Raw genomic sequence first — 115343 nt, forward strand, 5'->3', positions numbered from 1 at the left:
AATCTCTAGGTCGTCTGTGTCAAGGTTGATATTGAAAGCAACTAGTGGCATACGGACACCGACAGCTGTAACCCCTGCAGTTGGGTGAATCTTGCGTTCACCGTAGTCTGGCTTCCAGTCTTCTTCCAACAATTTTTCTGGCATTCCTTCAAATTGTCCTTTACGCACTTTGGCCAAGTTCTTCCGTTCTGGGCGAGTTGCAGCATCTTCATAAAGGAAGATTGGAATACCTAATTCACGATTGATGCGTTCGGCTACTTTATTAGCGATCTCAACGCATTCAGCTGTAGTGATATCTTTAACCGGAACGAATGGACAAACGTCTGTTGCTCCCATACGAGGGTGTTCGCCTTCGTGCTTGGTCATATCAATGTTTTCAGAAGCGTATTTCACCAATTGGAAAGCCACTTCTTGAATGCTTTCTTCATCCCCAACGAGTGTAAAGACGCTACGGTTGTGACTGGCATCAGACGAGTAGTCTAGTAAAGTGACACCTGGAATACTTTTTGCTGTAGCTGCTAATCCGTCGATCACAGCCTGATTGCGTCCTTCAGAGAAGTTTGGAATACACTCAACAATTTTTGCCATATGATTACCTCTTTTTATAGGAGAAGTTGGGGAGGAGGAGTCTTTGCATTTTCCTCCCCTTTCTCAGTTTTTATTTTTTGATGTTAAAACAATTTTTGAACGGCTTCTTTGACCAAATCTTCATCTGCCAGATACGGAATGGTGATGTGGTCTGTTCCTGCATGGAGACGGTTGTACTCGATCGCTGTTTCAATGGCATGGTTATTCCGTGCCCAGTTCCGACGAGCAACCCCACCCATAGTGTCCCAGGCAATGGCAGACTTGATGATTTCATCGATCCGGTGGCTACCGTCTAGGACGAGACCAAATCCACCGTTGATAGCTTTACCGATACCAGTACCACCACCGTTGTGGAGAGCAACGAGACTCATACCGCGAGCAGCGTTACCAGCGTAACATTGAACCGCCATATCACAAGTAACGTTCGAACCATCTTTGATGTTTGATGTTTCACGGAATGGAGCATCTGTACCAGATACGTCGTGGTGGTCACGTCCGATCATGACCGGTCCGATCTTGCCTTGGCGAATGAGTTCATTGAATTTCAATGCAATGTTAACACGGCCCATGCAATCTTGATAGAGGATACGTGCTTGTGTACCAACCACCAGTTGGTTCTTTTCCGCATCGCGAATCCAGTTGTAGTTGTCGCGGTCTTGGTAGCGACGAGTTGGATCGATCGCTTCCATGGCTGCATGGTCAGTTGCAATCAAGTCTTCGTGTTTACCGCTGAGGCAGACCCAACGGAATGGACCATAACCATAGTCAAAGAGCATAGGTCCCATGATATCTTCTACATAAGATGGCCAAATGAAGCCGTCCTTGTCATCGAGACCATTCTTAGAAATTTCCTTGATGCCTGAGTCGTAAACAGATTTCATGAAGGCATTACCGTAGTCGAAGAAGTAGGTACCTTTAGCTGTCAAAGCTTTAATCACTGCAAAGTGACGAGCCAAGGTTTCATCGACCAAACGGCGGAAGGTTTCTTTGTCTTCTGCCAGCAAACGTGTCCGTTCTTCAAAACTAATGCCAACTGGGCAATAGCCACCATCATAGACGTTGTGGCAAGAGGTTTGGTCAGACAAGAGATGAACATGGACTTGGTGTTCATTGACATATTCAAGCAAGTCTACGATATTACCATGGTAGGCAATCGAAGTGGATTCACCAGCTTCCAGTGCTGCTTGAGCCAATTTCACAGCTTCTTCGGCACTGTCTGTCACTTGGCTAATCCAACCTTGAGAGTGACGAGTTTCGATCCGAGAGCGGTCCACTTCAGCGACGATGGCCACCGCTTTTGCGATTTCAGCTGCTTTCCCTTGAGCTCCGCTCATTCCACCGAGACCAGATGAAATAAAGAGTTTACCGGTCAAGTCGCCATCATCAGGCACACCGAGTTTAAGACGTCCAGCATTAAGGAGAGTGTTGAAGGTACCGTGAACGATCCCTTGAGGACCAATGTACATCCAGCCACCAGCCGTCATCTGACCGTAGTTGGTAACACCCATTTCTTCAGCAATTTCCCAGTCGCGCATGTTGTCATACTCACCGATCAAGAGACCGTTGGTAATGACGACACGAGGAGCTTCCGGTTTCGATTTGAAGAGGCCCAGAGGGTGACCCGATTCAACCACCAAGGTTTGGTCTTCTGTCATGACTTCCAAGTATTTCTTGATCAAGTTGTACTGCATCCAGTTGGCACAGACAGATCCTGTTTCCCCATAAGTGACCAATTCATATGGATAAAGAGCAATTTCAAAGCTCAAGTTGTTGTCAATCATGACCTGCATAGCCTTAGCAGCTGTGCATTTTCCTTTGTACTCATCGATTGGTTTTCCATAGATGCGATCTTTTGGACGGAAGCGATAGCCATAGATCCGACCGCGAGTTTTTAGTTCTTCCAGAAATTCTGGAATCAACTCTTGGTGGAATTTTTTAGGAATGTAACGCAAAGCATTTTTAAGGGCAATTTCAGTCTGAGCTTGCGTTAAGCGGAAGCCTCTATCAGGTGCTCGACGGATGCCTTCTTGAAAAGTCGCCTTTTCAGGTAGGACATCAAAGTCAAGTTTGACAGACATAGCAGCTGCAATTTCTTTCTCGTCTATAAATGACATAGCAGAACCCTCCTTATAGTTGGACTGTGAATTTGTATTTTCTTTATTGTATCCAAGAAACGTCAATAAAGAGTCAAAAAAAAATATAATTTTTAATAAAGCAAAAAAAAATGAGGGGAAAACTTTTTGACTTTTTTTTGACGCTTTTTCTGTAGAATTGTAAAATGAATAACGATGGAAATAGAAAGGAATGTTTCATATGTCAGCTGATATCCTATTAACCCACTTTAACCAATTGTTTTGTCCGAATGATCTGGGTCATCCTCTCTATGGTAAGGAGATGGCAGAAGCGCAAATCCTTTCCGATGCTTATATTGCCATTAAAGATGGAAAGATTCTTGCAGTTGGGACAGGTCAACCAGACCCAGAACTGATCGATGACCATACGGAAGTGAAATCCTGTGAAGGAAAAGTTGCGACTCCTGGCTTGATTGACTGCCACACCCACTTGGTCTATGGAGGCAGTCGGGAGCATGAATTTGCGAAAAAGTTAGCAGGTGTTTCTTACTTAGACATCCTCGCTCAAGGCGGTGGAATTCTGAGCACGGTTCGGGCGACACGAGAAGCTTCCTTTGACACCCTCTATGACAAGTCCAAACGACTGTTGGATTACATGTTGCGTCATGGGGTGACTACTGTCGAAGCCAAGAGTGGCTATGGTTTGGATTGGGAAACTGAAAAACGCCAACTAGATGTAGTAGCTGCCTTGGATCGTGACCATGAAATTGATCTGGTATCAACCTTTATGGCAGCCCATGCGATCCCAACAGAGTACAAGGGCCGTTCCCAAGAATATTTAGATCTCATTGTGGAACAAATGCTTCCAAAAGTGAAGGAAGAAAAGCTAGCTGAGTTCTGTGATATCTTCTGTGAAAAAGGTGTCTTTACAGCAGATGAATCTCGCTATCTTCTTTCTAAAGCTAAGGAGATGGGCTTCAAGCTACGGATCCATGCCGATGAGATCGAGTCCATTGGTGGTGTTGATGTGGCGGCTGAATTGGAATCTACAAGCGCAGAACACTTGATGGTGATTACGGATGAAGGCATTCAAAAACTAGCTGCAGCAAAAGTGATTGGAAATCTATTGCCAGCTACAACCTTCAGCCTCATGGAAGATACCTATGCACCGGCTCGTAAGATGTTGGACGCTGGCATGGCCATCACCCTAACAACGGACAGCAACCCAGGGTCTTGTCCGACAGCCAATCTCCAGTTTGCCATGCATCTGGGTTGCTTCATGATGCGCCTAACTCCAGTAGAAATTCTCAATGCGGTGACCATCAATGCGGCCTATTCAGTTGATCGTGCTAAAACAATCGGCTCTTTCGATGTTGGCAAACAGGCTGACATTACCATCTTTGATGCACCAAATTTAGATTATCTCTTCTATTTCTTTGCGACAAATCTCGTGACAGATGTCTACAAGAAAGGTCAAAAAGTCATTTAACCTCCTCCATTTCATTTGGGACTTTGCTGGTTTGCAAAAATCAGCAAAGTCTTTTTTTAAAACCTATCCCTGTAGGGAATAGGACCACTTTAGTAGAAAATTAAAATTTGATGTTCAAAGAATATTTTTCTTACTTTCTAATGTACAAAAAGGGAAATTCTTGATAGAATAGAAGTAATATTGAATATTTTCTTCAATATCATCTGTTTGACTGGAAAACAGATTGTTTAAATTATTCATCAAACGAACAGGTTGTTCAACTGACCTGTCTAGAAATTGTGAGGAGACAAGATGACTGTCGATTATAACAGCAAAGCTTACTTGGATAAAGTAGACGCTTGGTGGCGTGCAGCCAACTACATTTCAGCTGCTCAAATGTACTTGAAAGATAACCCATTGTTGAAGCGCGAAGTCGTTGAAAATGACTTGAAAGCTCACCCAATCGGACACTGGGGAACTGTACCAGGGCAAAACTTTATCTATGCTCACTTGAACCGTGCCATCAACAAATACGACTTGGATATGTTCTACATTGAAGGACCAGGTCACGGTGGACAAGTAATGGTATCAAACTCATACTTAGATGGTTCTTATACTGAATTGAATCCAAATATCCCACAAAATGAAGAAGGCTTCAAACACTTGTGTAAGATCTTCTCATTCCCAGGAGGAATTGCTTCTCACGCTGCGCCTGAAACACCAGGATCTATCCACGAAGGTGGAGAACTTGGTTATGCCCTTTCTCACGCTGCAGGTGCTGTATTGGATAATCCAGATGTGATTGCTGCCACAGTTATCGGTGACGGTGAAGGTGAAACAGGTCCATTGATGGCTGGTTGGTTGTCAAATACCTTCTTGAACCCAGTCAACGATGGGGCGATCCTTCCAATCTTCTACCTCAATGGTGGGAAGATCCACAACCCAACGATCTTCGAACGCAAAACAGACGAAGAATTGGCCCTCTTCTTTGAAGGTCTTGGTTGGAAACCAATCTTTGCGAATGTCACTGCAATTTCAGAAGACCATGAAGCTGCCCACGCTTTGTTCGCTGAAAAATTGGACGAAGCAATTGAAGAAATCAAGAAAGTCCAAGCAGAAGCTCGTAAAGGTTCTGCTGAAGAAGCAACTCAACCAGTATACCCTGTCTTGATTGCTCGTATTCCTAAAGGTTGGACTGGTCCAAAAGCATGGGAAGGAACACCAATCGAGGGTGGATTCCGTGCTCACCAAGTGCCAATCCCAGTAGATGCTCACCACATGGAGCATGTCGATGCCCTTCTTTCATGGTTGGAATCTTACCATCCAGCTGAATTGTTCGACGAAACTGGTAAACTAGTTCCTGAAATTGCTGAAATTGCACCAAAAGGTGACCGTCGCATGGCGATGAACCCAATCACAAATGCTGGTGTGATCAAACCAATGAACACAGCTGATTGGAAGAAACATGCCCTTCAATTCAACACACCAGGTGAAATCATGGCTCAAGACATGATCGAATTTGGTAAGTATGCGGCAGACTTGGTAGATGCGAACCCAGATAACTTCCGTATCTTTGGTCCAGACGAAACCAAATCAAACCGTCTTCAAGAAGTCTTCACTCGTACAAGCCGTCAATGGTTAGGACGTATGAAACCTGACTACGATGAAGCCTTGAGCCCTGCTGGTCGTGTCATTGACTCTCAATTGTCAGAGCACCAAGCAGAAGGAATGCTTGAAGGATATGTCTTGACAGGTCGTCATGGATTCTTTGCTTCTTACGAATCCTTCCTTCGTGTTGTAGATTCTATGATCACTCAACACTTCAAATGGTTGCGTAAGTCTAAGACACATACAACATGGCGTAAAAACTACCCAGCCTTGAACTTGATTGCAACTTCAACTGTCTTCCAACAAGACCACAATGGTTACACTCACCAAGATCCAGGTATCTTGACTCACTTGGCTGAGAAAACTCCTGAATACATCCGTGAGTACTTGCCAGCAGATACCAATACATTGCTTGCAGTGATGGACCAAGCCTTCAAGGGAGAAGATGTGATCAACTTGATCGTTTCTTCTAAACACCCACGTCCTCAATTCTACTCAGCAGCTGAAGCGGAAGAATTGGTTCGTGAAGGATACAAGGTGATCGATTGGGCATCAACTGTTTCAGCAGATGAAGAGCCAGATCTTGTCATTGCAGCTGCAGGTACAGAGCCAAACTTAGAAGCTCTTGCTGCTATTACAATCTTGCACAAGGCCTTCCCAGAATTGAAGATCCGCTTTGTGAACGTTATCGATATCTTGAAATTGCGTCACCCATCTGTTGACGCGCGTGGACTTTCAGATGAAGAATTTGACAAAGTCTTCACAACTGATAAACCAGTCATCTTTGCCTTCCATGGTTACGAAGGCATGATCCGTGATATCTTCTTCAACCGTCACAATCATAACCTTCGTGTACATGGTTACCGTGAAAACGGGGATATCACCACACCATTTGATATGCGTGTGATGTCTGAGTTGGATCGCTTCCACTTGGCACAAGATGCAGCTAATGCAGCTCTTGGAGATGCAGCAAGCGCATTTGCAGCGAAGATGGATGAAACAATCGCCTTCCACCATGACTACATCCGTGAAAACGGAGATGACATTCCAGAAGTTCAAAACTGGAAATGGGAAAACGTGAATAAATAAGAAAAGAGAGTGGGACAGAAATCGGTAATTCGTTAGAATTCGATTTCGTCGTCCCACCTCCGCACAGTTGAGTAGGGCTGTAAAAGCTGATGAAATCAGCGTAGTAGAGCCCACTCAACCACTGCGTCTTGCTCGACAATCCAAAAATAATTGAGAGGCTAGGACTTTTGTCCCAGCCTCTTTTGTGATGAACAGCAAGTAACAAAAGGAAGAGGATGAGAATAGATGTTCGGAAATCAAGCGTTTTCTGATAAAATTGTAAGAGTTTCCAGGAAAATATTGAAGTAAAACCGAAAAAATAGTAAAATGGAAGAGCTGATTGCAGCAAATCAACTGTTCTGCGTTCTCCTTTTTGGAGAAGTGTTTTACATTAGAAAATGGAGTATTCTATGAAGAAAAAAATTATCTTGAAAAGCAGTATCCTAGCGGTCGCTGCGGGTCTTAGTGTTTTTGCGATCAATAGCGTTTTTGCAGACGAATTGCCCGTGCAGTTCATGGGCGTTAATGACTTCCACGGTGCCTTGGAACAAACAGGGACAGCTCGTTTAGAAGGCGAAACTGTGAAAAACGCAGGAACAGCCCCACTTTTGGCAACCTATTTGAACGATTCGCAAAAAGACTTTGAAACGGAGAATGCCGGAACGCCAAATGCCAGTATCCGTGTGCAAGCTGGAGATATGGTCGGCGCAAGTCCAGCCAACTCTGCCCTCCTTCAAGATGAACCAACTGTAAAAGTCTTCAATGAAATGAACTTTGAATACGGAACCCTTGGAAATCACGAGTTTGACGAAGGACTTGGTGAATTCAACCGGATCATGAAGGGAGAAGCCCCAACACCTGGTCAATTCAACAAGATCGTCGATGAGTATCCTCATGAAGCTTCCAAACAAGAAGTTGTAATTGCCAACTTGGTTGACAAGGATACCAACAAAATCCCATTTGACTGGAAACCTTATACCATCAAAGAAATCCCAGTCAACGATAAGACCGTTAAGGTCGGATTTATCGGGGTTGTTACGACAGAATTCCCAAATCTTGTCTTGCGTAAAAATCATGAACAATACCGTGTTTTGGATGAAGCAGAATCGATTGCCAAATATGCGCGTGAATTAAATGACCAAGGAGTTCATGCGATTGCTGTCTTGGCCCACGTTGCTGCCACTAGTAAGAATGGTGTAGCAGAAGGTCCGGCTGCAGACATGATCAAAAAATTAAACCAAATCTATCCTGAAAACTCAGTGGATATCGTCTTTGCAGGTCATAACCACCAATATACAAACGGGATGGTTGGAAATACCTTGATCGTTCAAGGTACGTCTCAAGGGAAAGCTTACTCGGATGTCCGTGGTGTCCTAGATACAGATACAGCTGACTTTGTCAAAGCTCCAACTGCTAAAATTATTGCGGTGGATCCATCGAAAGGCAAAGCAAAAGATGCCAAGGTTCAAGCGATCATCGATGATGCCAATGCGACGGTTAAAAAAGTAACAGAAGCAAAAATCGGTACAGCAGACAAAGCTGAAAATATTACACGTGAGTTGAATGCGCAAAAAGAAAGTGCTGTTGGAGATTTGGTCACAGCAGCGCAACTAGATATTGCCAAAAAATCAGGTTATCCAGATGTTGACTTTGCCTTCACCAATAATGGAGGAATCCGTGCAGACCTCGTGGTGAAACCAGACGGAACAGTCACTTGGGGTGCAGCTCAAGCGGTGCAACCATTTGGAAATATCCTCCAAGTAGTCGAAATTACCGGAGACCAAATTTATAAAGCTTTGGACCAACAATATGATGAGAAAGAGCTTTACTTCTTGCAAATGGCAGGGATCAAGTACACCTATACAAAACCAGCCGATGCAACAGAAGAAAATCCATATAAGGTTGTGAAAGCTTACAAGGCAGATGGAACCGAAATTGATCGCAACAAGACCTACAAGGCGATTATCAATGACTTCTTGTATGGTGGTGGTGATGGATTCTCAGTCTTCCGCGATACAAAATTGATCGGTGCGATTAATCCAGATACTGAAGTCTTTATCCAATACATCGAAGATGTGAATAAGGCAGGGAAGAAATTGTCTGCTTCAATCTTGGGCAACAAGACCTTTGTGGAAAAAGTGGAAGAAGAAACACCTACTCCAGAACCACAACCAACCCCACAACCAACTCCAGAACCACAACCACAGCCAGCGCCAGTTGATCCAGTAAGTCCTGTAAATCCAGTCCATCCTGTGGCTCCAGTGTCTCCTGTTACCCCAACTCCTCAACCTGAAACTCCAGTAACTCCAGCTCAACCAGCTGCAAGCGAAACAAAAGAAGTGGCAACAAACAAACCAGTCGCTGTCACTTATCATACAGGTGGTCAAGCGGAAGTAGTTGCTACACCGGCAACCGGTCTTCCAAAAACAGGTCAAGATGAATTGGCTTCAACCGTCCTTAGCCTCTTTGGTATGACCTCACTAGCTTTAGCAGGCTTTGTAGCCAGCAAAAAACGTGAAGGCTAAGTTCTTCATCCGTTAACTTACCCTAAAAAACGTCCGTTCTATAAAGAAACGGACGTTTTTGATGTCTTAGGCTGTTTTCTCCACCCAGACACTGCGGACAAAGAAGAGGCTGATCAGAGCTAGTGCTAGAAAGGCGACTCCAAGGTAATAATAGGGTTGATCCATTGTAGTAGATCGACCAGAGAGGTTGACAATCCCTCTGTAGAGGGCCCCGGCTGTGAGCGTAGCCACTCCTGAATTCCAAAGATTGAGACTCAGGCGAGAGAGGCCTTTCACCATGAACTGTAGAGCCACTAGTAGGGCACCACCGATCAAAGGTATTAAGAAGAGATAGTGCATGAAGGCAGAGGTTTCGCCAAAACTAAAGTGTTCATAGATGCGACTTCCAACGAAGAAGAAAGCTGAAATTAGAGAATACCAGAGAATCGTTTTTTTCAACCGTTGTTTGATAGGATTAGTAACCGATGTAGACAATGTCACTCACCGCCCTTTCTGAGATAGTACCATTTGTTGTTGGTTTGTTAATAACTTGGCCATTGAAGTAAAGGGTAGAAGATCCACCCCCATCCAGGTTGTAGGCTGTTTTAACACCATAAGACTTCATCACTTCTGCTAATTGGTAGAGAGACAGGCCTTGGCTTTCTGAAGTCCGTCCGTCTGACACGACGATAATGTAGTGGTTTTCATCGATGATCCCAATCGCTGTCCGTGGATTTGACGCCATAGATTGCCCGACCTCTGAGTTGGTATCGACGGTAATTTCTCCATTTTCAACTAAGGAAGGACCGAAAGCGAGGAGATTGACGACCCCGTCTTTGACCAATTGATCCGCAGAGATCTCATCTTCGTAGATAATTTTGAAGGATCCATCCTTGTAAATGGCTAAGTCACCATTGCTTGAATCTTCCCGAACGGTATCGCGGTAGACCACTCCATTTCGGATGACGTATCCTGTACTGTTAGCCCCGTAATAGTCACCATTCACTGCTAGAATGGCACTGTTGTTGGCAGCTGTGACAGAGGTCTTGGCTGTCACGTTGGTTCCGTATGTGTTTTGTGCAAAGGCTGTTTTGAGGTAGTCAGATGAGCTGACTGTAATATCTGCAATGTAAACCTGGGTATTTTCAATCGTTTTTTCTGTTAGGCTCACCTGGATATTGTCATCTGAATAGCTAGTATCGGTCGTTGTTGCCGATGCAGCTGCTTTTTTTGCTGCCTTGGTGTCCGTAGTCGTAGCTTTTACGGTTTGGATGGCATCGGATAAGACAAAAGTCTTGAGCATCGAGTAGCTAAAACTGCTGGTTAAAAGAAGGCCAAAGCAGGCAGCATAGGTGTAGGATTTTTTAAAGAATTTCATGGTGGGGAGCTGTCCTTTCTTTGAAGATTACTTTTTTCTGGATCACCCATGAGACCAGAAAGAGGAGGAAGCCAACGACAATTTTACTGATCAGGAGATTGAGCCCGAAAGCAGTATAGAAGAGTCGAATCAAGAGCGTATCGAGAATAAAGAGGCCGAGGGCTAGACCAAAGTAGCCACTTCCTGTTTTAGCGACGCTGTCTTTATTCTTAAAGACCAGGTGCTTGTTAGTCGAGTAGTTAAAAATGGAACTCGTCACACGAGCGATCCCGTTCGCTAGGAGAATGCGAAGACTAATGGGCACGGCCATCATCACGAAAAGGAAGAAAGCGTAGACCAAGTAGTCTACGATAAAACTACTTAGAGAGGAGAGGGCAAACTTAAACATGTCCTTGTAGATCATGAGGCCATCTCGGATAGGACGGAAGTGGGAACCTTCATTGTCATTGATGTAGACTGTTTCAATCGGAACTTCTAGGATGGGGAAGGACTTGCTTGCTGCAAGGAGAACATTCATCTCATATTCATAACGCCGTCCGTCAACCTCAAGCATGAAAGGCAAGAGATTCGTAGTAAAAGCCCGTAAGCCTGTTTGGGTATCGCTGACCGCCACTCCGGTTTGTTGTTTGAAGAGAAAGCGAGTCAATTTATTCCCGAAAGCAGAACGCAAAGGAACTTTTCCAGAGAAGGCGCGGGCTCCTAGAATAAGTGTTCCAGGATGCTCTTGAGATTGGTTAACAACCCTGAAAATATCCCAAATTTTGTGCTGACCGTCTGCATCAGCTGTAACAATGCTTCCATAGGTACCTCTTTCTAGGATGTAGGCATAAGCAGTCTTGAGAGCTTGCCCTTTTCCTTGGTTGTGCTCATGAGTCAGAACTGTCGCAAGACCCTCTAATTTGTCAAAAATTACTTTCTTGTCAGCGTCACTCCCATCGTCGACCACGATGATGTGGAGATCGCTCTTAGCGTGGACCAAGCGAACCAGTTTGACAAGATTCAGATCTGGTTGATAGGCGGGGATGATAAGATAATTCATAATCGTTCCTCGTTTCTTGAGATTTGTTGTAGCTAGTATAAAGACTCAAGCTTAAAGCTAACTGATATCAGTTTTCTTTAAGGAAAGAGGAGAAAGAAGGGAAAGAGTTTTTTCTATAAAATGTCATATTTTAGGACATTTCTTTCTTTTTTCTCAAAGGGAACGGCAAAAATCATTTTTCAAATCCTAAAGATAATTCTTGCCTTTGTTCGAAAAGTCTGGTATAATAGTTTCTTGTGAGTAAACCTCACTTACCCCTTGCAAAGACAGGGGGTCATTAGTCCAAAAGGAGGAACATTATCAATGGCTAAATACGAAATTCTTTATATTATTCGTCCAAACATTGAAGAAGAAGCTAAAAACGCTTTGGTAGCACGTTTCGATTCTATCTTGACTGACAACGGTGCAACTGTTGTTGAATCAAAAGATTGGGAAAAACGTCGTCTTGCATACGAAATCCAAGATTTCCGTGAAGGACTTTACCACATCGTAAACGTTGAAGCGAACGACGCTGTAGCTCTTAACGAGTTCGACCGTCTTTCAAAAATCAACGGTGACATTCTTCGTCACATGATCGTAAAAGTTGACGCGTAAGAAATCATCAGAGGTGACTTATGATTAACAATGTTGTACTTGTCGGTCGTATGACCCGTGATGCTGAACTTCGCTACACTCCAAGCAATCAAGCAGTTGCTACTTTCAGCCTAGCTGTCAACCGCAACTTCAAGAGTCAAAATGGAGAGCGCGAAGCCGATTTCATCAACTGTGTGATCTGGCGTCAGCAAGCAGAAAACTTAGCCAACTGGGCTAAGAAAGGTGCTTTGATTGGGATTACCGGTCGCATTCAAACACGTAATTACGAAAACCAGCAAGGTCAACGTGTTTATGTCACTGAAGTCGTAGCAGACAGCTTCCAACTATTGGAAAGCCGTGCAGCACGCGAAGGGCATGCAGGTGGTGGCTATTCATCAGGCAACGGTGGTTTTGCTGGAAATGCAACTCCAAGCTTTGGTGGATCTGAACCAAGCAATGTAGCGCCAAACTTTGGTCGTGAAGAAAATCCATTTGGAGCGAATCCAATGGATATCTCAGACGACGATCTTCCATTCTAAGAATGGGTTTAACGAATTAAAACTATAAAGGAGAATTAAACATGGCTCAACAACGTCGTGGCGGATTCAAACGCCGTAAAAAAGTTGATTACATCGCAGCAAACAAAATCGAATATGTCGATTACAAAGATACTGAGCTTCTTAGCCGTTTCGTTTCAGAACGTGGGAAAATCCTTCCTCGTCGTGTAACTGGAACTTCAGCGAAGAACCAACGTAAAGTAACAACAGCTATCAAACGCGCTCGCGTAATGGCTTTGATGCCTTTCGTAAACGAAGATTAAAAAAGAGGTCCAGTGGACCTCTTTTTCACGAGCTTGAAAACAAGAAAGCGAGTAAGACCCTGGTGGGTCTTTTTTTCAGGTCCGGTGGACCTCTTTGACCTTTCCCTAGCTCTAATCGTGTTATAATGTGGGAAGAAATGTATCAAGGAGGGAACTATGAAGGAAGGTGTAATCATCAGGAGGATGATAAAGGCAGATATTGAGCACATCTCTCAAGCCTTTATCCACCAAGGGTGGCCAGGTAGAGAGGATATCTTGACTAGCTATTTTCAAGAGCAGGAGAATAGAGAGAGGGACGTATTAGTAGCTGAGTCGGATGGATTTGTGGCAGGCTATATCACTATATTGCCTGCTGCCAAGCACGGCCCTTTCGTGGGAGTCTATCCTGAACTATCTGATTTTAATGTTTTTGAACCATTTAGAAATCGAGGGATTGGGAATCAACTCTTAGAGGAGGCAGAAAAAAGAGTCCGGCTACTATCAGAGATTGTTACTTTAGGGGTTGGTTTACACTCGGGTTATGGCCCAGCTCAAAGACTGTATGTCAAACGGGGCTATATCCCAGATGGATCTGGGGTTTGGTTTAGTGATCACCCCTTAGCCCCTTACAGTTCTTGTGAAAACAATGATGACTTAGTCCTCTATTTTTCAAAAAGATTGAACAGGGAAATACAGTAAAACAAAAACGGATGAAAACTTCATCCGTTTCTTTTTAGCGACGAGTTGCGGGTGCTGTGCTCGAACTTTTAATATTAAAGCGTTTCTTGAGGTAGAAGCGAAGGACAAGTGCTAAAGCTCCTAAAACGATGGCAAGGACATCTGGAATAGTTGGGTTGAGAACCTGTGGGAGTAGGGAAGTAAAGGACAAGACAATGACCCAAAGGAACATGACTCCAACAAGAATCGGCATGGATTTCCAAAGAGAGGGACGCTCGCTGCGATCTTTGGTGCCATCCATATACTGATAGAAGAAGTAGTACATGAGATACAAGAGCAGGGCCCCTGTCAAACTTCCAAGAATCAAGGTGATCAACCCATAGCCAGTACGACGCGGTGCGACCAAGTTCATAAAGGCGCTAATCGCAGCAAAAACACCAAAGATAAAGAGGAAGGAATCCAAAATCATGAGAGAGGGAGCATCGTTTAATTTCGGATGCTCTTTTTCATAGCGTTCTTTCTCGCTGAAAGAATTCGCCCATACAGTTGGAGCTCCAAAAAGGGTCCGTGCCGGAATTCCTTTTCCTTGGTTTTCATGGATAGCTGGAAGAATTTCTTGGATGAGGCTTTCTGCTTCTTCCTCTGTCTTTCCGTTTTCAAGCAATTGGTGTTTGGCGATCCGGATAAATTCTTGATTTTTCTTACTAAGTTGATGAAGGTCGGTTTGAGACATAGTTACTCCTTTGATGTACAAGTTTGGTTAGAACCATTTTTTATGGATGAGGTAGACGACGAGAGACCCGGTCAGGGCAAAGGCGATGAAAATGATCAGCCAGAAGGCGTTTGGTTCTCCATTGAGCGGTAATTCATTGTCTTTGAAGTTCATCCCGTAGGCCGAGAAAATCATGGTTGGGATGGACATGACGATGGTCACCATGGCCAAGGTCTTCATGATGTTATTCTGGTTGTTGGAGATGATTGATGCGAAGGTATCGGTCATGGAGTGGAGGATGTTTCCATAAATATCCGCCATCTCAATGGCTTGCTGGGTTTCGATCAAGGTATCTTCCAGTAGATCTTCGTCTTCTAGGTATTTCTTGATGTTGCTAGTGGCACTGGTCAATTTCTTGATCACGCGCTCATTGGTTTTCAGTGAGGCCTTAAAGTAGACGATGGTTTTTTCTAACTCCATCAACTCAATCAGCTCTTCATTACGCGTTGATTTGTGCAATTGGCTTTCAATCTGTTCGCTCTTTCGATCCAGGGTACGAAGCGCAGATAAGTAGAGTTCAGCATTGCGATAGAGGATCTGAAAGATAAAGCGTGACCTCATAAAGGTATAGAAATTCCGCAAGCGTCGGTTGATAAAGATATCGAGAAGCGGCAATTTCTCCAAGCAAGTCGTGATGATAGCCTCTTCTGTTAGGATGATTCCCAAAGGGATGGTGACATAGTAGGTCTGATTGTTCCGCTCTTCCTTGATGGGAACGTCTACGATAATCAAGGTATACTCATCTTCGATGGTCATACGGGACATTTCTTCCGCATCGAGTGGTGCCCGTAAGTCTGCAATATCGATATTAAAAGCAGAGGCGATTTCCATCGATTCACTTTGAGAAGGGTTAACAAGGTTGATCCAGCTACCAGGTTCCAGCGTCTCTATTTCTTTAAATTCAGTCGTTGTCGATAAAAAGACCTGTTTCATGGTGCCTCCCCTTGTTTTTTTACACCTTAACATTATATCAGAAAAAGGACGGTTTTGGATAAAAGAATACTAAAAAATTTGTTATAATGGAGGTTAACAAAAAGGTGATTAGAGTAAGAACATGCAAGATAAAATTGTCATTCATGGGGCACGCGCCCATAATTTAAAAAATATAGACGTGGAAATTCCACGGGACAAATTAGTCGTGGTGACGGGTTTGTCTGGATCTGGAAAGTCCAGTCTGGCCTTTGATACTCTCTATGCAGAAGGCCAGCGCCGCTACGTGGAGAGCTTATCAGCCTATGCCCGGCAATTCTTGGGAAATATGGAAAAGCCAGATGTGGACTCCATTGACGGCTTGAGTCCAGCCATTTCCATCGACCAAAAAACGACCAGTAAAAACCCCCGTTCTACAGTGGGGACGGCAACAGAGATCAATGACTACCTGCGCCTGCTCTATGCGCGTGTAGGGACCCCTTATTGTATCAATGGGCATGGAGCGATTACCGCTTCTTCGGTTGAGCAAATTGTCGATCAAGTCTTAGAATTACCAGAGCGCCAACGCCTGCAAATTCTAGCTCCTATTATTCGCAAGAAAAAAGGCCAGCACAAGAATATCATTGAAAAGGTGCAAAAAGACGGCTATGTCCGGGTGCGGGTCGATGGTGAGATCTATGATGTGACAGAGGTTCCAGAACTATCTAAAAGCAAGCAGCACACGATTGAAGTGGTTGTGGACCGAATCGTGATCAAAGAGGGCATTCGCTCGCGGCTCTTTGATTCGATTGAAGCAGCTCTTCGGATTGCGGATGGTTATGTCGTGATTGATACCATGGATGGCAAAGAGCTACTCTTTTCTGAGCATTATGCTTGTCCAGTCTGTGGCTTTACCGTTCCTGAATTAGAGCCCCGCCTCTTTTCTTTCAATGCGCCTTTTGGATCTTGTCCAGACTGTGATGGGTTGGGTATTAAGCTAGAGGTGGACTTGGATTTGGTGGTGCCAGATGATCGCTTAACCCTTCGCGAAGGAGCACTTGCTCCTTGGAATCCGATCTCTTCCAACTACTATCCACAGATGTTGGAGCAGGCCATGATCCACTTTGGCGTTGATATGGACCAGCCTTTTTCCAATCTTTCTCAAGAAGAAAAGGACTTGGTCCTCTATGGTTCAAATGGCAAGGAATTCCACTTCCACTATGAAAATGAGTTTGGTGGGGTTCGAGATATTGAGATTCCTTTTGAAGGGGTCGTAAACAACATTCACCGTCGTTTCCGTGAGACCAATAGTGATTTCACCCGCAACCAAATGCGCTCTTATATGAACGAATTGACCTGTGCGACCTGCCACGGCTACCGTCTCAATGACCAAGCTCTCTCTGTTCGTGTCGGAGGAGAAAAGGGGATGCATATCGGGGAAGTGTCAGATCTATCAATTGCGGACCACTTAAAAGCCGTGGACCAGCTGGTCTTAACGGACAATGAAGCTACGATTGCAAGACCGATCCTAAAAGAGATCAAGGATCGCTTGACCTTCTTAAACAATGTGGGGCTCAATTACTTGACCTTGTCACGATCGGCTGGAACCTTATCAGGTGGAGAAAGCCAGCGCATTCGCTTGGCAACCCAGATCGGGTCCAACCTCTCTGGTGTCCTTTATATCTTGGATGAGCCGTCTATCGGCCTCCATCAAAGGGACAATGACCGCCTGATTGCCAGTCTCAAGAAAATGCGCGATTTAGGCAACACCTTGATCGTCGTCGAACATGATGAAGATACCATGAGAGAGGCAGACTACCTGATCGACGTCGGCCCAGGTGCCGGTGTCTTTGGGGGAGAGATCGTTGCGGCAGGAACTCCAAAGCAGGTAGCTCGCAACAGCAAATCCATCACTGGACAGTACTTGTCCGGCAAACGCAAGATTCCAGTTCCAACAGAACGCCGTTCAGGAAATGGCCGTTCTATTGAAATTACTGGAGCCAGTGAGAATAACTTACAAGACATCACAGCGCGTTTTCCTTTGGGCAAATTTATCGCAGTCACTGGAGTTTCCGGTTCTGGGAAATCGACCTTGATCAATAGCATCTTGAAAAAAGCCATCGCTCAAAAGCTCAACCGCAATTCGGAAAAACCAGGGAAATACAAGACCATTCAGGGGATTGAGCATATCGATCGCTTGATCGACATTGATCAAAGCCCGATCGGTCGGACCCCTCGTTCCAATCCAGCAACTTATACAGGCGTCTTCGATGACATTCGAGATCTCTTTGCTCAGACCAATGAAGCCAAAATTCGGGGCTATAAAAAAGGCCGCTTTAGTTTCAATGTCAAGGGTGGGCGTTGCGAAGCCTGCTCAGGAGATGGCATCATCAAGATTGAAATGCACTTCTTACCAGATGTCTTTGTTCCTTGTGAAGTTTGCCATGGACGTCGTTACAATAGTGAGACCCTCGAAGTCCACTACAAGGAAAAAAATATTGCAGAAGTGCTGGATATGACGGTCAATAAGGCAGTTGAATTCTTCAAGCACATTCCAAAAATTGAACGCAAACTCAAGACCATCCAAGATGTGGGCTTGGGCTATGTAACGCTGGGGCAGCCAGCGACCACCCTTTCAGGTGGGGAAGCGCAGCGGATGAAGTTGGCTTCTGAATTGCACAAGCGCTCTACAGGAAAATCCTTCTATATCTTGGATGAACCAACGACCGGACTCCATACCGAAGACATTTCTCGCTTGATCAAAGTCTTAGAGCGTTTTGTGGATGATGGCAATACAGTCCTTGTGATTGAGCACAATTTAGATGTTATTAAGACAGCAGACCATATCATCGATTTAGGACCAGAAGGTGGTGTTGGTGGTGGAACCATTATTGCGACCGGAACACCAGAAGAAGTAGCAGCAAATCCTGCTAGCTATACAGGACAATATTTGAAAGGAAAACTACAATGAATCAACGGATCAGCAACTTAAGAAACAAAATGAAAGCTCAAAACCTCAAAGCGGTGTTGATTAACAATTTGAAAAATGTTTATTATTTGACCAATTTTTGGGGTTCAAACGGGACCGCTTTGGTGACAGAAGAACGTGTGGTACTCTTTACAGATTCGCGCTACACCATCCATGCCCATGCGACTTGTTTCCCCTTTGTAGAGATTGTGGAAACCCGCGATGAGTTGACTGCAGCTGCAGAGATCGTTAAGGACCTTGAAATCAAAGAACTTGGTTTTGAGGACGAAGTGACGGTGGCCTACCATGCCCGCATGGCTTCTGTTTTCAGTGGCATCAGCCTTCAATCCCTAGCGAACTTTGTCATGGAATTGCGCTTGATTAAAGATGAAACGGAGATTGCGGCCATTAAAAAAGCTTGTAGCATCTCTGACCAAGCCTTCCATGATATTTTGGATTATATCAAGGTAGGGAAAACGACAGAGTTGGAAGCAGCGACTTTCCTAGATTTTAGAATGCGGGAGTTGGGAGCTTCTGGTGTATCTTTTGATATTATTTCAGCAGCTGGTGAACGCTCTGCCATGCCTCACGCGACTCCAAGTGATCGGGTGATTTCAGCAGGAGATGCCTTGACCCTTGATTTTGGTTGCTTGTATAACCACTATGTCAGCGATATGACACGGACAATCTATGCAGGACATGTCAGCGACAAGGAAAGAGAAATTTACGAAACAGTTTTGAAAGCCAATCAAGCCTTGATTGATGCGGCTAAAGATGGACTTGGCTTCCGTGATTTTGATAAAATTCCACGTGATGTGATCGAGGCAGCCGGCTATGGTCAATACTTTACTCATGGAATCGGTCATGGAATTGGGCTAGATATCCACGAAGAACCATATTTCAGCCAAACGTCTAAAGAAGCGATTCAAGCAGGGATGGTCTTAACAGATGAGCCAGGTATTTATATCGAAGGTCTCTCTGGTGTGCGGATCGAAGATGACCTCTTGATCACAGAAACAGGCTGTGAAGTCTTGACCCTTGCTCCTAAAGAATTGATTGTCCTATAAAATAGACAGTATTTTCTTAACCCCTGTGTAACAAACAAAGATAAGAAATGAGGCCTATGAAAAAACGAATTTTAGTATTGGGAATTCTTCTAGTAGCCCTTCTATTTGCATTTGCTCCTTCTGCCCATGCTGGTGTCGGCAATACGCATAGTGGTGGTAGTAGCACTATTCATTCTGGCGGTGGTGGTGGTAGTAGCTGGTCTGGAGGTGGCAGTAGCTGGTCTGGTGGCAGTAGCTGGTCTGGTGGATCCAGTAGCTACAGTTCTAGTTCTGGATCAGACTCTGGTGGGGCGGTAGCAGTTGTCGCCATCATTGGATTGATTGGATTTGTCTATAATATTGCAAAAGAGGCTAATGAGAGTGATGATTCGTCCTATTCAAATAGTGGTCCAAAACGGACAACCGAAGAACGGGCTGGTCGACCAATTGAGAACAACTATGAAGCGATTCGTCGCATCCGTAAACTGGATCCAATGTTTGATGAAGACCGCTTCTTGTCGCAAGTTAAGCTGGTTTATCTTCAATTGCAGTCTGCCTGGACAGAAAAAGATTGGAATTCCGTGCGGAATCTAGAAAGTACGAGTCTTTATGAGCAACACTTGACGCAGTTGCAAGAGCATATTCGCGCCAAAACAACCAATGTTCTTGAGCGCGTGCGTGTGGAAGATTCGAAGATCAAAGACTTTATCGAAAATCCAGATGGTAATGACCGCATCGAAGTCATTCTGTCATCGACAATGAGAGATTACATCCGAAATGATGAAACGGGTCGTGTGATCGAAGGGGATCCAACCAAAGATCTCTTTACTGTTTACCGCATGGTCTTCCTCCGTGAACATGGAGCGCAGACAGAGATCATTAAGAATTCAGAAGTCGTTAGTGATCATTGTCCGAACTGTGGTGCGCCATTGACGATTGATTCAATCGACAAGTGTGAATATTGCCAAGCATCCTTGAAGCACAATCCAAAAGATTGGGTCTTGGATGTCTACGAAGTTGTGGATGAAATTGAATTCTACAGATAGGAGAATGTATGGGATTTATTAAAGCAGCCCTTTCAGCGGGCATTTCAAGTTTTCAAGATAGTAAATTTAAGGAAGCCATTACCTTGCCGGAAGCTGTTCCAGCAACAGCTTTGGCCATTAAGGGACAGCTCTTGACCAAAGATCCAGATGGGCGCTCTCGTCAGAGCAACCAAAATACAGGTCTATTGACAGATGGCTCTGTTGTCATCGTTCCCCAAGGATATGTTGCTCTCTTGGTCAATAATGGAACGTTTCTAGGAGACCTTCTAGAAGCAGGGAGCCACGAATGGCAAGCCGGTGAAAATGCCTGGTTGTTTGAAAAGGGTGGTGTGAAAGGAACGTGGGATCAGTTCAAGAATCGTTTCTCATTTGGAGGCCAAGTGGTCACCCAACAAGAAATTATTTTTGTGCGGATGCAACCTTTTACAGGAAATAAATTTGGCACTCAAAATCCAGTCGAGTATTTTAGCGACCGTTACCAACAACTTCTTAGTATTCGTTTTTATGGTCTTTATGATGTTAAAGTAGCAGATCCTGTACTCTTTTACATCAGTGCAGTCAGTCGTCAAATCACTACAGATAAGCCATTTACCTTGGAAGATGTGGCTCAGGGAACCTTACGCCAAAACCTGGCTCCAAAAATTGCAGTGGCCATTTCAAAATATACAGCAGAAAATAAGGCGGACATTTACAATATCAATGCGGACCAAGATGTCTTCAATGAAGTTGCAAAACGCGAAGTCAACAAAACTTGGACAGAATTATATGGTATCGAATTAACCAATGTCCTCATCGAAGATTTGAGCTACGATGCAGACAGTATGGCCAAGGTCAATAAACTGGACAGTGAATTGGCAGCGATGAAGTACAATACCATTGAAATCGAAGAACGTCGTGCTCGCAATGAAGCCTTGGTCGCAGCTGCTAAAAATGAAGGTGGTAATGGCATGAACATGATCATGGGGATGAACTTGGGTCAAGCCCTTGGCAATGACCTTCAAAAACAAGCCTCTCCAGCTCAAGACAAGCCTCATACCTTCTACATTGAAGTAGATGGAAAGTATGTCCATGTCACCAAAGATGCGGATGGCAATATTGTGCCTGTGGATCAATAAGGAATTGTGAAGATGGAGTTGGAGATGTAGAGATTCGAAGGACTCGTTTCTGCAATCTCTCTCCGCCTTCTAGCCTTCCTAAAAAGGGAAAATTGCTGTTTGAGAAAAATCAAATAGTGTGTTACAATAAAGAGTAATCTATTTTTAAAAAAGAGGTAATAAAACATGATTGAAGCAAGTAAATTGAAAGCTGGTATGACTTTTGAAACAGCTGACGGAAAATTGATCCGCGTTTTGGAAGCTAGCCACCACAAACCAGGTAAAGGAAACACTATCATGCGTATGAAATTGCGTGATGTCCGTACTGGTTCAACATTTGATACAAGCTACCGTCCAGAAGAAAAATTTGAACAAGCGATTATCGAAACTGTCCCAGCTCAATACTTGTACAAAATGGATGATACAGCCTACTTCATGAACACGGAAACATATGACCAATATGAAATTCCAGTTGTGAATGTAGAACAAGAATTGCTTTACATCCTTGAAAATTCAGAAGTAAAAATTCAATTCTACGGAAGCGAAGTGATCGGTGTAACAGTTCCTACAACTGTTGAATTAACTGTTGCAGAAACTCAACCATCTATCAAAGGTGCTACAGTGACTGGTTCTGGTAAACCTGCTACAATGGAAACTGGTTTGGTCGTAAACGTTCCTGACTTCATCGAAGCTGGACAAAAATTGGTCATTAACACTACTGAAGGAACTTACGTTTCTCGTGCATAAGAGACATCTCAGGGTGTCAAATAGAAAGGAACTTCTATGGCAACTGAACAATTTGGTGACATCGTTATTGCACCACGTGTATTAGAAAAAATTATTGCGATTGCGACAGCAAAAGTAGAGGGTGTCTATTCGCTTGAAAACAAGAGTGTTTCAGATAGCTTATCCAAACGCTCCCTTGGACGTGGCGTCTACCTTCATACAGAAGAAGATGGTCAAGTTTCAGTAGACATCTATCTCTATTTAGAATATGGAGTGGCTGTACCATCTGTCGCTGTAGCCATTCAAAAAGCGGTTAAGTCTGCAGTTTATGATATGGCAGATGTAACCTTGGATGCTGTCAACATTCACGTTGTTGGTATCGCAACGGAAAAATCTCCAAAACCAGACTTGAAAGACTTGTTTAATGAGGACTTCCTCAATGACTGATGAAATTTTATTAGAATCACGTCGAGATTTGCGTGAGCGTGCCTTCCAAGCCTTGATGGCCTTGGAATACGATGGAGACATTGTTGAAGCTTGTCGCTTTGCTTATCTACATGACAAGGACCTAGCAGAAGACAAAGAAGTCGATCTTCCTGCCTTTCTCATGAATCTCGTGACGGGTGTCTATCAGTCAAAAGATCAACTAGACCAACAAATCGGTCAACATTTGAAAACCGGCTGGACTGTTGAGCGCTTGACCTTGGTAGAGAAAAATATCCTTCGTCTGGGAATTTATGAAATGACAGAGTTTGATACACCACAGATCGTCGCAGTCAATGAAGCGGTGGAATTGGCCAAGGCCTTTTCAGATGAAACCTCTTCACGATTTGTCAACGGTGTCCTCAGTCAATTTGTGACAGAAGAATAAGTAAAAAGGGAGTGGGAAAGAACTCCAACTAGTTAAAAGAGTTCGTTTTCCCACCCCCGCACAGTTGATTAGGTCATCTTTGGAGCTTAAAAGGCGAACAAAGATGCCAATCAACCACTGCGTCATACAGTTATTTCTATTATATATAAAAGGCTAGACAGTTTTTGCCCAGCCTTTTTTTGACGAATAACAACCCCTACAGTATAGAACTGTAGGGGTTGTTTTAGACACTTTTTCCAGAGTGGAGACTAACGGGCAAGAAATAACCGGTAGTCGCTACTTTTTTTCCTTCGATCTTTTGGAGTAAAAGATCCACCATGAGGATAGCAATGTCTTCGAGGGGTTGTTGGATGGTTGTCAGTTCAGGTGTATAGGTCTCGATGAACTGGGTTCCATCATAACCAATCACTTTCAAATCCTGAGGAATCTGAATATCTAATTCTCTAGCGACTTTCATGATCAAGATCGCCGTCAAATCATCGGAGGCAAAAATAGCGTCTGGTTTGTGGTGGGTTAAAATCTGTTTGATTTCCATTTCTTTGCGAATAGGGGAGAAATCACTGGAAACATTGATGATCATGGACTCAGGTAGAACTGATGCAAATCCCGCATGACGCAAGCCAGTTGGGGAGTTGGAGTTGTCATTACCTGTGATCATGATAATATTTCGGGCTCCGGTTTTTACTAAAGTTTCTGCTGCTAGCACTCCACCAGCATAGTTGTCTGAAGAAACAACCGGAATTTCTGGGGAGAGGTTGCGGTCAAAAGCAATGATAGGAGCAGTTACCCGGTTGTAATCTTCAATGCCCAAATTATGACTTCCTGAAATGATGCCATCTACCTGGTTAGCCTCCAACATCTCAATATATTCGCGCTCTTTCTCGGAGTCGTGCTCACTATTGCAGATGATGGTTTTATAGCCATGTTTGAAGAGTTGGTGTTCTAGTTTGTCGATTAATTCAGCATAGAAAACATTGCTGATGTTGGGAAAGATCAAGCCGACTAACTTGGCTGATTTTCCTTGGAGGCTTCGAGCAACATTGTTAGGTTTATAGCCTAATTCTCGCATGGCTTCTTGGACTTTTTGGATCGTTTTCTCAGACAGGTATCCTTTTTTATTGATAACCCGTGAGACAGTAGTAGGGCTGACACCGGCGAGTTTGGCGACATCAGTTAGCTTTGCGACCATAATCAAGTTCGTAGTAAGTTCCAGTAGGGGTTCCAGACTTGATCAAGATTCCATTTTGATCTGCATGTGGGTAGACCCGACCAGAAAATACTTTTTCTCCTTTATTGATAAAGATTTCAAAAATCGAATTGTCAATGAAAATATTAGCGGTTGTTGCTTGGTTAGCGATTGTGCAGCTACGGCTCGCACCGAATTCTTGGGCATATTGCTCACCAGCCTGGCTTCGATCGACTGTGACCAATCCTTTAGCCAGATCAAATGTGAGAGCTAAGCCCTTCCCTTCTGCATCGGCAAAGAGGACGATTTCGTTCTGGCTATCCTTTTCAAACTGCAATTCCAATTCATAGCAGTTCTTGGTTTGTGCCTTGTTGGCAAATTCCTCACTCTCAGCGCGCAAGTCTTTGATGGCTTCAACTGGGTATTGGTAGAGCTTGCCATCTTTGATGGTTAATTCTTTGACCAGTGAGAGAGCTCCTTGGTAGTCATAGGAATCCGTTGGATAAGAAACGTCTGGAAGACCTAGCCAGCTAACAGTATAGGCACGTCCATCGGGAGCATTAAATCCTTGAGTGGCATAGGCTTCAAAACCATAGTCGAGATTATGCAATTCAGATACATCAACCATTTTGGCCTTTTCTGGGTCAAAGCTTGCCCCAATCTTGTACATATTTGGATAGATATTGTCATAATCGAGAACGGCTTTATCTAAGCCTTGAGGGCAGTATAGGAGAACGGGTTGGTCTCCTACAAAGACTAGGTTGGGACATTCCATCATATAAGCTGTCCGATCGTTTGCAAAATCCAAGTCACCGACTGTAACCCAGTTGGAATAGTCATTATCTACAGCCTTATAGAGACGGATGAATCCTTTCTTCTCAAGGTCTTGACCACCAACGATAGCGTAGAATTGACCTTTGAAATTAAAAATCTGTGGGTCACGAAAGTGATCCGTAGAGTCAGCCGGTTGATCAATCAAGATTTTGTCAATTTTTTCAATCTTGCCGTCTTTATCCATCAAAGCACCGACTTGGTAAGGATGACGAACCCATTCTGCATCACGAACATTTCCGGTGTAGAATAGGAATAGTTTGTCACCAAACTGCATGGCTGATCCGGAATAAGCTCCATGGCTATCCAGATCTGTGTCTGGAAGAAGCGTTACACCAGTTTCTTTGAAATGAACCAAGTCTTCACTTTCTGTTTGTACCCATGATTTTAACCCATGGGCTGCACCAAATGGGAAATTTTGGTAAAACAAGATCCATTTTCCATCAAAGTAGGAAAAACCGTTAGGATCATTTAAGAGACCAGCTTTTGGCTCAACATGATAGTGTGTATGCCAAGGAGATTTCTCCATAAGATCTTGGATGGCTTGCTTTTCCTCTTTTGTCCAGTCTTCGTAACGTCTGTAACGACGTTCAGTTGTCCATTCCATTTTATTCCTCCGAATTTTTTCTTACTTCCATAGTACCGATTTCCTATTAAAAATGCAAGCGATAAATGAAAAAAATGGCAAAAAATGTCAAACGATTGACAGCTATTTTGCAGCCTGAAGAAAAGAGGAGAAGTTGAAAATTTATGAAAATATGAAAGAAAATGAAAATAAAAGTCTGATTTAAAGTGCTAAAAAGCGTAGTACAGGCCTGTTTTAAAATGAAAATAGTTTCATACTGTCAAAAGGTGTCAAAAAGTCCAAAAAAGTTTCAAAAAAATCCTGCAAAACGCTTGACATATTTTCAATACGTGGTACAATTAAAAACGTAGAAACGATTTAACCGTTTACATTACAAAAAATAAGGAGATTTTTGCAAAATGTCAAATACAGAAATTGCAAAGCAGGTCATCGATGCAATCGGTGGGGTTGAGAACGTTAGCAGTGTTGCTCACTGTGCGACTCGTCTTCGCGTGATGGTAAAAGATGAATCAAAAATCAACAAAGATGTTGTTGAGAACATTGAAAAAGTACAAGGTGCTTTCTTTAACTCAGGTCAATACCAAATCATCTTTGGTACTGGTACTGTAAACAAGATCTATGATGAAGTAGTAGCTCTTGGCTTACCAACATCATCAAAAGATGAAATGAAAGCAGAAGCCGCTAAACAAGGAAACTGGTTCCAACGCGCGATCCGTACCTTTGGAGACGTTTTTGTTCCAATTCTACCAGCAATTGTTGCGACTGGATTGTTTATGGGGATTCGTGGTGCCATTGCTCAAGACCAGGTTTTGGCTTTGTTTGGCACAACAGCAGATGCATTTAAATCTACTGATTTTTATACCTATTCAACAATTTTAACTGATACCGCGTTTGCCTTCTTCCCAGCCTTGATTTCATGGTCTGCATTCCGAGTATTCGGAGGAAATCCTGTTCTTGGGATTGTAATTGGTTTGATGATGGTTAGTCCGACACTTCCAAATGCGTGGGTTGTAGCGGAAGATCCTTCTAAAGCAGCAACATACTTTGGTATCTTCCATCATGTGGTTGGATTCCAGAACTCAGTTCTTCCCGCTTTCTTCGTTGGTCTAATTGGTGCGAAACTTGAAAAGTGGCTCCATAAGAAAATTCCAGATGTCTTAGATTTGTTATTGGTTCCATTATTCACATTGACAATCATGTCATTCCTCGCTTTGTTTATTATTGGTCCATTCTTCCACAGTATCGAAGAATATGTACTAAATGTAACTAAGTTTATTTTGAATTTACCATTTGGTCTTGCAGGTCTTCTTATTGGTGGCGTTCATCAGTTGATTGTCGTTACCGGCGTCCATCATATCTTTAATCTTCTTGAATCACAATTAATTACTGCAGATAAAAAAGATCCATTTAATGCAATTATTACAGCGGCTATGACTGCACAAGCTGGAGCTACTTTAGCAGTGGCAGTGAAATCTAAATCTCAAAAAGTGAAAGCTCTAGCATTTCCTGCAACTATCTCTGCCTTGTTAGGTATTACTGAGCCTGCAATCTTTGGTGTAAACTTGCGTTATGTGAAACCATTCGTTATTGCTTTGGGAGCAGGTGCAGTAGGTGGTTGGATTGCATCTATGTTAAATCTTGCTGGTACAGGATTTGGTATTACAATTATTCCAGGAACGCTTCTCTATCTAAACGGTCAATTATTGAAATATGTATTTATGGTTGTATTTACAACTGCCCTAAGTTTCGGTTTGACTTATATGTTTGGTTATGAAGATGAAGCTTCATCAGTTCCTGCAGAGGACAAAGAAGCAGAAGCTATTATTGAAGAAGAAACAACTGGAGCTCTTCCAGCATCTCTTCAAGACGAAACCATTATCTCTCCGATCGTTGGTCAAGCTGTTGCTTTGTCTGATGTGAATGATCCTGTCTTCTCAAGTGGAGCGATGGGACAAGGAATTGCCATCAAACCAACTGAAGGCGTTGTCTATGCACCAGCTGATGCTGAAGTAACCATTGCTTTTGCAACTGGTCACGCTTACGGTTTGAAGACCGCTAATGGTGCTGAAATCTTGATCCACGTTGGGATTGATACAGTATCAATGAACGGTGAAGGATTTGATCAAAAAGTAGCTCAAGGTGATAAAGTGAAAGCTGGTGATGTCCTTGGTACATTTGATGCAGCGAAAATTGCCGCAGCTGGTCTTGAAGACACAACTATGGTGATCGTCACTAACACAGCTGACTATGCTTCTGTCACACCTGTTGCAACTGGATCTGTTGCGAAGGGTGATGCGATCATCGAAGTCAAAGCTTAATCGAAACAATAAGTTTTCAAGGACTGGTCTATCATCTCCAGTCCTTGAATTTTATTTCTCAAAAAAAGTGTGTTTTTTCTTTAGAGAAGAGAAAAAGATTGACTACAAAATATGCTATAATAAATACAGGATATTTTTCATAATAAAAAAGGAGCCAACATGACAAAATTATATGGAAGTTTGGAAGCTGGCGGTACAAAATTTGTTTGTGCGGTTGGTGATGAAAACTATAATGTTGTGGAAAAAGTACAATTTCCAACAACCAAGCCAATTGAGACGATTGATAAGTGTATTGAATTTTTCTCAAAATTTGAGGATCTAGTTGGGCTTGCGATTGGTTCATTTGGACCAATTGATATCGATCCAAATTCAAACACTTATGGTTTCATCACAACGACTCCAAAACCAAATTGGGCCAATGTAGATATCGTTGGGGCCTTCCGTCGTGCCTTGAATGTACCTATCTATTTCACAACAGATGTGAATAGTTCTGCCTATGGAGAAGTGGTCGCACGCAACAATGCGGGTGGTCATATCGAAAACTTGGTTTACTATACAATCGGAACAGGAATCGGAGCTGGTGTCATCCAACGTGGTGAGTTTATCGGGGGAGCTGGGCACCCAGAAATGGGACACTACTATGTGGCCCAACACCCAATGGATGTGGAAAAAGAATTCAAGGGTGTTTGTCCTTTCCACAATGGCTGTTTGGAAGGTTTTGCGGCTGGTCCTAGTCTCGAAGCTCGTACGGGTATTCGTGGGGAAAACATTGAACTCAACAGCAATGTATGGGATATTCAAGCCTACTACATCGCACAAGCAGCAGTGAATGCGACAGTTACCTTCCGCCCAGACGTCATTGTCTTTGGAGGAGGAGTCATGGCTCAACAACATATGTTAGATCGTGTTCGCACGAAATTTACTGCCCTCTTGAACGGTTACCTCCCTGTACCTGATGTGAGAGATTATATTGTGACACCTGCAGTTGCCGGCAATGGTTCAGCGACCTTGGGGAACTTTGTCCTTGCAAAAGAAGTGAGCGAAAAGCTTAAAAAATAAGCAGCAATTGTCTCTTAGAGGTTAGAAACAAGAGCGAGGAGGCTGGGACAAAAGTCCTAGCCTCTCAATTATTTTTGGATTGTCGAGCAAGACGCAGTGGTTGAGTGGGCTCTACTACGCCGATTTCATCAGCTTTTACAGCCCTACTCAACTGTGCGGAGGTGGGACGATGAAATCCAATTCTAACGAATTACCGATTTCTGTCCCACTCTCTTCTTTCGTCTATCTATCAAGAAGTGAGGAAGGAATGAAAAAGAATATTGTAAAAGATGTCTTATTCTTGGGTCAAAAGTCAGAAGAAGCGACACCTGAGGATCGCACCTTGGCTTTGGATTTGCAGGACACCTTAAATGCTCATCTCCTTGAGTGTGTCGGTTTAGCAGCCAATATGATCGGGGTGAAAAAGCGAGCGATTATCATCCGAATGGGAAGTGAAAATTTGGTCCTGTTTAATCCGGTTCTCCTTGAAAAGAAAAAGCCTTACCAAACAGAGGAAGGATGCTTGTCCTTGGTGGGGAGTCGGCCGACCACTCGTTATGAGGAGATTTCAGTGGCCTATCGAGATATGAATTGGAAAGCAAAAACAATTCATTTGTCAGGCTTTTCGGCCCAGATCTGTCAGCATGAAATGGATCATCTAGAAGGCATTATTATCTAAAGATGAAGGATGGAGTCGATTCGGCTCCTTTTTTTAGTTCTTATGGAAACTTTTTTCTTGACAGGGATCTTTTTTGTGTTAAAATAGTTCTCATAGTAACTTTAAAGTTCTTAAGAGAACTATTTGGAGGAAATGATGGACAAACCTTTACTAGAATTTAAAAAAATCGGTCATCTCATTCACCTCATGGTAGAAAGAGAGGCCAAGAAGAGAGGGCTTGAATTTAGCGCAGGACCCCAAGGTCAGGTATTGGGCTTTTTATCTCATCGTGAAAAGGAGGGGAAAGTGACCTTGATTCGGGATGTTGAGCAGGAACTTCATATCTCAAAATCCGTGACGAGTAACCTGATCAAGCGCATGGAGAAAAATGGCTTTATTTATCTAGAGCCTAGTCCAACCGATAAACGGGCCAAGTATGTCTACCTAACAGACAGTGTAAAAGATAAATTGAATGACATGAAACAATTCTTTGAAGAAGTGGACCAGGATATGATGGCTGGTGTATCAGAAGAAGAATTGGCCATCTTTTTCAGGGTCATGCATCAATTTTATGAGAATATGAAAAAAAGGAGCGAGGAATGATCAATATATTTCGGCGGTTAACTGCCAAAGAATGGGGCATGATTGCCCTTAGTACGGTCTTTATCTGTCTGGCTGTTTGGATGGATTTAAAGACTCCTGAATACTTATCCGATATCACGACCCTCTTAGCCAAGGATGGGACCAAGGTTTCTGATATTATGGATCCGGGAAGCAAGATGTTGCTCTTCTCTTTTGGAAGCTTTTTGATGGCAGTTTTTGTGGGCTTTTTGGCTTCAAGAGTCGCTGCCAGCTTTACGACGCGACTTCGAGGAGAGATTTTCCATCAAGTGATGGATTACTCTGATGCCGAGATCAAGAAATTCTCCGTTCCCTCTCTCTTGACTCGTACAACCAATGATTTGACCCAGTTACAAATCATGATTGTCATGGGGATGCAAGTTGTGACGCGTGGTCCCATTATGGCGATTTGGGCTCTGACCAAGATTTGGGGGAAGAGCAGTGCCTGGACAACGTCTGTTGGGATTGCGGTCTTGATGGTCTTGATTCTTCTCTCTGTTCTGGTTCTTATTGCCTTTCCGCGCCAGCAAAAGGTTCAAGGTTTGACCGATGCTTTGAATGCGACGACACGGGAGAGTTTGACTGGGGTGCGAGTGGTTCGCGCCTACAATGCAGAAGCTTATCAAAATGAGAAATTCCAGGCTGAAAACAAGGGCTTAACCCGTCTAAATCTCTTTGTTTATCGTTTGATGTCTTTGATGAACCCTGTCATGACAGTGGTATCAAGTGGGTTGACCCTTGCTATCTACTGGATTGGGGCGCACTTGATCAATGATATCGCCATGCCAAAAGATCCTACAAAGCTTGCCGTGAGTTCTGCCTTAGCGGATCGGACCAAGGTCTTCTCCGATATGATTACTTTCTCTTCTTACGCCATGCAGGTTGTCGTTGGCTTTATGATGATGGTGGCCATCTTGATTATTCTTCCTCGTGCCTTGGTATCCGCAAAACGGATTAATCAGGTCTTGGCTCTAGAGCCGTCTGTTGATTTTCCATCTGTGTCCAAGACTGAGTCTGGAGAAAAAGGAAGTGTAGAATTTCAAGATGTTTCCTTCCGATATGGAAGGACTTCCCGTGCTGTGATTGAGCATGTTACCTTTTCAGCTCAGAAGGGACAAACCGTTGCCTTCATTGGATCAACCGGCTCTGGTAAATCCACTTTGGTCAATTTAATTCCACGTTTTTACGATGCGACAGAAGGAAAGATCTTAGTGGATGGGGTGAATGTCAAGGATTATAGCCACCAAGAATTGAACAATAAAGTCGGCTACATTCCCCAAAAAGCAGTGCTCTTTAGCGGCACGATTCGCTCCAATATGGAATTTGGAGAAAGTAGTCAAGGAAAATTAGAGGATGAAGCCATCTGGAAAGCTCTTGAATTGGCCCAAGCCAAAGAGTTTGTTGCCACAAAAGAGAAGGGCTTGGATACAGAAGTAGCGCAAGGAGGAAGCAACTTCTCTGGAGGACAACGTCAACGTTTGGCCATTGCGCGTGCCCTTGCACGTAAGCCCGAGATCCTCATCTTTGATGATTCCTTCTCAGCCCTGGATTACAAAACGGATCGGATCCTGCGCCAAGCCCTGAAAGAAGAGCTGGCAGATACGACCAAATTGATCGTTGCCCAACGGATTTCGACCATTATGGATGCGGATTTGATTTTGGTCTTGGATCAAGGGAAGGTCGTCGGTCAAGGCACCCACAAAGAATTGCTTGCGACCAATGAAGTCTATCAAGAAATTGCCTATTCACAATTGTCTAAGGAGGAGTTGGAACATGCATAAAACAAAACAAGAATCGTCCCTTTGGAGACAACTTTCTCCCTATTTGAAGGGCTTCCACCTATTTTTCCAAGTTGCTATCCTCTTTTCGATCGTATCGAGTATTATCACGGTTATTGGACCGGATAAGTTAAAAGAAATCACGGATACCATCACAAAAGGGATGGGAGGAGCCATTGATATTGACAAAATCACTTCGATTGCCCTGACTTTAGCCATCCTTTATGGAGTTGGAGCACTGGTGTCCTACAGCAGTAGTTTCATTATCTCAACCATGATTCAGCGCTTCGCAGAACGCTTGCGCAATGCCATTGCTGAGAAGATCAATCGTGTACCCCTCCAATATTTTGATAGCCATGAACAAGGAGATACCTTGTCTCGTGTGACCAATGACGTGGATTTGATGACCCAATCCTTTAACCAAAGCTTGGTTCAAATGGTCTCTTCTGTTGTCTTATTGATTGGCTCCATCTTTATGATGTTTAAGACGGACTGGCACTTGGCGGTGACAGCGATTGTGTCCATCTTTGCAGGTTTTGCTCTTTCCGGCATTATTATGGTCAAGAGCCAACCTCTCTTTAAGCAACAACAAGATAATCTTGCTAAAGTTTCAGGCTATGTTGAAGAAATCTATAGTGGACATAATGTTGTTATTTCCTACAATGGCCGTCATCAAGCCAAAGATCATTTTGATGCCATCAATCAAGATTTGTATCAAAGCATGTGGAAATCCCAATTCTTCTCTGGGATTATGATGCCCTTGATGCAGTTTGTAGGGAATTTTGGTTATGTCATGGTCTGTATCGTAGGGGCTGCCCTCACCATTAATGGAGATATTACCATTGGGACCATTGTGGCCTTTATGACCTATGTCCGCATCTTTACCCAACCAATTGGTCAAATGGCCCAAGGAATTACCCAATTGCAATCAGCTAGTGCTGCTATGAGGCGTGTCTTTGAATTCTTAGACGAAGAAGAAATGGAAGACGAATCCCAAAAAATACGTCAATTGGAAACAACAAAAGGTCATGTCAAATTTGAGCATGTTCGTTTTGGCTATTCACCAGACAAGACTATTATCCATGACTTTACAGCTGAAGCCAAACCGGGGCAAAAAGTAGCCATTGTTGGTCCAACAGGTGCTGGTAAGACCACCATGGTCAATCTCTTGATGCGTTTTTACGACATTCAAGCTGGTAAAATTACCATCGATGGTGTGGATACTAAGGCCATGAGTCGCGAAGAAGTTCATGATGCTTTTTCGATGGTCTTACAAGATACCTGGCTCTTTGAAGGGACCATTCGGGAAAACTTAGTCTTTAATCAAACCGATATTTCAGATGAAGCAGTCGAAGCGGCAACCCGAGCGGTTGGGGTCCATCACTTTATTCGGACCTTGCCGAATGGCTATGATACTGTATTAGATGATTCAGTGACCTTGTCCGTTGGTCAAAAGCAACTTTTGACCATTGCGCGTGCCCTCTTGAAGGATGCTCCGCTCCTTATCTTGGATGAAGCAACCTCATCTGTCGATACCCGTACAGAAGAGTTGATTCAAAAAGCCATGGACAAACTCATGGAAGGCCGGACCTCCTTTGTCATCGCCCATCGCTTGTCCACTATCCGTAATGCGGATCTGATTCTTGTGATGAAAGATGGAAATATTATCGAGCAAGGCAACCACCAAGAACTCATGAGCCAAAATGGATTTTATGCCGACCTCTACAATAGCCAATTCACAGAAGAAGTAGCGTAACAACAAGATACAAAGGGCGTAGCGGATACAGTCAAAATAGGGAATACGACGAAGAATCCAAAAGATTCTAGGAGGATTCATCTTTTTGACACAATCTGCAGCCCGTGTTCAATTCCAACAAGATACAAAGGGCGTAACATACAAAGTGAAAAAATGAGAGTGGGACAGAAATCGGTAATTCGTTAGAATTCGATTTCGTCGTCCCACCTCCGCACAGTTGAGTAGGGCTGTAAAAGCTGATGAAATCAGCGTAGTAGAGACCACTCAACCACTGCGTCTTGCTCGACAATCCAAAAACAATTAAGAGTCTAGGACTTTTGTCCCAGCCTCATTTTTTTATCGATAATAGTAATGGGAAAGACGATTCTTAGGTACAGAAAAATGACAAAGCGTCAAAAATAGATCGCTTCTAATGTGAAAAAGAAGAAAGAAAGGATAAAAAAAGAGCCTGGCTTGACAGGCTTTCTTAGGATCGCGTATACTAGTAGTATAAAATAAGATGAAAGACAGGAGTGCCGACATGAAGCCCAATCTTCAAGATTATCCGAAATTTTATCGTTGGCTAACCCTGCCTTTTACGAGAAAGCCACATCGTGTGCAGGTTCTTCAAAGGATGAATCGAATCTTGACGTTCGTGATGCCAGGCATCTACGGCCTGGTCTTTTGTTGGCTGTTTTTTAAGAAAACTTCAATGGGAGGCATCTGGCCTTTTATCTGGATCCCTGCTTCGGGTTTTGTCTTGTTTAGCCTCTTTCGTCATTGGGTCAATGTTCCGAGACCTTATGAGAAATGGGAGATTCAACCCTTATTAGAAAAGAATTCATCCGGACATTCCTTTCCTAGCCGACATGTTTTTTCGGCGACCATTATCTCGATGTGTGTCTGCCAGTTGTCGCTTCCGCTAGGAATGTGCTCGATGCTCCTATCTCTTCTATTAGCCCTTGTCCGAGTTCTTGGAGGGGTTCATTATCCCAAGGATGTCCTCGTCGCTTGGGGGCTGGGACTCGTCTGGGGAGGACTCTTTTTGCTGGCTTGAATGAACAAATTGCTGAAAATTGACCTTTGTCTAACAGCGTATCATAGTGTATACTGGAAAGTGGACTTAGAATAGGAGAGAAGATGAAGTACAGAAAAGCAGAAAAAGCAGATCTGGATCAGGTGGTTCGAGTAGCCAGTACAGCCTTTGAGGACTATCTATTTTTAAAAGTTATCAAGGATTTGGTTCGGGATCCCAAGCAATACCCATCCTTTGTTGAGGCAATGATGCGCATCCTGGTAAAGGTTTTTCTTAAGCACCATATTTGCCTTGTGGCAGAAAAAAATGATGAAATTTATGCAGTTGCCTTGTTGCAAAAGGAACCGATCCCTTTTCGGGCCTATCTCTTAAATGGGGGATTCGGTTTGCTCAAGTTTATTTCCTTGAAGAATATGTTGTCCTACTTTAAATTTATGGAGGACACGGATAAGGAATTGGAGCAAAATGTAGATTTTGATTGGTATTTGATGCTTCTTGCAGTCGCCCCTAAACACCAACGGCAGGGCTATGGCAGTCGCTTTATGATAGAAGGAATTGAGCCTTTCTTGGAAGAGATCCAAGGAAAAAAACTAGCCTTTTATACCAATACCAAAGGAAATGTCTATTTTTACACGAAAAATGGTTACAAGGAAGTCTATTCAAGTGAGATTTGCTTTAACCAAGTAGAGATGGGTAGTTGGTATTTCTTGAAAGAACTAAAAAAACACTAAGGATACAACCTTAGTGTCAGATTGATGACAAAGTCATTTTAGAAACTTTCCTTAGGTGACTACGGACGTCAGCGAACTTCGAAGAAGTTCCATGACTTAGTTTTGAGCCTAAGGTCTCAAAACTCCCGAGCTCTTGAAACTATTAAGTTTCAAGAGCTTTTCTCACGTCGGAAAGTTTCAGTTGATGATTGAATAATTCTAACGAATAAATTTTTTTATTTTTACAGAAGTTAATAGATTTGTATAAAATAGCAATTTGTATACGCCTTCACACTAAGGTGACAACCTTAGTGTTTTTTCATTGTAGCTGTGAATCTGCTTGAATGCCGAATTTTTCAAAGAAAGCAGTTCGTTCTTCTATGATAGCATCGGTCGGATGTTTGATATTCCGTAAGAGCTCAACAAGGTCCGGCGTGACTTCACGAAGCAGTTGCCCTAAGGACCAGATAGCCGTTGCAATATGAATCTGATTTTGTGAAGTTTCGATGATGTTCAGGAGCTTAGGGATGGCCGAACGGTCATTGGCATTGGCTAATGCAATGATGGCATTGCGCTGGAGGATGTTCTTGCCTCGCCAACTTCCAGCAACATGTCCGAATTTTTCCTTAAATTGTCCGTTGGACAGCTCGATAAAAGGAATCAACTCTGGATGAGCCAGATCAGGATCGATTTCTGTTGCTAAGGGATTATCTAGCCCTTTGTTATAAGGGCAGCAAATCTGACAGATGTCACATCCATAGATGACCGTTTTAATTTTCTTGCGAAATTCTAGGTCCATCATGCCCTTGTCTTGGGTTTGGAAGGACAAACAACGCTTGGCATTCATAGAGCCATCTCCGATTAAACAGGAGGTTGGGCATGCATCTAAACAACGTCGACAGTCTCCACAACCATAGTCGACTGGCTGATCCGGTTCGATTTCGAGGTTGGTAATCAATTCGCCCAGAAACATGTAAGAACCGTATTCTTTTGAAATGACCAAGCCATTTTTTCCGATAAAGCCAATACCAGCTCGTTGGGCGACAGCCGTATCAACCAGTGCTCCAGTATCGACCATGCCCTTGTATTCAAAATCTTGCGTCATTTCTTCAATCCCAGCAGCTAAGCGGTTGAGCTTGTCTTGAAGGACATAATGGTAGTCTAATCCCCAGCTGTTGGGCGTGAATTTTCCTCTTTTATAGGCTGTTTTTTGAGGTTGCTGCTTGAGTTTGTGGGGGTAGGCGACAGCGATTGAGATGATGGTCTTAGCGGAGGAGAGACTTAATTTGGGTTGGATGCGCTCTTCAATATTCTTATGCTCGAATCCAGAATTCCGTCCTTCCTCAACGGCCAAGCGGAGCGATTTTTCCAAATAAGCGAAGTCATCAGCGGTTGTAAAGCCAATTTTTGAAATCCCAATAGAATGCGCCAGTTGGATAATGTTTTCTTTTAGTGTCATCCCTTTCATTATACACAAAAATGAAGTTTCTGGCGAGAGAGGAAAATGATGGAAAGGGCTTTCAAAAACTTTCTTTTTTTTGTATAATAGAAACATGAAATGCGAGGAGGATATTATGGGACAACCATTATTTTTACATTCAGTCATGCAGGAAAAAATTTGGGGAGGAACTCGTCTGAAAGAAGAATTTGGTTACGAAATTCCGAGCGACCATGTCGGTGAATTTTGGGCGATTTCAGCCCATCCACATGGGGTTTCTAAAGTAGCCAATGGTCCATACGAAGGAATGGGATTGGATCAGCTCTATCAAGAGCATCGGGAATTATTCGGTAATCGTAAAGAACCTGTCTTTCCTTTATTAACAAAGATTTTGGATGCCAACGATTGGCTCAGTGTACAGGTGCACCCAGATGATACCTATGCAATGGAGCATGAAGGAGAACTTGGAAAAACTGAGTGTTGGTATGTGATTGCGGCTGATGAAGGATCTGAGATTATCTATGGGCACAATGCCAAGTCAAAAGAAGAACTCCGCCAGCAAATTGAGGACAAGAACTGGGATGCCTTGCTGACAAAAGTTCCTGTCAAGGCTGGAGATTTCTTCTATGTGCCAAGTGGGACCATGCACGCCATTGGTTCTGGAATTTTGATTCTTGAAACCCAACAGTCGAGTGACACCACCTACCGGGTTTATGATTTTGACCGCAAGGATGCTCAAGGAAACTTGCGGGAGCTTCACTTGGAAAAATCGATTGATGTGTTAAACATCGGTGAGCCGGCAAATAGTCATCCAGATACAGTTGTTGTCGATGATCTTCGAATGACCACCTTGGTTGCAAGTGACTTCTTCACCGTTTATAAGTGGGAACTGACTGGAAAAGCTGATTTTGAAAAGACTGCTGATTACAGCTTGTTAAGCGTCTTAGCCGGAGAAGGAAAATTGACGGTAGATGGAAAGGATTATCCTATTCGAAAAGGAAGTCACTTTATCTTACCGAGCGATGTTGAATCTTGGACTTTGGAAGGGCAAGGTTTAGAATTGATCGTGAGTCATCCATAAAAAAGAAAGGGTTTGAGTTAAAAGTTGTGAAACAACTCAAGCCTTTTTTATCTGAAAACTTTTTTTATGTTAAGCCTTGACTCTGACCTAAGGGGAGGGGTTATACTATCCTTGTAATACTCTTCGAAAATCAAATTCAAACCACGTCAGCGTCGCCTTACCGTATATATGTTACTGACTTCGTCAGTTCTATCTACAACCTCAAAGCAGTGCTTTGAGCAACCTGCGGCTAGCTTCCTAGTTTGCTCTTTGATTTTCATTGAGTACAAGGAGGAAATCATGTACCATATCAAAGAAGCTGCAGAGCTGTCGGGTGTCTCTGTCAAGACCTTGCACCACTATGACAAGATAGGACTTCTCGTTCCTGTGAAATCTGAAAATGGTTATCGGACATACAGTCAAGAAGATTTAGAACGATTACAGGTGATTCTCTACTACAAGTATCTAGGATTTTCCTTAGACCAAATAGCAGAACTCTTAGCTGAAGAAAAAGCTAACTTATTGCCCCATTTGACCAAACAGTTGGACTATTTGACTCAAGAAAGACAACGTCTGGATACCTTGATTTCTACCTTGCAAAAAACCATTCAAGAACAAAAAGGAGAAAGAAAAATGACCATTGAGGAAAAATTCACTGGATTTAGCTATCAAGATACTCAAAAATACCAGCAAGAGGCGGTAGAGAAGTACGGTCAAGAAGTCATGGACCAAGCGCTTGAGCGCCAAAAGGGGCGTGAAGATGAGGCTACGGAAGCCTTCAACCAAGTTTTTCAAACTTTGGCGCAAAATCTCAAAGATGGTCTATCCGTATCCGCAAATGAAAATCAAAATCAGGCAGCTAAACTTTTAGAAGCAATTCGAACGTATGGATTTGACTGCTCTATAGAGGTTTTTGGCCATATCGGCAAAGGCTATGTCTATAACCCAGAATTCAAGGAAAACATCGACAAGTTTGGAGCTGGCACAGCCCAGTACACTTCGGATGTCATTGCCCACTATGTGGCACATCAACCCAAATAAAAAAGAGAGAGTGGGACAGAAATCGGTAATTCGTTAGAATTCGATTTCGTCGTCCTACCTCCGCACAGTTGAGTAGGACTGTAAAAGCTGATGAAATCAGCGCAGTAGAGCCCACTCAACCACTGCGTCTTGCTCGACAATCCAAAAATAATTGAGAGGCTAGGATTTTTGTCCTAGCCTCGTTTTTTGCTTGGATCAATTTGAAAAGAAGCTGGCTGATCTAAGAGAGGTTGGATAAATGAACACAATGAAAACTTTACGAAGATTTCACAATTTCAGTTGACAGTCTTGAAAAAAAAGAGTAGAATAACCCCAGTTTTATGAAAAAGAGGCAGGGAATTCCCGGCCTCATGATCTTTTTTCAAGGAGTTTTTTATGTTTTCAACATTGAAAAAATGGTTTATTGGCCGTCCGTTGAAATCTGGTGCAGAAGGTGAAGGCGGATTGCTAGGGAAAATGCAGGCTTTGGCCATGCTCTCTAGTGACGCACTTTCTTCTATTGCCTATGGTCCAGAGCAAGTTATCTTGGTCTTGATGACCGTATCAGCAGGAGCTATTTGGTGGTCCATTCCAATTGGGATTGTGGTCCTGGTTCTCCTAGCTAGTTTAACGATTTCTTATCGCCAAGTCATTCATGCCTACCCTCAAGGGGGAGGGGCCTATATGGTGACTACGGAGAACTTGTCTCCCAAAGCGGGTTTGATCGCTGGTGGTAGTCTCTTAGTCGACTACATGCTGACAGTAGCAGTATCTGTGTCTTCCGGTGCAGATGCCATCACGTCAGCGATTCCATCTCTTCATCCTTATAATCTTCACATTTCCATTTTGTTGGTCTTGATTTTGATGCTGATGAACCTTCGGGGGCTACGTGAATCAGCGACATCATTGATGATTCCGGTATACCTTTTCATTGTCAGTACCATTGCCTTGATCGGCTATGGTGTGATCCAAATCTTGACGGGTCACTTGGCCTATAACGCAACTGCTCATGTGGGTCAAACCATTTCAGGGGTTAGTATTATTCTCTTATTGCGGGCCTTTACGAGTGGATCCGCTTCCCTAACAGGGGTTGAAGCCATCTCCAATTCGGTTCCTTTCTTTAAGAAACCAAAAGCAAAGAATGCAGCTTCTACCTTGACCATTATGGCTTTGATTTTGGGGATCATGTTTGCAGGGATTACCTTCCTCAATTACTGGGTGGGTGTCGTTCCGGCTAAAGGGGTAACAACTCTAGCCCAAATGGCCCAAGCCATCTTAGGGAATTCCCCAGTTGGACAAGCCTTCTTTTACATCTTCCAATTATCAACAGCCTTGATCTTGGCAGTTGCGGCTAATACCGGTTTCTCCGCCTTTCCAATGTTGGCCTTTAACATGGCTAAAAATAAATACATGCCACACATGTATATGGAAAAAGGGGATCGTCTGGGCTATTCTAATGGGATTTTGACCTTGGCGATTGGTGCCATCGTCTTGCTCTTGATTTTTGATGGACAAACAGAAAGCTTGATTCCGCTTTATACCATTGGGGTCTTCATTCCTTTTGCCCTTTCTCAAACAGGGATGGTGATCCACTGGAAACGCCAATATCAAAAAGGATTTCTTAAGTATTCGCTTGCCAATATCCTGGGGGCAGCCATCTGTTATGGAATTGTCTTGATCCTCTTATTATTCCGTTTGCGTGAGATCTGGCCCTTCTTCCCTATTATTGGTCTCTTGCTTTGGATGTTCTTGAGTATCCGTAATCACTATGATAAAGTTGCGGCTCAATTGCGCTTGGGAGGTAAGATCGAAAAGACAAGTTATGCGGGCAATACCGTGATTGTCCTTGTTGGGAATGTCACTCAGGTAAGTGTGGGAGCTATGAGTTATGCAAATAGCCTAGGAAACGATGTTATAGCTATGCACGTCTCAACGGAAGAAACCAAGGTTAAAGACGCTGAGGTAGCAGAAGAATTTAAGCACTATTTCCCTCATATTCGCTTTGAAAATGTCATGACCAGTTACCGGGATATTATCCAGCCAACAGTTGAATTTGTCTCAAAAGTGGCTGAGGAGGCCAAGGAAAAAGGCAACACCGTTACAGTCCTAGTCCCTCAATTTATCCCTAAAAAACATTGGCAAAATATTCTCCACAACCAAATGAGTTTGAAATTGAAGTATGCACTTCGTTGGCATGAAGAAGTGGTTGTGGCAAGCTATTCTTACCATTTGTCTGAATAACGATCGCCTAAAGAAAAGATGTCTGCTTGAGCAGGCATCTTTTTGGATTTTCTTACACGAAAAAAACCACTCGAAAGTCTTGTAAGATACAGCCTTGATCTTGAAAAAATGTTTAAAAAATGCTAGAATAAAAAGAACATTTTAGATTTTGAAAAATTCAAAGTAAGGAAAAAAATGGCAAATTTATTAAAAACAATTATTGAAAATGATCGAGGCGAAATCAAACGCCTTGAAAAAATGGCTGATAAGGTCTTTTCTTATGAAGACCAAATGGCAGCTTTGACGGATGACGAATTAAAAGCGAAAACAGTTGAGTTTAAGCAACGTTACCAAGATGGTGAGTCTTTGGATGATCTCTTGTACGAGGCTTTTGCAGTTGTTCGTGAAGCTGCAAAACGGGTTCTTGGTTTGTTCCCATACAAGGTTCAGGTCATGGGGGGAATCGTCCTTCACCATGGTGACGTTCCAGAGATGCGTACAGGGGAAGGAAAAACCCTAACAGCAACCATGCCGGTGTACTTGAATGCCTTGTCTGGTAAAGGGGTGCACGTTGTTACCGTCAATGAATACTTGACAGAGCGGGATGCAACAGAGATGGGAGAACTTTACTCATGGCTTGGCCTTTCAGTAGGGATCAACCTTGCAGCAAAATCTCCAGCTGAGAAAAAAGAAGCTTACCTCTGTGATATCACTTACTCAACCAACTCAGAGATTGGTTTTGACTACTTGCGTGACAACATGGTTGTGCGTGCAGAAAACATGGTTCAACGTCCATTGAACTATGCCTTGGTCGATGAGGTAGACTCCATCTTGATTGACGAAGCGCGTACTCCGTTGATCGTTTCTGGTCAGACAGCTTCTGATACGAGCCAGCTCTATCACATGGCGGATGCTTATGTGAAGACCTTGACAGAGGACGATTACATTATCGATGTCCCATCTAAAACCATCGGTTTGTCTGATTCAGGAATCGATAAAGCAGAAAGCTACTTTAATCTTGAAAACTTGTACGATATTGAAAATGTAGCTTTGACTCACTTTATCGACAACGCCCTTCGTGCCAACTACATCATGATTTTGGATATCGACTATGTGGTCAGCGAAGATCAAGAAATCTTGATCGTCGACCAATTTACTGGTCGGACCATGGAAGGACGTCGCTATTCTGATGGACTTCACCAAGCGATTGAAGCCAAAGAAGGTGTTCCAGTTCAAGAAGAAACCAAAACATCTGCATCGATTACTTACCAAAACCTCTTCCGTATGTACAAGAAGTTGTCAGGGATGACAGGGACAGGGAAAACCGAAGAAGAAGAATTCCGTGAAATTTATAACATTCGCGTGATTCCAATTCCAACCAACCGTCCGATTGCCCGTATTGACCATCCAGACCTTCTCTACCCAAGCTTGAAATCAAAATTTAAGGCTGTTGTAGAAGATGTCAAGTCTCGTCATGAAAAAGGGCAACCAGTCCTTGTAGGTACCGTTGCCGTTGAAACCAGTGATTACCTTTCTCAATTGTTGGTTCAAGCAGGTGTCCCTCACGAAGTTTTGAATGCGAAAAACCACTACAAAGAAGCGCAAATCATCATGAACGCTGGTCAACGTGGTGCTGTTACCATCGCGACCAACATGGCCGGACGTGGTACCGATATCAAGCTTGGTGAAGGTGTTCGCGAACTCGGTGGACTGTGTGTCATCGGGACAGAACGTCACGAAAGCCGTCGGATCGATAACCAGCTTCGTGGACGTTCAGGACGTCAAGGGGATCCAGGTGAATCTCAATTCTACTTGTCTCTTGAAGATGAATTGATGCGTCGTTTCGGTTCTGAACGGATCAAAGCAGTGCTTGATCGCTTCAAGTTGAGCGAAGAAGAATCAGTAATCCGTTCAAACATGTTCACCCGTCAGGTAGAGGGTGCTCAAAAACGGGTTGAAGGAAACAACTACGATACCCGTAAACAAGTCCTTCAATACGATGACGTGATGCGGGAACAACGGGAAATTATCTACGCTGAACGCTATGATGTTATCACAGCTAACCGTGACTTGGCACCTGAAATCAAGGCCATGATCAAACGGACCATCAAACGGATTGTTGAAGGAGCCAGCCACTCAAGTAAGGAAGAACGCGTTGAAGCGATTCTGAACTTTGCCAAATACAATTTGGTTCCGGAAGATACGATTTCTGCAAGCGATATTGAAGGAAAATCTGACAAGGAAGTTATCGATTACTTGTATGCACGTGCAGAAGAAATCTATGCTAGCCAAGTAGCGAAATTGCGTGACGAAGAGTCTGTGCAAGAATTCCAAAAAGTCTTGATCCTTCGTGTGGTGGACAGCAAGTGGACGGACCATATCGATGCTTTGGATCAATTGCGAAATGCGGTTGGACTCCGTGGGTATGCGCAAAATAACCCAGTGGTAGAATACCAATCAGAAAGTTTCCGTATGTTTAACGATATGATCGGATCGATTGAATTTGATGTGACTCGTCTCATGATGAAAGCCCAAATTCACGAACAAGAACGTCCACGTACGGAACACAGTATTTCAACAACTGCGACTCGCAACATTGCAGCGCAACAACAAGATATTCCAGCAGATATTGACTTGTCACAAGTGAAACGCAACGATTTATGCCCTTGTGGTTCAGGTAAGAAATTCAAAAACTGTCACGGACGTAAATTTTAAGAGCTCCTCTGAAATAGAAAGAGGATGGGTCTAGGTAGCATAAGGAGGCCGTATGGTATTCATTACGAAGAGCAATAAGATTGATGAGCAAGAGATCACTTCGCTTTACCGCTTGGAAGGTCCAGCCTTGGAGCGCAAAGAAGCGCGTGATCGAGAATTGGAAGCTATTATCAAAGGAGAAGACCAACGGATCCTTCTTGTGATCGGGCCTTGCTCTTCTGATAATGAAGAAGCTGTGATGGAGTATGCCCGTCGTTTGGCAGACTTGCAAGAGCAAGTGAAAGATCAAATTTTCATTGTGATGCGGGTCTATACGGCTAAACCTCGGACCAATGGGGATGGCTATAAAGGCTTGATGCACCAACCAGATACACATGCAGCACCAAGCTTTGTGGATGGTTTGAAAGCAGTCCGACATCTCCACTACCGTGTGATTACCGAGACTGGTTTGACAACTGCGGATGAGTTGCTTTATCCAGCAAGTCTTCCTTATGTTGAGGATTTAATTTCTTATCATGCCATTGGAGCTCGTTCAGTTGAAGACCAGGAGCACCGCTTTGTATCTAGTGGGATCTCTGCTCCGACAGGCATGAAGAATCCAACCTCTGGAAATCTTTCTGTCATGTTCAATGCGATTTATGCAGCCCAACATCCCCAAAACTTTTTGTTCAATGCCCAAGCAGTGGAAACATCAGGAAATCCTTTAGCCCATGCGATCCTTCGTGGGGGCTTGGATGCAAGTGGTAAGAATATTCCAAACTACCATTATGAAGATTTGCTAGCGGCAGCAAAACGCTATAGCGAAATGGGCTTGCAACATCCCTTCATCCTGGTGGATACCAACCATGACAATTCTGGCAAACAATTCGAAGAGCAAGTACGCATCGTGAGAGAAACCATGATGAACCGTGCTTGGAACAAGGATTTGGCAACTTTAGTTCGTGGTTTCATGATTGAATCCTATCTAGAAGATGGCCGTCAAAATGAACCAGTGGTTTATGGTCAATCCATCACAGATCCTTGCCTGGGTTGGGAAAAAACACAGGCCTTGGTCAAAGAAATTGCAACGATGAATAAGTAAAAGGCAGGGGCGGAAGGAGTGATTCTTTAGCCCCTTCTCTTTTGTCAGTAAAACGATACTGAAACGATAAATAAGGATAAAACAAGATGATCAAAGGACATGGCATCGATATCGAATCGATCGCTGCGATTGAAAAAGCCTATCAGAAGAATACTCGATTCGCTGAAAAAGTCTTAACCGAGGCTGAGCGAGAGCGCTTTGAGGAATTGTCTGGAAAACGGAAAATGGAATATTTAACGGGCCGATGGTCCGCCAAAGAAGCCTTTTCAAAGGCAATGGGAACAGGGATTGGACCGGTTGGTTTTCAAGAGTTAGAAATTTTAAATGATGCCCACGGAGCTCCCTATTTTTCCAAGTCTCCTTTTTCTGGGAAGGTATGGATTTCGATCAGTCATAAGGGAGACCTAGTGTCGACCAGTGTCATTTTGGAGGAAGAAAATGAAAGCAAGTAAACATAGACCAACTGTTGCTAGAGTCGATTTGGATGCAATTGCCTTTAATGTGCAACAAGTCAGTGACCATATTCCGAGTCAAGCCTTGAAATATGCAGTCGTCAAGGCCAACGCCTATGGTCATGGGGTCGTTGCGGTGACCAAAAAATTGGCGCCTCAGGTAGATGGTTTTTGTGTTTCCAATATGGATGAAGCCCTCGAAATCCGTGAAGAAGGCTTGCAACACCCTATTTTGATTTTGGGAGTTGTGCCAAGTGAAACAGTGAATCTAGCCAAAGAGCATGACATCCGCTTAACGGTGGCGAGTCTTGCTTGGTTGGATCAATTGCTTGGACAAGAAGCAGATCTTTCAGGATTGAAGGTCCATATCAAGGTGGATTCAGGAATGGGGCGGATTGGATTCCGAAGGATCGAAGAGATCAAAGAGGCTGAACGCCTCCTCTTAGCAGCTGGAGCTGAAATTGAAGGGATCTTTACTCATTTTGCAACAGCAGATGAGGCAGATGATCGAAAATTTCAAGCGCAATACCAGTTTTTCAAAGAAGTATTGGCTGCTCTTGAAATCCTTCCTCCTATTGTCCATGCGAGTAATTCAGCCACTTCTTTGTGGCATGCGGATACGATTTTCACAGCTGTACGCTTGGGAGATGTCATGTATGGCTTGAATCCGAGCGGATCTGTGTTAGCCTTGCCATATGAAATTAAGCCAGCTTTGAGTTTGGTGAGCGAATTAGTTCATGTGAAACAGTTAGAAGCTGGTCAAGATATTGGTTACGGGGCAACCTATACGACGGAAGAACCCCAATGGATCGGAACGATTCCTATCGGCTATGCGGATGGTTGGATCCGAGAGATGCAAAACTTTCATGTGCTGATTAAGGGGGACTATTGTCCCATTGTTGGTCGCGTTTCGATGGACCAGATAACGGTTCGCCTTCCTGAAGAATTGCCTCTGGGGACCAAGGTTACCCTGATTGGACGAGAGGGCGAAAAAGAAATCACGGCAACAGAGGTTGCAGATTACCGTGGTACCATTAATTATGAAGTGGTCTGTCTCTTGAGTGATCGGATTCCTCGTGACTATACAGATGAAGAATAAGAAGAAGCAGGTGGGATTTTCCCGGATGGACCTGCTTTTTTATAAAAGAAAGGAGGAGAAATGAATCTACACCAACCCTTATCCGTACTGCCTGGAGTTGGTCCAAAATCGGCGGAAAAATTTAAAAAGTTAGGGATTGAAACTTTAGAAGATCTGCTCTTGTATTTTCCCTTTCGCTATGAAGACTTCAAAACGCGCAATGTTTTAGAGTTGGAAGATGGTGAAAAAGCAGTCATCTCTGGGGTGGTAGCAACACCAGCCAATGTCCAATATTATGGCTACAAACGAAATCGCTTGCGTTTTTCGATCAAACAGGGAGACCAGGTCATTGCGGTTAATTTTTTCAACCAACCCTATCTAGCAGACAAAATCGAGGTCCAGCAGACAGTGGCGATCTTTGGAAAATGGGACAAGGCCAAGGGGAGTTTGACAGGAATGAAGCTCCTGGCTCAAGTGGAAGATGATTTGCAGCCGGTCTATCGAGTGACACAAGGAGTGAGCCAAAACAGCCTGGTGAAATTGATCAAAATAGCGTTCGACCAGGGCTTGGACCAGCTTTTAGAAGAGAATCTACCCCACATCTTACGAGAGCGTTATCAACTCATGTCTCGTTCCCAAGCAGTGCAAGCTATGCATTTCCCTAAGGATCTAGCAGAGTATAAGCAAGCTCTTCGCCGGGTAAAATTTGAAGAGCTCCTCTTTTTCCAGTTGCAACTCCAAGTGTTAAAGGAAGAAAACCACGATGCCAGCCAAGGGATTTCCTTGGCCTGGAATCCAGAAAAATTAGCAGAACGAAAAAAACAGCTCCCTTTTGAGCTAACGCAAGCTCAAGAAAACAGCTTGAATGAAATCTTGACAGATATGGCTTCTCCTTATCATATGAACCGCCTCTTACAAGGGGATGTGGGAAGCGGGAAGACAGTCGTGGCCGGTCTTGCCATGTATGCAGCTATTAGTGCTGGTAAGCAAGCTGCCTTGATGGTTCCAACGGAGATTTTGGCAGAGCAGCACAAGGAAAGCTTGCAAAATCTTTTTCCAGATTTGCCAATTGCCCTTCTAACAGGAGGATTAAAGGCGGCTGAGAAACGAGAAGTCTTAGAAGAGATCGCCTCAGGAAAAGCCCAATTGATTGTGGGGACACATGCCTTGATTCAAGAGGGAGTTCACTACCAAGATCTAGGCTTGGTCATTATTGATGAGCAACACCGCTTTGGGGTTTCCCAGCGCCGTATTCTTCGAGAAAAAGGACAAAATCCAGACGTCCTGATGATGACGGCTACCCCTATTCCCCGGACCTTGGCTATTACAGCCTTTGGAGATATGGATGTGTCCATCATTGATCAGATGCCTGCGGGACGCAAGGAAATCATCACACGTTGGGTCAAGCATGAGCAGTTAGAAGTGGTCCTCGACTGGTTAGTCAAAGAACTTGGCAAAGGTTCTCAAGCCTACTTTATTTCTCCATTGATTGAGGAGTCAGAGGCGCTAGATTTGAAAAACGCCCTTGCCCTCCAAGAAGAGCTAGAGACCTTCTTTGGACAGCGAGCACGCGTTTCTCTGCTTCACGGGAAGATGAAAAGTGAAGAAAAAGATGCCATCATGCAGGCCTTTAAAGAGCACCAAGTCGATGTTTTGGTGTCTACGACCGTTATTGAAGTAGGAGTCAACGTACCCAATGCAACCGTTATGGTCATTATGGATGCAGATCGGTTTGGTCTTAGCCAACTTCACCAGCTACGAGGCCGGGTTGGTCGGGGAAACAAGCAATCCTATGCTATTCTAGTAGCCAATCCTAAGACAGATAGTGGCAAGCAGCGCATGAAAATCATGACAGAGACAACCAATGGGTTTGTGCTGGCGGAAGAAGATTTGAAAATGCGGGGTTCAGGTGAAATCTTTGGAACCCGTCAATCTGGGATCCCAGAATTTCAAGTGGCGGATTTGGTAGAAGATTATCCCATTCTGGAAGAAGCGCGGAAAGTTGCCAGCAAGATCGTAGCCACGCCAGATTGGCGCGAACACCCCGATTGGCATTTGCTCTCGCTTTATTTAGAAAAGAAAGAACATTTAGACTAAAATATAAAAAGGGAGTAGAGTGGAAATTCTTTGGATTCCACTCTACTCCCTTTAAGATGGCATTTTACGGGCTTTGTATCTTATTAATTGAACACGGGCTGCGGATTGTGTCAAAAAGATGAATCCTCCTAGAATCTTTTGGATTCTTCGTCGTATTCCCTATTTTGACTGTATCCGCTACGCCCTTTGTATCTTATTTTACCCTTCGATATAGTCTTTGAGTTCTTGTCCTTTTAGGCCGGCATTGAGGGCGATGAGGAGTTTGATGCGCGCTTTGGGTGCATTTAATTCTTTGATGAAAAAGACACCTGCTTGATGGAGTTGGACGCCTCCTCCTTCATATGCGTAGACGGGTTCAGCGATTCCATTGAAGCAACGGGATACTAAAGCGATTGGAAGGCCTGCATCTATAAGCTCTTGGAGTTTATGTGCCGTTTCTTTAGGGATGTTTCCAGCTCCAAAGGCTTCGATAATGAGACCATCCAGCTTTGAAAGATCCAGCATGTCCAGCAGATCGGATTTCATCCCTGCGTAGGTAGCAATGATCGGAACGAAACCATCGATGGTATCGAGATCAAAGCGCACCCTTGGCTCGGCTGTTTTAAAGAAGAGGATTTCCTTTTTCATGACCAAACCTAGTGGACCGTGGGTTGGTGTCTGAAAGGTACTGACATTGGTGGTATGAGTTTTGGTGACGTACTTAGCCGCATGAATTTCATCGTTCATGACGACTAAGACCCCTTTATCGCGTGCTTTTGGATCGGCAGCTACTCGAAGGGCTGTCAGAAAATTATAGACACCATCGCTTCCGAGCTCATTGGAGCTTCGCATAGCTCCTGTAATGACCACAGCAATCTCTGGTAACTCCATGGTATCCAAGAAATAAGCCGTTTCTTCCAGCGTATCTGTCCCATGAGTGATGACGATGCCGTCGTAGTTGTGGGCTTCCTCTTTGATTTTTTGATATAGAGCTAACATGTGACGGGGGGTCATTTGAGGGCTGGGAAGGTTGAAGAAGTCCTCTGAGGTGACTGCAATCCCTTCAATTGGTGAAGTAACTTGGGTCATGGGATTGACTTCATTGGTAATCACTGCCCCAGAGTCATCTGCCGCCATCGAAATGGTCCCTCCGGTATGTAGTGCTAAAATTTTCTTAAACATGTGAAGCTCCTTGGAATATGTGATATAATTTATTTTATCATAAAAAGAAAGAAACAGTAGACATGGAAATAAAAGCAGTCTTTTTTGATATCGATGGAACCTTGGTCAATGATAGTCGAGCGGTCCTAAAATCAACAGAAAAAGCCATTCAGTCCTTAAAGGAAGAAGGGATCTATGTAGGCCTTGCGACAGGGCGGGGACCGGCCTTTGTCAAACCGTTTATGGAACGCTATGGTTTTGATTTTGCAGTGACCTATAATGGTCAGTATATTTTGACCAAGGACCGCGTGCTGTTTACCAGTCCAATCGATAAAAAGAGCCTGCACCAACTAATTGACTATGCTCGGGAACACCGCAAGGAAATTGCTCTCGGTACCAAGGATGGGGTATTTGGTTCTCGAATCATGAGTTTTGGGATGAGTCCTATTTCAACCTGGTCTAGTCGGTTTGTTCCCCGCAAAATGGCCCGTACCGTCAGTCGAGGATTTAACAAAGTGGTCAGCAAAGTCGTCCCACAAGATCAGGACACCCTCTATGCACTAGCGCAAGAACCAATCTACCAAGTACTGATCTTATCGAGTCCGGAAGAGACTGCAAAAATTGAAAAAGAGTTTCCATATCTGAAATTTACACGGTCTAGTCCTTTTGCAGCAGATGTCCTCAACCCAGGGATTTCCAAGTTAGAAGGGATCCGCATCGTTGGTCAGGAATTTGGCTTTGATATCGATGAAGTGATGGCTTTTGGTGATTCTGATAATGACTTAGAGATGCTTTCAGGTGTTGGCTTGTCCATTGCGATGGGAAATGGGACGACTAGTGTCAAGGCAATTGCCAAGCATACCACGACCAGTAATGGCAAGGATGGCATTCAAAAGGCCCTGCAACACTTTGGTATTCTCTCAGAGAAAGAACTCTTTCTTTCTAAGGATGATCACTTCAATAAGGTCAAAACCTTCCATGGTGTGATGGATGGGGAAACCCAGGAGAAACCAGTCGTTTGGCAGCCTCAAGACGCCCTTTATCGTACCATGTTCAAGCAAGAGGAGTTGGTAGAATTTGTTCGAGCAGCTAGCACAAGTGAGGAAGAATTTGACCGCTCGGTGGCAGCTCTTCACGAAGCCTTGGATAAGGCCGCAGATAAGGTTCGGAGCAAGCATCCAGCTGAGATCTCCATGGTAGGGCAGGTTGATGCCTTGATTGATACCCTCTATTTGACTTATGGTAGCTTTGTATTAATGGGGGTCGATCCTGAAGAGGTCTTTGAGATTGTTCACCGGGCCAATATGGGCAAGATTTTCCCAGATGGAAAGGCGCACTTTGATCCAGTAACCCACAAAATTCTGAAGCCAGATGATTGGGAAGAAAAATACGCCCCAGAACCAGCTATCAAAAAAGAACTCGATCGCCAGCTCAAGGCCTACGAAAAACATGCAAAACAAAAAGAAGCAAAAAAAGACAACTAAAAAAGGCTTGGAACAAAGGTTCCAAACCTTTTTTAGAATGTAGACAAACTATTTTTTACTAAGATAAGTAAAGTGTTCCACAAAGAAGTCGAAATATGTTCTTATTTTTAAAATTTATAAAAAATATTGAAAAACTTTCCGCCGTGAGAAAAGTGCTAGAAACACTATTGTTTCTAGCACTCGGGAGTTTTGAGACCTTAGGCTCAAAACTTAGTCATGGAACTTCGAAGAAGTTCGCTGACGTCCGTACTCACCTAAGAAAAGTTTTCAATATAACTTTTTCTTTCTTACATGGTTTTATCCTTATCACGCACCACTAGTAAGTCTACTTTGGCGTGGCGAAGGATATATTCTGAGGAGGATCCGACCATTAACCGTTCGAAGGCATTGAGTCCAGTAGCCCCGACCATTATGAGGTCAACCCCTTCTTTACTTGGGATATCATTGGACAAGAGGACTTTTGGATTTCCCATTTCTACAACAGTCGCAATATTTTGAACCCCGACTTTTTCAGCACGTTCCTTGTAGCCTTTGAGCAATTCATTGGCTTCTTCTTGCAATTCTTCGTAGACTTCAGCATCAAAGGTTGAGACACTTTGAAGGGCACGGGTATCGATGACGTGGACAATAGTCAATTTAGAGCCGTTGCGAAGAGAAACATTAACCCCTTTTTCAAAGGCTAATTCTGCTTCATGAGAACCGTCGACGGCGACCATGATGTTTTCGTATTTTTGAGACATAACCCTACCTCCTTATAGCTTGAAAACATGGATAGAACAGAAGTTCTTCTATTCTTTATACACTTATATTTTATTCCTTTTAAGCTAGAATGTAAAGGTAAAGTCTCACTTTTCTGGTATATTTTTGCAGAATTTATAAAGTCCTCAATTTGTACTCTATTTGAACTAGTGGTATAATAGAGATAATTTCGTGAATCGAGGCAGAATATGAAGGAATATAATAAATCAAGCAAACTCGAACATGTCGCTTACGATATTCGTGGTCCAGTCTTGGAAGAAGCCATGCGCATGCGAGCAAATGGAGAAAAAATTCTTCGTTTGAATACAGGGAATCCTGCTGAATTTGGCTTTACAGCTCCAGATGAAGTTATCCATGATTTGATCATGAATGCGCGGGATAGTGAAGGCTATTCGGATTCAAAAGGGATCTTTTCAGCCCGCAAGGCCATCATGCAGTACTGCCAGTTGAAAAAAATTCCAAATGTGGATATTGATGATATTTACCTTGGAAATGGAGTGAGTGAGCTGATCGTCATGTCCATGCAAGGACTGCTCGACAATGGCGATGAAGTCTTGGTTCCTATGCCGGACTATCCTCTTTGGACAGCAGCTGTCAGCCTAGCTGGTGGGAATGCGGTTCACTATCTTTGTGATGAAGAAGCAAACTGGTATCCAGATATCGAGGATATCAAGTCGAAAATTACCTCAAATACCAAAGCCATCGTTGTCATCAACCCGAATAACCCAACGGGTGCCCTCTATCCAGATGAGATCTTGCTTGAGATTGTAGAGATTGCTCGCCAAAAAAACTTGATCATCTTTGCGGATGAAATCTACGATCGCTTGGTCATGGATGGCGAAAAGCACACGGCTATTGCAAGTTTAGCGCCTGATCTTTTCTGTGTGAGTATGAATGGCTTGTCAAAATCTCACCGGATTGCAGGTTTCCGTGTTGGTTGGATGGTTCTGTCCGGACCAAAGCACCATGTGAAGGGCTATATCGAAGGCTTGAACATGTTGTCCAACATGCGTCTTTGTTCAAATGTTTTATCTCAACATGTTGTGCAAACCTCTCTTGGAGGCTACCAATCTGTGGATGAACTCTTGCTTCCAGGTGGTCGAATCTACGAACAACGGAACTTTATCTACAAAGCTATCAATGAGATTCCAGGCCTCTCAGCTGTTAAGCCAAAGGCTGGTCTCTATATCTTCCCTAAGATTGATCGGGATATGTACCGCGTGGATGACGATGAACAATTTGTATTAGAATTCTTGAAGCAAGAAAAGATTCTTTTGGTTCATGGCCGTGGCTTTAACTGGAAAGATCCAGATCACTTCCGGATCGTTTACCTCCCACGTGTGGATGAATTGGCTCAAATTCAAGAAAAAATGACTCGTTTCTTGAAACAATACAAACGCTAATTAGTTAAAGGAGGCTGGGACAAAAGTCCTAGCCTCTCAATTGTCTTTGGATTGTCGAGCAAGACGCAGTGGTTGAGTGGACTCTACTACGCTGATTTCATCAGCTTTTATAGCCCTACTCAACTGTGCGGAGGTGGGACGACGAAATCGAATTCTAACGAATTACTGATTTCTGTCCCACTCTCTTTTTTTGTTTCATTCTATAAAATCCATGTTATCTCATCGCCATTTTTCTGAATTGCGCATAATTGTAGAAAAAATAAATAATTTTCAGATAATTTGATTGAAATTCCCACACTTATATGATATACTTTAGCTGATTATATGCGAGGTTTATTATGGCAAACTTATTAGAAAAGACACGTAAAATTACATCCATCTTGAAACGGACAGATGAACAGTTGCAAGCTGAGATGCCTTACAATGATATTGCCCAGCAATTGGCGGATATTATCCACTGTAATGCCTGTATCATTAATAGCAAGGGAACCCTTCTTGGTTATTTCATGCGTTATAAGACCAACAATGACCGGGTAGAAGCTTTCTTCCAAAACAAAAAACTACCAGAAGATTATGCCAAGGCGACTAGTTTGGTCTACGATACAGAAGCTAATTTAGATGTGGACCATGATTTGAGTATCTTTCCGGTTGAAACCAAGTCTGAATTTCCTGATGGCTTGACAACCATTGCGCCCATTCATGTTTCTGGGATTCGGTTGGGTTCCTTAATCATTTGGCGCAATGATAAACAGTTTGCGGATGATGATTTGATCTTGGTTGAGATTGCTAGTACCGTGGTAGGGATTCAAATGTTGAACTACCAACGCGAGGAGGACGAGAAGAATATTCGTCGTCGCACAGCGGTGAATATGGCTGTCAATACCTTGTCTTACTCCGAATTGCGTGCCGTATCTGCCATCCTTAGTGAATTGAAAGGCAATGAAGGTCAGTTGACTGCTTCTATCATCGCAGATCGTATTGGCATTACCCGTTCTGTGATTGTCAATGCACTTCGGAAATTGGAATCTGCTGGTATTATTGAAAGTCGTTCACTCGGAATGAAGGGAACTTATCTCAAAGTGTTGATACCAGATATTTTTGAAGAAATTAAGAAAAGAGACTACTAATGGCTAAAGCATTAATTTCGATTGACTACACCGTTGATTTTGTAGCGGATGAAGGTAAGCTAACGGCAGGGGCTCCCGCCCAAGCCATTTCTGAGAGCATTGCTCAGGTGACCCAATTGGCCTTTGACCAAGGAGCCTATATCTTTTTTGCCATTGATGCGCATGATGTAGACGATCCTTTTCATCCTGAAAGTAAGCTCTTCCCACCCCATAATATCATTGGGACTAGTGGACGTGATTTGTACGGTCCTTTAGCAGATTTTTATCGAGAACACAAAGCGGATTCACGTGTCTTTTGGATGGACAAACGTCATTATTCTGCTTTTTCAGGGACGGATCTAGATATCCGCCTTCGGGAACGTCATGTGGATACCGTTATTTTGACAGGTGTCTTGACCGATATCTGTGTCCTTCATACAGCGGTTGATGCCTACAATCTGGGTTATCAGATCGAGGTTGTGGAACCTGCAGTGGCTTCGCTCACTCCTGAAAATCACCAGTTTGCCTTGAATCACTTCAAGCATGTCTTAGGGGCAAGTTTGGTAGACGATACACTAGCAGTATTAGACCAAAAATAAGAAACCGATGTAAAAGAGGTCATAGACACGTGTCTAGGCCTCTTTTTTGGGGCTTAGAAATTGTTTTCCTCTCTTGAAAATGGTATTCTAATGAAAGAAAAAAGGGGAAGTTATGAGTAAAAAAGCTGTCGTGTTTTCAGCCAATCTGTCTTATATGGAAAAGTTGGAAACCGCTATGAAGTCACTGTGTGCCCATCAGGACCAGTTGAAAATTTATGTCTTAAATGAAGATCTACCAACTGAGTGGTTTACTATCATGAATCAGCGCTTGCGCCAGTTGGATTCGGAAGTGATCAATTGTCGGATGTCTCCCGAGCAATTCCAGTCCTTTTCGCTTCCAAGTGACCATATTCACTATACAACCTATTTCCGTTACGCTATTCCAGAGATGGTGGAAGAGGAGCGAATCCTCTATCTGGATTGTGATATGATCTTTACACAGGATTTATCGCCTTTATTTGAGGTCGATCTAAAAGGTTATGGACTGGGTGCAGTGGTTGATAAGCCGACGACGACAGATGGTTTTAATGCTGGACTTTTGGTGATTGATAAGGCTTGGTGGCAAGAGCACCAAGTGACAGAGGCTCTTTTTGACCTCACTCGCAAGCACCATCAGCATGTCTACGGAGATCAAGGAATTTTGAACCTGTATTTCAAAGATGCTTGGTATCCATTACCTTGGACCTATAATCTACAAGTAGGGTCTGATAAGGATCAATATCTCTATGGTGATTTGGACTGGTATGATGCCTTCCAAGGGATCCCAGCAGTCGTTCACTACACCTCTCATAATAAACCATGGACCTCTAAATGTTTCAATCGTTTTCGTGAATTATGGTGGTTTTATTATACCCTCTCTTGGGAGGAAATTTTGCTTCGAAAACCGATTTTGAAGCAAACCTATCAAGATCTAGTGGGAGATTTTCCTTATCATGCGGCTATTTATACCCATACAGCAGATATCCACGAGTTGGAGACGTTGTTAAAAGAGTTGCCGGACGTAGCGATTCATGTCCTTGCCCATAGTCATTTTGGTTTTAACTTGGTGCAATTGGAACGCTACCCTAACCTCTTTCTTTACCCCTCTTTTGATCCCTTGACCAGTCGAAAAGTCCTAGAAAAACTGGATGTTTATCTGGATATCAATCCCTATGATGAAGTGGATCAAATCACGCATACTATTCAGCAATTGGACTTACCGATTTTCTCTTTTGAAGGAACCAACCATGTAGAGAATGGTGAGAATCAGGTGTTTAGGGATGATCAGGTGCAGGATATGGTGACAGCGATTCGCGATTATTTAAAGAGAAATGAGAAGAAGTATGGAAGCAAATGAAGTCGTCAGTATTATCATTCCCATCTATAATGTAGAAGCTTATTTGAGGCAATGTTTGGAAACGGTTATCCATCAGACTTACCCGAATTTAGAGATCATATTGGTCAATGATGGTTCGCCAGATCAGTCAGAAGAGATCTGTAAAGAATTTTTTAGGAAGGATGCGCGCATCCGCTATGTCCGCCAAGAAAATGGGGGCTTATCTGCTGCTCGAAATACAGGGATTGAGTTAGCGACTGGTGATTACATCACCTTTATTGACCCAGATGACTGGGTGACGGAGGACTATGTAGAAGTGCTCTATCGCCAACTTAAGAAGTATGATGCGGATGTCTCGGTAGCCAACTATAACCTCTATGATGACAGTAGTAGCAAATACTTGATCAAGGTAACGGACGATGATTATTCAGAGACCCTTTATGAGGGGCGAGCAATTATGGACCACGATGCCATTCAGGAGACCAGAGATATGGCCTGGGCGTGTGCTATGATGAAGCTCTATAAGTGTAACTTATTTGAAGGGCTTCGTTTTCCGGTCGGAAAAAATGTTGAAGATAACTTTCTCATGTACAAGCTCTTCTTAAAAGCCAATCGGGTGGTCCATACGGAGAAATGTATTTATTGGTATCGCGTGGGTCGTTCAGATACTCTGTCCCAGGTTTGGACAGAAAAGCGGGTACTCGATGAGATGGAAGCCAAGCAAGAAAAATTGGCTCTTCTTGGGATGTTGGGCTATGATCTGACCTGGCACCGCTATATCTATAAAACGCGGTTGAAACGGGCTCTTGAAAAACTAGAAGAAGCTGGCTTACAAGAGTCAGAAACCTATGAGCGCGTGGTGATCAACCTCAGTTTCGTTGAAACCATGGACTAAGAACTTAATGATGAGAAAGGATCAGCATGTTCATTATTGCATCAGAGCAGACCAGAGAGCTGGATCGTTTGCGAAAATTATTGGACAAACTTGGCCAGCCCTACCGTGTGTTTGTGACCAATCTGGAAACAGATATAGCTGAACAGACAGAGAGTCTGGCGACCTTTTTTACCCAAAAAGACCCGGCATCAAAAGTTGGGAACCCTTTGTTTTTCAATGATTTAGAGGTTCCAGAATTATGGGAATGTTGGACGCTTGGGATCACAACCTATCTGTTTGATGGGGAGGAGCGTCGTGCCAATGTGGTTTTGCGAGAGGATATCTTGTCACGAACGGTTGAAAGAGTGGAGTGGTTTGGTCAGGGAGAGGCGATCGTATCCATTGATGTTTATAACCGCTATGGCTGGAGAAGCAAGCAAAGTCTCCTTACTGAAGCTGGTCAACCTTATTTAGACATTTATTTGAATCGTCAGCAAGAAGAAGTCTTGCTTCACTTTGTCTCACAAGGAACCTTTTTGCTTCAAACTCCTAAGGGACGGGATCGCCTGTATGCCAATAAGAAAGAGCTGCAAAGAGCTATCCTAGAACAAGTCTTGCCGGAAGATGAAGCCGTTCTTTTGATGGACAAGGCATTGCTAGATGTTGTGAAAGAGAAACCAAAGGAAAGACTCGCCTACTGTGCCAGTGACGCGCATGATCCAGACGAGATCAAAGAACAAGTCAGTCAGATTTTGTTGGTAGAAGATAGTCTGTTGAGGGAGAAAACGGACGGAATCACAGCCTTGTCAGGATTTGTAGATGTGGAGCAGGAAAGTTTTCAACCAGAAGCCCTGGTTATGACGGCTTCTCAAGAGGTCGAAGGCCTATCTAGCCTAGTCCATCAATTCCCACAAGTCACCTTTCACATTGCTGCCTTGACGGCTATGGGGCCAAAATTAACAGACTTAGCGACTCGCTCCAATGTGCGCCTCTATCCAGGGATTTCGCTGGACAAATATGAGGACTTGTTATCCAGCTGCTCTATTTATCTGGATTGCAACCAGGGAGAAGAAGTATGGAGCAGTAGCCTTCATGCGCTTGAAAATGGGCAGGTCTTGTTTGGTTTGAAGACTACCGTGCACCATGAAGCCTATAAAAACTTGAGCACGATCACTGAGACAGTCGAAGAAATGGAACAGCAACTAGATACCTTGATCCAGCAGCCAGACACCTACAAAGAATTGGTAAGAGAGCAGGCACGAATCTTGAAATTGCCTGAAAAAGAAGCTTTGGAAGAGCTGTTTAAGCGATTAGAGGGAGGAACAGCATGACCATTTATACCTTTAATCTATTAGTGGGATTTGAACCCAATGGGGTCGATGTTGCACAAGCCTCTCGGGCAAAGATGCTCCGGAGTCTAGGAGTGGCAGCGAAGTTTGTCTTTACCACTTGGCCCACTCCAGAAAAATTGGCCTATTACCTATCATTGGGGCACCGGGATGAGGAACTGCTTTTTGCCCATTTAGCTTTTTCAGATCAACAGACTACGGTCCCTCAAAAGACGGTAGGGGCCTTGCAAATGGAGTTTCAACTGACTCGTCTGGATGTTGTCGAAAAAACGGAAAGAGCCATTCGCTACCAATTTGCGGATGGGAACGCCTTAACCTTTCATTTGGATCCCTATCATCCAAACTGTGTCCGCTATGTAGACTATCTTTTGGCTGGAAATAGAATCAAGCGAGAGTATTATGGAGCTTGTAAACTTGTCACCGAGTATTTTCAGTATGGTAGTGTTGTCAGACGGACCTATCACAATCAAGATGGGACTATCACTTTTGAAGAATCGAGGTTCGGTGGAAGCTGGCTCTATAAACTGGGGCCTGAGATTTTGACCAACCATACAGAAGTGATGAGACGTTTTTTGTCGCAGCTGTCGCTAAAAGAAGAAGATCTGATTTTGCTTGATCGGGCTTCGCGCATGGATTTTGCCCGCCCTTTGTTGGAGAAAGATAATCCTTCCAAGCTCGCCATGGTGTTTCATTCGGAGCATGAATTTGAAAATGGCCATCTCAACTATGAGTACTATTATGTGTTCAAGTATGCCAAACGCTTCGATTACTTCATCACGGCAACGGATCTTCAAAAAGAAGTCTTGGAGCAGACACTTGCCAAACAAGGATGCCAAGGAATTCCGATCTATAGTATTCCAGTGGGGCATCTAGAAGAATTGACGGAATCACAAGGAGATCGACCTCCCTTTAGTGTGATCACAGCTTCCCGTTTGGATCCAAGAAAACGCATCGATTTGGCCATTCGAGTAGTGGCTCAAGCACAGAAACGACTCCCAGCCCTTCAGCTTGATATTTATGGGAAAGGTGGCGAAGCGGACAACTTGCGACACCTGATTCAGGAGTTGGAAGCACAAGATTATATTCACCTACGCGGTCATGCGGATCTTAAGCAGATTTATCCTTGCTACCAAGCCTACCTCACCACCTCTCAGTGGGAGACCTTTGGATTGACCTTGATGGAGGCGGCTGGAGCAGGGTTAGCCTTGCTCGGCTTTGATGCCCGTTATGGCAATCCAACTTTTATAAAAGAGGGTGAAAATGGCTTTTTGGTAGCTTATAGCGAGACAGTGCCCGAAGAACAATTGGTGAAAGAGTTGGCAGACAAGCTGGCCCAGCTCTTTGAAAGTGACCTTGCACCATTTCATCAGGCTTCTTATGACTTGGCTTCTTGCTACCTCGCATCTCATGTCCAGGAACTCTGGAAAGAAACTCTAATAGAGATGGGACAATTAGGTGAAATAGCAATATAAAATGAAGAATCTGTAGCGACAAAAAAGTCCTACAGATTTTTTCTAAGGCAAGCAAATTGAGCTAAATTATGGTAAAATAGAGGGTATTGAAAAATCATCAATTCACGAAAGGAAGCAAGATGAAAATTACGCAAGAAGAGGTAACCCACGTTGCCAATCTTTCAAAATTGAAATTCTCTCCAGAAGAGACAGCTGAGTTTGCGACAACTTTGTCGAAGATTGTCGACATGGTGGAATTGTTGGAAGAAGTGGACACAACCGGTGTAGCCCCAACAACGACTATGGCTGATCGTAAGACCGTATTGCGTCCGGATGTTGCTGAAAAAGGGACAGACCGTGACCGCTTGTTTAAAAATGTACCTGAAAAAGATAACTACTACATCAAGGTGCCAGCTATCCTAGAAGATGGAGGAGATGCCTAATGTCATTCAACCATAAAACCATTGAAGAGTTGCACGACCTCCTTGTCTCTAAGGAAATTTCAGCAACGGAATTGACACAAGCGACGCTTGACGATATCAAGGCGCGTGAAGAAGCCGTCAATGCCTTTGTAACGGTGGCAGAAGAAGCTGCCCTTGCGCAAGCTAAGGCCATTGATGAAAAAGGAATCGATGCAGACAACCTCTTGTCAGGGATTCCACTCGCAGTCAAAGACAATATCTCAACAGATGGCATCTTGACCACTGCAGCATCAAAAATGCTCTATAACTACGAGCCAATCTTTGATGCGACAGCGGTTGCCAATGCCAAAGCAAAAGATATGATTGTCATCGGGAAGACCAACATGGATGAATTTGCCATGGGTGGATCTGGTGAGACTTCTTACTATGGGCCAACCAAGAATGCTTGGGACCACAGCAAGGTGCCTGGTGGATCTTCTAGTGGTTCAGCAGCTTCTGTCGCTTCAGGACAAGTCCGTTTGTCCCTTGGTTCAGATACAGGTGGTTCTATTCGCCAGCCTGCTGCCTTCAATGGGATTGTTGGACTCAAGCCAACCTATGGAACAGTTTCTCGTTTCGGTCTCATTGCCTTTGGTAGCTCACTCGACCAAATTGGACCGTTTGCTCCAACCGTTAAGGAAAATGCGCAATTGCTTAATGTGATTGCCAGTGCAGATGCCAAAGATTCAACTTCTGCACCTGTTCGTGTAGCAGACTTTACTTCTAAGATTGGTCAAGACATCAAAGGCATGAAGATTGCCCTTCCTAAGGAATACCTAGGGGAAGGAATTGACCCAGAAGTCAAAGAAACGATTCTTAATGCAGCTAAGCACTTTGAAAAATTGGGAGCAACTGTCGAAGAAGTCAGCCTGCCTCATTCTAAATACGGGGTTGCTGTCTACTACATCATCGCTTCATCTGAAGCTTCTTCAAACTTGCAACGTTTCGATGGCATTCGTTATGGTTTCCGTGCGGAAGATGCCAAGAACTTGGATGAGATCTACGTGAACACTCGTAGCCAAGGTTTTGGTGATGAAGTCAAACGTCGGATCATGCTGGGAACCTTCAGTTTGTCATCTGGTTACTACGATGCTTATTACAAGAAAGCCGGACAAGTCCGGACACTTATTATCCAAGACTTCGAAAAAGTCTTTGCGGATTACGATCTCATCCTTGGCCCTACAGCTCCAAGCGTGGCCTTTGATTTGGATTCGCTTAACCATGATCCGGTTGCCATGTACTTGGCGGACTTGTTGACCATCCCAGTCAACTTGGCAGGTCTTCCAGGAATTTCGATTCCTGCAGGATTTGCTCAAGGTCTTCCAGTTGGTTTGCAGTTGATTGGTCCGAAGCATTCGGAAGAGACCATCTACCAAGCTGCAGCTGCCTTTGAAGCAACGACGGATTACCACAAGCAACAACCCCTTATTTTCGGAGGTGACAATTAATGAACTTTGAAACAGTCATCGGACTTGAAGTCCACGTTGAATTGAATACAAACTCAAAAATTTTCTCACCAACCTCTGCCCACTTTGGAAACGAGCAAAATGCCAATACTAATGTGATTGACTGGTCTTTCCCAGGGGTGCTTCCTGTCTTGAACAAGGGTGTTGTGGACGCTGGTATCAAGGCTGCTTTGGCGCTGAATATGGATATCCATCAGCACATGCACTTTGACCGTAAGAACTATTTCTACCCTGATAATCCAAAAGCTTACCAAATCTCGCAATTTGACGAGCCTATTGGTTACAATGGGTGGATTGAAGTGCAATTGGAAGATGGCTCAACCAAGAAAATCGGGATTGAACGGGCCCACTTGGAAGAAGATGCTGGTAAGAACACCCATGGAACAGACGGCTTCTCTTATGTAGACCTCAACCGTCAAGGGGTGCCATTGATCGAGATTGTCTCTGAAGCAGATATGCGTTCTCCAGAAGAAGCCTATGCTTATTTGACAGCTTTGAAAGAAGTCATCCAATACACAGGTATTTCTGACGTCAAGATGGAAGAAGGATCAATGCGGGTGGATGCCAACATTTCCCTTCGCCCCTACGGCCAAGAGGAATTTGGTACCAAGACGGAGTTGAAAAACTTGAACTCCTTCTCCAACGTCCGTAAAGGTCTTGAATACGAAGTGGAGCGCCAAGCGAAAATCTTGCGTTCGGGTGGTGTCATTCGTCAAGAAACACGCCGTTATGATGAGGCCAACAAGAGCACGATTCTTATGCGGGTCAAAGAAGGGGCAGCGGATTACCGTTACTTCCCAGAACCAGACCTTCCCTTGTTTGAAATCTCAGATGAGTGGATCGAAGAAATGCGTACATCATTGCCTGAGTTTCCAAAAGACCGCCGTGCGCGCTACGTGGCAGAGCTTGGCCTGTCTGACTATGATGCCAACCAATTGACAGCTACGAAAGTCACTTCTGACTTCTTTGAAGCAGCCGTAGCCCTTGGTGGAGATGCCAAGCAAGTGTCTAACTGGCTGCAAGGGGAAGTCGCACAATTTTTGAACGCAGAAGGTAAAACGCTGGAAGAAATCCAATTGACACCAGAAAACTTGGTGGAAATGATTGCCATCATCGAAGATGGAACCATCTCCTCTAAGATTGCCAAGAAAGTCTTCGTTCACTTGGCGAAAAACGGTGGCGGTGCGCGAGAATACGTCGAAAAAGCTGGCTTGGTACAGATTTCAGACCCTGAAGTCTTGATTCCAATCATCCACCAAGTCTTCGCAGACAATGAAGCAGCCGTAGCCGACTTCAAGTCAGGTAAACGGAATGCTGACAAGGCCTTCACAGGCTTCCTTATGAAAGCAACCAAAGGCCAAGCCAACCCACAAGTAGCCCTCAAGTTACTTGCTCAAGAATTGGCGAAGTTGAAAGAAGATTGATAGAAAAAGAACCAGCCGAGAGGTTGGTTTTTACTATCCATAAAATTGTGTTAGAATAGGAAAGACCATTACATATCAACTAGCATTAGGAGGAGTCACATGAACAAATTTTTAAGAGTTTTATTTATCCTAGTCATTATCGCTATGTCTGGAGCGATTATCTTCCAGTTATTCTTTCCATCCTATATGGGCAATCATTCGGGATATGGTATTTCTGTCGGTTGGCAACGGGAGATTGGGATTTGGAATATGGCAGTCCTTGTGATCTTGATTGCCGTCAATCTCAAATACGATTGGTTTTATCTTCGGACGGTACTAGTGGCCTTGATCATTGGTGGGCTTGGGATTGGGACCAATCATCTTTTCAGTTATTTTCACTATCATCTGCCGGTCAATGGGATCGGTGCGCTTGAAAATTATCTCCTCGTCCTTGGTTGGATGGTGGGCTGGAGAATAGAGAATTCACGAATCAAGAAAAAGTAAGAAGGAGTAGTCGAAGGGCGGCTCTTTTTTTATCTTCAGTTTTTTCTTGACAAACAAAAGGAAAACGTTTACAATTTTAAATATAAAGTTTCCTGAAAAGAAAACAAAAAAGGTGAAAACAAGGAGATTATCCTATGGCTACTATGAAAGCAGCTCGCTGGCATGCAGCAAAAGACGTTCGTATCGAAGAAGTGGAAGTACCTGAAGTACATCCACATCAAGTAAAAGTGGCAGTTAAGTTCACAGGGATCTGTGGGACGGACTTGCATGAATATTTGGATGGACCGATCTTCATTCCAACAGAAGAACATGTTTATTCTGGTCAAAAAGCACCGGTTACTTTGGGACATGAATTCTCTGGTGAGATTGTAGAAGTCGGAAGTGATGTGACTCGTGTCAAAGTTGGCGATCGTGTCACTATCGAACCAATTCTTGCAGAGCACAACTTAATTGGTGATTACAACCTTGATCCAAACTTGAACTTTGTCGGCCTCGCTGCAGATGGTGGTTTTGCTAAATATTGTGTTCTTGATGGTGATCTTGTCCATGTGATTCCAGATAGCTTGAGTTTTGAACAAGCCGCTCTTACAGAACCTGCTGCTGTTGCTGTTTATGCAGTTCGTCAATCTGCATTGAAAGCTGGAGATACAGCTGTTATCTTTGGCTTGGGTCCAATTGGTCTTTTGATCGTTGAAGCCCTTCGTGCAGCAGGAGCATCAAAAATCTATGCGGTTGAATTGTCTCCTGAACGCCAAGCCAAAGCAGAAGAATTGGGAGCGATCGTTGTTCGTCCAGAAGAAGGAGAAACAATCGTCGAAGCCATCCATCGTTTAACAGGTGGGGGAGCAGATGTTTCTTATGAAGTTACTGGGGTCCCAGTTGTTTTAGGCCAAGCCCTTGCAGCTGTTCATAAAGCTGGGGAATGTATGGTCGTATCTATCTGGGAACGTGAAGCTAGCATCAATCCAAATGAATTCGCTATCCAAGAAAAATCTCTCAAAGGAATTATTGCCTACCGTCATATTTTCCCTAAAGTATTGGAATTGATGGAACAAGGCTACTTCTCTGCTGAAAAATTGGTTACCAAGAAAATTAAATTGGAAAATATCGTTGAAGAAGGATTTATTGAATTAACACAAGATAAATCTCAAATCAAGATTTTGGTTCAACCTGAATAAGCGAATAAATTTATATGAAATATATGAGGCTGAAACGTTTCGTTTCGGCCTTTTATGATACAATAAAAGTAAGGAACAGATTTAGGAGGGGACTATGTCAAAGACGATGAAAGGAACACTCATGACCTTGATCGCCGGGATCGCTTGGGGACTATCCGGAGTTAGCGGGCAATATTTAATGGTTCATGGATTTTCGGCTATTGAGTTAACAAATCTCCGTTTGCTTTTTTCTGGAATTGTCCTTATTCTTCTTTCCTACGTTGCAGATAAGGAGAAGTTTTTGGCCTTTGCCAAAGATAAATCTTCCTACCTTCCCCTTCTTATTTTTGCCTTTTTAGGATTGTTATTGACTCAGTTGACCTATTTAGAGGCGATTGCTGAAACCAATGCTGGGACTGCTACGGTGTTACAGTATCTCTGTCCAGTGGGAATTTTAGCCTATACCTGTATCATGGATAAGGTGGCCCCTACACTAGCAGAAGTGTTTTCGATGCTTCTAGCGATTGGTGGCACATTCTTAATAGCAACCCATGGTCAACTCAATCAATTGGCCATCAATCCCAAAGGTTTGGCTTGGGGAGTGGTGTCAGCATTTGCCTATGCCCTTTACATCATTCTACCTCTGAACTTAATTCAAAAATGGGGAAGCATGCTGGTGATTGGAGTTGGGATGACTATTCCAGGAATCCTAATGCTCCCTTTTAGTGGTCTTCTCTCTTCTTCTGGAAACTACAGACTCGATACCTGGATGGCCCTTTTTGGCTTGGTGGTGATTGGGACGATTTTTGCCTATACAGCCTTTCTGAAAGGAACCTCTTTGGTAGGAGCCGTTAAAGGAAGCTTGCTGGCGTCCTTTGAGCCTGTTTCGGCAGTTTTCTTTGCCTTTGTCATTATGAAGGAGCATTTTTTTATGGTTGATGTGATTGGGATGGCCATGATCCTCCTTGCAGTTCTCTTGATTTCCCTCAAGGATTTCATGATTCAAAAAGAAAAAGGCATCTTGTAAAATCAAGACCAAACATATTTTAGTTAAAAGGTTGAGACGAAGGTCTTGGCCTTTTTATGATAGGGAAGAGTTATCACTATATAGCGTATACATAGATAGAAAAAGATGTTAAAATAGAACAAAACTTTTTTAAGGAGATAAGGATGAAAAAGATTTTTAAATGGACCCTATTTGCTGTGGCGACATTGAGTCTAGTAGCTTGTGGCACCACTGCTCAAAAGACAAATTCGCAGCAATCAAAGACGGAAAAAGCGGCGAAAAATTCAGCATCTGACGGTCAAGTAGAGCTGAGCCTAAAAGGAGGGCAATACATCAAACCGCCTGTCCTCAATGACTCAGAAGACGGCACTTATTTGGCCCTTCAATTAGAATTTAAGAATGTTGCTAAAGAATCTATTAACGTGTCAGATTCAGATATCACCATTTACGATGCGGAGAATAACAAGGTCAAATTGCAGTCAGGAATTTATGACCAAACGGAAGCCTTCCAATTGCTCAAGAGTGATCAGTTGGCCCAGGATAAAAAATTAACCGGCTATATTGTCTTCCCAGTCGAAAAAGGCAAAAAATACGAAGTGCAGTATGAACGAAAAACCTATAGCTCTGATAAAAAATCCAAGCCTCTAAAATTTGCGGTGGATTCTTCTCAGTATGAGGACAAGGTGGAAGCTTCAACTATTCTAGCAGATGAATACATCAATCAAGTTTACTTCAGTGGCCAACGAAAGGTCAAAAAGGATGATGCTTTTGTTTTGGGAACTGATTTGAAAAAGGAAGCCAGTGATTTCCGTGCGAAATTTGCGGCTGATTTTACCCGTCAATTGCATGATTACCAATTCCCAGAAGAAGAAGTGACCCAGTTTATCGATGCTTATGAAAAGGAAAATGCAAAGCGCGCGAAATTAACCTATAAGGTTAAACAATACCTCCCGGACAAGGTGGTCATTAGCTTGAATCCTGAGACTGTCAGCATGGAAAAGACGATTTTAAACCACATGCAGACCTTCTATCAAGAACATCGAAAAGACTATCCAGGTATCATCGAGGCGAATCAGGCTCAAAATAAAGCCTATAGAGAGGAAATGATGGCTTCTCTTGCAGATCGTCCCTTGACGACGCCGGATCGGTACGACTACCAGTTGACCTTTGTTAAGAAAGATGGCAAATGGGAAGTAGAAAAAGCCTACAATAGTGATAGCTTTATGGAAAAATTCGAGGGAAATCTTTCTTAATGCTGAAGTTGGCACTCCTAGGATAGGAATCTAGGAGTGTTTTTGTCTATAGTTTGAAACTATATCAAAACCCAAGAAACAAGAATTAGACGGAAACACCTATTAGTGATAAAATAATTTTAAGTTTGAAAGGAGATGAAGGCTTGTGTCTTTTTCTTATGAAGAGTTAGCAGAGATTCGCCACTATATCCACCAACACCCAGAATTGTCTGGTCAAGAATACCAGACAACCGCCTTTCTAAAAGAGCGTTTAGAAGAGTTGGGGATTCGTATTTTAGAGAGTGGATTAAAAACTGGTCTGATTGCAGAAATTGGCTCCGGCCAACCGGTAGTGGCACTTCGAGCAGATATCGATGCCCTTCCAATTTTGGAACAAACGAATCTGCCCTACCAAAGTCAGAATCCAGGCGTCATGCATGCCTGTGGTCATGATTTTCATCAAACCAGTCTTCTAGGAGCAGCAGCTCTTCTCAAGGAAAAAGAAGACCAGCTTGAAGGAACCATACGCTTGATCTTTCAACCAGCAGAAGAAATCTCAGAAGGTGCTTCTGATGTTTTGGCAACAGGACTGTTGGAGGATGTTCAAGGAATTATTGGTTTTCACAACATTCCCCAGCTAAAAGCAGGGCAACTTGCCTTGAATGCTGGAGCCATGATGGCAGGGGTTGAGAAATTCAAGGTTACCGTGACAGGGGTTAGTAGTCATGCCGCAAGACCAGATTTGGGAGTTGACACTGTAACGGCCGTCACAACCATGGTTCAGAACTTACAATTATTAATTTCACGGACCGTTTCTCCTTTTGAAACAGCTGTTTTGTCCATTACGCACCTGGATGTGGGCTCAACCTGGAATGTACTTCCTAAATCAGGCTATTTTGAAGGAACCATTCGCTCCTTTAATCCGAGTGTGCAAAGAGACTTGAAGGCACATTTTATTTCCATCATTCGACACATTGCAGAAAGTCTGGAAGTGGATGTGGCTTTTGAGTGGGGTGTGACACCTCCCGTTACCTTTAACGATGAGGAATTGACGCAGGTAGTTTGGGAAGCTTCACAAGGTTTGGCTGAAGTGATCCCAGCGAATCCTTCTACAGCTGGAGAAGACTTTGCCTTTTACCAAGAGCGAATTCCTGGAGTCTTTGCCTTTATCGGTTCAAACGGAGAACCGGATGCGCCAGACCTTCATCATGATCACATGACCATCGATGATGCAGCCTTTGAGGTATCGGTTCCCTATTATGTTGAAAATGCGCAAGCTTTATTGCGGTATTTTAAGGCCCAAGAAGTGTGATAAAGAAAAACTATCACCTCCATAAAAAATATATATTAGGCAAGTAAATGCTTTTTTGATAAAATTAAAAAATACTTTTAAAATGGCGTTTTATGTGCCTGAAACGAATAAGGAGATCCTATGAATCTAAAAAAAGTGATTAAGTATTCTGCTTTAGGATTAGTTGCAGTCCTTGCAACCAGTGCTTTAGTAGCATGTTCATCTGGTAAATCAGCCAGTGGTAAGAAAACCATTGAAGTTGGGACTGTTGGAACAACCAAACCATTCTCTTACGAAGAAAAAGACGGCAAGCTAACCGGTTATGAAATCGAAGTTTTGCGTGAAATCTTCAAAGGTTCAGACAAATATGAAGTGAACTTTAACAAAACAGAGTGGTCTTCCGTCTTTGCTGGCTTAGATAGTGACCGTTTCCAAATCGGTGCCAACAACATTAGCTACTCAAAAGAGCGGGAAGAAAAATACCTCTATCCAAATCCATATGCTCGTAATCCATTAGTATTGGTCGTACCAAAAGATTCTTCTATTAAATCTTTGGATGACATTGGTGGCAAGAAAACAGAAGTTGTTCAAGGAACATCTACTGCTAAACAATTAGAAGATTACAATAAAAAACATTCAGATAATCCAACTGACTTGCAATACACAGATGGAACCATTCAAACCATCATGGCTAATCTAGCGGATGGTCGTACCGATTACAAGATCTTCGAACGGATCTCAGTAGATACCATCATTCGTGATCAAGGCTATGACAACTTGAAAGTTATCGAACTTCCAAGCGACCAACAACCTTATGTGTATCCAATTATTGCAAAAGAAGATAAAGACCTTCAAAAATTTGTCAACAAACGGATCAAGGAACTCTATGACAATGGAACCCTTGAAAAACTGTCTAAAAAATACTTTGGTGGAGTTTATCTACCAGAAGCAAAAGATATTAAAGAATAATATTTAATTAAAGGAGACTTCAAAATGAAATTGAAAAAAATTCTTGGTTTAACAGCTCTTGCAGCTATTGCAACATTTGCTCTTGCAGCATGTGGTTCTTCAAAATCATCTAGCAAAGATGGTGAAACAACTGTAAAAGTAGGTGTCATGACTTTGAGCGACACTGAAAAAGCTCGTTGGGATCAAGTTCAAAAGAACTTGGATGACGCTAAAACAGGAATCAAATTGGAATTCACTCAATTTACAGACTACTCACAACCAAACGTGGCTGTAAAAGATGGTAGCGTGGATATCAATGCTTTCCAACACTACAACTTCCTTGATAACTGGAACTCTAAAAACGACAATGCCCTTGTTGCAGTAGCAGATACGTACATCGCTCCAATCCGTCTTTACTCTGGTACAGAAAACGGTAAAAACAAATACACTTCAATTAAAGAAATTCCTAAAGGTGGAACAATCGCTGTACCAAATGACCCAACAAATGAAAGCCGTGCCTTGTATGTCTTGCAATCAGCAGGTTTGATTAAATTGGATACTAAGGATGGACAATTGGCAAACGTGTCAAACATCAAAGAAAATCCAAAAGATTTGAAGATCTCTGAATTGGATGCTTCACAAACACCATCTGCTCTTCCATCAGTAGATGCTGCAGTCATCAACAATACCTTCGTTCGTGAAGCAGGCGTTGATTTCAAAAAAGCTATCTATGTTGAAAAGAAAGACAACAACTCAAAACAATGGTACAACGTGATCGCTGCTAAGAAAGATTGGGAAAAATCTGATAAAGCAAAAGCAATCAAAGAAATCATCAAAGCCTATCACAAAGACAATGTGAAGAAAGTGATCGAAGAATCTTCAGAAGGAATGGACCAACCAGTCTTCTAAGATTCGATCTCAAGTGTATGAAGGAGGTGGAGAAGCAATTCTCTACCTCTTATCGTGTATTAGGAGGAATGCATGCCTTTTGCAACAGAAGCGGAACAAATCCGTAAATTTGAAAATGATGAGGTCGCACAACATTATTTTGAAGTGTTGCGAACCTTGATTTCAAAAAAATCCATCTTTGCCCAACAAGTTGGTCTCAAGGAAGTAGCCAACTATTTGGGAGAAATTTTTACAGCTGCAGGAGCCAAAGTCGAAGTTGATGATAGCTATACAGCACCTTTTGTGATTGCCAAATTTTTCTCACCAAATCCTGAAGCCAAAACCATCATTTTTTATAACCACTATGATACGGTACCAGCTGATGGAGACCAACCTTGGACGGGAGACCCTTTTACCTTATCGGTTCATTATGGGACCATGTACGGTCGAGGGGTTGATGATGACAAGGGACATATCACGGCTCGTCTCACAGCTCTTCGAAAATACATTCGTGAAAGTGGCGATTTGCCAGTCAATATTACCTTTATCATCGAAGGGGCAGAGGAGTCTGCATCAACTGACTTGGATAAATACTTGGCCAAACACAAGAAACACTTGCGTGGGGCAGACCTCCTAGTCTGGGAACAAGGTACCCGAAATAATCAGGGTCAGTTGGAAATTTCCGGTGGTAGCAAAGGGATCGTCACCTTTGATATGGTGGTGAAGAGTGCAGAAGTGGATATCCATTCCAGCTATGGCGGTGTGGTAGACTCTGCTTCTTGGTATTTGTTAAATGCTATCGCCAGTCTTCGTGACAAAGAAGGTCGAATTTTGGTGGATGGGATTTATGATCAGATCCAAGAACCCAATGAACGCGAGCTAGCTTTGATCGAGCAATATGCCAACAAAGGACCAGAAGATGTAGCGGAAACCTATGGTCTAACCCTTCCAATCTTGAAGGAAGACCGAAAAGAATTCCTACGCCGTTTCTATTTTGAACCAGCCCTGAATATTGAAGGCTTTGGCTCTGGTTACCAAGGCCAAGGTGTTAAAACGATTCTTCCGGCAGAGGCGCGTGCCAAGATGGAGGTGCGTTTGGTTCCTGGACTGGATCCCAAGGATGTTTTAGAAAAGATCAGGCAACAATTGAAGAAAAATGGCTATGATCAGGTCGAATTGGTCTATACTCTCGGTGAAATGAGTTACCGAAGTGATATGAGTGCCCCATCGATTTTAAATGTCATACGGCTGGCCAAAGATTTCTATAGAGAAGGAGTTTCTGTTCTTCCAACAACAGCGGGAACAGGGCCAATGCACACGGTCTTTGAGGCTTTGCAGGTGCCGATGGCAGCCTTTGGAATTGGCAATGCCAATAGCCGGGACCATGGGGGCGACGAAAATGTGAAAATCGCCGATTATTACACCCATATTGAATTGATAAAGGAGTTAATAGCAAGTTATGAGTAAAGCAATGATTCAGCTGGACCACATTGATGTGACCTTCCAGCAAAAGAAACGTCAGATCCAAGCCGTCAAAGATGTGACCATTCATATTAATGAAGGCGATATCTATGGGATTGTAGGGTATTCCGGAGCGGGGAAATCGACCTTGGTTCGGGTGATCAATCTCTTGCAAGTGCCTAGCGCCGGAACCATCACTGTGGATGGTGATGTGATTTATCAAGATCAGGTGACCTTAAAACCTGCTGCCCTTCGGGAGAAACGTCGGGATATCGGAATGATTTTCCAACACTTCAACTTGATGGCTCAAATGACTGTCGCAGAAAATGTGGCCTTTGCTCTTAAACATTCTAAATTAAACAAAGAACAAAAGAATGAGAAAGTGGCGAAATTGTTGGAATTGGTTGGTCTAGCTGACCGTGCAGAGAATTACCCAGCACAATTGTCTGGTGGTCAAAAGCAGCGGGTAGCGATTGCGCGTGCCCTTGCCAACGATCCAAAAATTTTGATCTCAGATGAGTCAACTTCAGCCTTGGATCCAAAGACGACCAAACAAATTCTAGCTTTGTTGCAAGAGTTAAACAAAAAACTTGGCTTAACCATTGTCTTGATCACCCATGAGATGCAAATTGTCAAAGATATTGCCAACCGGGTAGCTGTCATGCAAAATGGCGAACTGATTGAAGAAGGGTCTGTGTTAGATATCTTCTCGAATCCGAAAAATGCTTTGACGCAAGACTTTATCACGGTTGCAACAGGAATCGATGAAGCCATGGTGAAAATCAATCAACAAGCGATTGTGAAGAACTTGCCTGATGATTCGATTTTAGCGCATCTTAAGTATGCAGGTTCTGTGACAGATACAGCCATCATCAATGATATTTACAAGCAGTACCAAGTATCTGCCAACATTTTATTTGGGAACATCGAGATCCTTGATCACACTCCTGTCGGAGAATTGGTGGTCATCTTATCAGGTGAAAATCAAAATCTGGAAACGGCCAAAGCTGAGTTAGAAAATGCAGGAGTTTCCGTGACTATTGTGAAAGATGGGAGAAAAGCATGATCCAGTTAATTCAAACATATTTACCAAATGTCTATAAATTAGGGTGGTCTGGCCAGTATGGATGGGGAACCGCTATTTACTTGACTCTTTACATGACCGTTATTTCCTTCATTATTGGTGGATTTTTAGGTTTGGTGACAGGACTTTTGTTAGTCTTGACCCGTCCAGGTGGTGTCATCGAAAATAGAATCGTTTTCCAAATTTTGGATAAGATTACTTCCTTGTTCCGCGCCATTCCTTTCATTATCTTGTTGGCCTTTATTAATCCCTTGACCTACTTGCTCTTGAAAAATACCATCGGTCCTACAGCAGCCCTTGTTCCGCTATCCTTGGCTGTCTTTCCATTCTTTGCCCGCCAAGTCCAAGTAGTCTTGTCAGAATTGGATGGAGGCGTGATTGAAGCAGCACAAGCCAGTGGGGCAACCTTCTGGGATATTGTCGGTGTCTACCTTCGTGAAGGGCTTCCTGATTTGATCCGTGTAACAACAGTGACCATCATTTCCTTGATTGGAGAAACCGCCATGGCGGGTGCCGTTGGTGCTGGAGGATTAGGAACCTTAGCCATCAACTACGGGAAAAACATGTTTAACAATGATGTCATCTTTGTGGCGACCTTATTGATCCTGATTCTGATCGTTCTGGTCCAATTTATCGGGGACTTCCTTTCGAAGAAAATTAGCCACCGTTAGGATCAGTATCCAATGAATAGAATAAATGTGAATCAAATAAAACAAGTTGGAGCCTTCACTTTCCTCTATTTTCTTGCGATTGGACTGGGGGTCTTAGTTGGAAATCTGGTCGATCATCAAGGAAATATGTTTTATGCTCCTGCCTTTTCAGCCTTGTTTGGCGGGACGATCTACCGCTATTATCTAGAAAAAATAAAAGGAGTTGGATCTATCTTTATAGTTGGCTGCGTGATCGGATCCTTCTTCCTCTTTTCGCGTCATGGTGCAGGAGCCTTTATTCCAGCCTTGATCGCCGGAAGTTTTGCGGAGATGGTCGCCTCAAGTGGTCGTTTTCGCTCGAATTTACGAAATGCCTTGTCTTTTGTCATTTTTGCCTTTGCGACGACAGGGCCCATTCTTATGATGTGGTTCTATCCAGCCAGTTACCGCATGTCGTTACTGGATCGTGGTAAATCGATAGACTATGTCAATCGGGTGATGGTATCACCAGATCTAGCGACCATCACTTGGTTTGTCCTCACGGTCATACTGGGTGCTGGATTAGGATGGGGACTATCGAACTTCCTTCTTCCATTCTTGGTCAAAAAAGGAGATAAAGATGCACAATAATTTACTAGTTCTTCAGTCAGACTTTGGTTTGGTGGATGGAGCAGTATCCGCTATGATTGGGGTTGCTTTAGAAGAATCACCAACCCTTAAAATTCACCACTTAACTCATGATATTACCCCCTACAATATCTTTGAAGGGAGTTACCGTCTCTTTCAGACAGTAGATTACTGGCCAGAAGGGACGACCTTTGTTTCGGTGGTCGATCCTGGTGTCGGTTCCAAACGAAAGAGTGTGGTAGCTAAAACGGCGAAAAATCAATACATTGTCACTCCGGATAATGGCACTCTCTCTTTTATCAAGAAACATGTAGGGATTGTTGCTATCCGTGAGATTTCAGAGGTGAAGAACCGCCGGGCCAATACAGAGTTTTCTTATACCTTCCATGGGCGTGATGTATACGCCTATACTGGGGCTAAGTTGGCCAGTGGCCATATTAGTTTTGAAGAAGTCGGACCAGAACTCAGTGTCGAACATATTGTGGAAATCCCAGTGGTTGAGACAGTTCTTGAGGACAATCTTGTTAAAGGTACAGTTGACATCCTAGATGTACGCTTTGGTTCTCTTTGGACTTCCATTACTCGAGAAGAGTTCAATCATTTGTCACCCAAATTTGGGGAACGTTTTGAAGTAACCATCTATAACAATGACATGCTGGTTTACCAAAACCAAGTAACCTACGGCAAGTCTTTCGCCGATGTGCGAATTGGACAGCCAATCCTTTATATCAATTCCCTTTACCGTGTTGGTCTTGCCATCAACCAGGGATCCTTTGCCAAGGCCTATAATGTAGGAGTTGGGGCTTCTTGGCATATCGAGATTAGAAAAATGGAAAATTAACAGGAGATATCATAATGAAACAGAAATCATTATTTTCAATTAAAGATGTTGTGGCTATTGGGGTTGGAGCAGCCCTCTTTGTCGTGATTGCTATGTTGCAAATCCCTGCACCTGCACCGAATACGAGCATTCAGTTGCAATATGCCCTTCAAGCTCTCTTTAGTGTAGTCTTTGGCCCAATTGTTGGCTTCTTAATCGGCTTGATTGGTCATGCCATTAAGGACGCTATGTCAGGTGGGCTTTGGTGGACTTGGATCATTTCAAGTGGTTTGTTTGGACTCTTTGTTGGTTTCTTCCGCAAACAAATCGGTGAATTTAAAGGGGAAGTGACAAAGAAAGAATTAATTGTCTTTAACGTCGTTCAAATCGTATCCAACCTTGTGATCTGGGGCTTTATTGCTCCGGTTGGAGATGTCTTGATCTACAAGGAAAGTGCCAATAAAGTCTTCCTACAAGGTGTTGTTGCGGGTTCATTTAATGCATTAACAGTAGCTGTTGCAGGTTCTCTTCTCTTGATTGCTTATGCACGGACTCAAACAAAAGATGGAAGTTTGACCAAAGATTAAATGTACAGAAGATAAGAGAGTGGGACAGAAATCGGTAATTCGTTAGAATTCGATTTCGTCGTCCCACCTCCGCACAGTTGAGTAGGGCTGTAAAAGCTGATGAAATCAGCGTAGTAGAGCCCACTCAACCACTGCGTCTTGCTCGACAATCCAAAAATAATTGAGAGGCTAGGACTTTTGTCCCAGCCTCTTTTTTGTTTTATCAAAAATATTTTTTACAAAATGGAAGATATATATTGCAAAATAGAAAATATAGTGTATAATAAAGCTATAAAAATAAGAAAGGAAAAGCCTGTGGCGAAAAATCTCAAATTAAAAATGGCCCGGGTCGAGCATGATATGACCCAGGGGGATCTTGCAGATGCCATTGGAGTGACGCGCCAGACCATCGGTCTGATTGAGGCGGGAAAGTATAACCCAACCCTCAGTCTCTGCCTTGCCATCTGTAAGACCTTGGATAAGACGCTGGATCAACTGTTCTGGGAGTAACAGTTTTAATAATAGAAAGAGGAAGAATATGAAACAAAAGAAAGAACCAATTGTAAAAGATGAACGGACTATGCTACTTGATGGAAAAATCGCAGGAGAACTTGTCCTTGGCATGACCTGCTTTATTGCCCTATCTGCCTTTGTGAAGTCCAGTATCCTGGACTTAGACCTAGTCGCTTATCTCCCTGAGATGTTCCTTCTGATTGCCATGGGGGCTTATGCTCTGCTAAGAAGGATCAGTTCAGGGATTGATATCCGAGATGTGTTAGAAAAAGATAGCTGGTTGAGTCGCCTTGGGTCAGGTCTATTCTTTGCTGTGCTTGTGACAGCTATGGATGTGATTGGAAAGAGAGAAGCAATGAGCTTTATCTTGAGTCCAAAGTATCTGGTCAAAATTCTATTAGAAATTCTCGTCTTTGCCATCCTGACAGATCTGCTTGAAAAACCACTTGCTCTTATCAATCGGAAAAAACAAGAGAAGATCGAGGCAGAATTAGAGGATGAATAATAAGGAGGAAGAGATGAGATTACAATTGCTGAACAAACAAATCATAGATGAACGAGAAGAAGGCTTAGCTCATAAGGCTGGTGCTGAGATGGCTGTTTTTCTTTTCCTTGCCTTAACTGTTTTTAGTGTAGGATCCATTTTTACATCTAAGGTGGGGCTCAGTCCAATCATGGTGGTAGCCTTACTCATCGTCTCAGGATTATATTATTCGGTGCGTTGTCAACGATTGGGTGTGAGATTTATCAGTTATAGCTATCTAAATGTGACGGGAATTGTAGCAGTAACCTCTATTCTCTCCTTGTTCATCTGGGCTCAAAATTTTCAATTAAACCAAGCTGTCTATCAGGCAAATCCCTTCCATTCAAAATTCTTACTAGTACTTCCTATTACCTTTTTACTAAATCTTCCAATTGTATGGGGAGTGAATACCCTTGTGACGCTTCTTGCAAAAGTTGAGAAAAAACGCTATGAAGCCTATCTGGATCAGTTGGAAAAGGAAGAGTAGAAAGTTGGAACCTTAGTTTCGTCCTATAAAAGTCTGGGAAACCAGGCTTTTATTTTTCAGTCAAATAAATTGCATTCGTTTTCTTGGGAGAGTATACTGGTATAGTTGAATGAAAAATTCTGATAATTTAATCTTAGAAAAGAGAATGACATGGCAAAACCTATTCGTGTATTACTTTACTATAAATATGTTCCCATCGAAAACGCGGAACAATTTGCGGCTGATCACTTGGCCTTCTGTAAATCAATCGGCCTTAAAGGACGTATCCTAGTTGCTGATGAAGGGATTAACGGAACCGTTTCTGGTGACTACGAAACAACGCAAAAATACATGGACTACGTTCACAGCCTTCCAGGTATGGAAGACCTCTGGTTCAAGATTGATGAGGAAGAAGAACAAGCTTTCAAGAAGATGTTTGTACGTTATAAGAAAGAGATTGTCCACCTTGGTTTAGAAGATGATAACTTCGATAACGATATCAATCCCCTTGAAACGACAGGTGCTTACTTGTCACCAAAAGAGTTTAAAGAAGCTCTTCTCGACGAAGATACCGTTGTCCTTGATACTCGGAATGACTACGAGTACGATCTTGGTCACTTCCGTGGGGCTATTCGTCCAGACATCCGCAATTTCCGTGAATTGCCGCAATGGGTCCGTGATAACAAGGAAAAATTCATGGACAAGCGTGTTGTCGTCTACTGTACTGGTGGAGTCCGCTGTGAGAAATTCTCAGGCTGGATGGTGCGTGAAGGCTACAAAGATGTCGGTCAATTGCATGGCGGAATCGCCACTTACGGGAAAGACCCAGAAGTTCAAGGCGAACTGTGGGATGGGAAAATGTACGTCTTTGACGAGCGGATTGCAGTCGATGTCAACCATGTCGATCCAAGCGTTGTCGGAAAAGACTGGTTTGATGGAACACCATGCGAACGCTATGTCAACTGTGGAAATCCTTTCTGTAACCGTCGCATCTTGACTTCAGAAGAAAACGAGGACAAGTACCTCCGTGGTTGCTCACATGAGTGCCGGGTTCACCCTCGCAATCGTTATGTCCAAGAACACAACTTGTCACAAGCAGAGGTTGCTGAGCGTTTGGCCCTTATCGGTGAAACGCTTGATGGAGCACCTGCATAATGGAAACAAACAGTCTGAAAGCTCAGGCTGTTTTTATATGGAAATTGATTGAAAATTGTGCTATACTTTAGGTAAGCGATTTCACAAAGGAGAAAACAAATGAGTATCGTGTTTTCAATCAAAAATAAAAAGAGCTTATTTGGCTATCAGAAAGTACTCGCAGCACAGGAAGTTCTTAAATTGGTAGAAGGGTTGACAACCTACAACTATGATCCTGCTACCCTTCATCGTCCCTTAAATGATTTTGAAGGCTTGAACTGTATCGTATTTGGTAAGAGCGGTCTTCCTCTGCAGTTACGCTATTTTGATGAGGAAGAGTCTTATCAGATTCAGGTGCCCTCTTTTGCGATAGAAGAAGATTGGCAGTTGGCCCTTCGATGGCTTAGTCGCCTAGGAGAAGTATTAGGAACGGAGATTGTGGCCAGCGACGGCGTGAGCTATACTCCAGATTCTATTTTCCATTTTGATTATGAAGTCGTTATCCTAGAAACGCTGGGTAATGTGACCAAGGAAAAAGATCTAAAAGAGTTTGAAGTACAAGGCTTCGCTCATCCAGTCTATTTGGATCGGGATACAGTGCAGGAAGTCTTGAACCATGTCCATCCACTAGAAGCCTACTCTGCCTTTATCAAGAAGATTCAATATAGTGCAGCATATTTCAGTCAAGTCCGTTTTTATCAACAGGAGGAGACAGGAGCCTTCTTAGCCAGCTATAGCTTGACAGAAGATACGGATACGGTCTTGCCAAGCGTGCCACATGTTCCTGCAGAATATGTAGAAATTGTGGGCTTAGCAGGTATCATTGATTGGCGGGTGCTATTGGTAGCGATCGATGGAGATCCGGATAAGCCAGAAAATTACCATCCAATTGGCTCTCTTGCTCTGAAGAACCTTATAGAAGCGCTAGAGCCAGATGAATACCAGCTACTAGATGCTAGTCAAATTGAAATCAAAAAATTGTCCAAAGAGCGGTTGCTAGAATTAGCGCAGTTGGAAAACAAGTAACAATATCGTAGGGAACTGTCCTTCCAACGTTTGATCCGAAAAATCTAACGTCTGGGAGCAGTTCTTTTTTTATGCTCTTCCTTTGATCAAAAACCAATGACTAGGCTAATTATGGTATAATAGGGGCCTAGAAGTAGAATGAAAGAGGTGCACGAAATGCTGTTAGAAGAATTTGATGCCAATCGACAGGCGATTATCAATCCACAAGACTTACACCAACCAATTGAAGGATTTCCCAAAGTAGTCATCTCTTGCTTTTCAAGAGTAACTTTTGCGCGCCTCCTTGAGAATTATGACCATGAGGTCATTACAAGAACCTCCATGGCCAACTTTGAAGTCCTGGTCTATGGGATCACTATTGAAGACCAACAAATTGCTGCCTTTAATGCACCCGTTGGGGCTGCTTCCTGTGTGGGGATTATAGAGGATTTGATTCAATTTGGGATGGAAAAACTGGTGCTCTTTGGGACCTGTGGGGTTTTAGACCGTGATATCGAAGCGACTTCCATCATCATTCCAACGGCTGCTCTTCGCGACGAGGGGACTAGTTACCACTATCTTCCGGCTAGTGATGAAGTGGAAGTAAACAAGAAAACCCTCCCTCTCTTCCAAGCCTTTCTGGATAGTCACAAGGTTTCTTATCAGTCAGGAAAAGTGTGGACGACAGATGCACCCTACCGGGAAACCATCGACAAGATGAAGCGACGAAAGGAAGCGGGAGCCATCTGTGTGGATATGGAATGTTCGGCAGTGGCAGCCTTAGCAGCTTATAGGGGCTTTGAGCTCTGCCATTTCTTCTATGCAGCTGACCACCTCTCGGAAGAAAAATGGGATATCCGAACCTTATCTAGTCATGAGGATTTAGATAGCAAGGATCGAATCGCGGAGTTAGCCATCCAATTTGCGCTCTTTTGGGAAAAGGCAAACTAAATGAAAGAAGCAATGATTGAACTGAAGGATTTTTCCTTCCAATACAAGGCACAGTCTGAACCAACCTTGAAAAATCTCAACTTAACCATTTATAAGGGGGAAAAGGTTCTGATTGTTGGGCCATCTGGTTCTGGAAAATCAACGATTGGCCAGTGTCTAAATGGGATTATCCCCAATATCTATAAGGGAACCAGTAGTGGGCAATTCCTCATTCAGGGGAAAGAAGCCTTTGATCTCAGTATTTATGAGAAATCTCACTTGGTCAGTACGGTTTTGCAAGATACAGATGGCCAATTTATTGGTTTGAGTGTCGCAGAAGACTTGGCTTTTGCTCTTGAAAATGACATGGTGGATCTGGGAACGATGAAAGAGCGTGTGCAGAGTTGGGCAGAACGCTTGGATTTGATGAAGCTCTTGGATCATCGGCCACAAGATTTGTCCGGTGGGCAAAAACAGCGAGTGAGCTTAGCAGGTGTTCTGATTGACGAAAGTCCGATCCTCCTTTTTGATGAACCACTGGCTAATCTAGATCCCAAGTCGGGTCAGGATATTATTGATCTGATCGATCAGATTCATGAAGAACAGGGGACGACCACCATTATTATCGAACACCGTTTAGAGGATGTACTCTACCGTCCTGTCGATCGGGTTATCTTGATCAATCAAGGTCAAGTTCTCTTTAATGGGAGCCCAGATGAGTTGTTGAGGACGACACTGCTGGCTGAAAATGGGATTCGAGAACCCCTCTATTTAACAACTCTTCGCCAGCTTGGACAGGATATCAATCAATTGGAGCATCTGGATCGTTTGGACGATATCCAACTGGATGATGTAAATTGTGTGATTCCAGAAGCGACCTTTACTAAAACTGGTGAAGCAGAAGAACTATTGAAGTTGGAGCAGATTTCCTTTGCTTATCAAGAAAATCATCCGATCTTAAAAGATATATCACTCACGATTCCGAAAGGGCAGCGCTTAGCGATTGTTGGGAAGAATGGGGCAGGAAAATCAACTCTTGCGAAAGCCATCTGTGGATTCATTACTACAGAAGGGCAATACACCTCTAGAGGTGAAGATATCAAGCAGGAGAGTGTCAAGGAGCGGGCTGAGCGAGTGGGCTATGTCCTGCAAAACCCCAATCAAATGATTTCGACCAATATGATTTTTGACGAAGTCGCTCTAGGTTTGCGCTTGCGGGGTGTCGCCGAAGAGGATATCAAAGAGCGTGTCTATCAAGCTCTGAAAACTTGTGGTCTCTATGAGTTTCGTAAATGGCCGATTTCTGCCCTCTCGTATGGGCAAAAGAAACGGGTGACCATCGCCTCTATACTAGTTTTAGGACCAGAAATTTTGGTCTTGGACGAGCCGACAGCAGGTCAGGACCAGCGCAATTACACTGACATCATGGAATTTCTAGATAGCTTGCAAGAAAAAGGCCATACCATTGTCATGATTACCCATGATATGCAACTGATGTTGGATTATTCTGATCGTGCACTTGTAGTATCAGACGGGCAAATTCTAGCAGATCTCTCACCTGTAGAGCTGTTCACTCATCCGGATATTTTACAAGAGGCTAATCTCAAAGAAACTTCGATTTTTGCCTTAGCCAATCGATTAGGAATGGATCCCTTGGCGCTAACGCAGTTTTATATGCAACAGAAAGGAGTAGATCATGAATCATCGATTAGTCGGCTACCATGAGGGGACGAGTTTTCTTCATCGCCTTTCAGGTGCGAGTAAGTTACTCTTTCTTCTTTTTGTATCTCTTGCGGCCATGTTGAGTTATGATACCCGGCTCCTTCTAGGAATTGGTGTGGGCGCCTTACTGTTATTCTCTACAGCTCGTATTCGATTTCGGGATATTTCATTTGTACTTGCATTTGCTCTTGTTTTTGCACTGTTAAATGTTGTCATGGTCTATCTCTTTGCCCCTCAGTATGGTGTAGAGATCTACGGGGCAAAGACGGTACTGATGAAGGGGTGGGGCTCCTATAGTATAACCTCGCAGGAACTCTTTTATCTTTTTAATCTAGCTCTTAAGTATGTCTGTACCATACCTCTAGCCTTGATTTTTTTGATGACGACCCATCCTAGTCAGTTTGCTTCAAGCCTCAACCAAATTGGCGTATCCTACAAGATTGCCTATTCTGTCAGCTTGACTCTGCGTTACATTCCTGACGTACAAGAAGAATATCAAACGATTAAATTGTCTCAGGAAGCCAGAGGGGTGGAGTTGTCCAAAAAGGCCAAGCTGATCCAGCGGATCAAAGGCAATTTACAAATCATCTCCCCCTTAATCTTTAGCTCACTTGAACGAATTGACAGTATTTCTACAGCCATGGAACTGCGTCGCTTTGGTAAAAATAAAAAGCGGACCTGGTATTCTCATCAAGCCATGGAAATGAAAGATTATGGGATGATTCTATCAGCCTTAGCTGTTCTGGTCTTGAGTATTGTCCTGATCTTTGTCAATCAGGGACGTTTTTACAATCCATGGAGGTAATGACATGTCAGAAACGATTTTAGTAACAGGAGCTTCAGCTGGCTTTGGTCAAGCGATTTGCCGTCGCTTAGTAGCAGATGGATACCGTGTGATCGGGTCAGCTAGACGCATCGATAAATTACAGGCCCTTCAAGAAGAGTTGGGAGAAGCCTTTTATCCCCTGCAAATGGATGTGACGGATCTTTCTCAGGTAGATCATGCACTTGCCAGTTTGCCAAAAGCTTGGGAGAAAGTGGATGTTTTGGTCAATAATGCTTGCTTGGCTCTAGGCCTCGCCCCAGCTTATGAAGCAGAGGTCGCAGACTGGCTGACCATGATTCAGACCAATATTGTTGGTTTGACCTATCTGACAAGGAAAATCTTGCCCCAGATGGTGGAACGAAATGATGGCTATATTATCAATTTGGGCTCTACAGCAGGAACTGTGCCTTATCCAGGGGCCAATGTTTACGGGGCATCCAAGGCTTTTGTCAAGCAATTCTCCCTCAATCTTCGGGCTGATCTAGCTGGCAAGAAGATTCGTGTCAGCAATATTGAACCTGGTCTTTGCGAAGGGACAGAGTTCTCTTCTGTTCGCTTTAAAGGAGACGAAAAACGGGTAGAAGCCCTCTATCGAGATGCCCATGCCATTCAGTCTGAAGACATTGCCAACACTGTAGCTTGGTTGATCCAACAGCCCAAGCATGTCAATGTCAACCGGATTGAAATCATGCCGGTTTCCCAAACCTTTGGTCCTCAACCCGTTTATCGTGATTAAAAAGAGAAGCAACCACTCCACAAGGGGTTGGTTGTTTTTTATCTTTCCTCTGGTATAATAGAAGGCAAAGTAAGGAGAAAAAGATGACAGCTGCGTTAATTATTGGTTCTACAGTTTGTGATGTGATGATTTACTTGGATCGTTTGCCAAGTCGTGAAGGAGATGCCCATATTGATCACCAGCAATGGTCTGTGGGAGGTTGTGCCTTTAATGTCGTTAATATCCTTCATTTTTTGTCGCAACCCTACCGGTTTGTCTCGCCAGTCGGTTCTGGAATATATGGTGATTTTATTCGGAAAGAGCTAAAACAATTAGGGATTTCCTCTAGTATCTCATTAGAAGGGGCCAATGGTTGCTGTTACTGCTTTGTAGAGTTTGATGGTGAGAGGACCTTCTTATCGGACCACGGAGTGGAGTATAGCTTCCAAGCAGAGTGGCTAAAAGAGATTGAGACAGATCGGTTTGATTACATCTACTTATGTGGCCTTGAAGTCGAGGAGCCAACCGGTCTTGCATTGGTTCAGTCTGTTTCGCAACTAGAAGGCCAGGTGATTTTCGCACCTGGGCCACGCGGACACTTGATTCCAAAGGATCGACTGGAAGAAATTTATGATCTGCATCCGATTCTCCATGTTAATGAGGCTGAAGCACTGGCTTTCTCAGGGTGTAGAGAGATCCAGCCAGCCATCGAATACTTGTATCAGAGAACGGGGCAATTGGTCATTGTCACCTTGGGTGAAAAAGGCGCGGTTGCCTATGATGACAACTGGTATGAGGCAGACGGTTTTCCAACAGAAGTCGTCGATACAGTAGGCGCTGGAGATAGCCATGTGGGAGCCTTCATATCCGCCCGTTTAGAAGGCTTAGACATTGCGCAAGCCTTAAGATTTGCCAACAAAGTCTCTAGCCAGATTGTTGCAAGTAAGGGGGTTCATCTGACAAAAGAGCAGCAAGAAGCCCTGCGAACAGAATTGAAACAAAAATAAAAAAGAGAGTGGGACAGAAATCGGTAATTCATTAGAATTCGATTTCGTCGTCCCACCTCCGCACAGTTGAGTAGGGCTGTAAAAGCTGATGAAATCAGCGTAGTAGAGCCCACTCAACCACTGCGTCTTGCTCGACAATCTAAAGACAATTGAGAGGCCAGGACTTTTGTCCCAGCCTCTTATTTGACTTTATCCTCTTAGCCCTTTGTATCTTACTACAATGGCCGCTTATTAGGCATGCCTGCTTTTCTTGGGTATTTATTGGGGGTTTCTTTTTTCTTTTCGACAAGAGTGATATAGCGTGGATCGCCATTTGGCAATTCATACTGTAGATTGTCTTCAACCTTGCTAAAGAGCAGGTTGAGGGCGTTTTTGGCTTCTTCCAACTCTTCTGGAGCATTGCTGGCCTTAAGAGCAAGAAGACGTCCCCCTACTTTCAGGTAAGGAATTGTCAGTTCAGAGAGGACCTGCATGCGGGCAACCGCGCGGGCGGTTACGATATCAAATTGGGCACGAAAGGCCTTATCTTGTGCAAAGTCCTCAGCACGTCCATGGTAGAAATGAACTCCGCTCAAACCTAACTCTTCAGCCAGCAAGTGGAGAAAATTGATCCGCTTATTAAGGGAATCAATGATGGTCACATCTAGTTCAGGGAAAAGAATCTTCATAGGAAGGCTCGGAAAGCCGGCGCCAGCCCCGATATCCAAGAGACGGATGGGTTGGTTTTCGATCAAACCCTGTAAAATGGGTGCGATCGAATCATAAAAATGCTTGAGATAGACTTCGTCTTTTTCGGTGATGGCGGTGAGATTAATCTTTTCATTCCATTCCACGAGGAGCTCGAAATAGCGTTCGTATTGCTCTTTTTGACGATCAGTTAATGGAAAGCCGAGATCGGCTAAACGGACATAAAATTCTTCTGGTTTCATGCTATTATTTTACCACAAAATAAGGGAAATTTGATATACTGGTAGAAAGAAATGAAAGGAATTCAATAAAATGATTTGGATTATTCTTGGGATCATTGTGGTCCTTGTGTTGATGGTAGTAGGAGTTTACAACGGTTTGGTGAAAAGCCGGATGCAAACTCGTGAAGCATGGAGTCAAATTGATGTGCAATTGAAACGTCGGAATGACTTGATTCCAAACTTGATCGAAACCGTTAAAGGCTATGCCAAGTACGAAGGAGATACACTAGCAAAAGTGACTCAACTTCGCCAACAAGTAGCGCAAGCTTCTTCACCTGCAGAAGCAATGGCGGCCAGCGATGCTCTTTCCCGTCAAGTAGCCGGCATCTTTGCGGTGGCTGAAAATTACCCAGACTTGAAAGCCAACACCAACTTCATGCAATTGCAAGAAGAATTGACCAACACAGAAAACAAAATTTCTTATGCTCGTCAATTGTACAATAGTGTCACAAGCAATTACAATGTCAAGTTGGAAACTTTCCCAACAAACGTAATTGCTGGAATGTTCGGCTTCAGACAAGCTGAATTCCTTCAAGTGCCTGAAGAAGAAAAAGCAGTACCAAAGGTGGACTTTAGCGGATTAGGAGACTAATATGCTCTTTGACCAAATTGCAAGCAATAAAAGGAGAACCTGGATTCTCCTTATTGCTTTTTTCATACTCTTAGCTCTTATCGGAGCAGCCGTTGGTTACCTCTGGTTAGGCTCCTCCCTTGGTGGCGTCATCCTAGCTTTGATTATTGGTGGAATCTATGCCTTTAGCATGATTTTTCAATCCACCGAAGTTGTCATGCGGATGAATGGGGCGCGTGAGGTAACGGAAGAGCAAGCCCCTCAACTCTACCATATTGTACAAGATATGGCTATGGTAGCCCAGATCCCCATGCCTCGGGTCTATATTGTAGATGATCCTTCTATGAATGCATTTGCGACAGGGTCTAATCCTCAAAATGCTGCTGTTGCAGCAACGACAGGTCTTCTAGCTGTGATGAACCGTGAGGAATTGGAGGGAGTCATCGGACACGAAGTCAGCCATATTCGCAATTACGATATTCGCATCTCTACGATTGCAGTTGCCCTTGCTAGTGCCATCACCATGCTTTCTAGTATTGGAGGACGGATGATGTGGTGGGGCGGTGGCCGTAGCCGGGACGATGATCGAGAAGGTAGCGGTGGTTTGGAGATTGTTATGCTGATCCTTTCCCTGCTTGCCATCGTTTTAGCGCCATTAGCAGCGACCTTGGTCCAGTTAGCCATTTCTCGTCAAAGGGAGTTCCTAGCAGACGCTTCAAGTGTTGAATTGACGCGGAATCCTCAAGGGATGATCAATGCTTTGTTAAAACTAGACAATAGCGAACCAATGCAACGACATGTCGATGATGCGAGCAGTGCTCTTTTTATCAACGATCCAAAAAAAGAATCCGGATTGCAAAAACTCTTTTATACCCACCCACCCATTGCTGAGCGGGTGGCTCGCCTAAGAAAAATGTAAAAAATCCACCATTAGCAGGATTGAGAGTGTGGGAAAACTGTTTTTCTTTATAAATCTAATAAATTCTATACAAATAAAAGAAATTTATTCTTTAGAATTATTAACTCATCTATTGAAACTTTCCGCTGTGAGAAAAGTGCTAGAAACAATTGTGTTTCTAGCACTCGGGAGTTTTGGAACCTTGGGTCCAAAACTAAGTCATGGAACTTCGAAGAAGTTCGCTGACGTCCGTCCTCACCTAAGGAAAGTTTTTAAGATAACTTTGTCTTTAAACTCAATCCACCAAACGGTGGATTTTTTATTTGGTAGTTAAGAGGAGGGTAGTGAAACCAAGGATGGCAAAGATCCCCCAAGCTAGGGGAAGGCTCCATATAGCTAGACTAGAAAAGAGAGCTGTCCCAAGTGGCATGGCAAAGCTGACCATCAGTCCCAAAAAGCTAGAGGTAGAAGCTAATTTTTCAGCGGGTAATTTACTCATTAAAAGACTGGAAACTTTTGGGTTGATTTTTGCTACAAGATAACCAAGGAAAGTGATGAGTAGAAGGGAAAGAATGTCCCAGTGCATCAGGATATTTGTGAGACCAAGCATGGTCAGCCCACCTGCGATCCACAGGAGGATATGGTGGAGCGATTGCTTGGAAAAATAGTCATGGGGTGTCAAGCTAGCCCAGACCATGCTTAAAATAGTCACAGCCTCTAAGATCAAGAGGGATTGGCTAAAACTCAACTGAAAGAAGGGGGAGTGAAGCAGTTGCAAATTGTAGATACCAGAGATGGATCCCCCTAGGGCATTGATGAGAACCAATGAGAAGAGCAACTTGCCAAAGTGGTGGACCTCCTCATCTGCAAAAATACTTTTGGCGTTCTGGTACATCTCTTGGCATTCGTGTAGCAAAGAATTCTTACTTTTGGGCTCAATGACAGGATCATGTGTCAGCTGTTTTTTTCTCATCAGAAGACAAGTAGAAGACAGGAGAAAAGTCATGGCATTGATCGAAGCGACCAGGGCAAAATTTTGATGGCTGATAGCTAGCAGCCAAACTCCTAGAGCTTGTCCAGAAATCGAACAGACCATGCTAAGCAGTTGGTTGAAGGAATAAGCCTCCATTAAATCCTCGTCTGGGATGTTCTTTTTCATGATAGGGAGTTGCAAGCCTCCGCGATAATCACTCAAACAATCTGAAATAATGTTTAAAAAGCAAACAATCGAAAAGGCTAGGTAACCCGGAATCTTGGTCATGAGAGCAATAAGGATGAAGAGGATGGCTTGAAGATAGCCAATGCGGATCAACCAGTTAGCTTTTTTCTTCGTGCGGTCAGCCTTCATCCCGACAAAAATGGTAAAGAGGCTAGGAATAAACACAATGAGATTAGCAATTCCAACTGCTAGGCTCGGCTGTGGCATACTGGCAGCAAAGACCACAAAGACCAGATTGTAGATGGCAGCGCCAAGGGTATTTAAAAAGCGTGAAAGACTAAGTAAGGCAAAAATTTTATTACGAGCTAAGAGTTTCATGAGCCTTCCTCCTTCACGTGATTAGTTGCTAGGACTTGTTTGATGGATCGAAAGATCTGTTTGAAGAGGTCCATTTTCTCCTCTTCAGAGAGAAGAAGTTCCTGATCCTTCAGATAAACGCTGGTATGTGAGAGAAGAAAGCGGAGGAAGTGGTTTTTTAGTTTGGTCATCATGGGAAGAACCTTCTTTCTTTACTTGATAGTCCTATTGTAAACCTAAAAAGCAAGAAAAAATTAATGTTGCATATTTTCAACAAAAACTCACAGAGTAGATCTGTGAGTTTTTAGGATTTATTGATCAGTTCTTGCAGGCCCTGTTTGTAGTAGTTGGCACTGTCCTTACAATCCAGAATAGAGAGAACCTGGATGGCCTGTTCCATCTTTTCAAGACCGATTTCTTTTTCTCCCTTTCGATAGAGAAATTCTCCTTTGGCGTAGAGATAAACCGTCCGAAGGTAGGCTTCGTTCTCAGAGTAAAAGTGGTCGTTAATTAGGTGGTCAAAAAAAGATGCATCTTCAAATTCATTTGAACTAATGGCGAGAAAAAAGCCATTAAGGAAAATAGAATTGATGGCAGGACGAGAGGAATCTAGGAGAAGCTTGAAATCCTCCCGTTGGACCAACTCCTCTGTGTATTGTCGATAGAGCTGACTAGAGAAAAGAGGAGAGGTCAGTGAAAATAGGCTTAACTCAAAATTTCCCCAGACCATGACAGAGAAGAGGTAGTCATAGAGGAAATCTAGTTCCTCTTGGCTAGCAGCCAACTCTACCTCAGGATATAAGCCAAGTATTTTGGCCTTGAGAATAATGCTGGCTAAGAAGTCTTCTTTTTTCTGATGTTTCTGGTAGGCTAGCTGGTAGCTTTGGTACAAGGCTTGATCGTGTTCCAAGCTCATGTTTTCATAGTGCTCTTTCAACAATTTGGGAATAAAGGAGTGCTGATCGATTCCAGCTAGATGGGAAAACTCACTGAGGCTCGTTTTGATCTGTTGCAAAGCCTGAAAAAACCGTTGGGTCGTCAGGTCATTTTCCCCTCTTTCAAATCGAGATAACATGGAGCGCGAAAATTCGCCACCCGTAGCTTCCTCTAAAGAGATGTGACGACTTTCACGTATTTGCCGAAAAACAGCTCCGATTTCTTTCATGAATTCTCCTCTATCTAACAATGCCCTAGCAAGTGACCCTCTTTTGTCCAAGAGATGGTGGGACCTTGTGTACAACACCAATTGGCCTAGTTACTGTATCTTTTTTCATGATTATAACAAATTTTTGAGGAGACTTCTTGGTTGAGGGGCAGCTTCATGATATACTAGTAGTATCTAGAAGATTTGAGGACAAAAGAATGAACCTATTTACACAAGAAATCCGTAAAAATCCTGAAGGACTAGCCTTTGATCAAGAGTTGGATTTGCTCAAAGAATTGCAAAAGCGTAATCCAGAAATTCTTGATTTAAAGAATGTGACAGCGACAGGACGAGTAGCCTATGATACAGGCCTCTATGTCTTGGATTACCAGTTGAGCTATACCATCGTTTTGGCATCTAGCCGAAGCATGGAGCCTGTTGAGCTTCAAGAGAGCTATCCTGTAACAGAGGTGTTTGCGGAGGATGTACAGTCTGACGCAGATATCGAGGCCCTAGAGGAAGACTTGATCCTTCCAATCGAAGGTGGGAAGATTGACCTGAGTGAGAGTGTAGCGGATAATATTCTGCTCAATATTCCTCTCAAGGTTCTCACTCCAGAAGAAGAGGCTGGACAAGGTTTTATCGAAGGCAATGATTGGAAAATCCTATCCGAAGAAGAATACCAAGCCGCTCAAGCGATTAAGAAAGAAGAAAACAGTCCTTTCGCCGGTCTAAATGGCTTGTTTGACGAAGAATAAGCTAGAGATTGCATTTGATAAATTTAGACATAAATACAGGTCTTTTCTTTGAGGAAAGGCCTTCTTTTGATATACTAGGATTAATAAACAACAGAGGGGAGACCTCTAAAAAGGAGAAAAAGTATGGATACTTTATTTATTCCAGGTTGGTTGATTACCGGCCTAATAGTCGCAGTTATTATTTTGATTTTGCTTGTTAAAGGTTATGTGAACGCTAAACCCAACGAAGTCGTGGTCATTACCGGTCTTCGGAAGCAACGTCACTTGCGTGGGAAAGCTGGCTTTATGATTCCCTTTGTCGAACAACGCTCTTATCTTGATATTGAGCAATTCTCGACAGATGTTCGGACGTCAGAAGCAGTCCCAACATTGGACTTCATTAACGTCCGTGCCGATGCAGCTGTTAAATTAAAAATTGGTACAACCGATGAAATGATTGCCCGGGCTGCAGAAAACTTCTTGAACTGGAATACGACAGATATTTCCAACTCTGTCCAAGATGTCTTGGAAGGAAACCTGCGGGAAGTGATCGGTCAGATGGAGCTCCGTAAGATGGTCAATGACCGTCAAGAGTTTGCCTCAAAAGTGCAAGATAACGTAGCACCAGACTTGGCTAAAATGGGTCTAGAAGTCATCGCCTTTACGGTTCAATCCTTCTCTGATGAAGGGGGAGTCATCGATAACCTCGGGATTGAAAATGTTGAAACCATTAAGAAAGATGCCTTGATTGCCAAAGCCAAAGCAGAACGCGAACGCAAGGAAGTCGAAGCAGAACAAGATAAATTGGCCAACGACAAACGCGTCGCTGCCGATCTTGAAATCGCGCAAAAACAAAACGAATTAAAACTCAAACAAGCAGCCCTCAAGCAAGAAGCAGATATTGCCCAAGCAAAAGCAGATGCCGCTAAAGGGATTGAGGCAGAAGTGCAACGTCGTGAACAAGAGCGCGTGGCAGCCGAAGCCAATATCATGAAACAGGAAAAAGAAGCGGAAGTCAAAGAGCGCGAAGTTAAGGTTCGTGAGCAAGAATTGGATGCCAACATCCGCAAACAAGCTGAAGCTGAAAAATATGCGCGTCAACAAGCTGCAGAAGCAGAATTGATTGAACGCCAACGCAAGGCGGAAGCAGAACTCTTCGAAACACAAAAAGAAGCCGAAGCTCGAAAAGCTCAAGCCGAAGCTGAGAAATTTGCCCAATTGCAAGAGGCCGAAGCTATTGAGGCTAAAGGTCGTGCCGAGGCTGAAGCCATTCGCTTGAAACTGGAAGCCGAAGCCAAAGGTTTGGACCAAAAGGCCGAAGCGATGAAGAAAATGCAAGAAGCAGCCATTACTGAAATGGTCGTTGACAAGTTGCCTGAAATTGCGCGTGCTGTCGCAGAACCATTAACCAAGGTTGATAAGATCACCATGTACGGGGAAGGCAATGCTTCTAAGATGGTGGGAGATATTATGCAAAGTATCGACCAAGTCTCTCAAGGAGCCGGATTTGATATTCGTCAATTGCTAGCAGGAGCTCTTGGAGTTAATATGACGGTCAACAAACTCAAAGAAGGAGAACAACCGGTCATTGAAGCAGAAGAGTTAGCTTCAAAAGAAGATTAATGTCATTCATCAGAAAGTGTCTGAGGACTGTAACTCAGGCACTTTTTGTTTTTTGCTTCAAAGTAGATAGGGGCTATCTTTTCTACATGAAGGGGCAGGGTATGATTTTCTACTTTCATTTGATGTCAAAAAATGGTAGAATATAGGCAAACTATAAAGAGGAGTGTCACATGACAAAAGCAAACTTTGGTGTTGTTGGTATGGCCGTAATGGGTCGTAACCTTGCCCTTAATATTGAATCTCGTGGATACACAGTTGCTATCTATAACCGTAGTAAAGAAAAAACAGAAGATGTTGTTGCTTGCCATCCTGAAAAGAACTTTGTGCCAAGCTATGATATCGAAAGCTTCGTAAACTCAATCGAAAAACCACGTCGTATCATGCTCATGGTTCAAGCAGGACCTGGTACTGACGCAACCATCCAAGCCCTTCTTCCACATTTGGATAAAGGTGATATCTTGATCGACGGAGGAAACACTTTCTATAAAGATACCATCCGTCGTAACGAAGAGTTGGCGAACTCAGGGATTAACTTTATCGGTACTGGTGTATCTGGTGGGGAAAAAGGTGCCCTTGAAGGTCCTTCAATCATGCCTGGTGGGCAAAAAGAAGCGTATGACTTGGTAGCTGACGTTCTTGAAGAAATCTCTGCAAAAGCGCCTGAAGATGGAAAACCATGTGTGACTTACATCGGTCCTGATGGAGCTGGTCACTACGTGAAAATGGTCCACAACGGGATCGAGTACGGGGATATGCAATTGATCGCAGAAAGCTATGACCTCATGCAACACTTGCTTGGACTTTCTGCAGAAGACATGGCTGAAATCTTCACTGAATGGAACAAGGGTGAATTGGACAGCTACTTGATCGAAATCACTGCGGACATCTTGAAACGCAAAGACGACGAAGGTCAAGATGGACCAATCGTAGACTACATCTTGGACGCTGCAGGAAACAAAGGAACTGGTAAATGGACTAGCCAATCAGCGCTTGACCTTGGTGTGCCATTGTCACTCATCACTGAGTCAGTATTTGCCCGTTACATCTCTGCCTACAAAGAAGAACGTGTACATGCTAGCAAGGTTCTTCCAAAACCAGCTGCATTCAAATTTGAAGGAGACAAGGCTGAGTTGATCGAAAAAATTCGTCAAGCCCTTTACTTCTCAAAAATCATCTCTTACGCACAAGGTTTTGCGCAATTGCGTGTTGCTTCTAAAGAAAACAACTGGAACTTGCCATTTGCGGACATCGCATCTATCTGGCGCGATGGATGTATCATCCGTTCTCGTTTCTTGCAAAAGATCACAGATGCTTACAACCGCGATGCAGATCTTGCTAACCTTCTATTGGATGAGTACTTCTTAGATGTCACTGCTAAGTACCAACAATCAGTTCGTGACATTGTAGCTCTTGCTGTTCAAGCCGGTGTACCTGTACCAACCTTCTCAGCAGCCATCACTTACTTCGATAGCTACCGTTCAGCGGATCTTCCAGCGAACTTGATCCAAGCACAACGTGACTACTTTGGTGCTCACACATACCAACGTAAAGACAAAGAAGGTACCTTCCACTATTCTTGGTACGACGAAAAATAATCTTGCTCTATGGTCAAACGAGTTCTACTAGTAGAAAATGAGAAGCAAATCGCGCGCTTCATTGATTTGGAACTTCAAAAAGAAGGGTATCAAGTTGATGTGGTCGAGGATGGAAAAGCGGGTCTGGCTTTGATTGCTGCGACCAAATATGATCTGATCTTGTTTAATTACGATTTGTCAGATATGTCTGGTGAAACATTCGCAGAGGAAATCAGTCGGATTCGCCCAGCTTCTGTTTTGATTGTTTTGGATAGCCGCGAAAAAATTGCTGAGCACAAAGAGAGTATTCAGCGCTTTGCCGTTTCCTATATGGTTAAACCCTTTATTATCAGCGATTTGGTAGATAAGATCACAGCCATTTTTAGAGGACGTGATTATATTGACCAACATTGTAGCCAGATGAAAATCCCAACATCATACCGCAATTTGCGCATTGATGTGGAACACCATACCGTCTATCGTGGGAAAGACATGATTAGTTTAACCCGCAGAGAGTATGATCTCTTAGCGACTCTGATGGGAAGCAAAGGGGTGGTGACACGAGATCAGTTGTTGGAAAGTGTCTGGAAGTACGAGAGTACAGGTGAGACTAATATTGTGGACGTCTATATCCGTTATCTCCGTGGGAAAATTGATCTACCCGGTCAAAAAAGCTATATTAAGACCGTTCGTGGGATTGGCTATGCCATGCAAGACACATTAGAATAAAATATTCGAACCCTTAGAGGGTTCGAATATTTTTATGACTCAAGGGAAACGTTTGCGTTTGGAAAGGATGGGTTTAAAAAAGGATTTGGCTAAAAAAAGATAAAAAAAGATAAAATTTAGAGAAAAAAATGAATGTAAGGCTTTACAAATTTTTAAAATGTGGTATACTAGAAACAAATTAAGCGCAAACGTTTTCTTAAAAACAAAAGCCTTAAACAATATAAGGAGGTTGAATGATGAATAAAGGATCATTCAAAAGTTTATTTAGCTTTGAATTCTGGCAGAAGTTTGGTAAGGCCTTGATGGTCGTTATCGCTGTCATGCCAGCTGCTGGGTTGATGATTTCAATCGGGAAATCAATCCCTATGATCAACCCGAATTTATCTCCACTTGTTATTACAGGTGGGATTCTCGAACAAATCGGTTGGGGGGTTATCGGTAACCTTCACATCCTCTTTGCACTCGCTATCGGTGGTAGCTGGGCCAAAGAGCGTGCTGGGGGTGCCTTTGCGGCTGGTCTCTCTTTCATCTTGATTAACCGTATTACCGGTGCAGTTTTTGGAGTTACATCTGCAATGTTGGCTGATAAGGATGCTACCGTTCATACGATCTTAGGTGGATCAATTAAAGTTGCAGACTACTTCATTAGTGTCCTTGAAGCACCGGCACTTAATATGGGGGTGTTTGTAGGGATTATCTCAGGTTTTGTTGGAGCAACTGCTTTCAATAAATACTATAACTACCGTAAACTTCCAGAAGCCCTTTCTTTCTTTAACGGGAAGCGCTTTGTCCCATTCGTTGTTATCGTTCGTTCAGCTCTTACAGCCTTGGTTTTGGCAGCCTTGTGGCCAGTGGTTCAATCAGGAATTAATGGATTCGGTGTCTGGATCGCCAACTCACAATCAACAGCTCCAGTATTGGCACCATTCTTGTTTGGTACCTTGGAACGTCTTCTCTTGCCGTTTGGTCTTCACCACATGTTGACCATTCCAATCAACTATACTCAATTGGGTGGTAGCTACCAAGTTCTTACAGGTGCTGCCAAAGGAACAACTGTATTTGGACAAGATCCACTTTGGTTAGCTTGGGTAACAGACCTTGTTAACTTGAAGAAGGCAGATCCTAGCCAATACCAACACTTGCTTCATGCGTACACACCAGCTCGTTTCAAAGTTGGTCAAATGATTGGATCATTTGGTATCTTGATGGGGGTTGTAGTTGCTATCTATCGCAATGTGGATCCAGATAAAAAAGAAAAATACAAAGGGATGCTTTTTGCAACTGCCCTTGCAACATTCTTGACAGGTGTAACAGAACCAATTGAATACATGTTCATGTTTATTGCTACACCATTGTACATCATCTATGCTCTTGTTCAAGGGGCTGCCTTTGCAATGGCTGACTTGGTTCACCTTCGTGTCCACTCATTCGGTTCAATCGAATTCTTGACACGTACCCCAATGGCCATCAATGCTGGTTTGGCATTAGATATCTTTAACTTTGTATGGGTAACAGTCCTCTTTGCCTTTATCATGTACTTCATTGCTAACTTCATGATTAAGAAATTCAATTATGCAACTCCAGGACGTAACGGTAACTATGAACAAAATGATGATGCCCCTGCAGGAGATGGTGCAGCAGCAGGTGCAGCTACAAGCTCAGCAAGCTCACAAGTCATTAACATTATTAACCTTCTTGGTGGACGTGCCAATATCGTAGACGTTGACGCATGTATGACTCGTCTTCGTGTAACCGTTAAGGACGCTGAAAAAGTCGGAACAGAAGAACAATGGAAAGCTGAAGGCGCTATGGGTCTTGTCATGAAAGGACAAGGTGTCCAAGCGATCTACGGACCTAAAGCTGACGTATTGAAATCTGATATCCAAGACGTTCTTGATTCAGGTGAAGTTATTCCTGAAACACTTCCTAGCCAAATGACAGCAGTTCAAAAGGCTGAAGCAACCTTTAAAGGGGTAACTGATGAAGTTAACTCTGTTGCAGATGGTGAAGTGATCAACATCGAAGATGTGAAAGATCCTGTATTCTCACAAAAAATGATGGGAGACGGATTTGCAGTTGAGCCTGAAAATGGCCACATCGTTTCACCAGTTGCTGGTAAAGTTACTAGTGTCTTCCCAACCAAACATGCCCTTGGTTTGGTAACAGATAATGGTTTGGAAGTCTTGGTTCATATCGGTCTAGATACAGTTAGTCTTGAAGGAAAACCATTCGAGGTTAAAGTTTCTGAAGGTCAAACAGTGGCTGCTGGGGACCTCTTGGTAGAAGCAGACCTTGATGCAATCCGTGCAGCTGGTCGTGAAACTTCAACAATTGTTGTCTTCACAAATGCAGATGCGATTAAATCGGTTAAGGTCGAACATACAGGTAAATTGGCAGCAAATGCGCCAGTTGCAACGGTCGAATTATAAGAGACGTCGGCAAAGAAAATGAGGTTGGGACAGTGCACCCGGCCTCTTGCCGTTTCTTGATTTGGAGAGAAGGAGAAATCAGGGGATGAAATTTTTAACATTAAATTCCCATAGTTGGATGGAAGAGAATGCTCAGCAAAAATTTGAAACCCTCAAGGAACAAATTTTAGAAGCGCAATATGATGTGATCTGTTTCCAAGAGGTCAATCAAGAAATGGCCTCAGAAGCAGTCGAAACAGATGAGTATTATCAAGCCTTGCCGTCATCTGTAGCGATTCACAAGGATCACTTTGTTCGCGTATTGGTTGAAGAGTTAGCTGCTCAAGGACTCCACTATTATTGGACTTGGGCCTACAACCATATTGGCTATGATCACCTCAATGAGGGTGTAGCCGTTCTTTCGCGTCAACCCTTGAAGGCGGATGAGATTTTGGTATCCAATATGGATGATCCAACGGACTACCATACTCGTCGAGTAGCCGTTGCCCATACAAGTGTAGATGGCAAAGAGATTGCTGTTGCCAGCGTCCATCTTTCTTGGTGGGACAAAGGTTTCCAATTTGAGTGGCCACGCATTGAGAACTACTTCAGCCAAGTAGGCAAACCTTTTATTCTAGCTGGTGATTTCAATAATCCTGCTGGTCAAGAAGGGTATGAAACGATTCTATCCAGTTCGCTAAAACTTCAAGATAGTTTTATCGAAGCCAAAGAAACAAAGGGGACTTATACTGTAGGTCCTGGAATCGATGGCTGGACGGATAATCAAGTTCCATTGCGAATCGATTACGTCTTTGCAAGTCCAGAATGGGACATCCAGCGTCTACATGTCATTTTTGATGGTCAAAACAAACCCCATGTCAGTGATCACTATGGCTTAGAAGCTGAATTATCGCTTTAATATAAATGGAGAGTCGAAAGGAAAACGATTTTATTCAATCGTCCTTCGACTCTTTTTTATGGATCAATGAGGAGCAAGTATAGGGGATTCTCCTGTTCTTCTGCTTTCTTTACGATTCAATTTATGGTAAAATGAAGTGTTAAAACAGTTTAAGGAGGTAGCAAATGCGTTGTCCAAAATGTGGTGGAAGTAAGTCTAGTGTGGTGGATAGTCGACAAGCTGAAGATGGGAATACCATCCGTCGTCGCAGGGAATGCGAAGAGTGCCATTATCGCTTTACTACCTACGAACGAGTGGAAGAGCGGACTCTAGTGGTCGTCAAAAAGGATGGGACACGCGAGCAATTTTCTCGTGATAAAATCTTTAATGGTATTATCCGCTCAGCTCAAAAACGGCCTGTTTCTAGTGACGAAATCGAAGAAATTGTAAACCGGATCGAGCAAAAGGTTCGCAGCCAAAGTGATAATGAAATCAACAGTGAATATATTGGTTCGTTGGTCATGGATGAGTTAGCAGATCTAGATGAGATCACCTATGTCCGTTTTGCTAGTGTTTACCGGAGTTTCAAGGATGTCGGTGAGTTAGAGACCCTCTTGAAACAAATTACGAAGGGAACCAAGAAGAAAAAGGAAAAATAGATGAAGCCCAATACGCCTTTCGCATTTTTAAAAAATAATCTTCTTCCACCGGCAGGGGCTGCATTGGAGCAATATTACCTGCCTATTTTGGAGACGGAAACGGTAGCAGTTTATCGTTATCTGCTCGCCTCTTATGATCAGGGTGAAAAACAATATTTACTTGCTCAAATCCTCAATCACTTAAATATAGGATTTCCACAGTTGCTACTCGCCTTTGATCGCTTAATTGCTATGGGGTTGATCGATCTCTATGAGGAAGAAGTTGGGATCACCATCCAGTTACATGCTCCTCTTGCCTCAGAACAATTTTTTTCGAATGCTGTTTTCAAACGCTTGCTTGAAAAAAAGATTGGGGAAAAGGCCGTGGAGGATCTGCTCCCAGCACGCTCTTTAGGGACTAGACGGCAAGTTTCCTTCTCGCAAGTCTTTGGACTAGATGCTGGTGAGGTGACTGTTGTTCCAAGCAAGAAACAGCAGTTTGATATGGAGATGTTTAAGCGAATGATGGGGCGTGATGGGCTTCGTTTTGCGGATGAAGGAGAGGCAACCCTAGCCCTCTTTGCCATCGCAGAAGAGCAACAATGGACCTGGTATGAAACCTATCTCCTAGCAAAAGAAACGGCTGTAGACCGGATTGTCTCTCCAAAGAGAATGAAGCAAAAGTTGGCTCAGGCTAGCCAAGAGCAACCACGCATGTCCTATAGCCGTCAGGAAGAAACTATTCTGAGGGAAGCTAAGGCAAAATCCAGCCTACAATTTCTAGCGGAGATTAAGAAGGCGCGCAATGCGACCATTACGCAGAGCGAACGCAAGACTTTATCCAAGTTAGCTGATCTAGGCTTACTAGATGAGGTGATCAATATCATCTTATTGTTGACCTTTAATAAGACCCAGTCTGCTAATCTCAATGAAAAGTATGCTTTGAAGGTAGGAAATGATTTTTCTTATCAAGGGGTCAACAGTGCAGAACTGGCGATTTTAAAAGTTCGAGAACGCCAGGAACAAGCTAAGGGTCAAGGAAACAAGGGGACGAGTCCTACATCAGCCAAGGGCAAGCACAGCAATGTTCCCAAGTGGAGTCAACCAAATTATCAAAATCAAACCAGCCAAGCAGAAAAGGTGGATCTTGCTAAAGAGAAACAACGTCTGTTAGAAAAACTGAATCAAGGAGGTGAGTAGATGGAAAGTGTAGGTCAAACCATGTCTCACATGAACCGTGCGCGTCAATTTAACTATGAGGATTTGGTCGCACAGATCTTGGCAGACCAAGAAGTAGCTGCCTTTATCAAGGACCAGTCTTTGTCTGAACAAGAAATTCGACGGAGTATTTCAAAATTTAATCAATACATTAGTGAACGCAACCGTTTCTTATTGGGAGATCCGGATTATATTGCCAAAGGTTATAAGCCCATCCTCACCATGAATGAAGGCTATGCAGATGTCGCTTATGAGGAAACGCCAGAGTTAATCGAAGCCCAAAAACGAGCTGCGATCAACCAACGTCTCAACTTGATCAATCTCCCTTCAACCTTGAAAGAAGCGAGTCTAGCCAAGGTAGAGCTCGATGATAAGGGACGATTTGAGGCCTTTGAAGAATTAGCCAATTTTGTAGCCAACTATCCGGAATATCAAAAGGGGATCTACCTCTATGGTGATTTTGGAGTAGGAAAGAGCTACATGATGGCAGCCTTGGCTCATGATTTATCCGAAAAACGTCAGGCCTCTACTACCCTACTTCATTTCCCAAGTTTTGCGATCGATGTCAAAAATGCCATCAGTTCAGGCTTGGTCAAAGAAACCGTCGATCAGGTGAAAAAAGCCGAAATTTTAATTCTCGATGATATCGGTGCGGAACAGATGTCAGCCTGGGTGCGAGATGAAATCTTACAGGTGATTTTGCAGCACCGAATGCAGGAAAATCTCCCAACCTTCTTTACTTCTAACTTTAATTTTGAAGAGTTGGAACGTCATTTTGCGGCTTCGCGCAATGGAGATGAAACCTGGCAGGCCAAACGGGTCATGGAGCGCGTGAAATTTTTAGCCAAGGAAATCCATCTGGAAGGAGTCAATCGCCGATGAATGAAACCATCCGTTTAATGAAATCTCATTTTTCTGTTCGCCGTTTTAAGGAAGAAGCCATCAAAGAAGATGACCTCAAGGAAATTTTATCAGCTGGGCAGATGGCATCAAGTTGGAAAAACTTTCAGTCTTATTCTGTGATTGTGGTCAAAAGCAAGGAAAAGAAAGAAGCTCTCTACGACTTGCTTCCTCAAGAAGCGATTCGCCAGTCAGCCGTCTTTCTCCTCTTTGTTGGAGATTTAAACCGTGCTGAAAAAGCTGTCAAACTTCATGAGCGGGATTTCCATCCTGAAGGGGTAGACAATTTACTGATTACCTCAGTGGATGCGGCTCTAGCAGCTCAAAATACGCTATTGGCAGCTGAAAGTCTCGGCTATGGTGGAGTGATTATCGGCATGTTGCGTTACTGTTCAGAAGAAGTCGCAGAACTCTTCCGTCTGCCAGATTATACCTACCCTGTTTTTGGGATTGCTCTCGGAGTACCTAATCAGCAGCATGCAGTGAAACCACGTTTGCCATTGGAGCAGGTTGCTTTTGAAGAAGAATACCAAGAACAAGACCTATCAATTGTGACTGCCTATGACAAGGTTCAGGCAGATTATGCTGGAGCGCGTGCAACCGACAGCTGGAGCGAGCGCCTGGCAGCTCAATTTGGTCAACCTGAACAAGAAGAGACCAAAAAACTACTAGAAAAACACAAACTATTATGAAATGAAGAGAGGCGTTCTTGAACCGAAGTCTCGCCTTTCATTAGAAAAGAGGAAATCATGGCCCTACCAACTATTGCGATTGTAGGCCGTCCCAATGTCGGAAAATCGACGCTCTTTAACCGGATTGCCGGTGAGCGGATTTCCATCGTTGAGGATGTAGAAGGAGTCACTCGTGACCGCATTTATGCAACAGCTGAGTGGTTGAATCGGAAATTTAGTATCATTGATACAGGGGGAATTGATGACGTAGATGCCCCATTTATGGAGCAAATCAAGCATCAAGCAGAAATCGCCATGGACGAAGCAGATGTGATCGTCTTTGTTGTTTCTGGAAAAGAAGGGATCACGGACGCGGATGAATATGTCACTCGTATCTTGTATAAGACCCATAAACCGGTGATTCTTGCAGTCAACAAGGTGGATAACCCAGAGATGCGCAATGATATCTATGACTTTTATGCCTTAGGACTGGGTGAGCCACTACCGGTATCCTCTGTCCACGGGATCGGAACTGGGGATGTGCTTGATGCCATTATTGAAAATCTTCCGAATGAAACAGAAGAAGAAAATCCAGATATCATCAAATTTAGCTTGATTGGTCGCCCAAACGTTGGAAAATCAAGCTTGATCAATGCGATCCTAGGTGAAGACCGGGTCATCGCAAGCCCTGTTGCTGGAACTACACGTGATGCCATCGATACTCATTTTACCGATGCAGATGGCCAAGAATTTACCATGATCGATACAGCTGGTATGCGTAAATCTGGTAAAATCTATGAAAACACAGAGAAATATTCTGTCATGCGTGCCATGCGTGCCATCGATCGTTCAGATGTGGTTTTGATGGTCATTAATGCCGAAGAAGGGATTCGGGAGTATGACAAGCGGATCGCTGGCTTTGCTCATGAAGCTGGTAAAGGTATGATCATTGTTGTCAATAAATGGGATACTATTGAAAAAGACAACCATACCATGAAGCAGTGGGAAGATGACATTCGCGATCAATTCCAATACCTTTCTTATGCGCCGATTGTTTTTGTCTCTGCCTTAACCAAACAACGCTTGCACAAGTTGCCAGAGATGATTAAACAGATCAGTGAGAGTCAAAATACACGGATTCCTTCAGCTGTCTTGAACGATGTGATTATGGATGCCATTGCCATTAATCCAACTCCGACCGACAAAGGAAAACGCCTCAAGATCTTCTATGCGACACAAGTGGCAACCAAGCCGCCAACTTTTGTGGTCTTTGTTAACGAAGAAGAACTGATGCACTTCTCATACCTCCGTTTCTTGGAGAACCAAATTCGCAAGGCCTTTGTTTTTGAAGGAACTCCGATCCATTTGATTGCGCGAAAACGGAAGTAGGGAATACGAGACAAATGGATCAAAGTGGAGAAGGATATTTCAAATGATAAAATGCTCATTCTTCCAACTATGAAAACAACTAAAAGTAGCGCATAAGCGTTGCTTTTTTTAAGGATGAGTAGAGTAAACTCATGAAGATCATGAGAGCTTTAGGTTTGTATACTTATTATTTAAAATCTATCTGTATCTCTTGTTTCTCGGTTCGATCGTAAGCTTGGAGCTCTTGATCCTATTGTTGGGGATTTTATTAAACAATAGGTCTTGTTTTTTGTCTTTTTCTGTGGGCTATCGGGATCTTTCTCCTCTCTATTTATCTATTCTGTCTATTGTTCGCTCAGACGGTTAAAAGAGAAAAATCATGGATAGCTGATTGAGGTAACTCTATTACGAAATCAGGTGAAAAGTTGGGACAAGACTGTCTCAGTTTTTTTCTAAAAGTAAGTTAAAATCCTTTTAATAGTAAAATTATCTTTTCTAATTTTTTCTTAAATATGGTATAATAAAGGGATTAATCTAAGGTGGTAAACATGGCAAAATTAATTCCTGGGAAGGTTCGTTCACAAGGGAGCCTTCTCTATGAAGCTGGGAAAGTTTCCCTTCAGGAAGTAAAAGAAAAATACCTATATTTTCGGGTGGAAGAAGAAAGCTTGCGGTACAGTTTGGACGACGATGCTGTTTTTTGTAGCTGTGCTTTCTTTCAAAAGAAAAAATTCTGTACGCATCTAGCAGCTGTGGAAGCTTTTTTGAAGAATGATGACAGTGGGAAAGCAGCTCTTGCAAGTCTTGAAGAAGACGCCACGGCGACTGAAGAAACGCAGGAGAAGGTCTCTTTTGGAAGTTTGTTTTTAGACCAGGTCCTTCCAAAAATCGAAAAGAAAGAAACTCGCTATGTCTTATCAGCAGTCGGGCAGGAGGATGAATACTCTGGTCAATTCTTGTGGACCCTTCGCATTCGTCGCTTGCCAGACGAGCGTTCTTATGTGATCAGAGATGTGCTAGCTTTTTTGCAGACCCTTCAGAAAGAAGGCCATTTTGCAATTGGCAAAAGTTACTATGAACCCATTTCTTACTTAGAATTTGATGGGCCTAGTCAGGATGTGATTAATTTCCTACAAGGATTGGTCACAGATAGTGGATCGAAAGAGCAAGATTTCTTTCCCAATGCGGGGCGCCATCTTTATTTTCCACCGACTCTCTTTGAAGAAGCTGTAGAATTACTAATGAATTTGGACTCTTTTCTCCTGCAATATAGCATGTATGATTTTTCTGAAGTCTATTTTCAGGATGTCCATGGGGAGGAAGATCTCTTTCATTTTCAAGTGGAAGACCATGGTGATTTTTACGAATTGATCATTACGGAGCCACAAGTGAAGGTTGTCGAGTCTGCTGTTTACCTGTTTCGAAATGGTGTTTTCTATCACCTGACGCCCCAACAGCGGACCCTATGGAAGGCGATTCAAGATCTTCCAATGGATCAGGATCGCAAAAAACGCCTGCATTTTGATCCAACGGACCAAACAAAGCTTTCCTATAGTTTAAAAGAGTTCAAAAAACTGGGACAAATTACAGCTCCGACCAGCTTTTTAATCCACGATTTCACTCCAGAATTTCATTTTGATCTAGCACAGGACCAGACTGTTTTACTGGATGTAGTTTTTCAATACCAGGATCGTGTGGTGACTACGCGTGAGGAACTCCTCAATCTTCCTTATTCCAGTGATTTCGATAAGGAGCAAGAAGTCTTTTCAACCATGCTAGCAGCAGGTTTTACAGACGACTTTTCTTCCCAAAGAAGTCCGTTATCAAGTGAGCAAATCTATCCATTCTTTCACCAACAGATCCCGACTTTTGAAGCCTTAGGAGAGGTTACCCTCTCTGATAGCCTTTTAGATCTTTATCAAGTGGAGCGTCCAAAAATTGATGTTAAAACCAATGGCAGTCTACTGGAGATCGGTTTTGACTTTGAAAGTGTGGATCCAGCCGAAGTGGACCAGGTCCTCAAAGCTCTAGTAGGGCAAAAAGACTATTTTGTCAGCCATACAGGGAAAGTTCTTGTCTTTGATGAAGAAACCAAGAAGATCAGTCGAGCCTTAGCAGATCTGCGGGCGAGAATGAGCAAGGGTGGGAAACTACAAGCCCGCCGGATTGCTGCTTATCAGCTATCTGATTTGTTGGCAGATCAAGACAATGTTCATTTTTCAGAAGAATTTCGAAATTTAGCTCATGATCTGACTCATCCAGAAGACTTCCAACTCCCTCAGATGACAATCCAAGCGACCCTAAGGGATTACCAAGAAACAGGGGTTAAATGGTTCTCCATGCTAAATCATTATGGTTTTGGTGGTATTTTAGCGGATGATATGGGGCTTGGGAAAACCCTGCAGACTATTTCCTTTTTGACCAGTGTTGTAAAAAAAGAAACTAAAATCTTGATTCTAGCTCCATCTAGTCTCATCTACAACTGGAAACAAGAATTTTCAAAATTCGCTCCTCAGATGGAAGTGGCAGTCGTCTATGGTCTCAAGCAGCACCGAGATGAACTCATCGCAACCAATCCACAGGTAGTTATCACTAGTTACGCGTCTTTCCGTCAAGATGTGGAGGAATACCAGAAGAATCAGTATGAGTACTTGATTCTAGATGAAGCCCAGGTCATGAAAAATGCCCAAACCAAGATTGCCCAACACTTACGTGGCTTTGAGGTTCCGCATGTGTTTGCCCTATCTGGGACACCGATTGAAAATCATGTGGGTGAACTCTGGTCCATTTTCCAAATTGTCCTTCCAGGGCTCTTCCCAGCTAAAAAAGAATTTCAAAAATTGAGTCCTGAGACCATTGCGCGATTTGTCAAACCTTTCGTCCTGAGACGGAAAAAAGATGAAGTGCTCCAAGAATTACCGGACTTGATTGAAACAACCTATCACAATGAGTTGGATGAAAGTCAAAAAACGATCTATTTGGCTCAATTAAAACAAATTCAAGATCGGGTTCGAAGCTCTAGTGAGGAAGAACTAAATCGGAGCAAGGTGGAAATTCTCTCTGGCCTCATGCGCCTTCGCCAAATCTGTGATACTCCGGCCCTCTTTATGGAAGATTATCAAGGAGATAGTGGGAAATTGGAGAGCATTCGAGATCTTTTGGGTCAAATCAAGGATGGCGAACACCGGGTTTTGATCTTCTCTCAATTTAGAGGCATGCTGGATATCCTAGAGCAGGAAATTGACCAGCTTGGCATGACCTCCTTTAAAATCACGGGATCCACTCCCGCTAAAGATCGTCAAGAAATGACCAATGCTTTTAATGCAGGTGAGCGCCATGCTTTTCTCATTTCTCTGAAGGCTGGAGGGGTTGGATTGAACCTCACTGGTGCCGATACGGTCATCTTAGTCGATTTGTGGTGGAATCCTGCAGTGGAAGACCAGGCTATTGGACGTGCCCATCGAATGGGACAGGAACAAAATGTTGAAGTTTACCGCATGATTACTCGTGGTACGATCGAAGAAAAAATCCAAGAACTACAAGCTTCCAAAAGACACTTGGTCTCAACGATTTTAGACGGAACGGAAACACGATCTAGTTTATCGGTTGAGGAAATTCGTGAGATTCTTGGAATTCAGTCAGAATAGCTTGAAAAATTCTGTGAATAGTTTATAATTAATGGAGTGTCGAAAGGAAGAAAGCATGACAGAAAAATATTTTCCTCAAGTAGGGGATAATGAGTTGATGTTAACAGAGATGCCCCACATGAACCTGTATGATGAAACAGACTTGATTAGTAACATTACAGGCGACTATGTGGATAAAAATTATTTGGAATGGCAACCGATTGCTGAAAATACCAAACCTAAGCATCCTTACCACCAACCACTAGAAGAGCCCCTACCGAAAAGACGGCCAGTAAGAAAACCTGATTTTAAAGAGCCGATTGATAAAAAAAGCCCAGCCAATCGTTATGCAGAGGAAGCGAGAGAGCGCGCTCGTGAAGATCTGAAAAAGAAACGCACAGCCCCCTATCTGACAACGGATCCAGCAGCTACTACAAGTAAACGGAAAAAACCATTTATTTCTGAACGAAAACCTGGTCAGCCAACGGCTCCCTTCCAAAAGGAAAATCCGGGTGAATTATTGAAATATAGCAAACGATTACGACAAGATCAGTTGATCCTTGCAGAGTTCGAATCTGCAGGAGAACCAGAAGTGGCAGAACCGACTGAAAAGAAAAACAATTATGATTTCTTAAAGACTAGCCAAATATACAATAAAGATCAGCACAAGTTGAAACCACAGCCAATCAAACAAGAATTGGATCTAACCCATCTAGATCAAGAATAAGGAGAAAACATGTCTAATACATACCATTTTATTGGAATTAAAGGAGCAGGGATGAGTGCTTTAGCCCTCATGCTTCACCAAATGGGACATACGGTTCAAGGGTCAGATGTTGAGAAGTATTACTTTACGCAACGTGGCTTGGAACAAGCAGGAATTCAAATTTATCCATTTGATGTGAAAAATTTGGAAGGCGACAAGATCCTCATTGCCGGGAATGCTTTCCGTCCAGATAACAATGTGGAAATTGCTTATGCAGATGAGCATGGCCTAACTTATAAACGCTACCATGAATTCCTTGGTGAATTTATGCGTGACTTCGTCAGCATGGGGGTTGCCGGAGCACACGGAAAAACCTCGACAACAGGGATGCTTTCTCACGTCTTATCAAATATCACTGACACCAGTTATTTGATTGGTGACGGGACAGGTCGTGGCTCTGCAGCAGCCAAATACTTTGTATTTGAATCAGATGAGTATGAACGCCACTTTATGCCTTACCATCCTGAATACAGCATCATCACCAATATTGACTTCGACCATCCAGACTATTTCACGAGCTTGGAAGATGTCTTTAATGCTTTTAACGATTATGCCAAACAAATCAGTAAGGGCCTCTTCATCTACGGAGAAGACAAAGAATTGCGTCGGATTACCTCATCAGCACCAATTTATTACTATGGTTTTGATAAGGAGACGAACGATTTTGTGGCAAGCAACTTGCTTCGCTCAACGACAGGTTCAACCTTCAACGTTCATTTCCGTGGAGAAGATTTGGGGCAATTCCATATCCCAACATTTGGTCGTCACAACATCATGAATGCTACAGCAGTCATTGGTTTGCTTTACATTGCAGGATTTGATTTAGATTTAGTCCGCGAGCATTTGAAGACCTTCGCTGGCGTGAAACGTCGCTTCACTGAAAAAGTAGTCAATGGAACAGTGATTATCGATGACTTTGCGCACCATCCAACGGAAATTATTGCAACCCTGGATGCGGCCCGTCAAAAATACCTAAGTAAAGAGATTGTGGCCATTTTCCAACCACATACCTTTACACGGACCATTGCCTTGTTAGATGAATTTGCTGAAGCCTTGAATCAAGCAGATGCTGTTTACTTGGCACAGATCTATGGTTCTGCACGGGAAGTCGATCACGGCGATGTGAAAGTTGAAGATTTGGAAGCAAAAATTGTCAAACGTTCAGCGATTATTACAGCTGAGAATGTTTCTCCTCTTCTTGACCATGAAAATGCGGTCTATGTCTTTATGGGAGCAGGAGATATTCAAACCTATGAATACTCATTTGAGCGTTTATTATCTAGTTTGACACATAGTGTACAATAAGAGATGATTGAGTCTGGAATCGATTGGTTCCAGACTCAAATTTATCTGTCCACTGAAGGAGTATGAGATGAGGAAAGCAGGATGATGATTCGATCAATCACCCCAGCTGATCAAGAACAGTTGCTGTTGCTAGAAGAAGAACTTCATGACAATGAAGAAAAGAAGCACAAGGCCACTCTTGAGGAAGCGCTAGGTTCGAAGGAAGCCATTTCTTTGCTTGCAGAGCAGGCGGGGGATGCTGTGGCTTACTTGTTGGCGACAGAAGACCAGCCTTTAAAAAGAGACCTAATTGTATTGCGACTAGCAGTGAGACCAGCCTTTCAAGGTCAAGGCTATGGTTCTATTTTGATCGCTGCTTTAAAGGATCTAGCTGTTCAAAAGGAAAAGGAAGCCATTTGGATCGATTGCCCAGAAGACTTACTATCTTATTTTTCCCAGCAAGGATTTCGAGATGAAGCTGAGTCTGATCGAGGTGTCCATATGGTTTGGGAACGATAGAAGGAGTAAATGATGAAAGAAAAGATTCACATTAGACAGGCAGAGCTGCAGGATTTGGATGCCATCGAGCGCATTGAGCTTGAAAATTTCTCAGAAGAAGAAGCGATTGCGCGTGAGATTTTAAAAGATCACATCGAAAAGATTCAAACGACATTTCTTGTAGCAGAGTGCCAAGGTCAGATCTTAGGCTATTTAGAAGGACCTGTTAGACCGGAGCGCTATTTGATCGATTCCTCTTTTTCAGAGGTTGAAGATCTAAGCCATCTAGAACAGGGCTTTATTTCCATTACGAGTCTATCCATTGCTAAAGAAGCCCAAGGGCTAAGGGTTGGAACCCTCTTGCTTGAGGCAATGAAAGAGATTGCGGTGAAAGATAATCGCCAAGGGATCAATTTGACCTGTCATGATTATTTGATTCCTTATTACGAAAAGCAAGGATTTACCAATGAAGGTCTTTCAGAATCCCAATATGCGGGTGAAGTTTGGTACAATCTGGTCTGGGAAAACGAAAACCTTGATTAAATAGGTATTTTGAAGAAGAAGATCGATTTGTATTGCTTTTCTAAATCTTTTAAGATATAATATTAAGGATTATGATGAGGGAGGTCAATTATTTGACTGATAAATCACAAGACAGTGAGAAGTTATTAAGCTTCAAAGAGCAGATCCTCAGAGACTTAGAAGAGGCCAATGAGCAACTTCTAAAGATCGAAAAAGAGTATGATCTACCTGATCGAAGCATTGAAACCCCTTCTTCACTGAAAGAGGAGGAAGAAGCAACACCACCTCCAAAAGTAGAAGAATCTGCGTTGGCTCCCAAAGAAGAACCAGTGGAGCCAGAAAAGGCGACTCCTGCTGTGGAAGAAAAGAGTGAGCTTCCAAAGCCTGCTCCAAAAGAACCAAGTCAGGAACCGGTAGAGGAAAGCTTATCGCGCTCTTCTCGTAACCAGCGCCAACAAAAACAAAAGAAACAAAATAAAATCGCTAAACGAATTGTGCGGACAGTGGTCAGCCTTTTGCTGATTGTGATCGTGGCTACAGGGATCTTTGCTGTGACCTATATCCATTCAGCTGTCAAGCCGATGGATAAAAATGCAACAGAATTCGTAACGGTTGAGATTCCAGCAGGTTCAAGTAATCGTGAGATTGGCGCGATCCTTGAGAAAAAAGGACTCGTGAAAAATGGCCAGTTCTTTAACTACTATACCAAGTTCAAGAACTATAGCAATTTCAAATCCGGTTATTTCAATTTGCAAAAGAGCATGGATCTAGAAACCATCATCCAAAAACTGCAAGAAGAGGGAACCAAAACTCCTCAGGCTCCAGTTCTTGGAAAGGTCACGATTCCAGAAGGCTATACGATTGATCAGATTGCGACGGCTATCACCGCCGATGTCTCCACTAAGAAGGCAGGCAAGACTCCATTCAAGAAAGAAGATTTCTTGAAGGCTGTCCAAGACGATGCCTTTATTGAGAAGATGGTGGCCAAATATCCTAAGCTCTTGGCGAATCTGCCAAGTAAGGATTCTGGTGTTCGCTACCGTTTAGAAGGTTATCTCTTCCCAGCTACTTATAACTATGGGAAAGATACCACAGTGAAAGAGATGATCGATCAGATGCTTGCGGCAATGGATCAAAACTTAAGCCCATACTATGAAACACTTGAGAGCAAGAACATCAATGTAAACGAAGTATTGACTCTTGCTTCCTTGGTTGAAAAAGAAGGGGCGACGGATCAGGACCGCAAAGATATCGCGAGTGTCTTCTATAACCGTTTGAACCAAGACATGCCTTTGCAAAGTAATATTGCAATTCTTTATGCAGAAGGGAAACTTGGTCAAAAGACGACCTTAAAAGAAGATGCAACGATCAATACAGAGCTGGATTCACCTTATAATATTTATAAGAATACCGGCTTGATGCCTGGCCCAGTGGATAACCCTGGAGTATCAGCGATCGAAGCGGCGGTGAACCCAAGTAAGACCGATTACTTGTATTTTGTCGCAAATGTCGAAAATGGTGAAGTTTTCTTCGCTAAGACATACGAAGAACACAATAAAAATGTTGAAGAACATGTCAATAGTAAATTGACACAAGCAAGTTCAAACTAGAAAAAGCATGTGGCGCGTCCACAGCTTTTTCATTCAAATAATAGAAAGAGAAGAATAATGGCAGAAAAAACATACCCAATGACCCTAGCAGAAAAAGAAAAATTGGAACAAGAATTAGAAGAATTGAAATTGGTCCGTCGACCTGAAGTGGTGGAACGGATTAAGATCGCTCGTTCGTATGGTGACCTCTCAGAAAACTCTGAGTACGAAGCAGCAAAAGATGAACAAGCTTTTGTGGAAGGTCAAATCTCTAGCTTGGAAACAAAAATCCGTTATGCGGAAATCGTCGATAGTGATGCTGTTGCAGTAGACGAAGTTGCGATCGGAAAAACCGTTACAGTTCAAGAAGTTGGCGAAACAGATGAAGAAGTATACAGCATCGTTGGTTCAGCAGGGGCAGATGCCTTTGCAGGAAAGATCTCTAACGAAAGCCCAATCGGTCACGCTTTGATTGGTAAGAAGACAGGTGACGTTGTCACTGTTGAGACACCAGCTGGAAGCTACCAAGTGAAAATTTTGAACGTAGAAAAAACAGCGTAACTATAAAACGCAAGCCCTCCAAGAGGGCCTATTTTTTTGTGCTCTTAATCTCCTTGTGAGAGTGAAAATTTTTCGTTGACTGACTGAACGGTATCAAAAAAGCACTTGAACCTTGGGTTCAAGTGCTACTGTATACCGCTAGAATTAGTAGTTTGTACTACTTTCTATTGCGTTGTTTTCCTGCATTGCGGTTGTTTTTTGGTTTGTGTTGGATTTGTGTCGTCGCAGTTGGTGTGACATCTTTTTTCACGCGGTGACTAGTCGCTTTTGGAGGATTGTTTTTGTATTCCTCAGCAACCCGTTTGCGAAGATTTGGACGAATCAAGTAGTTGATGACAAATTGTTGGATAATTTGGATCACACCACCGACTACCCAGTAAAGAGTCACTCCAGCTGAAGAGATCAATGAGAAGACACCGATCATAATCGGACTCATCAGTGATGCTTTGCGCATGCTTTCCTTTTGGGTTTCATCTTCAATTCCATGAAGAGAAAGCATACTTTGGATATAGTAAAGAACTGCTACGATAGCCGTCAAGAGCAAGCTTGGTTTACCAAGAGCAATGCCAAGGAAGCTACTATCTGCTACCCCTTTGGTGTGCTGAGCTGCAAAGAAGAGAGCAGAGAAGAATGGCATTTGGATCAAGAGTGGCAAACACCCAACTCCACCAAACATGCTAACTCCATTTTCACGTTGAGCAGCCATTAATTCCTGTTGCGCCAATAGCTTTTCTTCTTGTGTGCTAGCGTTCTTCATGCGCTCTTGGATTGGCCCAAGGATAGGTTTTAAGTAGTTCATCTTTTCAGATTGGTAGGTTGCCTTCCATGATTGGTACAAACCAAGTGGCAAGATGATTAACCGCACGATCAAGGTGACGATAATAATCCCGATCCCAAAGCCCAAGCCAAGGTTGTTAGCAAAGAATTTAATGGCTTCGCCCATTGGACGGCCAAGTAGATTCCAGATCAATCCAGTCGGATTTCCAGTTTTCCGATCGACACTCACGCATCCTGATAAGAAGACAAGCGAAGCTAGTCCCATCGATGCAAGTAATGCAAGTTTATTTTTTTTCACAAATAGTTCCTTCTTTTTTAAAATGTTACCTTTCTATTCTACTGTTTTTTTTGAAAATACACAATAGTTCTCTAGTCTTAATTTGCAATTTTGAAGTCTGTATAGTTTTCAAAGTTTGCCAGCGTAACATCTAAATAAGTTACATGTGCAAAAGGTGTAGGACCTTTGCGAATTTCTTGAATGAATTTGGCCATTTGGCTACTAGACTCTGCCTGGGCCAGAATGCCAACCGTTCCGTCGTCATTATTCCAGACACGGCCAGTAATCCCACCGATCTCTAAAGCAAGACTGTAGACTCCCCAGCGAAAGCCAACCCCTTGAACCCGTCCTTGGGCAATCATTTTTACCTTTTGCATGTGCATCCTCCTTGACTCGAAGAAATCTATCTGAGGCATGATTTCTTCTTTTTCTTTGTGCTATAATAGGTCTATGAATATTATAACGTCTAAATCCAATAATGTAATCAAAAATGCTAAAAAATTACATCAAAAAAAATATCGGACAGATTCCTATCTCATTGAAGGTTGGCATCTCTTTGAAGAGGCAGTAGAAAATCAGGCGGAGATTCGTCAGATCTTTGTTTTAGAAGCTTATTTAGACCGGGTAGAGAATATCCAAAACGTCACTGTCGTGACTTCGGAGATCTTGAGTCTCTTGGCTGATTCGAAGACCCCTCAAGGAATTGTCGCAGAGATTCTTCTAGAGCAGCCAGAACTTCCAGATCAGTTACAAGGTCGTTACCTCTATTTGGAGGATGTCCAAGATCCAGGTAATGTGGGAACCATGATTCGAACAGCAGATGCAGCCGGCTTTGATGGTGTTATGCTTTCGAAAGCCTCCGCTGATCTATACAGTCTCAAGACTCTTCGATCCATGCAGGGCAGTCATTTCCATCTTCCTATCTGGAAAATGGACCGAGAAGAACTATTGGAACGAGCTGCGCAATCTCATCTAGCAGTTCTCGCAACGACGCTTTCAGAAGCTTCCATTGACTACCGTCAGCTTCCTCAGACCGATCAGTTTATCCTGGTTATGGGGAATGAAGGAAATGGCATCAGCCAGGAAATGGCGGCACAAGCAGACCAGCTGGTTCATATTCCCATGCCAGGTCGGGCAGAGAGTTTAAATGTTGCAGTGGCAGCAGGAATTTTGATGTTTTCTTTAAGGAAATTTTGAGAAAAAGAAGTATACTTAACCTGTAAGAAGAAGTTGATGGAGATCTTATTGGGAGAGCTTATCAACGAAAGGTGGTTATCTTATGCAATATCATCGTGACAAAGAATACATGACCTATGTAGGCCATCTGATCCAGCATCCTAAGGTTCAAAAATTAGCCGACATTCCCCACCATATTCATTCCAATCGTTTGGAGCATTCCATTCATGTGAGCTATACCAGTTATAAACTGGCTAAAAAATTTGGTTGGGATGCCAAAAGTACGGCTCGGGGTGGCCTCTTGCATGACCTCTTTTACTATGATTGGCGCGAGACCAAGTTTACGAAAAGTCACGCCTGGATCCATCCCCGCATTGCCGTGAGAAATGCACGAAAGATCACAGATCTCAATGCCAAGGAAGAAGACATCATTATTAAACACATGTGGGGAGCTACCCTTGCTCCGCCTCGCTACAAAGAATCCTTCGTAGTGACCATGGTGGATAAATACTGGGCTGTTAAAGAAGCTTCAGAACCATGGCGTAAAAAGATGGCTAAAAGGAGATTTTTTCATCGAAAAATGTTAAAATCGTAGTAAACAAATTTGAAAGGAACTTGTTAATATGTATAATGATTCAGTAATCCAAGAACAAAGTGGATTGAATGCTTTTTATAACAAAATCTACTCATTAGTTGGGATCGGTGTGGGGATTTCAGCCCTTGTGTCTGGCCTGATGATGACAGTCTTTCAAGACTTCTTCGTACAAATCTTGACAACCGCACCAATGGTTTACTACGCAGCAGTGGTTGTAGAATTGATCTTGGTCTTTGTTGCAAGTGGGAAGGCTGTTAAAAATAGCCCGTCTGCTCTTCCGATCTTCTTGATCTACTCAGCTTTGAATGGCTTTACCTTGAGCTTTATCATTGCTCGCTACATGCAAGCAACTGTCTATAAGGCTTTCTTGGTCAGTGCCTTGATGTTTATTGTCATGGGAGCTATCGGACGCGTCGTGAAAAAAGACCTGTCTGGAATGGGACGTGCCTTGATGGGAGTCTTGATCGGTGTGATCATTGCTTCTGTTGTGAACATGTTCTTGAGAAGTTCTGGAATGGACTATATCTTGAGTATTATCTCTGTCTTCCTCTTTGCAGGATTGACAGCTTGGGATAACCAAAAGATTCGCTATGTCTATGATCAAACAAATGGTCAACCTGCTACAGGTTGGGCAGTAGCGATGGCTTTGGAACTTTATCTTGACTTTATCAACCTCTTTATCAGCCTTCTTCGTATCTTCGGAAGAAACGACTAATCAAAGAGAGATTGAGCTGGGGCAGTTGCCTCGGCTTTTTTTGTCTTTCGACTTGTGCTATACTAATAGTGACTAAAGAATAGAAATGAGCGCTTATGAAAACACCCTTTGTAACCCGTGAACAATTAGAAAGCCTGACCCAAGAATTTCCGACCCCTTTCCATCTCTATGATGAAGCAGGAATTCGTGAAACGGCTCGTGCTCTCCATCAAGCTTTTGCTTGGAATGAAGGTTTTAAAGAATACTTTGCCATCAAGGCGACTCCTAACCCATCGATCCTAAAAATTTTGCAAGAAGAGGGCTGTGGTGTCGACACCGCCAGCTACGTGGAATTGTTAATGGCGGA

At 43.2% G+C, this 115343-nt stretch carries 106 protein-coding genes (2 of these 106 cut by a window edge); 88 read left to right on the forward strand and 18 right to left on the reverse strand.

Features of this window, described 5'->3' with window-relative positions; genetic code table 11:
• On the reverse strand, nt 1–588 hold the 5' portion of the coding sequence (gene ftcD / locus GMC92_RS04720; RefSeq protein ID WP_003008641.1) for a glutamate formimidoyltransferase. Its footprint begins 312 nt before the window's first position; 588 of the gene's 900 nt are visible here — the first part of the coding sequence; it begins with the start codon at nt 586–588; its stop codon lies beyond the left edge, outside the window.
• Nucleotides 589–671: 83 nt separating this feature from the next.
• Nucleotides 672–2702 carry a urocanate hydratase gene (locus GMC92_RS04725; protein ID WP_003008639.1) on the reverse strand — a complete coding sequence of 677 codons (2031 nt, stop codon included), beginning with the start codon at nt 2700–2702 and terminating at the stop codon, nt 672–674.
• 199 nt (nt 2703–2901) lie between these two features.
• Here GMC92_RS04725 and hutI point away from each other — a divergent pair, with 199 nt between their 5' ends.
• The 3 genes from hutI to GMC92_RS04740 all read left to right on the forward strand — a co-directional run bounded on the left by hutI (nt 2902) and on the right by GMC92_RS04740 (nt 9329).
• A complete protein-coding gene (gene hutI, locus GMC92_RS04730) occupies nt 2902–4149 on the forward strand; it encodes an imidazolonepropionase (RefSeq protein ID WP_155199885.1) in 1248 nt (415 codons plus the stop codon).
• Between the two features lie 291 nt (nt 4150–4440).
• A complete protein-coding gene (locus GMC92_RS04735) occupies nt 4441–6825 on the forward strand; it encodes a phosphoketolase family protein (protein WP_155199886.1) in 2385 nt (794 codons plus the stop codon).
• Between the two features lie 389 nt (nt 6826–7214).
• Nucleotides 7215–9329, forward strand: a complete 2115-nt coding sequence (locus tag GMC92_RS04740; RefSeq protein WP_173019405.1) for a surface-anchored 5'-nucleotidase — start codon at nt 7215–7217, stop codon at nt 9327–9329.
• A 66-nt stretch (nt 9330–9395) separates the two neighbouring features.
• On the opposite strand, the gene GMC92_RS04745 is transcribed toward GMC92_RS04740, so the two are convergent.
• Genes GMC92_RS04745 through GMC92_RS04755 form a run of 3 tightly spaced genes read right to left on the reverse strand, consistent with a single transcriptional unit; the run spans nt 9396 to nt 11725 of the window.
• Nucleotides 9396–9803, reverse strand: a complete 408-nt coding sequence (locus GMC92_RS04745) for a hypothetical protein (RefSeq protein ID WP_155199981.1) — start codon at nt 9801–9803, stop codon at nt 9396–9398.
• Nucleotides 9784–10686 carry a phosphodiester glycosidase family protein gene (locus GMC92_RS04750; protein WP_070846159.1) on the reverse strand — a complete coding sequence of 301 codons (903 nt, stop codon included), beginning with the start codon at nt 10684–10686 and terminating at the stop codon, nt 9784–9786. The genes GMC92_RS04745 and GMC92_RS04750 overlap by 20 nt, the downstream gene beginning before the upstream one ends.
• Nucleotides 10673–11725 carry a bifunctional glycosyltransferase family 2/GtrA family protein gene (locus GMC92_RS04755; RefSeq protein WP_155199888.1) on the reverse strand — a complete coding sequence of 351 codons (1053 nt, stop codon included), beginning with the start codon at nt 11723–11725 and terminating at the stop codon, nt 10673–10675. Before GMC92_RS04755 ends, GMC92_RS04750 begins: the two co-directional genes overlap by 14 nt.
• A 303-nt stretch (nt 11726–12028) precedes the next feature.
• On the opposite strand from GMC92_RS04755, the gene rpsF reads away from it, so the two are divergent.
• The 4 genes from rpsF (at nt 12029) to GMC92_RS04775 (ending at nt 13796) form a co-directional block, all read left to right on the forward strand.
• Complete coding sequence (gene rpsF, locus GMC92_RS04760; protein ID WP_003005040.1) at nt 12029–12319, forward strand: 30S ribosomal protein S6; 291 nt, start codon at nt 12029–12031, stop codon at nt 12317–12319.
• A gap of 20 nt (nt 12320–12339) precedes the next feature.
• Nucleotides 12340–12837 carry a single-stranded DNA-binding protein gene (locus GMC92_RS04765; RefSeq protein WP_049486245.1) on the forward strand — a complete coding sequence of 166 codons (498 nt, stop codon included), beginning with the start codon at nt 12340–12342 and terminating at the stop codon, nt 12835–12837.
• Between the two features lie 41 nt (nt 12838–12878).
• The gene (rpsR, locus tag GMC92_RS04770; protein WP_000068664.1) at nt 12879–13118 is read left to right on the forward strand and encodes a 30S ribosomal protein S18; all 240 of its coding nucleotides are present in this window, start codon (nt 12879–12881) and stop codon (nt 13116–13118) included.
• Nucleotides 13119–13274: 156 nt separating this feature from the next.
• A complete protein-coding gene (locus tag GMC92_RS04775; protein ID WP_023919016.1) occupies nt 13275–13796 on the forward strand; it encodes a GNAT family N-acetyltransferase in 522 nt (173 codons plus the stop codon).
• Nucleotides 13797–13830: 34 nt separating this feature from the next.
• Here GMC92_RS04775 and GMC92_RS04780 read toward each other — a convergent pair whose 3' ends face one another.
• Together GMC92_RS04780 and GMC92_RS04785 are read right to left on the reverse strand one after the other, a co-directional pair.
• A complete protein-coding gene (locus GMC92_RS04780; RefSeq protein WP_003008618.1) occupies nt 13831–14508 on the reverse strand; it encodes a DUF1129 domain-containing protein in 678 nt (225 codons plus the stop codon).
• Between the two features lie 27 nt (nt 14509–14535).
• A complete protein-coding gene (locus GMC92_RS04785) occupies nt 14536–15480 on the reverse strand; it encodes a magnesium transporter CorA family protein (protein ID WP_031576884.1) in 945 nt (314 codons plus the stop codon).
• Between the two features lie 121 nt (nt 15481–15601).
• Between GMC92_RS04785 and uvrA the strand changes: the two genes are divergently transcribed.
• The 7 genes from uvrA (at nt 15602) to nusB (ending at nt 23207) form a co-directional block, all read left to right on the forward strand.
• Nucleotides 15602–18427, forward strand: a complete 2826-nt coding sequence (uvrA, locus tag GMC92_RS04790) for an excinuclease ABC subunit UvrA (protein WP_155199889.1) — start codon at nt 15602–15604, stop codon at nt 18425–18427.
• Nucleotides 18424–19491, forward strand: a complete 1068-nt coding sequence (locus GMC92_RS04795; RefSeq protein WP_155199890.1) for a M24 family metallopeptidase — start codon at nt 18424–18426, stop codon at nt 19489–19491. The genes uvrA and GMC92_RS04795 overlap by 4 nt, the downstream gene beginning before the upstream one ends.
• A 56-nt stretch (nt 19492–19547) precedes the next feature.
• The gene (locus GMC92_RS04800) at nt 19548–20516 is read left to right on the forward strand and encodes a TIM44-like domain-containing protein (RefSeq protein WP_155199891.1); all 969 of its coding nucleotides are present in this window, start codon (nt 19548–19550) and stop codon (nt 20514–20516) included.
• 8 nt (nt 20517–20524) lie between these two features.
• On the forward strand, nt 20525–21631 hold the full coding sequence (locus GMC92_RS04805) for an SPFH domain-containing protein (RefSeq protein WP_061590914.1): 1107 nt from the start codon (nt 20525–20527) through the stop codon (nt 21629–21631).
• A gap of 165 nt (nt 21632–21796) precedes the next feature.
• Nucleotides 21797–22357: an elongation factor P gene (gene efp, locus GMC92_RS04810; RefSeq protein WP_003005479.1), complete on the forward strand. Its 561-nt coding sequence runs from the start codon at nt 21797–21799 to the stop codon at nt 22355–22357.
• 36 nt (nt 22358–22393) lie between these two features.
• The gene (locus GMC92_RS04815) at nt 22394–22783 is read left to right on the forward strand and encodes an Asp23/Gls24 family envelope stress response protein (RefSeq protein WP_003005404.1); all 390 of its coding nucleotides are present in this window, start codon (nt 22394–22396) and stop codon (nt 22781–22783) included.
• Nucleotides 22776–23207, forward strand: coding sequence for a transcription antitermination factor NusB (nusB, locus tag GMC92_RS04820; RefSeq protein ID WP_003008602.1), 432 nt, complete (start codon nt 22776–22778; stop codon nt 23205–23207). The genes GMC92_RS04815 and nusB overlap by 8 nt, the downstream gene beginning before the upstream one ends.
• A 223-nt stretch (nt 23208–23430) precedes the next feature.
• Here the strand turns inward: nusB and GMC92_RS04825 are convergent, their stop codons facing one another.
• Nucleotides 23431–24396, reverse strand: coding sequence for a LacI family DNA-binding transcriptional regulator (locus GMC92_RS04825; protein WP_049471835.1), 966 nt, complete (start codon nt 24394–24396; stop codon nt 23431–23433).
• On the reverse strand, nt 24377–25831 hold the full coding sequence (locus tag GMC92_RS04830) for a sucrose-6-phosphate hydrolase (protein WP_155199892.1): 1455 nt from the start codon (nt 25829–25831) through the stop codon (nt 24377–24379). The genes GMC92_RS04825 and GMC92_RS04830 overlap by 20 nt, the downstream gene beginning before the upstream one ends.
• 377 nt (nt 25832–26208) lie before the next feature.
• On the opposite strand from GMC92_RS04830, the gene GMC92_RS04835 reads away from it, so the two are divergent.
• The 8 genes from GMC92_RS04835 to GMC92_RS04880 all read left to right on the forward strand — a co-directional run bounded on the left by GMC92_RS04835 (nt 26209) and on the right by GMC92_RS04880 (nt 35725).
• Complete coding sequence (locus GMC92_RS04835; RefSeq protein ID WP_003008594.1) at nt 26209–28128, forward strand: sucrose-specific PTS transporter subunit IIBC; 1920 nt, start codon at nt 26209–26211, stop codon at nt 28126–28128.
• 159 nt (nt 28129–28287) lie between these two features.
• Complete coding sequence (gene scrK, locus GMC92_RS04840) at nt 28288–29187, forward strand: fructokinase ScrK (protein WP_003016958.1); 900 nt, start codon at nt 28288–28290, stop codon at nt 29185–29187.
• Nucleotides 29188–29434: 247 nt separating this feature from the next.
• Nucleotides 29435–29845 (forward strand): peptide deformylase, encoded by a 411-nt coding sequence (locus GMC92_RS04850; RefSeq protein ID WP_049507051.1) that lies wholly within the window; start codon nt 29435–29437, stop codon nt 29843–29845.
• 135 nt (nt 29846–29980) lie between these two features.
• Nucleotides 29981–30427 (forward strand): MarR family winged helix-turn-helix transcriptional regulator, encoded by a 447-nt coding sequence (locus GMC92_RS04855; protein WP_021153785.1) that lies wholly within the window; start codon nt 29981–29983, stop codon nt 30425–30427.
• Entirely contained in the window at nt 30424–32226 is a 1803-nt protein-coding gene (locus GMC92_RS04860) for an ABC transporter ATP-binding protein (RefSeq protein ID WP_155199893.1), read from the forward strand. Before GMC92_RS04855 ends, GMC92_RS04860 begins: the two co-directional genes overlap by 4 nt.
• Nucleotides 32219–33979 carry an ABC transporter ATP-binding protein gene (locus GMC92_RS04865; RefSeq protein WP_070665529.1) on the forward strand — a complete coding sequence of 587 codons (1761 nt, stop codon included), beginning with the start codon at nt 32219–32221 and terminating at the stop codon, nt 33977–33979. Before GMC92_RS04860 ends, GMC92_RS04865 begins: the two co-directional genes overlap by 8 nt.
• Nucleotides 33980–34499: 520 nt before the next feature.
• Nucleotides 34500–35015, forward strand: coding sequence for a phosphatase PAP2 family protein (locus tag GMC92_RS04875; protein ID WP_070665527.1), 516 nt, complete (start codon nt 34500–34502; stop codon nt 35013–35015).
• An 83-nt stretch (nt 35016–35098) separates the two neighbouring features.
• Nucleotides 35099–35725, forward strand: coding sequence for a GNAT family N-acetyltransferase (locus GMC92_RS04880; RefSeq protein WP_049487923.1), 627 nt, complete (start codon nt 35099–35101; stop codon nt 35723–35725).
• Between the two features lie 298 nt (nt 35726–36023).
• Here the strand turns inward: GMC92_RS04880 and queG are convergent, their stop codons facing one another.
• Nucleotides 36024–37163, reverse strand: coding sequence for a tRNA epoxyqueuosine(34) reductase QueG (gene queG, locus GMC92_RS04885; RefSeq protein ID WP_070665525.1), 1140 nt, complete (start codon nt 37161–37163; stop codon nt 36024–36026).
• A gap of 115 nt (nt 37164–37278) precedes the next feature.
• On the opposite strand from queG, the gene manA reads away from it, so the two are divergent.
• The 8 genes from manA to recG all read left to right on the forward strand — a co-directional run bounded on the left by manA (nt 37279) and on the right by recG (nt 48865).
• On the forward strand, nt 37279–38223 hold the full coding sequence (gene manA / locus GMC92_RS04890; RefSeq protein ID WP_155199894.1) for a mannose-6-phosphate isomerase, class I: 945 nt from the start codon (nt 37279–37281) through the stop codon (nt 38221–38223).
• Between the two features lie 279 nt (nt 38224–38502).
• Nucleotides 38503–39243, forward strand: a complete 741-nt coding sequence (locus GMC92_RS04895) for a MerR family transcriptional regulator (protein ID WP_049523116.1) — start codon at nt 38503–38505, stop codon at nt 39241–39243.
• A 375-nt stretch (nt 39244–39618) separates the two neighbouring features.
• Complete coding sequence (locus GMC92_RS04905) at nt 39619–41463, forward strand: APC family permease (protein ID WP_155198784.1); 1845 nt, start codon at nt 39619–39621, stop codon at nt 41461–41463.
• Between the two features lie 174 nt (nt 41464–41637).
• Nucleotides 41638–44157, forward strand: a complete 2520-nt coding sequence (gene secA, locus GMC92_RS04910; protein ID WP_021153773.1) for a preprotein translocase subunit SecA — start codon at nt 41638–41640, stop codon at nt 44155–44157.
• Nucleotides 44158–44209: 52 nt separating this feature from the next.
• The gene (locus GMC92_RS04915) at nt 44210–45238 is read left to right on the forward strand and encodes a 3-deoxy-7-phosphoheptulonate synthase (RefSeq protein WP_070505229.1); all 1029 of its coding nucleotides are present in this window, start codon (nt 44210–44212) and stop codon (nt 45236–45238) included.
• A gap of 86 nt (nt 45239–45324) precedes the next feature.
• Nucleotides 45325–45690 (forward strand): holo-ACP synthase, encoded by a 366-nt coding sequence (gene acpS / locus GMC92_RS04920; RefSeq protein ID WP_031572889.1) that lies wholly within the window; start codon nt 45325–45327, stop codon nt 45688–45690.
• Nucleotides 45677–46789 (forward strand): alanine racemase, encoded by a 1113-nt coding sequence (alr, locus tag GMC92_RS04925; RefSeq protein WP_070665517.1) that lies wholly within the window; start codon nt 45677–45679, stop codon nt 46787–46789. Before acpS ends, alr begins: the two co-directional genes overlap by 14 nt.
• 60 nt (nt 46790–46849) lie before the next feature.
• Entirely contained in the window at nt 46850–48865 is a 2016-nt protein-coding gene (gene recG / locus GMC92_RS04930; protein WP_150906473.1) for an ATP-dependent DNA helicase RecG, read from the forward strand.
• 198 nt (nt 48866–49063) lie between these two features.
• Here recG and GMC92_RS04935 read toward each other — a convergent pair whose 3' ends face one another.
• The gene (locus GMC92_RS04935; RefSeq protein WP_150906471.1) at nt 49064–50026 is read right to left on the reverse strand and encodes an asparaginase; all 963 of its coding nucleotides are present in this window, start codon (nt 50024–50026) and stop codon (nt 49064–49066) included.
• Nucleotides 50027–50088: 62 nt separating this feature from the next.
• On the opposite strand from GMC92_RS04935, the gene GMC92_RS04940 reads away from it, so the two are divergent.
• Nucleotides 50089–51489, forward strand: a complete 1401-nt coding sequence (locus tag GMC92_RS04940; RefSeq protein ID WP_155199895.1) for a Cof-type HAD-IIB family hydrolase — start codon at nt 50089–50091, stop codon at nt 51487–51489.
• A 287-nt stretch (nt 51490–51776) separates the two neighbouring features.
• Here GMC92_RS04940 and GMC92_RS04945 read toward each other — a convergent pair whose 3' ends face one another.
• Nucleotides 51777–52229 (reverse strand): universal stress protein, encoded by a 453-nt coding sequence (locus GMC92_RS04945; RefSeq protein WP_070466475.1) that lies wholly within the window; start codon nt 52227–52229, stop codon nt 51777–51779.
• A 207-nt stretch (nt 52230–52436) separates the two neighbouring features.
• Here GMC92_RS04945 and GMC92_RS04950 point away from each other — a divergent pair, with 207 nt between their 5' ends.
• From GMC92_RS04950 to GMC92_RS05115, 33 genes are all read left to right on the forward strand, one after another.
• Nucleotides 52437–53651: a pyridoxal phosphate-dependent aminotransferase gene (locus tag GMC92_RS04950; RefSeq protein WP_070466473.1), complete on the forward strand. Its 1215-nt coding sequence runs from the start codon at nt 52437–52439 to the stop codon at nt 53649–53651.
• 338 nt (nt 53652–53989) lie between these two features.
• The gene (gene codY / locus GMC92_RS04955; RefSeq protein WP_155199896.1) at nt 53990–54778 is read left to right on the forward strand and encodes a GTP-sensing pleiotropic transcriptional regulator CodY; all 789 of its coding nucleotides are present in this window, start codon (nt 53990–53992) and stop codon (nt 54776–54778) included.
• Nucleotides 54778–55356 (forward strand): cysteine hydrolase family protein, encoded by a 579-nt coding sequence (locus tag GMC92_RS04960; RefSeq protein ID WP_155199897.1) that lies wholly within the window; start codon nt 54778–54780, stop codon nt 55354–55356. The genes codY and GMC92_RS04960 overlap by 1 nt, the downstream gene beginning before the upstream one ends.
• A 112-nt stretch (nt 55357–55468) precedes the next feature.
• The gene (locus GMC92_RS04965) at nt 55469–56692 is read left to right on the forward strand and encodes a glycosyltransferase (protein WP_155199898.1); all 1224 of its coding nucleotides are present in this window, start codon (nt 55469–55471) and stop codon (nt 56690–56692) included.
• The gene (locus tag GMC92_RS04970; RefSeq protein ID WP_155199899.1) at nt 56679–57566 is read left to right on the forward strand and encodes a glycosyltransferase family 2 protein; all 888 of its coding nucleotides are present in this window, start codon (nt 56679–56681) and stop codon (nt 57564–57566) included. Before GMC92_RS04965 ends, GMC92_RS04970 begins: the two co-directional genes overlap by 14 nt.
• Before the next feature lie 26 nt (nt 57567–57592).
• Complete coding sequence (locus GMC92_RS04975) at nt 57593–58876, forward strand: glycosyltransferase family protein (protein WP_155199900.1); 1284 nt, start codon at nt 57593–57595, stop codon at nt 58874–58876.
• Entirely contained in the window at nt 58873–60366 is a 1494-nt protein-coding gene (locus tag GMC92_RS04980; RefSeq protein ID WP_155199901.1) for a glycosyltransferase, read from the forward strand. The genes GMC92_RS04975 and GMC92_RS04980 overlap by 4 nt, the downstream gene beginning before the upstream one ends.
• Before the next feature lie 119 nt (nt 60367–60485).
• Nucleotides 60486–60788, forward strand: a complete 303-nt coding sequence (gatC, locus tag GMC92_RS04985) for an Asp-tRNA(Asn)/Glu-tRNA(Gln) amidotransferase subunit GatC (RefSeq protein ID WP_002884769.1) — start codon at nt 60486–60488, stop codon at nt 60786–60788.
• Nucleotides 60788–62254: an Asp-tRNA(Asn)/Glu-tRNA(Gln) amidotransferase subunit GatA gene (gene gatA, locus GMC92_RS04990; RefSeq protein WP_155199902.1), complete on the forward strand. Its 1467-nt coding sequence runs from the start codon at nt 60788–60790 to the stop codon at nt 62252–62254. Before gatC ends, gatA begins: the two co-directional genes overlap by 1 nt.
• Nucleotides 62254–63696, forward strand: a complete 1443-nt coding sequence (gatB, locus tag GMC92_RS04995; RefSeq protein WP_155199903.1) for an Asp-tRNA(Asn)/Glu-tRNA(Gln) amidotransferase subunit GatB — start codon at nt 62254–62256, stop codon at nt 63694–63696. The genes gatA and gatB overlap by 1 nt, the downstream gene beginning before the upstream one ends.
• A 99-nt stretch (nt 63697–63795) precedes the next feature.
• Nucleotides 63796–64179, forward strand: coding sequence for a hypothetical protein (locus tag GMC92_RS05000; protein ID WP_155199904.1), 384 nt, complete (start codon nt 63796–63798; stop codon nt 64177–64179).
• Nucleotides 64180–64313: 134 nt separating this feature from the next.
• Complete coding sequence (locus GMC92_RS05005; RefSeq protein ID WP_155199905.1) at nt 64314–65357, forward strand: 2,3-butanediol dehydrogenase; 1044 nt, start codon at nt 64314–64316, stop codon at nt 65355–65357.
• Nucleotides 65358–65451: 94 nt separating this feature from the next.
• Nucleotides 65452–66363, forward strand: coding sequence for a DMT family transporter (locus tag GMC92_RS05010; RefSeq protein ID WP_003013343.1), 912 nt, complete (start codon nt 65452–65454; stop codon nt 66361–66363).
• A gap of 143 nt (nt 66364–66506) precedes the next feature.
• Nucleotides 66507–67595 carry a DUF4352 domain-containing protein gene (locus GMC92_RS05015; RefSeq protein ID WP_155199906.1) on the forward strand — a complete coding sequence of 363 codons (1089 nt, stop codon included), beginning with the start codon at nt 66507–66509 and terminating at the stop codon, nt 67593–67595.
• A 145-nt stretch (nt 67596–67740) separates the two neighbouring features.
• On the forward strand, nt 67741–68886 hold the full coding sequence (locus tag GMC92_RS05020) for an amidohydrolase (protein ID WP_338324039.1): 1146 nt from the start codon (nt 67741–67743) through the stop codon (nt 68884–68886).
• A 120-nt stretch (nt 68887–69006) separates the two neighbouring features.
• Nucleotides 69007–69834: an amino acid ABC transporter substrate-binding protein gene (locus tag GMC92_RS05025; RefSeq protein ID WP_031572958.1), complete on the forward strand. Its 828-nt coding sequence runs from the start codon at nt 69007–69009 to the stop codon at nt 69832–69834.
• Between the two features lie 24 nt (nt 69835–69858).
• Nucleotides 69859–70722, forward strand: coding sequence for a MetQ/NlpA family ABC transporter substrate-binding protein (locus GMC92_RS05030; protein ID WP_023918949.1), 864 nt, complete (start codon nt 69859–69861; stop codon nt 70720–70722).
• A gap of 72 nt (nt 70723–70794) precedes the next feature.
• Complete coding sequence (locus GMC92_RS05035; RefSeq protein WP_155199907.1) at nt 70795–72168, forward strand: M20/M25/M40 family metallo-hydrolase; 1374 nt, start codon at nt 70795–70797, stop codon at nt 72166–72168.
• Entirely contained in the window at nt 72161–73228 is a 1068-nt protein-coding gene (locus GMC92_RS05040) for a methionine ABC transporter ATP-binding protein (RefSeq protein WP_155199908.1), read from the forward strand. Before GMC92_RS05035 ends, GMC92_RS05040 begins: the two co-directional genes overlap by 8 nt.
• A complete protein-coding gene (locus GMC92_RS05045) occupies nt 73225–73917 on the forward strand; it encodes a methionine ABC transporter permease (protein WP_003008487.1) in 693 nt (230 codons plus the stop codon). The genes GMC92_RS05040 and GMC92_RS05045 overlap by 4 nt, the downstream gene beginning before the upstream one ends.
• A 12-nt stretch (nt 73918–73929) precedes the next feature.
• Complete coding sequence (locus GMC92_RS05050; protein ID WP_070665494.1) at nt 73930–74526, forward strand: MptD family putative ECF transporter S component; 597 nt, start codon at nt 73930–73932, stop codon at nt 74524–74526.
• Nucleotides 74516–75364: an SAM hydrolase/SAM-dependent halogenase family protein gene (locus tag GMC92_RS05055; RefSeq protein WP_155199909.1), complete on the forward strand. Its 849-nt coding sequence runs from the start codon at nt 74516–74518 to the stop codon at nt 75362–75364. Before GMC92_RS05050 ends, GMC92_RS05055 begins: the two co-directional genes overlap by 11 nt.
• Nucleotides 75365–75378: 14 nt before the next feature.
• Nucleotides 75379–75930 carry an ECF-type riboflavin transporter substrate-binding protein gene (locus GMC92_RS05060; RefSeq protein ID WP_049518348.1) on the forward strand — a complete coding sequence of 184 codons (552 nt, stop codon included), beginning with the start codon at nt 75379–75381 and terminating at the stop codon, nt 75928–75930.
• Nucleotides 75931–76224: 294 nt separating this feature from the next.
• On the forward strand, nt 76225–76419 hold the full coding sequence (locus GMC92_RS05070; protein WP_003005328.1) for a helix-turn-helix transcriptional regulator: 195 nt from the start codon (nt 76225–76227) through the stop codon (nt 76417–76419).
• 28 nt (nt 76420–76447) lie between these two features.
• Nucleotides 76448–76927 carry a DUF6773 family protein gene (locus tag GMC92_RS05075; RefSeq protein ID WP_155124683.1) on the forward strand — a complete coding sequence of 160 codons (480 nt, stop codon included), beginning with the start codon at nt 76448–76450 and terminating at the stop codon, nt 76925–76927.
• Nucleotides 76928–76940: 13 nt separating this feature from the next.
• Nucleotides 76941–77432 (forward strand): DUF6773 family protein, encoded by a 492-nt coding sequence (locus tag GMC92_RS05080; RefSeq protein ID WP_155199910.1) that lies wholly within the window; start codon nt 76941–76943, stop codon nt 77430–77432.
• A gap of 150 nt (nt 77433–77582) precedes the next feature.
• Entirely contained in the window at nt 77583–78566 is a 984-nt protein-coding gene (trhO, locus tag GMC92_RS05085; RefSeq protein ID WP_118396585.1) for an oxygen-dependent tRNA uridine(34) hydroxylase TrhO, read from the forward strand.
• Between the two features lie 99 nt (nt 78567–78665).
• Nucleotides 78666–79571: a DUF4299 family protein gene (locus tag GMC92_RS05090; RefSeq protein ID WP_070665488.1), complete on the forward strand. Its 906-nt coding sequence runs from the start codon at nt 78666–78668 to the stop codon at nt 79569–79571.
• Nucleotides 79572–79727: 156 nt separating this feature from the next.
• Nucleotides 79728–80501: a nucleoside phosphorylase gene (locus GMC92_RS05095; RefSeq protein ID WP_155199911.1), complete on the forward strand. Its 774-nt coding sequence runs from the start codon at nt 79728–79730 to the stop codon at nt 80499–80501.
• Nucleotides 80502–82205 (forward strand): ABC transporter ATP-binding protein, encoded by a 1704-nt coding sequence (locus tag GMC92_RS05100; protein ID WP_155199912.1) that lies wholly within the window; start codon nt 80502–80504, stop codon nt 82203–82205.
• Complete coding sequence (locus tag GMC92_RS05105) at nt 82177–83007, forward strand: energy-coupling factor transporter transmembrane component T family protein (protein WP_070595372.1); 831 nt, start codon at nt 82177–82179, stop codon at nt 83005–83007. The genes GMC92_RS05100 and GMC92_RS05105 overlap by 29 nt, the downstream gene beginning before the upstream one ends.
• A 4-nt stretch (nt 83008–83011) precedes the next feature.
• Nucleotides 83012–83764 (forward strand): SDR family oxidoreductase, encoded by a 753-nt coding sequence (locus GMC92_RS05110; protein WP_155199913.1) that lies wholly within the window; start codon nt 83012–83014, stop codon nt 83762–83764.
• 83 nt (nt 83765–83847) lie between these two features.
• Complete coding sequence (locus GMC92_RS05115) at nt 83848–84750, forward strand: carbohydrate kinase family protein (protein ID WP_155199914.1); 903 nt, start codon at nt 83848–83850, stop codon at nt 84748–84750.
• Nucleotides 84751–84965: 215 nt separating this feature from the next.
• On the opposite strand, the gene rsmG is transcribed toward GMC92_RS05115, so the two are convergent.
• Complete coding sequence (gene rsmG, locus GMC92_RS05125; protein ID WP_031575538.1) at nt 84966–85679, reverse strand: 16S rRNA (guanine(527)-N(7))-methyltransferase RsmG; 714 nt, start codon at nt 85677–85679, stop codon at nt 84966–84968.
• A 70-nt stretch (nt 85680–85749) separates the two neighbouring features.
• Between rsmG and GMC92_RS05130 the strand changes: the two genes are divergently transcribed.
• Nucleotides 85750–86310, forward strand: coding sequence for a LemA family protein (locus GMC92_RS05130; RefSeq protein WP_155199915.1), 561 nt, complete (start codon nt 85750–85752; stop codon nt 86308–86310).
• 1 nt (nt 86311) lies between these two features.
• On the forward strand, nt 86312–87208 hold the full coding sequence (gene htpX, locus GMC92_RS05135; protein ID WP_003017370.1) for a zinc metalloprotease HtpX: 897 nt from the start codon (nt 86312–86314) through the stop codon (nt 87206–87208).
• A gap of 298 nt (nt 87209–87506) precedes the next feature.
• On the opposite strand, the gene GMC92_RS05140 is transcribed toward htpX, so the two are convergent.
• The 3 genes from GMC92_RS05140 to GMC92_RS05145 all read right to left on the reverse strand — a co-directional run bounded on the left by GMC92_RS05140 (nt 87507) and on the right by GMC92_RS05145 (nt 89868).
• Nucleotides 87507–88724: an MFS transporter gene (locus tag GMC92_RS05140; protein WP_155199916.1), complete on the reverse strand. Its 1218-nt coding sequence runs from the start codon at nt 88722–88724 to the stop codon at nt 87507–87509.
• Nucleotides 88721–88897 carry a hypothetical protein gene (locus GMC92_RS10735; protein WP_173019406.1) on the reverse strand — a complete coding sequence of 59 codons (177 nt, stop codon included), beginning with the start codon at nt 88895–88897 and terminating at the stop codon, nt 88721–88723. Before GMC92_RS10735 ends, GMC92_RS05140 begins: the two co-directional genes overlap by 4 nt.
• Nucleotides 88898–89007: 110 nt before the next feature.
• Nucleotides 89008–89868 (reverse strand): helix-turn-helix domain-containing protein, encoded by an 861-nt coding sequence (locus GMC92_RS05145; RefSeq protein WP_155199917.1) that lies wholly within the window; start codon nt 89866–89868, stop codon nt 89008–89010.
• Nucleotides 89869–90065: 197 nt separating this feature from the next.
• Between GMC92_RS05145 and GMC92_RS05150 the strand changes: the two genes are divergently transcribed.
• From GMC92_RS05150 to greA, 18 genes are all read left to right on the forward strand, one after another.
• Nucleotides 90066–90605 (forward strand): YceD family protein, encoded by a 540-nt coding sequence (locus GMC92_RS05150; protein ID WP_003005275.1) that lies wholly within the window; start codon nt 90066–90068, stop codon nt 90603–90605.
• A gap of 123 nt (nt 90606–90728) precedes the next feature.
• Nucleotides 90729–92207 (forward strand): flotillin family protein, encoded by a 1479-nt coding sequence (locus GMC92_RS05155; protein WP_003005145.1) that lies wholly within the window; start codon nt 90729–90731, stop codon nt 92205–92207.
• A gap of 170 nt (nt 92208–92377) precedes the next feature.
• The gene (gene gndA, locus GMC92_RS05160) at nt 92378–93802 is read left to right on the forward strand and encodes an NADP-dependent phosphogluconate dehydrogenase (protein WP_049472054.1); all 1425 of its coding nucleotides are present in this window, start codon (nt 92378–92380) and stop codon (nt 93800–93802) included.
• Nucleotides 93803–93811: 9 nt separating this feature from the next.
• Nucleotides 93812–94510 (forward strand): response regulator transcription factor, encoded by a 699-nt coding sequence (locus GMC92_RS05165; RefSeq protein WP_049492430.1) that lies wholly within the window; start codon nt 93812–93814, stop codon nt 94508–94510.
• Between the two features lie 236 nt (nt 94511–94746).
• Complete coding sequence (locus GMC92_RS05170; protein WP_173019407.1) at nt 94747–96939, forward strand: PTS transporter subunit IIBC; 2193 nt, start codon at nt 94747–94749, stop codon at nt 96937–96939.
• An 85-nt stretch (nt 96940–97024) separates the two neighbouring features.
• The gene (locus GMC92_RS05175; protein WP_155199919.1) at nt 97025–97837 is read left to right on the forward strand and encodes an endonuclease/exonuclease/phosphatase family protein; all 813 of its coding nucleotides are present in this window, start codon (nt 97025–97027) and stop codon (nt 97835–97837) included.
• A gap of 164 nt (nt 97838–98001) precedes the next feature.
• The gene (gene nrdR / locus GMC92_RS05180) at nt 98002–98475 is read left to right on the forward strand and encodes a transcriptional regulator NrdR (RefSeq protein ID WP_003005476.1); all 474 of its coding nucleotides are present in this window, start codon (nt 98002–98004) and stop codon (nt 98473–98475) included.
• The gene (locus GMC92_RS05185; RefSeq protein WP_155199920.1) at nt 98476–99654 is read left to right on the forward strand and encodes a replication initiation and membrane attachment family protein; all 1179 of its coding nucleotides are present in this window, start codon (nt 98476–98478) and stop codon (nt 99652–99654) included.
• Nucleotides 99655–100554, forward strand: coding sequence for a primosomal protein DnaI (dnaI, locus tag GMC92_RS05190; RefSeq protein WP_003008404.1), 900 nt, complete (start codon nt 99655–99657; stop codon nt 100552–100554). It abuts the gene before it with no gap.
• Nucleotides 100551–101264, forward strand: a complete 714-nt coding sequence (locus tag GMC92_RS05195) for a nitroreductase family protein (protein ID WP_155199921.1) — start codon at nt 100551–100553, stop codon at nt 101262–101264. The genes dnaI and GMC92_RS05195 overlap by 4 nt, the downstream gene beginning before the upstream one ends.
• Before the next feature lie 57 nt (nt 101265–101321).
• Nucleotides 101322–102632, forward strand: a complete 1311-nt coding sequence (gene der / locus GMC92_RS05200) for a ribosome biogenesis GTPase Der (protein WP_003005632.1) — start codon at nt 101322–101324, stop codon at nt 102630–102632.
• Nucleotides 102633–103159: 527 nt separating this feature from the next.
• Nucleotides 103160–106258, forward strand: a complete 3099-nt coding sequence (locus GMC92_RS05205) for a pilus expression-regulating Snf2 family helicase (RefSeq protein WP_155199922.1) — start codon at nt 103160–103162, stop codon at nt 106256–106258.
• A 55-nt stretch (nt 106259–106313) separates the two neighbouring features.
• Nucleotides 106314–106964 carry a divisome accessory protein ZapJ gene (gene zapJ, locus GMC92_RS05210; RefSeq protein ID WP_003017389.1) on the forward strand — a complete coding sequence of 217 codons (651 nt, stop codon included), beginning with the start codon at nt 106314–106316 and terminating at the stop codon, nt 106962–106964.
• 9 nt (nt 106965–106973) lie between these two features.
• A complete protein-coding gene (gene murC, locus GMC92_RS05215) occupies nt 106974–108308 on the forward strand; it encodes a UDP-N-acetylmuramate--L-alanine ligase (protein ID WP_155199923.1) in 1335 nt (444 codons plus the stop codon).
• A gap of 81 nt (nt 108309–108389) precedes the next feature.
• Complete coding sequence (locus tag GMC92_RS05220; protein WP_118227890.1) at nt 108390–108806, forward strand: GNAT family N-acetyltransferase; 417 nt, start codon at nt 108390–108392, stop codon at nt 108804–108806.
• Nucleotides 108807–108818: 12 nt separating this feature from the next.
• Nucleotides 108819–109328: a GNAT family N-acetyltransferase gene (locus GMC92_RS05225; RefSeq protein WP_173019408.1), complete on the forward strand. Its 510-nt coding sequence runs from the start codon at nt 108819–108821 to the stop codon at nt 109326–109328.
• A 59-nt stretch (nt 109329–109387) separates the two neighbouring features.
• Nucleotides 109388–110917 (forward strand): endolytic transglycosylase MltG, encoded by a 1530-nt coding sequence (gene mltG / locus GMC92_RS05230; protein ID WP_445585659.1) that lies wholly within the window; start codon nt 109388–109390, stop codon nt 110915–110917.
• A 57-nt stretch (nt 110918–110974) separates the two neighbouring features.
• On the forward strand, nt 110975–111457 hold the full coding sequence (gene greA / locus GMC92_RS05235; protein WP_003005389.1) for a transcription elongation factor GreA: 483 nt from the start codon (nt 110975–110977) through the stop codon (nt 111455–111457).
• A gap of 157 nt (nt 111458–111614) precedes the next feature.
• On the opposite strand, the gene yidC is transcribed toward greA, so the two are convergent.
• Both yidC and GMC92_RS05245 read right to left on the reverse strand, forming a co-directional pair.
• On the reverse strand, nt 111615–112532 hold the full coding sequence (gene yidC / locus GMC92_RS05240) for a membrane protein insertase YidC (RefSeq protein WP_003008377.1): 918 nt from the start codon (nt 112530–112532) through the stop codon (nt 111615–111617).
• 77 nt (nt 112533–112609) lie between these two features.
• The gene (locus GMC92_RS05245; RefSeq protein ID WP_023918900.1) at nt 112610–112888 is read right to left on the reverse strand and encodes an acylphosphatase; all 279 of its coding nucleotides are present in this window, start codon (nt 112886–112888) and stop codon (nt 112610–112612) included.
• A 73-nt stretch (nt 112889–112961) separates the two neighbouring features.
• Here GMC92_RS05245 and GMC92_RS05250 point away from each other — a divergent pair, with 73 nt between their 5' ends.
• From GMC92_RS05250 to GMC92_RS05265, 4 genes are all read left to right on the forward strand, one after another.
• On the forward strand, nt 112962–113708 hold the full coding sequence (locus tag GMC92_RS05250; protein WP_155199924.1) for a TrmH family RNA methyltransferase: 747 nt from the start codon (nt 112962–112964) through the stop codon (nt 113706–113708).
• Nucleotides 113709–113790: 82 nt separating this feature from the next.
• Nucleotides 113791–114282 carry an HDIG domain-containing metalloprotein gene (locus GMC92_RS05255; RefSeq protein ID WP_003005617.1) on the forward strand — a complete coding sequence of 164 codons (492 nt, stop codon included), beginning with the start codon at nt 113791–113793 and terminating at the stop codon, nt 114280–114282.
• A 28-nt stretch (nt 114283–114310) separates the two neighbouring features.
• On the forward strand, nt 114311–114997 hold the full coding sequence (locus GMC92_RS05260) for a Bax inhibitor-1/YccA family protein (protein WP_003008369.1): 687 nt from the start codon (nt 114311–114313) through the stop codon (nt 114995–114997).
• Between the two features lie 95 nt (nt 114998–115092).
• On the forward strand, nt 115093–115343 hold the beginning of the coding sequence (locus GMC92_RS05265) for a diaminopimelate decarboxylase (RefSeq protein ID WP_155199925.1). 1000 nt of this gene lie beyond the right edge of the window; only the first 251 of its 1251 coding nucleotides appear in the window; its start codon is at nt 115093–115095; the stop codon falls past the right edge of the window.

This window comes from Streptococcus parasanguinis (genome assembly GCF_009717775.1).
In the GTDB taxonomy this organism is placed as follows: Bacteria; Bacillota; Bacilli; order Lactobacillales; family Streptococcaceae; genus Streptococcus; species Streptococcus parasanguinis_AG.

Coding starts and splice junctions, on each gene's coding strand:
- GMC92_RS04725 (WP_003008639.1), bottom strand. CDS start 2,702: ATGTCATTTATAGACGAGAAAGAAATTGCAGCTGCTATGTCTGTCAAA.
- hutI (WP_155199885.1), top strand. CDS start 2,902: ATGTCAGCTGATATCCTATTAACCCACTTTAACCAATTGTTTTGTCCG.
- GMC92_RS04735 (WP_155199886.1), top strand. CDS start 4,441: ATGACTGTCGATTATAACAGCAAAGCTTACTTGGATAAAGTAGACGCT.
- GMC92_RS04740 (WP_173019405.1), top strand. CDS start 7,215: ATGAAGAAAAAAATTATCTTGAAAAGCAGTATCCTAGCGGTCGCTGCG.
- GMC92_RS04750 (WP_070846159.1), bottom strand. CDS start 10,686: ATGAAATTCTTTAAAAAATCCTACACCTATGCTGCCTGCTTTGGCCTT.
- GMC92_RS04755 (WP_155199888.1), bottom strand. CDS start 11,725: ATGAATTATCTTATCATCCCCGCCTATCAACCAGATCTGAATCTTGTC.
- rpsF (WP_003005040.1), top strand. CDS start 12,029: ATGGCTAAATACGAAATTCTTTATATTATTCGTCCAAACATTGAAGAA.
- GMC92_RS04765 (WP_049486245.1), top strand. CDS start 12,340: ATGATTAACAATGTTGTACTTGTCGGTCGTATGACCCGTGATGCTGAA.
- rpsR (WP_000068664.1), top strand. CDS start 12,879: ATGGCTCAACAACGTCGTGGCGGATTCAAACGCCGTAAAAAAGTTGAT.
- GMC92_RS04775 (WP_023919016.1), top strand. CDS start 13,275: ATGAAGGAAGGTGTAATCATCAGGAGGATGATAAAGGCAGATATTGAG.
- GMC92_RS04780 (WP_003008618.1), bottom strand. CDS start 14,508: ATGTCTCAAACCGACCTTCATCAACTTAGTAAGAAAAATCAAGAATTT.
- GMC92_RS04785 (WP_031576884.1), bottom strand. CDS start 15,480: ATGAAACAGGTCTTTTTATCGACAACGACTGAATTTAAAGAAATAGAG.
- uvrA (WP_155199889.1), top strand. CDS start 15,602: ATGCAAGATAAAATTGTCATTCATGGGGCACGCGCCCATAATTTAAAA.
- GMC92_RS04795 (WP_155199890.1), top strand. CDS start 18,424: ATGAATCAACGGATCAGCAACTTAAGAAACAAAATGAAAGCTCAAAAC.
- GMC92_RS04800 (WP_155199891.1), top strand. CDS start 19,548: ATGAAAAAACGAATTTTAGTATTGGGAATTCTTCTAGTAGCCCTTCTA.
- GMC92_RS04805 (WP_061590914.1), top strand. CDS start 20,525: ATGGGATTTATTAAAGCAGCCCTTTCAGCGGGCATTTCAAGTTTTCAA.
- efp (WP_003005479.1), top strand. CDS start 21,797: ATGATTGAAGCAAGTAAATTGAAAGCTGGTATGACTTTTGAAACAGCT.
- GMC92_RS04815 (WP_003005404.1), top strand. CDS start 22,394: ATGGCAACTGAACAATTTGGTGACATCGTTATTGCACCACGTGTATTA.
- nusB (WP_003008602.1), top strand. CDS start 22,776: ATGACTGATGAAATTTTATTAGAATCACGTCGAGATTTGCGTGAGCGT.
- GMC92_RS04825 (WP_049471835.1), bottom strand. CDS start 24,396: ATGGTCGCAAAGCTAACTGATGTCGCCAAACTCGCCGGTGTCAGCCCT.
- GMC92_RS04830 (WP_155199892.1), bottom strand. CDS start 25,831: ATGGAATGGACAACTGAACGTCGTTACAGACGTTACGAAGACTGGACA.
- GMC92_RS04835 (WP_003008594.1), top strand. CDS start 26,209: ATGTCAAATACAGAAATTGCAAAGCAGGTCATCGATGCAATCGGTGGG.
- scrK (WP_003016958.1), top strand. CDS start 28,288: ATGACAAAATTATATGGAAGTTTGGAAGCTGGCGGTACAAAATTTGTT.
- GMC92_RS04850 (WP_049507051.1), top strand. CDS start 29,435: ATGAAAAAGAATATTGTAAAAGATGTCTTATTCTTGGGTCAAAAGTCA.
- GMC92_RS04855 (WP_021153785.1), top strand. CDS start 29,981: ATGGACAAACCTTTACTAGAATTTAAAAAAATCGGTCATCTCATTCAC.
- GMC92_RS04860 (WP_155199893.1), top strand. CDS start 30,424: ATGATCAATATATTTCGGCGGTTAACTGCCAAAGAATGGGGCATGATT.
- GMC92_RS04865 (WP_070665529.1), top strand. CDS start 32,219: ATGCATAAAACAAAACAAGAATCGTCCCTTTGGAGACAACTTTCTCCC.
- GMC92_RS04875 (WP_070665527.1), top strand. CDS start 34,500: ATGAAGCCCAATCTTCAAGATTATCCGAAATTTTATCGTTGGCTAACC.
- GMC92_RS04880 (WP_049487923.1), top strand. CDS start 35,099: ATGAAGTACAGAAAAGCAGAAAAAGCAGATCTGGATCAGGTGGTTCGA.
- queG (WP_070665525.1), bottom strand. CDS start 37,163: ATGACACTAAAAGAAAACATTATCCAACTGGCGCATTCTATTGGGATT.
- manA (WP_155199894.1), top strand. CDS start 37,279: ATGGGACAACCATTATTTTTACATTCAGTCATGCAGGAAAAAATTTGG.
- GMC92_RS04895 (WP_049523116.1), top strand. CDS start 38,503: ATGTACCATATCAAAGAAGCTGCAGAGCTGTCGGGTGTCTCTGTCAAG.
- GMC92_RS04905 (WP_155198784.1), top strand. CDS start 39,619: ATGTTTTCAACATTGAAAAAATGGTTTATTGGCCGTCCGTTGAAATCT.
- secA (WP_021153773.1), top strand. CDS start 41,638: ATGGCAAATTTATTAAAAACAATTATTGAAAATGATCGAGGCGAAATC.
- GMC92_RS04915 (WP_070505229.1), top strand. CDS start 44,210: ATGGTATTCATTACGAAGAGCAATAAGATTGATGAGCAAGAGATCACT.
- acpS (WP_031572889.1), top strand. CDS start 45,325: ATGATCAAAGGACATGGCATCGATATCGAATCGATCGCTGCGATTGAA.
- alr (WP_070665517.1), top strand. CDS start 45,677: ATGAAAGCAAGTAAACATAGACCAACTGTTGCTAGAGTCGATTTGGAT.
- recG (WP_150906473.1), top strand. CDS start 46,850: ATGAATCTACACCAACCCTTATCCGTACTGCCTGGAGTTGGTCCAAAA.
- GMC92_RS04935 (WP_150906471.1), bottom strand. CDS start 50,026: ATGTTTAAGAAAATTTTAGCACTACATACCGGAGGGACCATTTCGATG.
- GMC92_RS04940 (WP_155199895.1), top strand. CDS start 50,089: ATGGAAATAAAAGCAGTCTTTTTTGATATCGATGGAACCTTGGTCAAT.
- GMC92_RS04945 (WP_070466475.1), bottom strand. CDS start 52,229: ATGTCTCAAAAATACGAAAACATCATGGTCGCCGTCGACGGTTCTCAT.
- GMC92_RS04950 (WP_070466473.1), top strand. CDS start 52,437: ATGAAGGAATATAATAAATCAAGCAAACTCGAACATGTCGCTTACGAT.
- codY (WP_155199896.1), top strand. CDS start 53,990: ATGGCAAACTTATTAGAAAAGACACGTAAAATTACATCCATCTTGAAA.
- GMC92_RS04960 (WP_155199897.1), top strand. CDS start 54,778: ATGGCTAAAGCATTAATTTCGATTGACTACACCGTTGATTTTGTAGCG.
- GMC92_RS04965 (WP_155199898.1), top strand. CDS start 55,469: ATGAGTAAAAAAGCTGTCGTGTTTTCAGCCAATCTGTCTTATATGGAA.
- GMC92_RS04970 (WP_155199899.1), top strand. CDS start 56,679: ATGGAAGCAAATGAAGTCGTCAGTATTATCATTCCCATCTATAATGTA.
- GMC92_RS04975 (WP_155199900.1), top strand. CDS start 57,593: ATGTTCATTATTGCATCAGAGCAGACCAGAGAGCTGGATCGTTTGCGA.
- GMC92_RS04980 (WP_155199901.1), top strand. CDS start 58,873: ATGACCATTTATACCTTTAATCTATTAGTGGGATTTGAACCCAATGGG.
- gatC (WP_002884769.1), top strand. CDS start 60,486: ATGAAAATTACGCAAGAAGAGGTAACCCACGTTGCCAATCTTTCAAAA.
- gatA (WP_155199902.1), top strand. CDS start 60,788: ATGTCATTCAACCATAAAACCATTGAAGAGTTGCACGACCTCCTTGTC.
- gatB (WP_155199903.1), top strand. CDS start 62,254: ATGAACTTTGAAACAGTCATCGGACTTGAAGTCCACGTTGAATTGAAT.
- GMC92_RS05000 (WP_155199904.1), top strand. CDS start 63,796: ATGAACAAATTTTTAAGAGTTTTATTTATCCTAGTCATTATCGCTATG.
- GMC92_RS05005 (WP_155199905.1), top strand. CDS start 64,314: ATGGCTACTATGAAAGCAGCTCGCTGGCATGCAGCAAAAGACGTTCGT.
- GMC92_RS05010 (WP_003013343.1), top strand. CDS start 65,452: ATGTCAAAGACGATGAAAGGAACACTCATGACCTTGATCGCCGGGATC.
- GMC92_RS05015 (WP_155199906.1), top strand. CDS start 66,507: ATGAAAAAGATTTTTAAATGGACCCTATTTGCTGTGGCGACATTGAGT.
- GMC92_RS05025 (WP_031572958.1), top strand. CDS start 69,007: ATGAATCTAAAAAAAGTGATTAAGTATTCTGCTTTAGGATTAGTTGCA.
- GMC92_RS05030 (WP_023918949.1), top strand. CDS start 69,859: ATGAAATTGAAAAAAATTCTTGGTTTAACAGCTCTTGCAGCTATTGCA.
- GMC92_RS05035 (WP_155199907.1), top strand. CDS start 70,795: ATGCCTTTTGCAACAGAAGCGGAACAAATCCGTAAATTTGAAAATGAT.
- GMC92_RS05040 (WP_155199908.1), top strand. CDS start 72,161: ATGAGTAAAGCAATGATTCAGCTGGACCACATTGATGTGACCTTCCAG.
- GMC92_RS05045 (WP_003008487.1), top strand. CDS start 73,225: ATGATCCAGTTAATTCAAACATATTTACCAAATGTCTATAAATTAGGG.
- GMC92_RS05050 (WP_070665494.1), top strand. CDS start 73,930: ATGAATAGAATAAATGTGAATCAAATAAAACAAGTTGGAGCCTTCACT.
- GMC92_RS05055 (WP_155199909.1), top strand. CDS start 74,516: ATGCACAATAATTTACTAGTTCTTCAGTCAGACTTTGGTTTGGTGGAT.
- GMC92_RS05060 (WP_049518348.1), top strand. CDS start 75,379: ATGAAACAGAAATCATTATTTTCAATTAAAGATGTTGTGGCTATTGGG.
- GMC92_RS05075 (WP_155124683.1), top strand. CDS start 76,448: ATGAAACAAAAGAAAGAACCAATTGTAAAAGATGAACGGACTATGCTA.
- GMC92_RS05080 (WP_155199910.1), top strand. CDS start 76,941: ATGAGATTACAATTGCTGAACAAACAAATCATAGATGAACGAGAAGAA.
- trhO (WP_118396585.1), top strand. CDS start 77,583: ATGGCAAAACCTATTCGTGTATTACTTTACTATAAATATGTTCCCATC.
- GMC92_RS05090 (WP_070665488.1), top strand. CDS start 78,666: ATGAGTATCGTGTTTTCAATCAAAAATAAAAAGAGCTTATTTGGCTAT.
- GMC92_RS05095 (WP_155199911.1), top strand. CDS start 79,728: ATGCTGTTAGAAGAATTTGATGCCAATCGACAGGCGATTATCAATCCA.
- GMC92_RS05100 (WP_155199912.1), top strand. CDS start 80,502: ATGAAAGAAGCAATGATTGAACTGAAGGATTTTTCCTTCCAATACAAG.
- GMC92_RS05105 (WP_070595372.1), top strand. CDS start 82,177: ATGAATCATCGATTAGTCGGCTACCATGAGGGGACGAGTTTTCTTCAT.
- GMC92_RS05110 (WP_155199913.1), top strand. CDS start 83,012: ATGTCAGAAACGATTTTAGTAACAGGAGCTTCAGCTGGCTTTGGTCAA.
- GMC92_RS05115 (WP_155199914.1), top strand. CDS start 83,848: ATGACAGCTGCGTTAATTATTGGTTCTACAGTTTGTGATGTGATGATT.
- rsmG (WP_031575538.1), bottom strand. CDS start 85,679: ATGAAACCAGAAGAATTTTATGTCCGTTTAGCCGATCTCGGCTTTCCA.
- GMC92_RS05130 (WP_155199915.1), top strand. CDS start 85,750: ATGATTTGGATTATTCTTGGGATCATTGTGGTCCTTGTGTTGATGGTA.
- htpX (WP_003017370.1), top strand. CDS start 86,312: ATGCTCTTTGACCAAATTGCAAGCAATAAAAGGAGAACCTGGATTCTC.
- GMC92_RS05140 (WP_155199916.1), bottom strand. CDS start 88,724: ATGAAACTCTTAGCTCGTAATAAAATTTTTGCCTTACTTAGTCTTTCA.
- GMC92_RS10735 (WP_173019406.1), bottom strand. CDS start 88,897: ATGATGACCAAACTAAAAAACCACTTCCTCCGCTTTCTTCTCTCACAT.
- GMC92_RS05145 (WP_155199917.1), bottom strand. CDS start 89,868: ATGAAAGAAATCGGAGCTGTTTTTCGGCAAATACGTGAAAGTCGTCAC.
- GMC92_RS05150 (WP_003005275.1), top strand. CDS start 90,066: ATGAACCTATTTACACAAGAAATCCGTAAAAATCCTGAAGGACTAGCC.
- GMC92_RS05155 (WP_003005145.1), top strand. CDS start 90,729: ATGGATACTTTATTTATTCCAGGTTGGTTGATTACCGGCCTAATAGTC.
- gndA (WP_049472054.1), top strand. CDS start 92,378: ATGACAAAAGCAAACTTTGGTGTTGTTGGTATGGCCGTAATGGGTCGT.
- GMC92_RS05165 (WP_049492430.1), top strand. CDS start 93,812: ATGGTCAAACGAGTTCTACTAGTAGAAAATGAGAAGCAAATCGCGCGC.
- GMC92_RS05170 (WP_173019407.1), top strand. CDS start 94,747: ATGAATAAAGGATCATTCAAAAGTTTATTTAGCTTTGAATTCTGGCAG.
- GMC92_RS05175 (WP_155199919.1), top strand. CDS start 97,025: ATGAAATTTTTAACATTAAATTCCCATAGTTGGATGGAAGAGAATGCT.
- nrdR (WP_003005476.1), top strand. CDS start 98,002: ATGCGTTGTCCAAAATGTGGTGGAAGTAAGTCTAGTGTGGTGGATAGT.
- GMC92_RS05185 (WP_155199920.1), top strand. CDS start 98,476: ATGAAGCCCAATACGCCTTTCGCATTTTTAAAAAATAATCTTCTTCCA.
- dnaI (WP_003008404.1), top strand. CDS start 99,655: ATGGAAAGTGTAGGTCAAACCATGTCTCACATGAACCGTGCGCGTCAA.
- GMC92_RS05195 (WP_155199921.1), top strand. CDS start 100,551: ATGAATGAAACCATCCGTTTAATGAAATCTCATTTTTCTGTTCGCCGT.
- der (WP_003005632.1), top strand. CDS start 101,322: ATGGCCCTACCAACTATTGCGATTGTAGGCCGTCCCAATGTCGGAAAA.
- GMC92_RS05205 (WP_155199922.1), top strand. CDS start 103,160: ATGGCAAAATTAATTCCTGGGAAGGTTCGTTCACAAGGGAGCCTTCTC.
- zapJ (WP_003017389.1), top strand. CDS start 106,314: ATGACAGAAAAATATTTTCCTCAAGTAGGGGATAATGAGTTGATGTTA.
- murC (WP_155199923.1), top strand. CDS start 106,974: ATGTCTAATACATACCATTTTATTGGAATTAAAGGAGCAGGGATGAGT.
- GMC92_RS05220 (WP_118227890.1), top strand. CDS start 108,390: ATGATGATTCGATCAATCACCCCAGCTGATCAAGAACAGTTGCTGTTG.
- GMC92_RS05225 (WP_173019408.1), top strand. CDS start 108,819: ATGAAAGAAAAGATTCACATTAGACAGGCAGAGCTGCAGGATTTGGAT.
- greA (WP_003005389.1), top strand. CDS start 110,975: ATGGCAGAAAAAACATACCCAATGACCCTAGCAGAAAAAGAAAAATTG.
- GMC92_RS05245 (WP_023918900.1), bottom strand. CDS start 112,888: ATGCAAAAGGTAAAAATGATTGCCCAAGGACGGGTTCAAGGGGTTGGC.
- GMC92_RS05250 (WP_155199924.1), top strand. CDS start 112,962: ATGAATATTATAACGTCTAAATCCAATAATGTAATCAAAAATGCTAAA.
- GMC92_RS05255 (WP_003005617.1), top strand. CDS start 113,791: ATGCAATATCATCGTGACAAAGAATACATGACCTATGTAGGCCATCTG.
- GMC92_RS05260 (WP_003008369.1), top strand. CDS start 114,311: ATGTATAATGATTCAGTAATCCAAGAACAAAGTGGATTGAATGCTTTT.